This window comes from Arthrobacter sp. 01T425 (assembly GCF_056398725.1).
In genome coordinates this window covers 111,504-225,335 of record NZ_JBFTPY010000003.1, presented here as the reverse complement: position 1 = coordinate 225,335, position 113,832 = coordinate 111,504, and the positions used below count along the sequence as shown (strand labels likewise).

Here is a 113,832-nt window from a genome sequence, read left to right as displayed (position 1 = left end):
AGGTCCCCGAAAGGTTCGGGATCGATCAGCCAGGTTCCGGAGCCTTCGCGCCGGATCTGGACCAGGAAGGCGCGCTGGCCGTAGCGGAACCCCGAGGCGCGCTCCGCGTCCACGCCCGCAGGGCCGTGGCCGGCGGCGAGGGCCGCGGCGCAGCGTTCGAGTCCGGACTGGGTTTCAATGACCAGCGGCACGCCGTCGCGGGGAATGTCGAGGTCGATCACTTCAGGGACCAGGCTGTCGAAGCCTTCCACGGTGATGTGGGCTGTGGTGTCAGCAGCCTCGGCCGTAGTGCGACTGGCGCCGGCCGTGCTGATTTCCGGATTCTGAGGGGTCATGGTCTCTACAGTTTACCGACAACATGGCGTATAGGGCCGTGACCGCGGCCGAACAGGGGCCTCATGCGTGTCCGCGGGGGCGGCGGGGAAGGGCCGTGACGCCCTCGGGCAGGGGCGGCAGCCCGGCGAAGGTGCAGACCATGTCCGACCACGCCTCCAGGTGCGAGGTGATGTCCGGGGTGGCCGGGGTCCAGGAGGCCCGGAGCTCAATGTCGATTGAATTCGGCCGGTCCGACAACGTTCCAAAGCTCTCCGAGAGCACCCGGGTGGCGGTGCCGCCGGCGGAGCGGTAGGGGGCCTGATGGTTCTCCAGCGCTTCGACCAGCCAGGTCCACGCCACGGACCCCAGGAGTTCGTCGTTGCCCATCTCGGGTTCCAGCTGGGCGCGGATGTAGGTGACGATCCGGAATTCCCCGTCCCATACGGCAGAGCCGTCGGGATCGTGGAGCAGAATGAAGCGGCCAGTGGCCAGCTCGACGTCGTCGCTGCCGGACGCCCGTGCCAGGGCCGCGGCGGCCGGGCCGTGGACCGGTCCGCCGGCGGGGGAGTCGCCCGGGCCGATCACTTCCGCGCCCAGGGCCACCGCGAACGGTGCCAGCCGGGACGGGGCCGGAATTTCGTCCAGGTGCAGCTCGCTGCGGCACCGTGCCTGCCGAAGTGTCCCCAGGGCGAAGAGGAAATCTGCCGGAACCTGATCGAGGGAGCTCACCTTGGAAGGTTATGCAACGGCCGGAGCCCTGCCCGGCAGGCTCGCCGCCGGGCAGGGGAAGCGTTGCACGGCTCAGGCAGCGGCGAGCTCGCGCTTGATGGCCGCAATGAAGGAATCAACGTCGTCCTCGGTGGTGTCGAAGGAGCACATCCAGCGGACCTCGCGGGCCGCCTCGTTCCAGTCGTAGAAGCGGAAGGACTTGCGCAGCCGGTCCGCGACACCGGCAGGCAGGACGGCGAAGACGCCGTTGGACTCGGTCTTCTGCGTCAGTTCGACGCCGGGGATCGCCTCGACGCCGGCGCGCAGCCGGGCGGCCATGGCGTTGGCGTGCGAGGCCGAGCGCAGCCACAGCTCACCCTCGAGGAGGGCAATGAACTGGGCGGACATAAACCGCATCTTGGAGGCCAGCTGCATGTTCATCTTGCGCAGGTAGACCAGGCCGTGTGCGGCCTCCGGGTTCAGGGCGACCACAACCTCGCCGAACAGCAGGCCGTTTTTCGTGCCGCCGAAGGAGAGGATGTCCACGCCGGCGTCACGGGTAAAGGCCCGCAGCGGGACTCTCAGGTGGGCGGCGGCGTTGGCCAGCCGGGCACCGTCCATGTGCAGCTTCATGCCCTTTGCGTGGACATGCTCGGCGATGGCCCGGACCTCGTCCGGGGTGTAGCAGGTACCGAGCTCGGTGGTCTGGGTGATGGACACGGCCAGCGGCTGGGCGCGGTGCTCATCGCCCCAGCCCCAGGCCTCCTGGTCGATCAGTGCGGGGGTGAGCTTGCCGTCGGTGGTGGGGACCTGCAGCAGCTTGATGCCGCCGATCCGCTCCGGTGCGCCGTTTTCGTCCATGTTGATGTGGGCGGTGGAAGCGCAAATGACCGCACCCCAGCGCGGGAGCAGCGACTGCAGGGACAGGACGTTGGCTCCGGTGCCGTTGAACACCGGGAAGCACTCGATGCCTTCGCCGAAGTGCTCTTCCATCAGCTGCTGCAGGCGCGCGGTGTAATCGTCCTCGCCGTAGGAGACCTGGTGGCCTTCGTTGGCGGCGGCCAGGGCCGCAAGAACTTCCGGGTGCACGCCGGAATAGTTGTCCGAGGCGAAACCGCGGACGGAGGGATCGTGGAGCCGCACCGCAGTGCCGGCAGGGACAGTTTCAACTGTGCTGGTCATCGTTTTGCTCACGCTTTCAGTCTAAGAGGTCGGGCCGCCCGGGCTAAGCCCGGGGCCCTGGATCGGGGCCCAGACCCTGTGCCACAGACGCTGGGGTCCAGGATCAGGGCCCCGGAGTCAGCGCCGCGGAATCAGGGATGTTCAGCGGCTGAGCAGCAGCCGCTGGCCGTTCAGGTCGCCGGCAGGAGCATTGAAGAGTCCCGCTGCGGCAGCCGCCAGGTCAGCCACGTCCGTGAAGCCCGGGAATTTGCGGTCCGGGGCCTTGGCCCGCATTTGAGCGTCAACAAGGGCTTTCACCACGAAGATGACGGCGGCGCTCCGCAGCGCGGCGCTGTCCTGCCCGGGAGTGCCGGTGCCGGCGGCATTGCCCGCGGCGTGGACCCGGCGGAAGCCGTCAGCGACCGCCAGCGTCCAGGCCTCGGCGGCCGCCTTGGCCGCGGCGTAGCTCGCCCCCGCCGCCGTCGGGGCGCTTACCGCCGTGGAGGACACCATGGCGAAGCGTCCTGCCTCAGAGGCAGCGAGGTCGTCGAAGAAGACGCGCGTAACGTTCCGCAGGGTGGTGACGGCGTTGCGCTCCAGAAAGTCCCAGTCGTCGTCGCTCTGGTCGGTGATGCCTTTCGCGCCGCGCCAGCCGCCCACCAGGTGGATAACGCCGTCGACGCGTCCGGCCAGGCCGGCAATGCTTTCCCGCAGGGCGCGGACGTCGGCCAGGCTGGCGAGGTCGCAGGCGAGCGGCGTGACGCCGTCGCCGGCCTCGGCGGCGGCTGCCTCGATGCGCGCGGCATCCGATCCGACCGTGAAGACCCTGTGGCCGGCGCCGCGCAGGGCGCGGGCCGTCGCGATTCCCGACGGCCCGCTGCCCCCCGTGACCAGCACGTTCAAAGTGCGTCCGGCACTCATCCGGCGTTCAGGGCCTGGGTGCCGCCGGACTCTGATCCCGTGTCAGTGCCGGTATCTGTGCTGATGTCTGACGACCCGGTGATGCCGGCAGTGGAGTCGATGACGGGCCGCATCTTCTTCTCCAGCGCCTCGTAGAACATGGAGAGCGGGAACTCGTCGTCGAGGACCTGGTCCGTGAGGCCGCGGGGCGGACCGTCCAGGGGGAGGGCGTCCGGACCCTTGGCCCAGACCGAGGCCGGGTTGGGCGTGACCGTGCCGGAGATGAGCTCGTAGGCGGCGAGCCAGTGGGCCATCTTGGGGCGGTCGATCGAGCGCCAGTACAGTTCCTCGATCTTCGCGCCGAGTTCAACCACGACGTCGGCAGCCTCGTCCCAGTCGATGCTGAGTTTGCTGTCGGTCCAGTGCAGGACGTGGTGCTGGTGCATCCAGGCGAAGAGCAGCTGGCCGCCAAGGCCGTCGTAGTTCCGTACGCGCGTGCCGGTGATGGCGAAGCGGAAGATGCGGTCGAAGATCACGGCGTACTGGACCAGCTTGGCGTGCCGGCGGGCCTCCGGGTCAGCGTCCTCGTCCTTCTCGATCTTCACGGATTCGCGGAAGGCGGTGAGGTCGCAGCGCAGCTCCTCCAGTGAGTAGAGGAAGAACGGCATGCGCTGCTTGATCATGAACGGGTCGAAGGGCAGGTCGCCGCGCATGTGGGTGCGGTCGTGGATCAGGTCCCACATGACAAAGGTTTCCTGCGTCAGCTGCTGGTCCTCCAGGAGCCCGGCGGCGTCCTCGGGCAGCTGCAGGGAGGTGATCTCGGCGGCGGCGCGCAGGACGCGGCGGAAGCGTGCGGCCTCGCGGTCGGCGAAGATCGCGCCCCACGTAAACGTCGGGGTCTCGCGGACCGCGACGGTCTCGGGGAACAGGACTGCGGAGTTGGTGTCGTAGCCCGCGGTGAAGTCGAGGAACCGGATCGGGACGAAGAGCTTGTTGGAGTATTCGCCGGCTTCCAGGCCGCCGATGAATTCCGGCCAGATGACCTCGATCAGCACGGCCTCGACGAGGCGGCTGCTGCTGCCGTTCTGGGTGTACATCGGGAACACGACCAGGTGCTGGAGTCCGTTGACCCGGTGCTGCTGCGGCTGGAACGCCTGCAGGGAATCCAGGAAGTCCGGGACCCCAAAGCCGCCATCGGCCCAGCGGTCAAAGTCGGTGACCAGCAGTTCCAGGTAGTTCGCGTCGTGCGGGAAGGACGGGGCCAGGGCCGCGACCGCCGCGGTGATGGTTGCGACGTGGCCGGCCGCGGCTTCGTGGGCTTCGGCATCCGGCACGGATCCGTCCTGGACCTGGAGGGCGCGCAGGGCGGTGGCGGCAGCCTTGAGCCGCAGCCATTCCTGGTTGCCGGCGGTGATCGGGGCGGGGGCGGTAAGAGCGGTCGTGGTCATCGTCGACGGTCGCCTTTCTGTTTGCTGTGGAGCGTGTCGCTGGATCTAAATCGAGCGTAGCAAGCAAGCAGAGACTCTAATGCAAAATTGCCTCGAGCATAAGAAAGTCTGTGGCAAGTGATTCTGAAAAGCCGTTCCAGCGGAAGGAGAGGCAGGGCTGCGGGCTATTGCCCGGCGTCGTCCGCGGGAACCAGCTTCAGGGAAACCGAGTTGATGCAGAAGCGCTGGTCCGTGGGGGTGCCGTAGCCCTCGCCGTCGAACACGTGCCCCAGGTGGGAATCGCAGGTGCTGCAGCGGACTTCCACCCGGTCCATGCCCATGGTGCGGTCATGGATGTAGCGAACGGTGCCCTCGGCGAGCGGCGCCCAGAAGGACGGCCAGCCGCAGTGCGAGTCGAACTTTTCGTTGCTGGTGAAGAGTTCAGTGCCGCAGGCCCTGCATTTGTAGACACCGCGGGTGTGGGTGTCCCAGTATTCGCCGGTGTACGGCCGCTCGGTGCCTGCCTGGCGGAGCACGCGGTACTCCTCGGGCGTCAGTTCCTCGCGCCACTGGGCGTCCGTCTTTTCGACGGGCGTTCCGGTCGGAGCCTGGTCAAAGGCCGTGGCGGCGGGGTCGGCTGTGGGTTCGGTGGCGGGCACTGCCGAGGGCATGGATTTAGGCCTGTTAAAGATACTCATAGCCTCAATAACGCTCAGGAGTCCCCGATAAATCCCGAACCGGCGTACAGATGCAGGACGGGCAGCCCCAGCTTGTCCTGTGCCTTGGTGGCCCAGTCGGTGTGGAACGTGTCGGCCACGGCGTGCGGGCGGGTGATGACCACAGCCTGTCCGGCGCTGAGTTCCTTGACCTTGGCAACCAGGCCGTCAACGGCCTTGCCCTCGACGACTTCGCCCGAGACGCCGCCGCCCAGACCGGCCAGCGCGGCCAGCGAGGCGGCCAGGGTGTCGGCTGCTTCGGCCCGCTCCTCGGCGGGATCCGAGTGTGCCGTCAGTTCACGGAAGGCCTTGGCGATTTCAAGCATGGAAAGGTTTTCCAGGAAATCCACCACCAGGTGTCGCTCGGTGTTGGCCGGCACCAGGATCAGCAGGGGCGCATCACCGCCGGCAATCAGGGTTTCAATATTGACGCGGTCATCCGCACCGAGGGGCTCTTCTGTCAAAATGACGATTGGATCACTCATGACCCCAGCCTAGTCGCGCTCGTGTTGACCTGCATCGTTGTGTCCCGCGGGACCCTGGCGTGTCTGTACCGGCCCGGCCGTGCGCCTGAAATCCCGCCAATGCCGTGGTTGGGCTGCGCTTCAGTAAGAATGGTGCCATGGCATCCTCCCTGCGCCTCCGCCCGGACCTCCGCCAGGCCGCTGCCCGGCGGGCCGCCGCCCGGCGGGCCTCTGCCCGCAGAACAGCACTCCCCGTCGCGCCGGCCCCCGGCGGCGTGACGTCCGGGAGCGCCAAGTGGGCGGTGGGGGGCATCATCGGCGGCAGCGCCGCTGCGGGTGTGCTCGCCGCCGGCTCCTCCGCCCTCGCCCTCTACTTCGCCCGCCGCGTCATCACCCCGGCCCGGTTCCGGGCAGAGGACCAGGAAGTGCTGGCCGTCATCCGCGAGGGACGGGCGCTGCGGGTCATTTTCGCCGCCACCCCGGACGCCACGGTGGACGGGGTGTACGGTTTCTTCTTCGACGGCGGCCGCGGGCATGCGCGGATCGGCCGGATCCTGTCCTACTCCCCGGCCGAACGCACCGTGCTGCGCGAGGTCGAGCACGTCTACAGCGGGGACATGGCCACCGCCCGGCGCGGCTGGTGGAGCGGCGCGGCCTATCCGGATCCGGCCGCCCTGGGGTTTCCGGTGGAGGACGTGCTGATCGACGTCGACGCCGGGACCGCGCCGGCCTGGCTTGTCCGCGCCGCGCCGGCCGTGGCGGAGGATGTGGCCCCCGACGTGTGGGCGATCATGGTGCACGGGCGCGGGGCCACCCGGCAGGAAGGGCTGCGGGCCGTCCGGACCGCCAGGGAACTGGGCATGTCCAGTCTTCTGATCTCCTACCGCAACGACGGCCTGGCCCCGTCAGCCAGCGACGGGCGGTACGGCCTGGGCTCCACCGAATGGCGCGACGTCGAGGCCGCCATCGGCTACGCCGTACAGCAGGGCGCCCGCGAGGTGGTTTTGTTCGGCTGGTCGATGGGCGGCGCGATATGCCTCCAGACCGCTGACCTTTCCCGGCACCGCCACTTGATCCGGGCCATGGTCCTGGACGCGCCGGTGATCAACTGGGTCAACGTGCTGGCCCACCACGCGGAGCTGAACCGGATTCCGTCGTCCGTGGGCCGCTACGGACAACTCATGCTCAGCCACCGCCTGGGCCGGCGGCTGACCGGGCTGGCCGCGCCCGTCGACCTCAAAGCGATGGACTGGGTCTCGCGGGCCGTGGAGCTGAGGACGCCGACCCTCATTGTGCACAGCGTGGACGACGAGTACGTACCGTACGGGCCCTCCGCGGCGCTGGCCGAGAAAAACCCCGAGATGGTCACCTTCGAGCCCTTCGACAGGGCCCTGCATACCAAGGAATGGAACGTGGATCCGGAGCGCTGGGAGCGGCAGGTCTCGGCCTGGCTCCGGCAGCAGCTGGCGCCCCGCGCCAACCCCGGCGACCAGGAGCCTCCGGCCGGCAATGCCGCATTCAATTGACAGTTCACTGACAGAGATCATTGACAGTTCATTGACGGTTCGCTGACAGATCACGGCAGTGTTGTGCGCGAACATGGCCGTGACGTGCCGTCTCGATATCTGGGGCCGGGTCAGTCGCGCCGGGTCCCGATCCTGGCCGTGCGGGCAGCCGTGAGCCGAATGAGCTCGGCCGGATCCAGCTCGATGTCCAGGCCGCGCCGTCCACCCGAAACGAGGATGGTCTCCAGCGCCAGTGCGCTCTCATCCACCACCGTGGGGGAGGACTGGCGCTGGCCGAGCGGTGAGATGCCGCCGAGAACATATCCGGTCCGCCGCTGCGCCGCGGCCGGATCGGCCATCTCTGCTTTCTTGCCGCCCAAAGCCGCGGCCATCGCCTTGAGGTTCAGGCTGCCGCTGACCGGCACGACGCCGACGGCGAGCCGGCCGTCGACGTCGACCATCAGGGTCTTGAAGACCCGGTCAGGGTCGACGCCGAGCACTTTCGCCGCTTCCAGGCCATAACTGGCCGCCGCGGGGTCATGGGTGTAGGGGTGGGCCACAAAGGGAACCCCGGCGGCCGCGAGTGCCGCGGTGGCCGGAGTTCCCTGCGACGCGTGCTTGCGGGCCATGTTCTCTGGCTGTCCGGGCGCCGAAGGTCAGGACTGCGCCGACGGCTGGCGGTCTCCGGAGGCGACGACCTTGCGCTTGATCCGGCCCAGCATGGCGGTCATTCCGCGCATGCGCAGGGGAGTGATGGCGCGGGTCAGGCCCAACAGTTCGGGCATGTCGTCGGGGACGGCCAGGATTTCCGCGGCGCTGAGCCCGTCGAGTCCTTCGTGGAGCACTCCGGCGAAGCCGCGGGTGGTCGGGGCCTCCTTGGGTGCCTTGAAGTAGAGCCGGACGCGCTCAGGCGCGTCGCCGTCGGCCTGTTCCGTCTCGACGGTGAGGAACAGCGGCGTCTGGCACTCCACTACCTGCTCGAGCAGCTCCGGGTGATCCCGGAGCCGCTCCGGAAGTTCCGGAAGCCCCTGTGAGAACTCAAGGAGCAGCTGCAGCCGCTCTGCTTCGGTCAGGGCCTGGAAATCGTCGACAATGTCCGCCAGTGCGGCGGGGAGGGCTGAAGTATTCATCACTCCCAGCTTACGCAGGCGCGCCGATTGTGTCCCTGTCGGGATAGGTCCCGCTCCACGGTCACCGCGGCTAACGGCCGGCCGGAACCGCGCCGCGTTCGGCACCCTTGACGATCGGGACGCGCACGGCGTTGCCCCATTCGGTCCAGGAGCCGTCGTAGTTCCGCACGGTCTCAAAGCCCAACAGGTACTTCAGCGCAAACCAGGTGTGGCTGGACCGCTCGCCGATCCGGCAGTACGCCACGACGTCGTCGCCTTCGTTCAATCCGGCCTCGCCGAGGTAGAGGGCCTCGAGCTCGCCGCGGTTCCGGTACGTGCCGTCGCCGGCCGCCGCGCGGGCCCAGGGGATGGAGGCCGCCGTGGGGATGTGGCCGCCGCGCAGCGCGCCCTCTTCCGGGTAGGCGGGCATGTGGGTGCGCTGGCCGGTGTACTCCTCGGTCGAGCGGACGTCGATCAGCGGCTTGCCGAAGTGCGCCAGGACGTCATCCTTGAAGGCGCGGATCGGGGCGTCGTCCCGCTCCACGACGGGGTAGTCGGCAGGGGTGGTGACGGTCGTGACGGTGGAGAGCGCCCGGTCTTCCGCGATCCACTTGTCCCGGCCGCCGTCCAGGAGCCGGACGTCCTCGTGGCCGAAGAGCGTGAACACCCACAGGGCGTATGCGGCCCACCAGTTCGACTTGTCGCCGTAAATGACCACCGTGCTGTCCCGGGAAATGCCTTTGGACGCGGCCAGCGCGGCGAAGGCTTCACCGTCGACGTAGTCGCGGGTCACCTCGTCGTTCAGGTCCGTGTGCCAGTCGATTTTCACTGCTCCCGGGATGTGCCCGGTCTCGTACAGCAGGACGTCTTCGTCGGATTCGACCACCACGAGATTGCCGCCGTCGAGGGCACCGTCCTCGATCGCCGTGGCCAGCCATTCCGTGGACACCAGGCGGTCAGGGTGGGCGTAAGCGGCGAATTTCTCGTTCTGCTCAACGGGGTAGGTCATTGCGATGGCCTTTCACTTGAACGGTCAGGAGGCCGGGCGCCGAAAGCGTGCGCCGCGCCGGGCCTGTTACAACACTAGTCACGGGCCGGTGGGAATGCTCCACCGGGTTCACACGGGGAAATGTGGTCTTCCTCACGCCGGCCGCGGGTCCACAGTCGCGCACGCGGGCCGGCCAGGCTTTGCCGGTATTCTTGCTGGGGACAAGAGACCAGCAGAACGGACCACCTTGGTACAGATCGAACAGCTCGCCGCCCGCACACCGGCAGTTTCCGTGGATGAACTCCTCAATGGGTTCTATCCGTCGCCGCGGTTCGGTGAGGTGTCGTTTTCCAGCTACCGGCCCGATCCCGCCCAGCCCAGCCAGGCCCAGGCGGTCCATGCCCTGCAGCATTTTGCGGCGGGCGTGGGCGCACGCGACGGCGACGGGCTGTTCAAGCGGCTCTTCGGCAAGAAGGACACTTCGCGGGCCGGGATCTACCTCGACGGCGGATTCGGTGTGGGCAAGACCCACTTGCTGGCATCGCTGTGGCACGCCGCCCCCGGGCCCAAGGCCTTCGGCACGTTCGTCGAATACACCAACCTCGTCGGTGCGCTGTCCTTCCGCAAGACCGTTGAGGCCCTGAGCCACTACAAGCTGGTCTGCATCGATGAATTTGAGCTCGATGATCCGGGCGACACTGTGCTCATGTCCCGGCTCATGCGCGAACTCGCCGACGCCGGCGTGAAGCTTGCCGCCACATCGAACACGCTGCCGGGGTCCCTCGGGGACGGGCGCTTCGCCGCCGTCGACTTTGCCCGCGAAATCCAGGTGCTGGCGGACCAGTTCGACGTCGTGCGGATCGACGGCGAGGACTTCCGCCACCGTGGCCTGCCGGCCGCGCCGTCGCCGCTGCGCAATGATGACCTGACCCACCACATGCATGCCGAGTTCGACGGCAAGACCGTGGCCCGCGATGAGTTCAGCACCTTGATCAACCACCTGGCCGGCGTGCACCCGAGCCGTTACCGCCAGCTGCTGGAGGGGATCGAGGGCGTGGTCTGGAAGAACGTGCACACGATTACCGAGCAGGCCGTTGCGCTGCGCTTCGTGGTGCTGGCTGACCGGCTGTACGACAAGGACGTGCCCATCCTTGCCAGCGGTGTGCCGTTCGACCAGCTCTTCACCGAGGAAATGATGACCGGCGGGTACATGAAGAAGTACTTCCGCGCCGTCTCCAGGCTGACCGCGCTGGCCCGCGAGGGCCAAAACCACGAACCGTCCTAGCCGCCAGCCCCTCCAAGTACAACGCCAAATCCAACGCGGGGTCAGTTACGGCCCATCCGGATGCACCGGATGGGCCGTAACTGACCCCGCGTTGCCCGGTTGGAGTCGCCCTTAAATGCCGGAGGTGCCGGCGCCGCCTCTCGGCGGGACCGGCACCTCGCTGACGGATCTGGGTCAGAGGCCTGGCTGGCGGGGTTCCCCGGCTACGGGGGGCTCACCGGCTGCGGGAGTCTGATCGGCGACCGGGGCCGAATTCGGCCGGTCGTTCGCCTTGTCCACGAAGTCGGAAGCGCCACGCTGCACGGCATCGATCGTGCCGGCGTGCTTTCCGCCGGTCTTGGAGTCGACGAAGTCGCCTGCCTTTTCGATGCCGTCCTTGATGGCTTCTTCGTTGCCACCAATAACTTGCTGAGCCTTGCCCTTTAGATCGTCAAGTAAACCCACGGGCACCTCCCTTCGGTCGCGGAGCCAGATCGCTCCTTGCTTTTTCTACCCTAGCGGGAGGTGGCGGGGGTGCCAAGGGTGTCCGCCCAGAGGATAAAAGATGGAAGGCCAGGTGCACAGGGTAGAAGGGCCCGGAGTGCACCAATCCGGAGTGCACCAATCCGCAGTGCATAAACCCGCAGTGCACCAACCCGCAGTGCACAAACCCGCAGTGCACAAAAAAGAGCAGCTCCGGGGGAGCTGCTCTTGTGGTGGGCGATACTGGGATCGAACCAGTGACCTCTTCCGTGTCAGGGAAGCGCGCTACCGCTGCGCCAATCGCCCGCAACCGGAAGGATCCGGAGTGGAGTTGTAATGAAGAGAGCGGACGACGAGATTCGAACTCGCGACATCCACCTTGGCAAGGTGGTGCTCTACCAGCTGAGCTACGTCCGCATTTTAGTCCATGCCGGCTGGGCCGGTGGTACTGCATCAAGCAAGTTGCCTTGCTCTGGTGGGCGATACTGGGATCGAACCAGTGACCTCTTCCGTGTCAGGGAAGCGCGCTACCGCTGCGCCAATCGCCCCTTGCATCCGATCGAAATCGGAAACCAGGGTTTTCACCGAGGTGGGTACGGGATTCGAACCCGTGTATACGGCTTTGCAGGCCGCTGCCTCGCCTCTCGGCCAACCCACCGTGTAGGCAGGATTCCGAAGAACCTTTGCCGTGACAGTGTCCTGCGAGCGGACGACGAGATTCGAACTCGCGACATCCACCTTGGCAAGGTGGTGCTCTACCAGCTGAGCTACGTCCGCATTGTTGGTGCGCATTTCCTTGCCGCATTCGGCATTTCCTCGCGTTCCAACGAGTAAGAACTCTATAGGAGGTTCTGGGAATCTACAAATCGAGACCCATTGGCCCGCGTTCCATGGCCCTACATCCCCGAGTTCTAGGGGATTTTGCTAATTACAGCGCTGTAATTAGCGTCGGTGTCCAGCCGTGGCCCTAAGCGGCGCCGGGACTACTGAGCGGGCCTTCTGAGTGGGACGACTGGAACGTCCGGTGGAGGGCTGGTGGAACTGCCCGTGCACGGGCCCGTTGCGGGGGAGTATTGGGCCCGCATTCCCGCCGCGGCCAGGTTCCCCCGGGCCGATTTCTAAAATCCGCCCGGGTGGGCTAGCATTCAATGTCGTTAGGGCGATTGGCGCAGTGGTAGCGCGCTTCGTTCACACCGAAGAGGTCACTGGTTCGAACCCAGTATCGCCCACTAACGAAATGGTCTGTTCCGCTGACTCAGCGGGGCGGGCCATTTTGCTTTTCATCGTTGTCTGACCCCCGTGAAAGAGTCTTCATATGACCGCTCCACTCCTCGCCCACGCCACGGACCATGGCCGCATGTACGCCCGCTCCACGTCGGCTCAGTTCTCTGTCCCTTCCATCACCACGGTGATCGGCCAGCAGCCACACGGCCTGGACGGCTGGTTCGGGTACATGGGCGCCAACAGTCTGGCCCAGGATCCCGAGCTCCCCGGCATCCTGGGGAGCCCGGCCAAACTGCGGCAGGCGGTCAGCCGGGCCGCCAAGGCGGCGGAGTCGTACCGGGACGATGCCGCCAAACGCGGCGACCGGGTCCACAACTATTGCGAGCAGGTTGCGCTGCGTGCGCTCGGCCGGCCGCACCAGATGAAGGAAACACGGGAGGCGCTGGCCGCCAACGGCGAGGAAGCCTTCGCGGCACGCTTCGACGAATGGTGGGAGCTCTTCCAGGTTGAGCCCATCGCCCCGGAAATTACGGTGTGGAACAAGACGGTCGGCTATGCCGGCACCCTGGACCTCGTCGCACGGATCAACGGCCGGACCTGTCTTATCGACTACAAGACCAAGGGCACCAGCCGGGACGGCACCGTCAAACCGCTTGATGACAAGGTGGTCATGCAGCTCGTGGCGGGCATGAAGGCGGAGGAAAGCCTCGTGGATCCCGTCGCGGGGGAGTGGGAGGCCTGGCAGCACGGCGAGTCCCCGATCCTCCTGGCCGTGGCGGTCGGCGAGACCGAGGTCCGTCCGCAGCGGGCCAACCCCGAGGTCCTGAAGCATCACTGGTGGAAATTCTGTGCGCTGCGCCGCGTGTGGGAGATGTCCGCCGACACGGCAACCGCCGGAGCAGCACTGCTCCCGCTGGCGCCGCCCGTGAAGCGCTGACCAGAAGCGCTGACCAGAAGCACCGACAAGAAGCACCGACCAGACGCGCCGAATAGAAGCCGGGCAGCTGCAACTAAACTGGACTGGACCCCTAGCCGCCCACCGTGAGGACAGACTGCACATGGCCATTTTGAATATCCGCATCATCGGAGACCCTGTGCTGCGCACAGTCGCCGATCCCGTGACGGAATTCGGGCCTGAACTGGCAAAGCTCGTCGCCGACATGACCGAAACCATGGAGGATGTCGAGGGCGCCGGCCTGGCCGCGCCCCAGGTCGGTGTGAGCCTGCGCGTCTTCACCTACCGGATCGGCGGCGTCGAGGGTCACATCGTCAACCCCGTGCTGGAAAACAGCGAGGACTTCCAGCCGGACCAGGTCGAGGGATGCCTGTCCATCCCGGGCCTGGGCTTCCCCGTCCGCCGGTACCGCCAAACCCGGGTGACCGGCGTGGACCTGCACGGCAACCCCGTCACCGTGGAGGGCGAAGACATGCTGGCGCGCTGCTTCCAGCACGAGACCGACCACCTGGACGGCATTCTCTATACCGACCGGCTCGAGGGCGAAGACCGAAAGGCCGCCCTGCGCGCCATCCGCAATGCCAACTACGACGCCATCACGGAACAGACAACCACCAAGCGCGCGAAGAGCGTCGGGACGAGCTTTGGCGGGTCCAGCTTCGGAATCACCCCGTGAGGGTTCTCTTCGCCGGGACCCCCGCTGTCGCCGTGCCGTCGCTCGACGCCCTTGTTGCCGCCGGGTTCGACGTCGTCGCTGTCCTCACCCGCCCGGACGCACCGCTGGGACGCAAACGCGTCCTGACGCCGTCGCCCGTGGCCGCCAGGGCCGCCGAGCTCGGCATTGAGATCATCCACGCCGCCAAAGTCGATGCCGGGGTCACCGCCCGCATTGCCGCCGCAGCACCGGACGTCGCGGCGATCGTGGCCTATGGCGGGCTGATTCCCCCTGCGGCTCTCGCTGTCCCCCGCCACGGCTGGGCGAACCTGCACTTCTCCCTGCTGCCGGCCTGGCGCGGCGCAGCTCCCGTGCAGCGCGCCGTCATCGCCGGCGACGACGTCACGGGTGCCGTCACCTTCCGCCTGGAGGAGGGGCTGGACACCGGTCCGGTCTTCGGGACCCTCACCGAGACCGTGCACCCCGCCGATACCGCCGGGGCCCTGCTCGAACGCCTCTCCCACAGCGGCGCGATTCTGCTGGCCCAAACGCTGTCCGCCATCGACGCCGGCAAGGCCGTCGCGCTCCCGCAGCAGGGAGACGTCAGCCTGGCACCGAAACTCAGTCTCGAAGACGGCCGGCTCGACTGGCAGCAGCCCGCCCTGGCGATCGGCCGCCGTGCCCGCGGCGTCACGCCGGAGCCGGGCGCCTGGACCCTGCTGGAGGGCCAGCGGATCAAACTGGAGCCAGTGCTGCCGGCAGCGGACTCGGCGGCGCTTCGGCCCGGACAGCTGGCATTGGACGGGAAACGGGTTCTCGTCGGTACGGGATCGCACCCGGTGGAATTGACGCGGGTGCAACCCGCGGGCAAGAAAATGATGGCCGCCGCTGATTGGGCGCGTGGGCAGGCAACACTTGAAAGCGTGGTATTCGAATGAGCGGTTCCGGGACCAACGGCAACAGCCGAGGCAGTGGCCAGGGCGCCGGGGGCGGCAGCAGGCGGAACGCCCAGGGCCGGGAACGCAACCGCGGCCCGCAGCGCGGCTTCACCGAGAGCGCCCCGTCCCAGCGGACCCGCCGCGCCGATCCGGCCCGGCTGGTTGCCTTTGAAGTGCTCCGCGCGGTGGCCGCCGAGGACGCCTACGCGAACCTGGTGCTCCCGGCCCGGATCCGGCACCACGGGCTGGACAAGCGCGACGCCGGTTTCGCCACCGAGCTCAGCTATGGCGCCCTCCGCGGCCAGGGCACGTACGACGCCATCCTGGCCCGGTGCGTGGACCGTCCGCTGGAGGAGCTGGATCCCGCGATCCTGGATGCCCTGCGGATCGGGGTGCACCAGCTGCTCGCCATGCGCGTGCCCGCTCACGCCGCCCTGGACCAGACGGTGGGGCTGGCTCGCGCCGTGATCGGGGCCGGGCCCTCGGCACTGATCAACGCCGTCCTGCGCAAAGTCTCCGCCCGCACCCTCGACGAGTGGCTCGACCTGCTGCTGAGCACCGAGACGGATGCCACCAAGATCGCGTCCATCCGCTACGCCCACCCGGAGTGGATCGTCCGCGCGCTCCGCCAGTCGCTCGTGGCCCACGGCCGGGCGGTTTCTGAGATTGACGCGCTCCTCGAAGCCGACAATGCCGCGCCCGTGGTGAACCTTGTGGCGCTGCCCGGCGTCGGCAGCCTCGACGAGGCCCTGGAAGGCGGGGCCACCCCGGGCGAGCTCGTCGAGGGATCCGCGCTTTCCAGCGGCGGGGACCTCGGCCGCCTCGCCTCGGTCCGTGACGGAAGCACCCGTGTCCAGGACGTCGGTTCGCAGCTCGTGGCCCGCGCCATGGCCGCCGTCGATCTCGGCACAACCCCCGGCGCCGGGCCCGGCAACAACAGCGCAGACCCCGGCACAAATTCTGGCGGCGAAGCGGGGACGGACGGCGGGGGCGCGGGGGAGCGCTGGCTGGATCTCTGTGCCGGTCCCGGCGGCAAAGCCGCCCTGCTCGGAGCCCTCGCCCGGCAGCGGGGCGCCCACCTGCTGGCCAACGAATCCGCCCCGCACCGTGCCAAACTCGTGCGGCAGGCCCTGTCCGCGGTCCCGCGGGAGGCTTGGGAGGTCAGGACCGGGGACGGCCGCGACATTGGCGCCGAGCAGCCGGAGTCGTTCGACCGCGTCCTGGTGGATGTCCCGTGCACCGGCCTGGGCGCCCTGCGCCGGCGTCCGGAGTCGCGCTGGCGGCGCACGCCCAAGGACCTCGTGGACCTTGGCCCGCTGCAGCGCCAGCTGCTCAACTCCGCGATCGACGCCGTCAAGCCCGGCGGCGTGGTGGCGTACGTGACGTGTTCGCCGCACCCGGCAGAGACCACCGCCGTCGTGAGTGATGCCCTGCGCAAGCGCGAGGACCTCGAGCTCCTCGACGCAGGCGCCGTGCTGGACGGCGTCAGCCTCACGGGCCACCTCGAGGCCGGGCACGAGCTCACCGCCCAGCTCTGGCCGCACGTGCACCAGACGGACGCCATGTTCCTGGCGCTGATTCGCAAGTTGGCCTGAGTTTCGCTGATACTGGGGCACTGCCACCAAAAACGAACCAGCAAAGTACGAACGAGAAGGAAATCCATGGCCCAGTGCTGCATCAACCCGAGCATCCTTTCGGCTGACTTCGTCAACCTTGAGGCCGAACTGCGCCGTATCAGCAATGCCGATGCCGTGCATGTGGACGTCATGGACAATCATTTCGTGCCCAACCTGACCATTGGGCTGCCCGTGGTGCAGCGCATCCAGGCCGTCAGCCCGGTGCCGCTGGACGCCCACCTGATGATCGCCGACGCGGACCGCTGGGCGCCGGGCTTCGCCGACGCCGGGGTGGCCTCGGTGACGTTCCACGCCGAAGCCTCGATCGCGCCGATCAAACTCGCGCGGGAACTGCGCGCCCGTGGGTCCAAAGCCGGCATGGCGCTGCGTCCGGGCACTCCCGTGGAGCCCTATCTGGACATGCTCCCGGAACTGGACCTGCTGTTGATCATGACGGTGGAGCCAGGCTTCGGCGGGCAGGCTTTCCTGGACCTGACGCTGCCCAAGATCCGGCGGGCCCGCGCTGCCATTGACGGCTCCGGCGTCGCGGTGGCACTGCAGGTGGATGGCGGCATCACCGAGGAGACGATCGTGCGCGCGGCAGAGGCGGGGGCGAACGTCTTTGTTGCGGGGTCGGCCGTCTACGGCGCCGCGGATCCGGCGGAGGCTGTCGAAAGGCTCCGGGCGGCGGGGTCCCGGTGACGCGCGGTCCCGGCACGCGCGGTCCCGGCAGGGAACTGCTGCAAAGATGACGCCGGGCGTAACATCGGCATCCGGGGAATAGCCCGGGCAGGGCCGCAGTTGTGTCAGAATAACAACACACATACGTGCTCCGGGGTCGGTGAAAGTCCGAACCGGCGGTGACAGTCCGCGACCCGCGCGCCAGCGCCCTCTCTCGGGAGGAAGCCGGCAGACGGTTGAACCGGTGAAATTCCGGTACCGACAGTTAAAGTCTGGATGAGAGAAGCACGTACAGCTGTTACTGCGGCGCCCCAACGGCGCCGCATAATTGCGCTGTCGTATACCCCCGGAGCCATCGCGGTTCTTGAGGGAAGGAACGACACACACATGGACCCCTTGCGATGGCTCTTCGAAGCGCAGATCCCCGTAGGCGGATCTGTCCTGATTCTTCGTGAAGTGCTAGGCAACATCTTTGGCCTCGCCAGCGCCGTCGGCGGCATGCGCCGCCGGGTCTGGGCATGGCCCGTCGGCATCGCCGGCAACTTGCTGCTCCTGACGGTCTTCCTGGGCAACGTCTTCGGTTCCGCCACGCCGGCCACGCTGTGGGGCCAGGCCGGACGCCAGGTCATGTTCATCGGCGTCGCCCTCTACGGCTGGTACCGCTGGCAGCAGGGCAGGAAGTCCGGCAGCGGCGGGACTGCCGTCGCGCCGCGCTGGGCCGGCAACCAGACCCGGGTGATTCTGGCCCTCAGCCTCGTGGCCGGCACCATGGCGCTTACCCCCGTCTTCGACTCCCTCGGCTCCTACCCGCCGGTCTGGGCCGACGCGTGGACGTTCATGGGCTCGCTGCTGGCGACCTACGGCATGGCACGGGGCTGGACGGAGTTCTGGCTCATCTGGGTGGCGGTGGACATCGTCGGTGTGCCCCTGCTGTTCAGCGCCGGCTACTACGCCAGCGCCGTCATGTACCTCTTCTACGGCTTCTTCACCCTGGCCGGGTTCTTTGTCTGGTGGCGTGCCTCCAGGCTGGCGAACCGGCCGGTCACGGTCGAAACCGCCTTCCCCGACCCCGTGGTGGCCAAGTGAGTGCCCTCAACACCGCCGGCGTGAGCGCCGGATTCGGCGCTGCCCCGTCCGGCGCTGCCGCGTTCAACGCTGCCGAGAATGCTGCGATGCAGGCTGCCCTGGCCGCCGCGGCGCAGGGCCCGCGGGGCGCCAACCCGCTCGTCGGCGCCGTCGTCGTCGGGGCCGACGGGACGCACCTCGCCACCGGTTACCACCGCGGAGCCGGGACTGTCCACGCCGAAGCTGACGCCATCGGCCAGGCGAAGGCGTCGGGCCGGGACCTCCGCGGCGCGGCGATCGTGGTGACGCTGGAGCCCTGCAACCACTGTGGGCGCACCGGGCCCTGCGCGCAGGCGATCATCGACGCCGGCATCACCGACGTCATCTACGCCGTCGACGATCCCCACGACCCGGCCGCCGGCGGCGCCGTGACGCTCCGGGCCGCGGGCGTCCGCGTCCGCTCCGGGCTGGCCGCCGAGGCGGCGCTGGTCCTGAACCGGCGCTGGTTCGACGCCGTCGCCGCCAAACGGCCGTTCGTCACCCTGCATATCGCCCAGACCCTCGACAGCCGCATCGCCGCCAGCGACGGCACCAGCCAGTGGATCTCCAGCCCGGAATCGCTCGCCGACAACCACGCCCTGCGCGGCCGGATAGACGCCATCCTGGTGGGCACCCAGACGGTCCTGATCGACAACCCCCGGCTCACCGCCCGGAACGGCGACGGCGAAGCAGAGGGCAAACAGCCGCTCCGCGCAGTGATGGGGTACCGGGGCATTCCCGACGACGCCGCCATCCACGGAGCCGACGGCAACGTCCTGCACCTGGCCACCCGCGACCCGCGCGAGGCCCTGGACCAGCTGTTCGCACACGGCGTCCGGCACCTCATGGTGGAGGGCGGCTCCCGGATCCTGAGCGCGTTCCTGGCCGCCGGCCTGGTCGACGAACTCATCGTCTACCTGGCGCCCACACTGCTCGGCTCCGGCACCGCCGCCCTGGACGACCTCGGCATCACCACCCTGGCCGATGCCCAGCGCTGGGAATGGGACCCGGCATCCGGCGGCGCCGTCCAGGTCCTCGGCCGCGACCTCCGGCTCCATCTACGCCCGGCCGCCCCGGCCGATGAGGCTGACCCGGCCGCCACCCCTACTTCATCCGATACCACCCCGCACCGCACCGGCGCGGACACCGCCGCAGGAGGCAATTGATGTTTACCGGAATTATCGCCGAGCAGGGAAAGGTGCTCTCCATTGAGCGCAACGGGGACAGCAGCGCCACCGTACGGCTCCACGCGCCCGGCACCACGGACGGTCTCGCCCTGGGCGGTTCCATAGCGGTCAACGGCGTCTGCCTCACCGCCACTCAGATCGACGGCAGAGACTTCAGCGTTGACGTTATGGGCGAGTCCTTGGTCCGCAGCACGATCGGAGAACTCACTGCGGGCGATCCCGTCAACCTGGAACGCTGCGTCCCCGCCGGGGGACGGTTGGACGGCCACGTGGTCCAGGGCCACGTCGACGGCGTCGGCCAGCTCGTGGAGCGCGAGGGGCTTGGCAACTGGGACCGGCTGCGGTTCGCGGTGCCGGCCGGGCTGGCCCGGTACATCGCCGAAAAGGGATCCATCGCCGTCGACGGCGTCTCCCTCACCGTCACGGCAGTCAGCCCGGCCAACGATCCGGCGCCCTGGTTTGAAGTAGGGCTCATCCCGACCACCCTGGCCGAGACCGGCCTGGGCCAGAAGACACCCGGCGGCCATGTAAACCTCGAAGTCGACGTCCTGGCGAAGTACACCGAACGCCTGCTGTCCTTTGCCGGCGGTTCGTCGCCCGCCGCGCACAGGGCAGCCGAAGGTTCCGCCGGAGAAGCCGCCCTCACGGACGGGGCCGCGAAATGAGCCGGGTCACGGACCAGCCCGGCCATGATGTGGCCGGGGTGCTCCGTACCGCCGCTGCCGGCACCGGGCGTGCAGGCCTCGATCCGATCGAGGACGCCATCAGCGCCATGGCAGCCGGGCGGCCCGTCCTGGTGGTGGACAACGAGGACCGCGAGAACGAAGGCGACATCATTTTCGCCGCCGAGCACGCCACCCCCGCGCTGATGGGCTGGACAGTCCGCTACAGCTCCGGCGTGATCTGCGTACCGCTCGACGCCGACAGGGCCGACGCCCTGGCGCTGCCGCCAATGGTGGCAATCAACGAAGACGCGAAGGGCACCGCCTACACCGTGTCCTGCGACGCCGCCGTGGGTGTCAGCACCGGAATTTCCGCCACGGACCGCGCCCTGACGGCCCGGATCCTGGCCGACCCGCAAAGCCGGCCAAATTCCTTGACCCGTCCCGGGCATGTTTTTCCCCTCCGCGCCGTTAAGGGGGGAGTGCGGGAACGTCCCGGCCACACCGAAGCGGCGGTGGACCTGTGCCGGCTCGCGGGCCTGGAGCCCGTGGGCGTGATAGCAGAGCTGGTGTACGACAACGGAGAAATGATGCGGCTGGACGGATTGCGCGGCTTCGCCATCGAGCATGGCTGCCCCCTGATTTCGATTGCGGATCTGGTGGCGTATCTTGAAGCGGAACAGCACGGCAGCCACGCAGCGGACCCTGTCTGATGGAGGAGAAACAGTGACGACTTCGGAGACCCGAGAAGAGACGGCCATGGCCCGTCAACCGCATCCGGTCAGCGCGGGACCCATCGTCCAGCTGCCCACCGCCTTCGGCGACTTCGTGGCACAGGCCTGGACCGATCTCGCCACCGGCGCGGAGCACCTGGCCGTCAGTTCACCAATGGCGCCGGTTGACGGCCAGCCACCGCTGGTCCGCCTCCATTCGGAGTGCCTGACCGGCGATGTGTTTGGCTCCTACCGCTGCGACTGCGGCGAGCAGCTGGCCTATGCGCTCGAGCTGATCAACGAACTCGGCGGCACCCTGCTGTACCTGCGCGGCCAGGAGGGCCGGGGGATCGGCCTGGCGAACAAGATGAAGGCCTACGCCCTGCAGGAGGCCGGTTTTGACACCGTGGAGGCCAACGAACAGCTCGGGCTGCCGGTCGACGCGCGCTGCTACAAGGCCGCGGCCCAGATCCTCGCGGAGATGGGGCTTCACGAGATCCGGCTGCTGAGCAACAACCCGGACAAGCAGGACCGGCTCGCGCAGGCAGGCGTCAAGGTGGTGGAGATGGTCCCTACGGAGGTCCCCTCCCGGGAGCAGAACATCCGCTACCTGCAGACGAAGAAGGACCGGATGGACCACCGCCTGGTCCTGGACGGTGAACCGGCTCCGGCCGCCGGCCTGTCCGGATTCGAGCACGACCAGGACTGACCGGGCAGCAACACGACCACCAGACTCAACAGCAAGGAATACCCTATGAGCGGCCACGGCGCCCCCCAGATCGACCTCAGCACCTTCAAGCCGGAAGAAACCTCACGGCTCAAGCTGGCCATTGTGGCCGCGAGCTGGCATACCCAGATCATGGACGGACTGCTCGACGGCGCCCTGCGCGCCGCGAAGGACGCCGGCATCAATGAGCCGACCGTCCTGCGCGTGCCGGGCACGTTTGAGCTCCCGGTCGCGGCCGCCCGGCTGGCACCGCACTTCGACGCCGTCGTGGCGCTCGGCGTCGTCATCCGGGGCGGCACTCCGCACTTCGAATATGTCTGCGAGGCGGCCACCCTGGGCCTGACCGAGGTCAGCGTCCGCACCGGGGTTCCCGTGGGCTTCGGCGTGCTGACGTGCGATACCGAGCAGCAGGGGATTGACCGGGCCGGCCTGCCGGGATCCACCGAGGACAAGGGTCACGAGGCCGTTACCGCCGCCCTGGCCACGGCAGTGACCCTCAAGCAGTTCGGCTGAGCCGCCAGGCTGCAGCCAAAGCCGGTGCGGGCGCCTCCCTGGCCGCCCGCGCCGGCTGAGTGTGCCGGCCTCGCTGGCCGTGTTGGATATGCAGTGCCTCACATCTCCGCCGTCATGCAACGCCCCGGCGGGCGTTCCCGCGCCGGGAGCAAGTAGGCTTGGGGGCGTGAAGAATTTCGAGTCGCTGTTCGCAGAACTGAGTGAAAAGGCAGCCGTCCGCCCGGAGGGCTCCCGCACCGTCGCCGAACTGGATTCCGGAGTCCACGGCATCGGCAAGAAGGTCGTGGAGGAAGCAGCCGAGGTTTGGATGGCTGCGGAGTATGAATCCGATGAGGCCGCCGCCGAGGAAATTTCCCAGCTGCTCTACCACCTGCAGGTTCTGATGCTCGCCAAAGGACTCACCCTGGAAGACGTCTACAAGCATCTGTAGCCGCGCCCGCACCGGACACCGCCATGACTTCGCTGGCGGAGCCCGTGCACCGCGTGGCCGATGTGCCCCAACAGAGACTTCCACACCCAAGAGAGACTTTTCCCATGCTTAGAGTTGCCGTCCCGAACAAGGGATCCCTGTCCGAAGCTGCCGCGGCCATGCTGGCCGAGGCAGGCTACCGCCAGCGCCGCGACACCCGCGAGCTTGTCATGGTGGACCCGGACAACGACATTGAGTTCTTCTTCCTCCGCCCGCGCGACATTGCTGTGTACGTGGGCCAGGGAACGCTCGACGTCGGCATCACCGGCCGCGACCTGCTGCTCGACGCGGAGGTCGAGGCTGAGGAGCTGCTGCCGTTGGGCTTCGCCGCTTCCACCTTCCGCTTCGCCGGCCCGGTCGGCGACTTCACCACGGTCGCCGAGCTCGAGGGCAAGCGCCTGGCCACGAGCTACGACGGACTGCTGCGCGGCTACCTGGCCGCGCGCGGCATCAACGCCAAGGTGGTCCGCCTTGACGGCGCCGTGGAATCCTCCGTCCGCCTCGGCGTCGCCGACGCGATTGCCGACGTCGTCGAGACCGGCACCACGCTCAAGGCCGCCGGCATGGAGATCTTCGGCGAGCCGATCCTGAATTCGGAGTCCGTGCTGATTGGCCGCAAGGGCGAGCAGAACCCTGCCACGGAGGTCCTGATCCGCCGGCTCCAGGGCGTCCTCGTGGCCCGGCAGTACGTGCTGATGGACTACGACATCCGCAAGGAACTCGTCGAGCAGGCCGCCGGGCTCACCCCCGGCCTGGAGTCGCCCACCGTGTCGCCGCTGCGCGATTCGGACTGGGTGGCCGTCCGCTCGATGGTGCCCAAGCGGGAAACCAACAGGATCATGGACGAGCTCTACGACCTCGGCGCCCGCGCCATCCTGGTCAGCAGCATCCACGCCTGCCGCATCTAGGCGCCACACCCGCCGAGTTCCACCAGCAATTCCCCTCCGTCAATAAACCTCCGTCAATACCTAGGAGAAGTCATGACTGTTGCCGTGCGCGTCATCCCGTGCCTCGACGTCGATGCCGGCCGCGTGGTCAAGGGCATCAACTTTGAGGGCCTCCGCGATGCCGGGGACCCGGTGGAACTGGCGCACCGCTACGACAACAGCGGCGCCGACGAGCTGACCTTCCTTGACGTCACGGCGTCCTCCGGCAACCGGGAGACCACGTTCGACGTCGTCCGCCGCACCGCCGAGGAAGTTTTCATCCCGCTGACGGTCGGCGGCGGCGTCCGCGGCGTGGCCGAGGTGGACAAGCTCCTGCGCTGCGGCGCGGACAAGGCTGCGATCAACACCGCAGCCGTGGCCCGGCCGGACGTGATCGACGAGATCACCCGGCACTTTGGTTCTCAGGTCCTGGTGCTCTCCCTCGACGCGCGCCGGACCCGTCCGGGCTCGCAGCCTACGCCGTCAGGCTTCGAGGTCACTACGCACGGCGGACGGCAGGGGACCGGAATCGACGCGATCGCCTGGGCGCGCGAAGCGGCCGACCGCGGAGTGGGTGAAATCCTGTTGAACTCGATCGACGCCGACGGCACCAAGGACGGCTTCGATCTGGAACTGATCCGGCTGGCGCGGGCGGGGGTCAAGGTCCCGCTCATCGCCTCCGGCGGCGCCGGCAAGCCGGAGCACTTCCCGCCGGCAGTGGCAGCGGGCGCCGACGCCGTCCTGGCGGCCTCGGTCTTCCACTTCGGCCCGCTGGACATGATCGCGCAGGTCAAGGCCGCGATCCGCGACGCAGGCTTCGAAGTCCGCTAGTCCCCACCGCTTAAAGCAACGCGGGGTCACTTACGGCCCATCCCGGACGGGATTATGAGCCGTAAGTGACCCCGCGTTGCTTTATTTTTTTAGGGAGCGGGTGGGGATTAGAGGCCGACTTCGGCGGACTGCAGGAGCGCGACGGCGTCCGGCTGGCCTTCGAAGGTCACGAGGGCGTGGCGGGTCCGGCCGTGGGCGTGCATGAGCAGCTCGCCCGGTTCGCCGACGATGGCCACGGACACGGGGGCGCGTTTGGCGACATGCCGCGGACCCGAGGGGCTCACCAGCACGATGCCCAGATCCACGCCGCGGTACAGGATCGCTGCCCGCTTGACGAGCTCATCCCACAGCGCGTCCGAGTAGGCCTGGTCCAGGGCGCGCGGGGCCCAGCGGTCCACGGCGCGGCGGACGTCCTCGGTGTGCACAAAGTACTCGATCAGGTTGGAGCTTTCGTCCAGCGCCTTGATCCGCAGCGGGGACAGCGCCGGGGGACCGGCCCGGAAGTCGTTGACCAGCTTGGCGTAGTCCTCGGTGGTCTTCAGGGTGCCCGCCAGTTCGGCCGTCGCCTGGTCCGAGGCCTTGGACAGGCGCTTGATCAGCAGGCCCAGTCCGACGGCGATCTTCCGCTCGCGCAGGTACAGGTGCGCGGCAAGATCGCGGGTGAGCCAACCTGTGCAGAGCGTGGCGGCATCAGGGCCGGCCGCCAGCAGGGTTTCGGCCAGGACTTCTCGGGACGGTTCGACGAAATGCATCACTTGTGAAACTAGCACGAGACGGCCGTGCGTGGGCACAGGAATCGCCGCCGCGACCGCGCCCGGCCGCATGATGCAGGGCCGGACCGCGGCGCCGGGCCGATTGGCGCGCCAGTATTAAGCGGCGGGACCTGTCCGCAGGCCGGCGACCGGCCCGGAGGCACTAGACTTGATCTGATGTCTGAGCAGCCCGCCTCCGCCCCCAGCCCCACCAACGGCAGCGCCATTAACGGCAGCGCCGTCGATCGCAGTCCCGTCAGCGGCAGCCCCCTCCCGGCCGGACTGACGGACGCGCTCAAGCGCGACAGCGCCGGCCTGGTGGCCGCCATCATCCAGCAATTCGACACCCACGAGGTGCTGATGCTGGGCTGGATGGACGACGAAGCGCTGCACCGCACCCTGACCAGCGGGCGCGTGACGTTCTTTTCGCGCTCCCGCCAGGAGTACTGGCGCAAGGGAGACACCTCCGGGCACGTGCAATGGGTCAAGTCGCTGGCCATGGACTGCGACGGCGATGCGCTGCTGGTGCGGGTCGACCAGGTCGGCGCGGCCTGCCACACCGGAACCCGGACGTGCTTCGACGGCCGCGAGCTCGACGCCGTCGTCGGCCACGGAGGCTAGGCGCCCGGCACACCGGCAGAGCGCCCCGGCGCTTCCACAGCTTCACGAACCGGACCCCAGGCAGGATCCCATGACCGGATCCGGTCGCAGGTCCACCTAAAGAACAGGCGGAAAGCACAGCCATGCAGGACCTTGGAATCATCAGCCCCGGCCTCGAAGAGTTCCGCGAACTCGCAGGCCACAGCCGTGTCATCCCCGTCCGGCTCAAGGTGCTGGCTGACGCCGAAACCCCGATCGGGCTCTACCGCAAGCTCGCCCATGGCCAGCCCGGAACGTTCCTGATGGAATCGGCGGCGGTCGGCGGCGCCTGGTCGCGCTATTCCTTCATCGGCTCCCGCTCCCGGGCCACCCTGACCACCAAGGACGGCAGCGCGCACTGGCTGGGCGAGCCCCCGGTCGGTGTGCCCCTGGACGGCAACCCCGTGGACGCCATCCGCGACACCGTCGCGGCGCTGCGCACCGAGCGCTTCGACGGCCTCCCGCCGTTCACCTCGGGCCTGGTCGGGTTCCTGGGCTGGGAAACCGTCCGGCACTGGGAGAAACTGACCAGCCCGCCGGAGGACGACCTCCAACTGCCGGAAATGGCCCTCAACCTGGTCACCGACATGGCCGTCCACGACAATATGGACGGCACCGTCCTGCTGATCGCCAACGCCATCAACTTCGACAACAGCACCGAACGGGTCGACGACGCCTGGCATGACGCCGTCGCCCGCGTCAAAGCCCTGCTCGAAAAGATCAGCCGCCCCGTGGAGCAGCCGGTCTCCGTGCTGGAGACGGCCGCCCTGGATTTCGCGTCCAGTGTGCAGCAGCGCTGGGACGAAACCGAGTACCTGGCCGCCCTGGACCGCGGGAAGGAGGCGATCGTGGACGGTGAGGTCTTCCAGGTGGTGATCTCCCGCCGCTTCGAAATGGAGTGCGGCGCCGACCCCCTCGACGTCTACCGGGTCCTGCGGAACACCAACCCCAGCCCCTACATGTACCTCTTCAGCTTCGAGGACGCCGCCGGCCGCGAATACACGATCGTCGGCTCCTCGCCGGAGGCCCTCGTCACCGTGACCGGGGACGAAGTCATCACCCACCCCATCGCCGGCTCACGCCCGCGCGGCAAGACGGTCGAGGCGGACAAGGCCCTGGCCGAGGAACTGCTGGCGGACGAGAAAGAACGCGCCGAGCACCTGATGCTGGTCGACCTGTCCCGCAACGACCTCTCGAAGGTCTGCGTGGCAGGATCCGTCGACGTCACGCAATTCATGGAAGTGGAGCGCTTCAGCCACATCATGCACCTGGTCTCCACCGTGGTCGGAGAGCTCGCCCCGGCAGCCAAGGCCTACGACGTGCTCAAGGCCACGTTCCCGGCCGGCACCCTCTCCGGTGCCCCGAAGCCGCGGGCCCTGCGCCTGCTGGACGAACTTGAACCGCACCGGCGCGGCATCTATGGCGGCGTGGTGGGGTACCTGGACTTCGCCGGGGACATGGACATGGCGATCGCCATCCGGTCGGCCCTGCTCCGGGAAGGACGCGCGTACGTCCAGGCCGGCGGCGGGATCGTCGCAGATTCGGTGAACCCGACCGAGGCCCAGGAAACCGTGAACAAGGCCGCCGCCCCGCTGCGCGCCGTGCACACGGCCAGGTCGCTGCACAACATCACCGTTGACGCAGTCACTGACGCAGCGCCCGACGCAGGAGCCGAGTCCTGATGGGGGAGCCGGAAGCCACCGCCAAGAACACCGCCAAGAACAACGTGAAGGGCACTGTGAAGAGCGCCGGGCGGGCCGCCGTCCCGCGCTGGGCCCGCAAGTCCACCCTGGTCCTGGTGATCGCTGCCCTGGCCCTTGCCGTGTTCGGGACCACCACCCAGACCTGGCTCACCGTGCACCTCGATCCCACGCAGCTCGGCGCGGCCGTGGCCAGCCAGGACGGCCTGCAGGTCCAGGGCAGCAAGGCTGCCACCACCGTGACAGCCCTGGCGCTTGTGGCCCTCGCCGGCGGCCTCGCGGCCTCCATCGCCGGCCGCGTGGCCCGCTGGGTGATCACGGCGATCATCCTCCTCGCGGCCGCGGGCATCGTCGCCGCGGCAGCCGTTGTGCTGGCGGACCCGCTGGCCGCGGCGCAGGGATCGATCGCGGCCGCCACCGGAATCAGCGGCAGCAGCGTACAGGTGGACGTCACGGTGTTCCCCGTCCTCGCCGTCGTCGCCGGAGCCCTGCTGGGACTCAGCGCCCTCGCGATCGTGCCGGCCGGCCGCTACTGGAAGACCCGCACCAAATATGACGCGGCCGCCGCCGGGCCCGCCGCCGGCGGCACTGCAGCCGGCGGTAATGCGCCGGCCGCCCCCGCGGACGAGATTGACAGCTGGGACCGGCTGTCCCGCGGTGACGACCCCACCTGAGCCGATGCCGCGGGCGCGACCGGCAACGCGACCGGTAACGCGACAGCAACGCGGCCAAATAACACAGCAAAAAATGGCAGAATGTAAGCAGTATTCATCCTGAGGAGATTTCAATGAGCAAAGCCACTGTTTCCGCATCCACGTCCGCTGCGCCGAAGGGCGTCTACGACGACGTCGACCACAGCGAACCCCAGGGTCACGGCAACAGCCCGGCCGCGTGGACCTGCGTGATCGTGATGCTGATCGGCGCCCTCATTGCGTCCATCGCCTTCGTCATCGCCAACACCCCGATCTTTGTCGCGGGTGCGGCGGTCATGGTGGTCGGCCTGCTCGCCGGCTGGGCCATGCGCAAGGCCGGCTACGGCGTCGGCGGCAGCAAGCTGAAGAACTCCGGCCACTGAGCGTGAGCGTTCTCGACGACATCAATGCCGGTGTCAGGGAGGATATGCAGGCGCGCCAGCGTCTGGTTACGCTCGCGGAGCTGAAAGAGCGTGCCGCCGCGGCGGCGCCCGCCCGTGACGCCTGGGCCGCCCTCGGCGGGACCTCAAGCAGCCGGGACCAGCTCAAGGTGATTGCCGAGGTCAAGCGCCGCAGCCCGTCCAAGGGCCAGCTCGCGGACATCGCCGATCCCGCGTCCCTCGCCGCGCAGTACGCCGACGGCGGGGCCGCCGTGATCAGCGTCCTGACCGAGGAGCGCCGCTTCGGCGGCTCCCTGGCCGATCTCGACGCCGTCCGGGCCGCCGTGGACATTCCGCTGCTGCGCAAGGACTTCATGGTTGACGAGTACCAGATCTGGGAGGCCCGGGCGCACGGCGCCGACCTGATCCTGCTGATCGTGGCGTCGCTCTCGGACGCCCAGCTGCGTGAGTTCACGGCCCTCAGCCGCGAGCTCGGCATGAACGTGCTGGTCGAGACCCATACGGCGGAGGAAATCGAGCGCGCAGTCGCCGCGGAGGCCCGGATCATCGGCGTCAACGTACGCAACCTCAAGACGCTCGACGTCGACCGTTCCGTCTTCGCGGCGCTGACCGGCGGCATTCCCGCCGGTGCGCTCGTGGTCGCCGAGTCCGGTGTGCGCGACGTCGAGGACGTCAAGCACTACGCGGCCCGCGGAGCCAACGCGGTCCTGGTCGGCGAGGCGCTGGTCAGTGACGCGACGCCCCACGAGCGGATCGCCGAATTCATGGCTGCCGGCGCGACGGCAATCGCCGCGCGCGCCTGAGGCCGGCCGGTCCTGGCGCCTCCGTCCGGACCGTGAGCGGTGCCGGGCCCGCAATTTTGCCCGGACCAATGAGCGGATCTCATCAGCAGATCCCCAAAGCTAGCAGTGGAACAGGATGGTGAGACTGATGGTCGATGCACCAGCAGCCGGCTCTGACGAAAGTGCCGTGGACGCGTTCCTGCAGGGCGGCCGCCCCGCGGAGCATCCCGCGCAGGGCGAACCGTCCCTGCGCCACGCCCCGGGGCCCTACTTCGGGAACTACGGCGGCCGGTGGATGCCAGAGTCGCTCATCGCGGCCCTGGACGAGCTCGAGGACACCTTCGAGAAGGCCAAGGCCGATCCGGAGTTCACAGCCCAGATCGCCGAACTGAACAAGAACTACTCAGGCCGGCCGTCGCTGCTGACCGAGGCCAAGCGCTTCGCCGAGCACGCCGGCGGGGTGCGGATCTTCCTCAAGCGCGAAGACCTCAACCACACCGGCTCGCACAAGATCAACAACGTCCTGGGCCAGGCGCTGCTCGCCAAGCGGATGGGCAAAACCCGCGTCATCGCCGAAACCGGCGCCGGCCAGCACGGCGTCGCCAGCGCCACGGCCGCAGCCCTGCTGGGCCTGGAATGCGTGGTCTACATGGGCGCCGAGGACTGCCGCAGGCAGTCCCTCAACGTGGCCCGCATGGAGCTCCTTGGGGCCACGGTCATCCCGGTCACCAACGGATCCCAGACTCTCAAGGACGCCATCAACGAGGCCCTGCGCGACTGGGTGGCCAACGTGGGCAATACGCACTACCTGCTGGGCACCGCCGCCGGAGCACACCCCTTCCCGGCGATGGTCCGCTACTTCCACGAGGTCATCGGCGAGGAAGCCCGCGCCCAGATCCTGGACCAGACGGGCCGGCTGCCGGATGCCGTCTGTGCCTGCATCGGCGGCGGCTCCAACGCAATCGGCATTTTCCACGGCTTCCTCGATGACCCTTCGGTCAAGATCTACGGGTTCGAGGCCGGCGGCGAGGGCGTCGAAACCGGACGCCACGCAGCCACCATCACCCTCGGCAAGCCCGGCGTGCTGCACGGCGCCCGCTCGTACCTCATGCAGGACAACGACGGCCAGACCATCGAGTCGCACTCGATCTCCGCGGGCCTGGACTACCCCGGAGTCGGCCCCGAGCACTCCTACCTGGCCGACATTGGCCGGGTCAGCTACGAGCCCATCACGGACAGCGAGGCCATGGAGGCCTTCCGCCTCCTGTGCCGCACCGAGGGCATCATCCCCGCCATCGAGTCCGCCCACGCCCTCGCCGGCGCCATCAAGGTGGGCCAGCGGCTCGCCGCTGACGCGGCCGCAGGCAAGGCAACAGACGCCTCAGAGAAAATCGTGATCGTGAACCTCTCCGGCCGCGGCGACAAGGACGTGGCCACGGCCGCGGAATGGTTCGACCTGCTGGACAAGGATTCACCTGAAGCCGAAATCGCCAAAGAGGGGGAACAGCTGTGAGCACCAGCCAGGACGGCACCCAGCACGCCAGCAAGTCGGCCGCGGCCATTGACCGCGCCCGCGCCCAGGGCCGGGCGGCCCTGATCGGCTACCTGCCCGCCGGCTACCCGAGCGTTAAAGACACCATTGCCGCCGGCATCGCCCTGGCCGAGAACGGCGCCGACCTCATCGAGATCGGCATCCCGTACTCGGACCCGGTCATGGACGGCCAGGTCATCCAGGCCGCCACGACGGAGGCCCTCGCGAAGGGCTTCCACGTCCGGGAGGTCTTCGACGTCGTCCGCGGCATTACGAGCAAGACCGACGCCGCCGTGCTGGTCATGACGTACTGGAACCCCGTGGTCCGGATGGGCGTGGACGAGTTCTCCCGCCGCCTGGCCGAGGCCGGGGGAGCCGGGCTCATCACGCCCGACCTCATTCCGGACGAGGCCGCCGAATGGATGGCGGCCTCGGACAAGTACGGCCTGGACCGGGTGTTCCTCGTGGCTCCCTCGTCCTCGCCCGAACGCATGAAACGCACGGTCGACGCGAGCCGCGGCTTCGTCTACGCCGTCTCCATCATGGGCGTCACCGGCGCCCGGACCTCGGTCAGCTCCGCGGCCAGGGACGTCGTCGCCGCAGCGCACGCCGCGGGCGCCGAGCGCGTCTGCGTGGGCCTCGGCGTCTCCACCGCCAGCCATGTCCGCGAGATCGCCGAGTACGCCGACGGCGTGATTGTCGGCACCGCCCTCGTCGCGGCAATCCGGGACGGCGGCGTGGATGCGGTAGCCTCCTTGACGAAAGACCTCAGCACCGGCCTTACCAAGGAAGAAGCCTAAGCAATGCAGTCAGTCCTCCACGCGGCGGCGATGATTCCCGCGAGCATTCCGAGCCCCACCTGGTCCGGATTCGACATCCCGCTGCCGTGGGGGTCCCTGCGCATCCACGCCTACGCCCTGTGCATCCTCGCCGGCATTATTGCCGGCCTGTGGCTGACCTCCGTCCGCTGGGCACGCCGCGGCGCCCCCGAGGGCAGCGTCTGGGATATCGCCATCTGGGCCATCCCGTTCGGCATTATCGGCGGACGGCTGTACCACGTGTTCTCCTCTCCGGACGCCTACTTCGGCCCGGGATTCGACGGCACAGGGGACCTGTCCCTGATTCCGCAGATCCAGCGCGGCGGCCTGGGCATCTGGGGCGCCGTCGTGCTCGGCGCCGTGGGCGCCTGGATCGGGTGCCGGCGTGCCGGGGTGAAGCTGAGCGCCTTCATGGACGCCGCGGCCCCCGGACTGCTGCTGGCCCAGGCCATTGGCCGGTGGGGCAACTACTTCAACCAGGAACTCTTCGGCGGCCCCACCACGCTTCCGTGGGGGCTGCAGATCGATCCCAACAACCCGAACTTCCCCGCCGGCATGCCGACGGACACGCTCTTCCACCCGACGTTCCTCTACGAGTCGCTGTGGAACCTGGCCGGCGTGCTGATCCTGCTGGCACTCGACCGCAAATTCAGCTTCCGCCGCGGCCGCCTCTTCTGCGTCTACGCCATGTACTACACCCTGGGCCGCGTCTGGATCGAGGCCATGCGGATCGACGACGCCGAACAGATCACCCTCTTCGGGCTCACCACCAGGCTCAATGTCTGGACCAGCATCATCGTCTTCGCCGGAGCCCTGCTCGCCTTCATCCTCCTCGGCCTGCGCAAGCGCTCCGAGCCGGACACCCCGTTCCTCCCCGGCCGCGCGCCGGCAGAGACACAGCCGGCAGGGACCCAGCCGGTGGAGACTTCGCCGGCTGAGGAAAAGTCGGCGGAGGAAGAGTCGGCAGAGTCAAAGGCGGACGCTGACGCGACCGAGGCCGACAGCGCTGACCGCGCCACCAGCGCTGACCGCACCACCGGCGCCGACAGTGCCGCCCACGCTGACCGCGCCACCGTTCCCGCAGACGCGGCAACCATCCGCCATTCGGACGCCGCTGTCTCAGATAGTGAATCCCGTGCTAATCTCCGGAATAACCAAAGCGGACCAGTTCGCGCATCCGAGGATGCGGGCAGGGACTCCACGGGCGGCACCGCGCCCGCCAATGGAGCTCCGGCAGCCGGAGTTTCCGGCCGCCAGGGAACTGGAACCGCGCCGGAGGCTGAGGGCACCAAGTAGCTCAGCGCCGGCACTTCGGGTTGACCGGAGCCACCGCTCACCGGACCCGACTCCACAGCGTCGTGGCAAGAGGGCTTGCCGTGGACAGCAGATCGAAGCTGTCCATGCAAGCCCGGGCCAGCACCTGCGTAACTGTTAGTACATGAGGCCGGGCTGGCCTACAATTCCAGTTAGAAAAACACTCTGTTGCGCCCGTCACACACCGGCGTGCCGAGTGGGGCCAATGTTGTCCCTCCCATACGCACGATCAGGAGGAAGGACGTCTCCAATGACCCAAACTCTTCACAGCCCCAGCTGGTCCGATCCGGACCAGCCCTCGGCTGCCGCGTCACCCTTCAGCCGCTTCGCGGCGATTCCGGCCGCTGCCGGACTCTACAACCCGGAAAACGAGAAGGACGCCTGCGGCCTGGCCATCATCGCCACGCTCCGCGGTGAGCCTGGCTACGACATCGTCGACGCCGCCCTGACCGCCCTGCGCAACCTCGAGCACCGCGGTGCCGTGGGCGCCGATGAAGGTACCGGCGACGGCGCCGGCCTCCTGATGCAGGTGCCGGACGAATTCTTCCGCGCAGTCACGGACTTCGAACTTCCGGCCCCCGGCCAGTACATCGTGGGAACCGCGTTCCTGCCCGCCGAGCAGCGCGAATCCGACGCCGCCCGCGCCGGCATCGAAGGCCTCGCCGCGGACGAGGGCCTGACCGTCCTGGGCTGGCGTGAAGTCCCGATCGTGGCCGACCTGGTCGGGGCCATGGCCCGGGCCTGCATGCCGTACTTCTCGCAGCCGTTCTTCGCCTCCAGCACCGGGGAAACCCTTGAGCGCAACGAGCTCGATTCCCGCGCCTGGCGGATCCGCAAGCGCGCCCAGAACAAGTTTGGCGTGTATTTCCCGTCGCTCTCCTCCCGGACCATCGTCTACAAGGGCATGCTCACCACCGCGCAGCTCGAGCCGTTCTACCCGGACCTGTCGGACAAGCGCTTCAAGACCAAGCTCGCGATCGTTCACTCGCGCTTCTCCACCAACACGTTCCCGTCCTGGCCGCTGGCCCAGCCGTTCCGCACCATCGCGCACAACGGCGAAATCAACACCGTCAAGGGCAACCGCAACTGGATGCGGGCCCGGCAGTCCCAGCTCGCCAGCCCGCTGCTGGGGGACTCACCCGAAGAGCTGTTCCCGATCTGCACCCCGGGCGCCTCGGACTCGGCCTCCTTCGACGAGGTCGCCGAACTGCTCTGGCTCTCCGGCCGGCCCATCACGCACTCGATCATGATGATGATCCCGGAGGCGTGGGAAAACCACGCCACCATGGATCCGGCCCGCCGCGCCTTCTACGAATACCACTCGATGCTCATGGAGCCGTGGGATGGCCCGGCGGCCGTCTCCTTCACGGACGGCAACCTGGTCGGCGCCACGCTGGACCGCAACGGCCTGCGCCCGGGCCGGTACTGGATCACCGAGGACGGCCTGATCGTCTTCGCCTCCGAAGTCGGCGTGATCGACGTCGAACCCTCCAAGGTGGTCAAGAAGGGCCGCGTCTCGCCGGGCAAGATGTTCCTGGTGGACACTGGGGCCGGCCGGATCATCGACGACGCCGAGGTCAAGGCCGAGGTTGCCGCGGCGAACCCCTGGGCCGAATGGGTCAAGGACAACCTGATTGACCTCAAGAACCTGCCCGAACGCGAGCACGTCGTGCACACCGCTGCCTCGGTCAACATCCGCCAGCGCACCTTCGGCTACACCACCGAGGAACTGAAAATCCTGCTGGGCCCGATGGCCCGCACCGGCGCCGAACCGCTCGGTGCCATGGGCTCGGACACCCCGGTGGCCGTGCTGTCCAAGCGTCCGCGGCTGCTCTTCGATTACTTTGTGCAGTCCTTCGCGCAGGTCACCAACCCGCCGCTGGACGCCATCCGTGAAGAGCTTGTCACGTCCCTGACGTGCGCAATCGGCCCGAACGGCAATCTGCTGGACACCAAGCAGGTCCGGCAGCCGCAGGTCTCGCTGCCGTTCCCCGTGATCAACAACGACCAGCTCGCCAAGATCGCGAACATCGAGAGCGCCGACGGCGGCAAGGTCGCCATGAAGGTCCGCGGACTCTACCGCCCCGAAGGCGGCGAGAACTCCCTCCGGGCCCGGCTCACCGAAATCTGCGAGCAGGTCTCCGGCGCCATAAACCGCGGCGTCCAGTACGTGGTGCTTTCAGACCGCGACTCGAACGCCCAGTGGGCCCCGATCCCGTCCCTGCTGCTGGTCAGCGCCGTGCACCACCACCTGCTGCGCAGCGCCAACCGCACCAAGACCGCGCTCGTGGTGGAAGCCGGCGACGTCCGCGAGACCCACCACGTCGCCGTGCTCATCGGCTACGGCGCCTCCGCCGTGAACCCGTACCTGGCCATGGAATCCGTGGAGCAGCTCATCGCCTCCGGCGACGTCGTGGGGGTCACCCCGCAGGACGGCGTCTACAACCTGATCAAGGGCCTGGGCAAGGGCGTCCTGAAGATCATGTCCAAGATGGGCATCTCCACCGTGGCCTCCTACACCGGTGCCCAGACCTTCGAAGCGCTCGGCCTCGGCCAGGACCTCGTGGACGAGTACTTCTCCGGCACGCACTCCCAGCTCGGCGGCGTCGGCCTCGACGTCATTGCCGCCGAAGTCCTGGCCCGGCACCGCATGGCCTACCCCGAGAACGGCATCGAACTGCCGCACCAGCCCCTGCTTGGCGGCGGCGAATACCAGTGGCGCCGCGACGGCGAACCCCACCTGTTCAACCCCGAGACCGTCTTCCGGCTCCAGCACGCCACGCGTGAACGCCGCTACGACATCTTCAAGGCCTACACCCGCGGCGTTGACGACCAGTCCGAGAACCTCATGACCCTGCGCGGTCTGCTGAAGTTCAAGGCCGGTTCGCGTCCCGCGGTGCCGCTTGAGGAAGTCGAACCGGTTTCCAGCATCGTCAAGCGGTTCTCCACCGGCGCCATGAGCTACGGCTCCATCTCCAAGGAAGCCCACGAGACCCTCGCGATCGCCATGAACCGGTTGGGCGGCAAGTCCAACACCGGTGAAGGCGGCGAGGACGTGGACCGGCTGCTCGATCCCACCCGCCGTTCCGCGGTCAAGCAGATCGCCTCCGGCCGCTTCGGCGTCACCAGCCTGTACCTGTCCAACGCGGACGACATCCAGATCAAGATGGCCCAGGGTGCCAAGCCCGGCGAAGGCGGCCAGCTGATGGCGCAGAAGGTCTACCCCTGGGTGGCCCGCACGCGGCACTCGACCCCCGGCGTCGGCCTCATTTCGCCGCCCCCGCACCACGACATCTACTCGATCGAGGACCTCGCGCAGCTGATTTATGACGCCAAGCGCGCCAACCCCTCGGCCCGGGTGCACGTAAAACTCGTCTCCGAGGTCGGGATCGGCACCGTGGCGGCCGGCGTCACCAAGGCGAAGGCCGACGTCGTGCTGGTCTCCGGGCACGACGGGGGTACCGGCGCCTCGCCGCTGAACTCGCTCAAGCACGCCGGTGTCCCGTGGGAACTCGGCCTCGCCGAGACGCAGCAGACGCTTATGCTCAACGGCCTGCGCGACCGTGTGGTGGTGCAGGTCGACGGCCAGCTCAAGACCGGCCGCGACGTCGTGATCGCCGCGTTGCTCGGCGGCGAGGAGTTTGGTTTCGCCACCGCCCCGCTGGTGGTCTCCGGCTGCATCATGATGCGCGTCTGCCACCTGGACACCTGCCCGGTGGGCGTCGCGACCCAGAACCCCGAGCTCCGCTCCCGGTTCAACGGCAAGCCCGAATTCGTGGTGAACTTCTTCGAATTCCTTGCCGAGGAAGTCCGCGAAATCCTCGCCGAGCTGGGTTTCCGCAGCATCGAGGAGGCGATCGGCCACGCCGAGATGCTCGACTCCCGCGACGCGATCAACCACTGGAAGGCCGAAGGGCTGGACCTGGATCCGATCCTGCACGGGCTCGAGTTCGACAACGACGCGCCGCTGCGCAACCTCACCGGCCAGAACCACGAACTCGACAAGCACTTCGACCAGCGCCTGATCGCCATGGCGGCCGAAGCGCTGAGCGACCGCACGCCGGTGAAGATCTCCGTGAACGTCATCAACACGGACCGCTCCGTCGGCACCATGCTCGGCCACGTCGTGACGAAGACCTTCAGCACCGACGTCCTGGCCACGGACACCATTGACATCACGCTCAATGGCACCGCGGGCCAGTCGCTCGGGGCGTTCCTGCCGGCCGGCATCACGCTGCGCATGTTCGGCGACTCCAACGACTACGTCGGCAAGGGACTCTCCGGCGGCCGCATCATCGTCCGGCCGGACCGCACCAACGTCTTCCCGGCCGAGCGCAACGTGATCGCCGGCAACGTGATCGGCTACGGCGCCACGAGCGGTGAAATGTTCCTCCGCGGCCAGGTGGGCGAACGCTTCCTGGTCCGCAACTCCGGCGCCACCGCTGTGGTCGAAGGCATCGGGGACCACGGCTGCGAGTACATGACCGGCGGCCAGACGCTCATCATCGGCCGGACCGGACGCAACTTCGGCGCCGGCATGTCCGGGGGTACGGCCTACGTGCTGGACCTGCAGACCGAGCGCGTCAACAAGCAGGCCCTCGAGTCAGGCGAGCTGCAGCTGCGCGAGCTCGACGCCGAGGACCGCGACATCGTCCACGGGCTGCTCGTCAAGCACCTCGAGGAAACCGAGTCGCTGCTCGCGGCACGGCTCCTCGAGAACTTCGATGACACCGCAGCCCGCATAACCAAGGTGCTGCCGCGTGACTACGCGGCCGTCCTGCAAACCCGTCTTGACGCCATCGAAGAGGGTCTGGACCCCGACGGCGAAGAAGTTTGGTCTCGAATCCTGGAGGTGACCGGTGGCTGATCCACGCGGATTTCTGAAAGTACGTCAGCGTGAAACCCAGCCGCGCCGTCCCGTCCCGGTCCGCATCATGGACTGGAAAGAGGTCTACGAGGCCCAGGAAAAGGGTGTCCTGAAGAGCCAGGCCGGCCGCTGCATGGACTGCGGCGTCCCGTTCTGCCACCAGGGCTGCCCGCTGGGCAACCTCATTCCGGAATGGAACGACCTCGTCTGGCGGGACAAGGGCGAGGAAGCGATGGAGCGGCTGCACGCCACCAACAACTTCCCCGAGTTCACCGGCCGGCTGTGCCCGGCCCCCTGCGAGGCGTCCTGCGTACTCGGCATCAACCAGCCCGCCGTGACCATCAAGCAGGTCGAGGTTTCGATCGTGGACCAGGCCTTCGAGAACGGCTGGGTCAACCCGCTGCCGCCGGCGCGCCTGACCGGCAAGACGGTCGCCGTCGTCGGTTCCGGCCCCGCCGGGCTCGCGGTCGCCCAGCAGCTGACCCGGGTGGGCCACACTGTGGCCGTGTACGAGCGCGACGACAAGATCGGCGGCCTCCTGCGCTACGGGATCCCCGACTTCAAGATGGAAAAAGAGCAGGTGGACCGCCGGCTGGAGCAGATGAAGGCCGAAGGCACCCGATTCCGCACAGGAGTGGCCGTCGGCACCGACGTGACGTGGGAGCAGCTGCGCCGCCGGTACGACGCCGTCGTCGTCGCCACCGGGGCCACCGTCCCGCGTGACCTGCCGATCCCGGGCCGCGACCTCGACGGCGTCCACTACGCCATGGACTACCTCGTGCCGGCCAACCGGGTGGTGGCGGGGGAGACCGTGGAGAACCAGATCAATGCCGCGGGCAAGCATGTGGTCATCCTCGGCGGCGGCGACACCGGCGCCGACTGCCTCGGCACCGCGCACCGTCACCAGGCCGCGTCCGTGACCACACTGGCGATCGGCAAGCAGCCGCCCGTCGAGCGGGCCGGCCACCAGCCCTGGCCGACATTCCCCACCTTGTTCGAGGTCGCCAGCGCGCACGAGGAAGGCGGCGAACGCACCTACCTCGCCTCTACCGTGGAGTTCGTCGGGGAAAACGGCAAACTCACGGGCGTCAAGGTTGCGGAGACGGAATTCGTCGACGGCAAGCGCCTGCCGAAGGCCGGCACCGAGCGGATCATTCCGGCGGACCTCGTCTTCCTGTCCCTGGGCTTCACCGGCGCCGAACCGGCCGGGATCACCGACCAGGTCCAGGCCGACCTTGACGGGCGCGGCAACGTGGCACGCGACGGTTACTACATGACCAACACTGAAGGCATCTTCGTCGCGGGCGACGCCGGCCGCGGCCAGTCGCTCATCGTTTGGGCCATCGCCGAAGGGCGCGCCTGCGCGGCCGCGGTGGACAAGTTCCTGATGGGCAGCACCATTCTGCCGGCACCCGTGGCGCCGACCGACCGTGCGATGGCTGTTCTGTAGTCCCACAGGACCTCCGGGATTCATCCGCACTTCAACTTAATCCATGCAACACACCAGTAGGGTAGGTATATGAGACGCGCTAAAATCGTGGCCACTTTCGGACCGGCAATCGCAAGCTTTGACAACACGCTGGCCGTGCTGGAAGCCGGCGTTGACGTGGCACGCATGAACATGAGCCACGGCGATTACTCCGTGCACGACAACACCTACGAGAACGTCCGCAAGGCTGCGGGACAGCTCGGCAAGGCCGTGGCCATCATGGCCGACCTGCAGGGCCCGAAGATCCGCCTCGGACGTTTCGTCGATGGTCCCCACCTCCTGGAGGTCGGTGACACGTTCACGATCACCACCGAGGACGTTCCCGGCACCAAGGACATCTGCTCCACGACCCTCAAGAGCCTGACGGAGGACGTCAACCCCGGTGATGCCCTGCTGATCGACGACGGCAAGGTCGCCCTCCGCGCGATCGACGTCGACGACGTCAAGGTGGTCGCCCAGGTGATTGTCGGCGGCTGGGTCTCCAACAACAAGGGCATCAACCTGCCCGGCGTTGCCGTCAACGTGCCGGCGCTGAGCGAAAAGGACGAGGACGATCTGCGCTGGGCCATGCGCCGCGGCGTGGACATGGTTGCCCTGTCCTTCGTCCGGGATGCCTCGGACATCGTCCGCGTGCACGAGATTATGGACGAGGAAGGCCGCCGCGTGCCGGTGATCGCCAAGATCGAGAAGCCGCAGGCCGTGGAGCAGCTCCCCGAGATCATCGACGCCTTCGACGCCATCATGGTGGCCCGTGGCGACCTCGGTGTGGAACTTCCCCTCGAGGAAGTACCGATCGTGCAAAAGCGCGCCGTTGAACTGGCACGCCGCTGGGCGAAGCCGGTTATCGTAGCCACCCAGGTCCTCGAGTCCATGATCGACAACCCGCGCCCGACGCGCGCCGAGGCCTCCGACTGCGCCAACGCGGTGCTCGACGGCGCCGACGCGGTCATGCTCTCCGGCGAGACCAGCGTGGGCAAGTACCCGATCGAGACCGTCAAGGTCATGGCCCGGATCATCGAGTCCACCGAGGTCCACGGCCTCGAGCGCGTCCCCCCGCTCGGCACCAAGCCCAAGACCCGCGGCGGCGCCATCACCCGGGCCGCCGTCGAGATCGCCGACCAGCTGGATGCGAAGTACATCTGTACCTTCACCCAGTCCGGTGACTCTGCACGCCGCCTCTCCCGGCTGCGCCCCATCAAGCCGGTCTTCGCCTTCACCCCGGTGGAGCACGTCTGGAACCAGCTCGCACTGACGTGGGGGATCCAACCGGTCCTGGTCCCGATGGTGGGCCACACCGACGAGATGACGGCCCAGGTTGACCGCAGCCTGCTGGAACTCGACGTCGTCGAGGACGGCGACCTGGTGGTCATCGCCGCCGGTTCGCCTCCCGGAAAGGCCGGTTCGACGAACCTGCTGAAGGTCCACAAGGTGGGCGACCTCGCTGACATCGGCGGCCAGGGCGAAGCGGCAGTGGCCAAGGACAAGCTCGGCCCGTGGCCGGAAAAGAAGAAGAAGAACCGGGTTCAGGCCTAGTTCTGAAAGCTTGAACGCAAAAGGGAGGATCCCCGCCGGCTGGCGGGGATCCTCCCTTTTGGTGCTTGGTGCTTGGTGCTTAGTGCTTCGAGCGCGCGGCTGGCGGCCGCGGAGCGCGGCCGGAACCGCCGGCCGCTAGTTGACCTGGTTGATGATGGTTTCGGCAACCTCGCGCATGCTGAGGCGGCGGTCCATCGAGGTCTTCTGGATCCAGCGGAAGGCTTCCGGTTCCGTCAGGCCCATCTTGGTGGTCAGGAGGCTCTTGGCGCGCTCCACGAGCTTGCGGGTGGCGAACTGCTCCTGCAGGTCGGTGACCTCGCTCTCGAGGGCCTTGATTTCCTCGTGGCGGGACAGCGCGATCTCCAAAGCCGGGATGAGGTCCGCCGGGGTGAACGGCTTGACCACGTACGCCATGGCGCCGGCGTCGCGGGCGCGCTCCACGAGTTCTTTCTGGCTGAACGCGGTGAGCAGGACCACGGGGGCGATGCGGGCCTTGACGATCTTCTCGGCGGCCGAGATGCCGTCCATGACCGGCATCTTGACGTCCATCAGGACCAGGTCGGGCTTGAGCTCCTCGGCAAGCTGGACGGCCTTTTCGCCGTTGTCCGCCTCGCCGACGACGTCGTAGCCTTCGCCCCGCAGGATCTCGATGATGTCCAGGCGGATGAGGGTCTCATCCTCGGCGACGACAACGCGGCGCGCCGGCTGGGAAGTGGGGGTTGACTCCGTCTGTTCTGACACGGGAACTCCTTGGAAAGGTACGGCGGGAACTCAACCATCATAGGTTTTGTCTGCCGATGTACTTGGACCGGTTTGGTTCGATGCGGCGTCACTGGCGCGATTCTGGAATTCAGCCTATCTGCATGTAGAGTAATTTCGCGCACTGGAAGCGATCGCGTTGCTCACAGCACTGTGGCAGGCTGATTGTTACACCGGTGTACTCCGCGCCCGAGTGGCGGAATTGGCAGACGCGCCGCACTCAAAATGCGGTATCGAAAGGTGTGTGGGTTCGAGTCCCACCTCGGGCACAGCATTCCCCCTCGTCAGAGGGGGTTTTTGCTTTAACTTGTGTACATTGACCCTGCTCGGGTCCCTCTGACGCTTGTGGCGGCCTGTGGACTGGCTGCCGCGGCGGCCTGTGAAGTTGTGTGGGTGGCGGGGTCAGTGCCTTGGCTGGTGAGCCCTCCGCGTGCTGCGGCGATTGGGCATCCGGGTCTCCTTTCTGGCCTGTTCGGGTGGCCGTGGTTGGTCTTCTACTTATTCATGCCGCGCGGTCCTGCGGACGACATGACTTGCGAGGATTTCTTGAAGATTTTTTCTCCGGGATTCCATATACACGGGGGCCCGGGAGAGAGGTGGGCGTCGCCTTGTGGGGGCCAACGGTGGCGTGTGCAGTGTCCACACTCGCGTACACGGATGCCGTGGCTGATTGGGTCCACTTTTGACCGTGGTTGCGTACACGTGCGATGCCCTGCAAAGCGGCTGGTCAGGGGGATTTTTGCCACCTACCCCTGAGTTAAGAGTTGGTGTGGGCTTCGACGATCTTGAGCCTGTACCTATGCAGCCCGGGGGTGTCCCTATGCTTTTGGTCAAGCTGCTTTGGGGACTTTTCCCTGGTAGAAAGTTCCGTTTTTGAGCATGGCGAAGATGACGTCGCAGCGGCGCCGGGCGAGGCAGATGACGGCGGCGTTGTATTTCTTGCCTTGGGCGCGTTTTCGGTCGTAGTAGGCCTTGGAGAGCGGGTCGTGGCAGGAGGCGATCCAGGCGGACCGGAAGAGCGCGTTCTTGAGTTCTTTGTTGCCGGAGCGGGCAGGGAATTCGCCGCGGATGGAGGTCCCGGAACGGCGGGAGACCGGTGCGATGCCGGCGTAGGCGGCGAGATGACCGGCGGTCTTGAAGCTGCTCCCGTCGCCGATGGTCAGGAGTATCGTCGCTGCGGTCTTGATGCCGACTCCCGGCATGGACATCAAGCCCCGGGAAAGAGTGAAATCGTCCAGGAGCTTTTCGACTTCTTCAGCCACGATGGTCCGCTGGTGTTTGAGTTCCTTGATCTGGGCGGCGACGCGCGGGATGACCAGTTCGACGGCTTCGGTTCCGGCGACCGTCACGGTCTGTTCTCCGAGCGCGGTGAAGATTGCATCCACGAGATTGGCCGGGTCCTTCCGGCTGTGGTTGCGGGCCCAGCGCAGCACGTTCGACCGGCCTGCAGCGCGCAGGCCCGTGGGACCGGCGTATTTGATCAGCAGCTCCAGGACAAGTGGACGAGTCAGGACCGTGCCGGGAAAGGCCCTCTCCAGGGCCGGGAAGATCTGCAGCAGCAGGGACCGCAGCCGGTTGATCGCACGGGTGCATTCGTGGGTCAGATCGGCGTCGAACCCGGAGAGGACCTTCAGCGCCGAGAGGACCTCGCTGTCCCGGTCCACGGCCCGCAGCGTGTGGGGCATCGCCCGGGCTGTCTCGGCGATGATGAACGCATCCCGGGCATCAGTTTTCGAACTCCCGGGATACAGGTCCGCCGCTTTCCGCATCGCCAGGCCCGGAAGGTAGGCGACCTCGCAGCCGCAATCCCTGGCCACGGCGACCGGCAGCGCCCCGATGGTGTTGGGCTGGTCCACGACCATCAGCACGTTCCCGTGCTGCTGCAGCGTCGTGAACAGTTCCCGCAGCCGGGCTTCGTCCTGCGGCAGCGGCTTATCAAAAAGGCGTTCGCCGGCGCGGCTGAGCGCGGTGGCGTGGTGTTCGCTCTTGCCGACATCCAGTCCGCAGTAAACGTCGAATCCCTGATCCATACTGGCGCTCCTTTGCACCACTATATGGCCGCAGTCACGACACCCGATGCCGGCACCCACGTTACAAAGAGACCTGGACCCGTGCGTCCGGCCTTGTCCCTATCAGCGGTCAACAAGTGCCTCCGAACCCGGCGACAACACCCCCCGGATCATCAGTGAGAGGGCAGGAAAGTCATACCGGATCCAGCGACCAGGTCCCCGGCCATCGGGGACCCAATAAATGTAACGGGGGGGAGGGGTTTGCGACTCCAGACCCACCCGGTCACCACCGCGAATGAACGTGGCAAAGTTCCTGGCCAGACGCCGGTCAGTGCCAGGTCTGCCCGCACCGGCAGCGGCCATCCTCGTGCTGCTCGGTGACGAGGACGGGTTCGTCACCGAGCAGCATGATGTCTTCGTAGCTGAGCATGGGTCCAGCATCGGCGGCTGGCTGCCGGTAGAGGTATCTGCGTGGACGTGGAAACTGATTGGACTGACGCGAACTAGGGGCTGCTGCTGGATTGCCGGGTGAAGATCTTTACGTTCAAAAATTACCGGATCCAATCAAGGCAAGAAACTGGGAGAGACGTTGCTGAAAGCGGTAATAGCCCGCATTCGGTTGATGCGGGCTATTACCAGATTCATCGAGGCTGCCGTGGACAAAGGGCCACTGCCAGCGATGCTGAGGAAAGTCGAGTCTTTCGACTTGGGCCCCAAGCCCGGGTCATGCGGTCAAGCCAGCTCGGCGGCTCGGAGATCCTCCGCGATCTGAGCCATTTTTTCCGAGCTCGTTCCAAGCGAGACCGTGTTCCGTATGCCGTTGAACGCTCGGCTGAACCCGGAGTCGCCGATCGCCACGAGTTCGATTTGGCGGTGGGTGCCGGCGTCATTGACGTAGGCATGAACACCCCATGACCCACCGACGAGTCCCTTTGCTGTGCCGACCACGGCTATATCGGGTGATCCGCCCATGGTGTCTAGCGGGTTAGAACTGGCCTCCACCGGCTCCACGTTCGCCTTCAGCCGCGAGTAGGCTCTATTCAGGGTCTGGCCGATCTGTTGGACCGATAGCGTCGATTCGAATTCAAGACTGTTGGTCTTCATATTTCCCCCATAATCAAGGTCACTAAACTCTGCTGGATGCGACGGCGTGTGGCATAGCCTGGCGACTTCCCGTCCCGCCTACTTCCAGCCTCCACCGTGCTGTGAGCACTGCAAACCTGAACTGTTGCACTTTGAGCAGGTCAAGGCCGTCCCCAGCAACCCGCGGTTTCTGCCGCCGTTGCAGGAGCTACAGTCGTGTAGGGGCCGCTGACATTTCTTACAATTCATTGGTGCCTCCCAATTGATCCGCAATACCGTCGTTGCAAGACAGGGAAGATTATTCGGCCTTCGCGTGCCATTTGGCAAGCATTTCCCGAATGAAAATATTCGGATGTCCTGCCGGAGCTATCTGCGTGACACATTCGAAAAATGTCCTGCAACGGCTATCCCCGGGAACAACTCTGTGATCAGATATGGCTATTCGTCCAGAGTGCGGTTGCGGACCGGTATCAATTCCGTGAAAGCACCGGGTGGGGCCAAGAAGGTTGTTAACTGGGGGATACGGATGAGCGGACCTAAGTGCATTTCCTACACCGTCGACGCCGAAGTGCTGGAACGTCTTCGCCGCAGGGAAAAATCCCTAGAGGACCTCATGGCAGCAGAATCCCGGCTTCGAGGCCTGATTTCGAGATGCGATGACCTTGACCTTCCACACATCGTTTCCGGCAGTCTGCGCGCGGAGGCCGAGCCCGTAGGCGAGGAGACGCCCACGGACGCGGTGGCGGCCAGGGCGGTGAGCGTTGGCAAGAGCGTGAAGGTGCTGTCAGAGCAGCTGGAGGCCACGCTGGCAGGACAGCATCGGCAATCGCTGAGCGCCTCGTTGAGCGTACTCGCCGGTGGGCTGCCGGCCTTGGCTGACTTCGGGATTGGGGAAGGAGCGGACGAGAAGCCTGCGGAGCCTGCCTCCGAAGCCAGCCGGTCGGACGTCGGCGCAGACGCCAGGCGCGCCCGGGTGGAGGATATTCTCACACACCTGAAAATGCCGGTGGGGGAGCTGATGGTCCTCGCCAATGCGGCCATCGGGGCCCGGCCTCTCCGGCACGAAACCCTCCTGGGCCAGCTTCGCCGAGATGTTCGCCTGGCCAACGATCTATATGACCGCGCGATTGCGGCAAGCCACAACGGCCTGGGTTTAGCCGGACATTTTGACGGGGAGCCCCCGCCGGACGTCATTGCTGCCCAGTCCCTGGTGATGCGAATCGATGAGGAAGGATTTTCGCATTCGCTCGTTCAGCGCGTCGCCGGCGCAGAAAAAATCATCGGCGAATACCTCGAGCGCTCGGATAACGTGAAGTCTGCCCGGGACACCGAGCGTGCCCGCCGGCATGTTGAGGACTCCGTTAAGGAAAGCTTTGCTGCGCTGGGCTACGCCGTTACTGATCTGGAACCAACCGTCGTTGGAGGCGCGGTGCTGTCCGGCCCGTCCAGCACACACCACGGCGTTCAGTTTGCTGTCGATGGGAACGAAATAGCCGTGCGCTCCGTCCGCATCGCGGGAGCCGAGGACGGGAGCCCGGACATGGCAGCCGATGTTGCGCTGTGCGCTTCCATCGACGCCCTGACGCCGCTTCTGAAAGGTGCCGGCGTCACCGTGCGGCACATCCGCAGCGTCCCGCCGGGCATCGTCCCCGCCCCGGCAGTATCGGCTGGGAAGGCCGCCGTCGGAAAATCTGCCCGTGAGGCGGCAGGCCCACCCGCCTCCAAACGCAAGAAATCCACGCCACGGCTCGTGAAGGCCCTATGAGCGAGGTGCCGCTTGACCACGGCCCAACGGCAGCATGGCTTCGGGAAATCGACATTGTGTTGCCATCGAACCCGCAGTTCGTGCTGACTGGAAACCTTCGGGACGTTCATCTTACTGAAGGGCCGGGGCATCGTCCGCCCTGGCCAACCACTACCCAGGCGGTCACGGAGGTCCTCCGTCGGGCAGGATACTCGTGCATCATCGCGTTTGACTCAGTGGACGGCCCGTCGGTGATGTATGAGACCAGGCCCGGGCTCGCGGCATCGGTGACTGGCAACGTCGAACCTCACCCATCGCACATGGCTCGGCTTCCCCAGCTCATGCGTAATGTTGTTGGCGCGTTTCCCGGCTGTGCCCTGCTGGTGACAAACGCATCGCGCCTTACAACGGATGGGGACGCAGCCGGCGGAGATTTCCACGAGATCATGTCGATGGCGGAGAAGCTGGCCGAGACCGCCGAGGCCAAACTACTCAACGGGAATCACGCCGCGGCCGTGTATAACGCGGTCTTTTGGCTAGTTGACAAGGAGAATGACCTTCCGCCGTGGTTCGCTGGACTGGACACTGTCCGTGTGGTGTCAGTGCCGCAACCGTCCCAGTCCCAGCGATACCAAGCCGCATCCCTGCTGGTCCGATCGCTTGCCGGTGGCAGGGAAGCGACGGAGGAGGAACGCGAAGCGGCTGCTCGGCGGTTCGCAGGCGCTACCGCCGGCCTGAACATCAAGGCCCTGCAGGAGATCAACAGGCTGGCCATTGACCGGCGGATCCCGTTCGATCGCATCGACGACGCGGTGCGCACCTACCGGGTCGGGGTGCCCGACAACCCCTGGCAGGACGCCGAACTGCGCCAGAAAATAAGGGAAGGGTCGGAGTATCTCGGAAAACGGGTCCTGGGACAGCCCCACGCCGTCCGAAAATCCGTAGACATTCTCATTCGCTCGGCGATGGGCCTCACCGGCGCGCAGGGCGCAGGCGAATCAGCCAGGCCTCAAGGCGTCTTGTTCTTCGCAGGCCCCACCGGCGTCGGGAAGACCGAACTTGCCAAAGCGCTCGCTGAACTTGTTTTCGGACGCCGCGAGGCCTTCACCCGATTCGACATGAGCGAATTTGCCTCCGAGCATGCCGAAAGCCGGCTGATCGGCGCACCCGTGGGCTACACCGGCCACACCGCGGGCGGGGAACTCACTAACGCCATCCGGCAACAACCTTTTCAGCTGATCCTCTTCGACGAGATAGAGAAGGCCCACCCCAGAATCCTGGACAAGTTCCTGCAGATTCTGGAGGACGGGCGGCTGACCGACGGCAACGGCGTGACCGTTCATTTCACCGAGACACTCCTGGTTTTCACCTCCAACCTGGGAGTCTACGAATTCGACGAATCAGGCACTCGCATTCCGGTGGTCCAACGCGGTGCGCCCTACGAAAAGGTGGAAGTCTCCATCAGGAACGGAGTGGAGGAGCACTTTACGTCGGTCATCGGAAGGCCTGAGCTCCTTAACCGACTGGGCGACAACATCGTGGTGTTCAACTTCATCTCGGATGAAACGGCTGACCTACTGGTGCCGCTGTTTATGGAAAACGTCAAGGGAAGGGTGCTGGCCTCGACCGGATTCCGCATCAACTTTGCTGACGCAGTGGTGGACCGCCTGCAATCCCATGCCCGCAACAGGCTCGACTACGGCGGCCGCGGCGTCTCCTCGGTGGTGGAAAGCCTGCTGGTGAATCCCCTGGCGCGCGCACTGTTCGACGCGCCGGAGGGTGTGTCGGCAGCGGAAGTCACGAGCATCGAACCCACGGACGACGGATGGGAAGTGAGGGTGGTCCATGCCTGAAATATCCCGACTCCATTTCCCAGTGACGTCACTGGGCTACGGCCGCCGGGCCGGGATCTGGTTCCAAGGCTGCACTGTGCGCTGCTCGGGTTGCATCTCCCGGGATACCTGGCCCTCGCTGCCGGACCGCCAGATGTCTGTCCACGAAATACGCCACTGGCTAGGAGACATCCGCGGTCACGTGGATGGAGTGACTATTTCCGGTGGCGAGCCGAGCGAGCAGCCCGAGGCCCTTCGTGAGCTTCTGGCGGCACTTCGGGTATGGGAGGACTCTCGCCAGGAACCGCTGGACATCCTGCTGTACTCAGGCCGGCCGTTGGAAGCACTAGTTGCCGAACTTCCCTGGATGACTGGCTTGGTGGATGTGCTCGTCAGTGACCCCTTTGAGCAAGAGGCGCCGACGGACCTCGGGCTCAGGGGATCATCCAATCAGCGTGTGAACGTGTTCAGCGCGCTGGGCGCGGAGCGATACTCCGACGCCGATTTGGCAACGGTTTACGCGGCCCAGCGCCGCGAAATCGGCGTGCAGGTTGATGAAACTGCCGTCTGGATGACGGGCATACCGCTCGAGGGCGACCTTAAGGCCCTGGAGGAAGCCTTGAAACAAAAAGGCGTGACATTGGGCCGGAAGTCGTGGTTTTCGTGACGGCCGGGTCATCAGAGAATCTGCTGTGCCCGGTGTGCGGAGAGCACTGGCCACCGGACTATTGGCAGTGTCCCAATGATGCCGGCAATTTGGTGGACCCGGACTTTGCATCGGAGGTGGCGGGCGGCTCCGGAGCCGCAGCTGCGGGGGCGCAACCGCCGGAACCTTCTGCCGGTGTCTGGCAGCTGGGCGTCCCGGGCCGAGGCACGCTCGACGTCCGTGACGGTCAAACAGTGGTTCTGGGACGTTCCGCCGATCTTGCCTCAAGCCCCATGTTTGACACCTTCGACGCCATTTCAAGGTTTCACTGCACGGTGACAGCCAGCGCGAACCGGCTGCAGGTTTGCGACGTGGACTCCACCAACGGGACCTTCGTGAACAACCAGCGCCTCGAACCGAAGGCACTGCACGACGTCTGTCCGGGCGATGTACTCAGGCTCGCGTCAAACGTCATTATTTCCGTTCTCCTGATAGCCGATGACGCCGAGCGTCAGCAGCCAGCAAAGGAAGCCAGCCCATGACGCTCAATCCAATCGACGACGATGCCTCGGGGCGGAAGGGCGCGGCGACGAGAGTGGAGCCGCCCGCCCCGACCGGATCGGTGGGCGCCGCCACCGCCGTCGAGCCCGGGGCCGGCGCCGCGCGGACGCGCATTGAAGGCGCGGCTTCAGCTGGTGAGGACAGCCCACGGACATACTTTCCCTTCGTCCTGCCACCGCAACTGGACACGAGATACAGACTGGTACGGCGGATCGGCTTCGGCGGAGAGGCCGTCGTTTGGGAGTGCGCGTCGCTGGATGGAGGGCAGCCGAAAGCGCTCAAGGTGTTCTCGCACCGGATCCCCAGCTACGCGCTTGCCCTTGATGATCCCGACTATGCACGCCACTTCGACCCCTCGCACGTGGTGCGGGTCGACGAGCGCGGGAACGAAGGTGATGTCCATTTCGAGCTGATGGAGTTCTGCGAACGAGGCAGCCTGCAGGATGTGCTTCAGGGACGTGGCACGGGGCTTCCCCTGAGCCAGGTAGTGGAGATCGCCTCCCAGCTCGTGGAGGCGCTGGACCGGATGCACCCCTACGTTCACGCGGACTTAAAGCCGTCCAACGTGTTGGTCCGATCGGAGCGTCCGCTGGATGTAGTCCTGGCGGACTTCGGCGTTACGGTGGCCCTGGAAGGCCGATCCCATGTAACGAACGTTGGTCAGAAGGGGACTGCCGCCTATCTAGGTCCCGGGGATACTGATCAGATCACGGCGAAGACCGACTGGTGGAGCCTCGGGATGACTCTCCTGGATCTGATCCGCGGCAGCAACGTCTTTCAGCTGGAGGATGGCCGGTGGATGGCCGACGCAGCTATTCGATCCGAGCTGGCTCGGCGCAATGTTCCCCTCGAGGACGTTGATGATGAACGCCTCCGGCTTCTGCTGCGCGGGTTGTTGACCAGGGACCCGAACGGCAGGTGGGGAGCAGCTGAAGTCCGTGCCTGGCATGGCGGGGAGACGCCGGCGGTCGCGGAGGACGTCTCTTTGGCGGCGCCTCCGATGCCCACTACTGTGCCCCTGCGGCCATGCCCGGTCTCCCTGGGAAAAACGGTCTTCAGGGATCCCCAGTCGTTTGCCGCTGCCCTCCGCACCGAATGGCGCGAGGCAGCAACCCGCATTGGAGCGGGGGCCGAGATGCCCGCCGTCCTGGACTGGGTCATCGAAGCGACGGGCAGGGCGAATGTGACGCCGATTCGCGAGGCGGCGCGGCAAGGCAGGGCAAAACTGGCTGTCGCCCTGCTGGCGGCCCATCTTGATCCCACCGGACCGTCAGTCTTCGGCGGGTTCGACGTCGGATCCGCCGCCGGTCTGGCCGCGCTCGCGTTGGATGAGTCTCCCGAGGCCGCGTCTGCGATGCTGGACCTGTTGGCCGGCCGGGTTGTCTCGCGTTTGGCTTCTGGACCCCAACAGGACGCCCTGATCTTGCTTCAGGACCGCTGGGTTCAGGTTCATTCGGAGGTGCTTCGGCTGGCGCCGCCGACGGTAAGTGAGTCAGAGGAGGAGTACCTTCGACGGTTTTCACTTCTGGCCTCGCTTTCAGCCGACAATCCGGGTTCGCTGGAAAATGAGGCAGCAACGGTGGCCGACACCGGCGGACTTGAACTCGACTGGTTCAGGAACGTGTGGGACGACGCGTCGATTCCGGCATTGAACCGATTTGTGTTTGCCCTCAGCTTCGCGCCACGTGCAAAGGACGAAGCGACTGCGGCGCGTACAGCTAATCAGCGAGCGCTGCGTGAGCAGCAGGCGCAGGACAGGACCCGACGAGAAGCTGCGCTCTCTACCTACAACGCAGCACAGCAACGGTATGTGGCACAGAGCAAAGCCATATCCAGCAAGGAGCTCAAGGCAATACCAGGGAGGTTGGGGCTGTGCATCCCCTTCTGGATTGCCTACCTCGTCGGATCTTCCATCCTGGAGCTTACTGGACATTCAAACGTGCAGGCCGCCCAAGGAGGCCTCGGCGACTTTTTCTCCACCGGGGCAGGGTCTGTTCCGGCCGGCTTTTTCTTGCAGCCCGTCGTGGCATTGCTGGCCACCGTGATGATTTGCACGGCGGCCAGGGCGATCTTCGGCAAGCCCACGTGGGGAAAGTTCCTGACTGTCGTCGGATTTGTCCTCGGGGCATTCTTCTGGCTTGGGCTGGACTCCGCTTTCGGCTCCGGATTCACAGTCTTCCTGGACATCGGCGACTGGCTCGCCTTTCCGCTGTGGATTGCTGCCGGGCACGCTGCCGGATGCCTAGTCAGCGGAGAAAAATACAGCCTCGACTCCGAAGCAAGGCGACTGCCTGTGCCTAAGGAAGTAGCCAGCCCGTGAAGATCCTGATCTCTGTCGCGACACACGCGGGGCTGGTCCGCAGCCGTAACGAGGATGCTGTCGGCATTGTCGGCTGGGCCGTGCAGGGCCACCAGCCGAAAACGTTGACGCTGTCCATGCCGCTCGGCAAAAGTTACCTTGGCCTGACAGTTTGCGACGGACTCGGCGGACACCAGGGCGGGGCGACCGCAAGTCGTCTAACTGCCGAATATCTCTCTGACCACGACGGCGACCGCGTCACCAGTGCCGGGGACCGGCCCGGCCTTATCTGGCGGATAAGGGAAGCGGGCCGGCGCCTCGATAAAGCTGCGGACGCGTCGCCGTATTTGCAGGGCATGGGCACAACGGCTGTCGGCATCGAATTCTCGCCTGAGCGAACCGCGACTGCGTACAACGTTGGTGATTCACGGGCGTATCGCGTGACCGAAGGAATGCTTGGCCGCCTGACTACGGACGACCGGCGGACCGAACACGGCAGCACCCTCACCCAGGCCCTGGGCGGCGGATCTGACCCGGATCCCCACGTCTTCGAGTTTGTTCCGAGGCTGGGCGACAGGTACGTCCTGTGTTCGGACGGGCTCACGGATCTGGTGCCCGAAGAGGTCATCGCCGAAACCGTTACGGTGCTGTCGACGTTCGCGGACCCGTTCAGCACCGAGCGGGCCGCGGCGAAGCTCATCCAGTTGGCTCTCGATGCCGGCGGGTCTGACAACGTGACGGTGGCCGTGGTGGAGGTTGTGGCCGGATGATGGGACTAGGCGCAGCTGTCATCGTGATGCTGGCAATGTCCGGAATTTACACCATCATTCTTCGCGGCAGCAGGAACAAGACAGGCCCGTCCCGGCACTTCCTCAAGACGGTTGCCGGAGAGCCCAAAAGTCCGGAATTCGTTACAGGTCTTTTGGCAACGTTCTGTCTGGCCACGCTGCCCCTCGGCACGGGGACAGCCGAATCAATGATGGCCGGGGGGCTGATGGCCCTCCTGGCCGCGGTGTGTGCCATGACGCCCAAGACGGTGCTAAAGATGGTCCGGCTTCCCGTTCACTTCCTGTATTCGGTGCTGGGCATTCTAGGGGCGATCGGCGCAGCGGCCAAGTACCTTTTTCCTCCCGACGCCGAGCCGAGCGAACTGTGGATGCGTTGGGCGCTGCTGGCCCTCGTTTGGTCCTTCGCCGTTTTCGGCGCCATCGTCGGATTCGTATCAGCGGGCCGAATTGAGTGGAAGCTGGGGCTCCTCCTGTTCGCATGGGCCGAGCTCCTGATCTATACCGCTGGAGCCCTCGAATCGTCTCGTCGAGGCAACGTTTGGATATTTCTTCTCAGCCTGGCCGGAGCAATATTCTTTGGCTACTTGTCTTCCCGTCACCAACAGCTGCTTGAGATTGCGGCTGCCTCGGCAATGACCCTCGGCACCATCGCACTCCTGGGCCTGTCGTCCAAAGTTCCGGGAGCGGAGGGCTTTATACAAGCGACCGGCCCCACAATCGTGCTGATCATGACTTTCCTCGGAGTCTTTGCGATATTACGAGCGGTTCGTGGGCGTGTGTCTAAAACAACTCCGTTCGGAAAGCAGGTATCCAATTGAGTTCCTATCTCGACGGGCCGTCGGCAAGACCTCAGACACCTCCGTCCGCCTCGTCTGCCTTCTGGCGGCGAACCGCGGCGTTCCTGGCCGTGGCCGGCTCAGTGGGGGCATTGTGTGTCGCTTGGGGGTTTCCTCCGAATTCGCATGGCGCGAGGCCGCACAGTTCATCTTCGGCATCGACCATGAGCGGCTCCGCGCCAGCAGCCGGAGGGCAACCCGCGTCAACTGAAAGCCGTTCCAGCGCCGACAAGGCCTACTGCCGAGGCCAGGGGACGCTGGTTCAGGTGGGGGCGGCGGTGACGTTTCGGGGCGCGATTTGCAGCGTAAACGGAGCGCTGGTCTACTTCGGCCTCAATAAACAGTCCGGCGGCACCATCGAGCTGGCGGCGTCGGCAACTGCGTCAGGTTACATAGCCCGAAATGCCTCAAGTGCCAGTTATGAGTTGACCAGCGCGGAGTACTCCGTCACAGACGGCGCAGGCAAACGCACAGCCGAGCCCATCATCTATTGGTGGCCGGCCGGGGACCCGGCATTGACCCTTCCCGGAGACCTCGGACTTAGCCAGTCCATTTCCTACCCCGATTGCGATGGCAGCGGAATCGTCGTCCTGGGCACGAGCTATGACCCGGACCGGTATGAGGCGGAAGTTTCAGGGCTCCTCCAGCAGCATCCCGGGGCGTCGTACCTGCGGACCGACCTTTCGTGCGGTTCGTTCGCCGGACCATCCGCTGCCAATAGCGGGGGAAAATACATCTACGCGGTGTACAAGCCCGCGGGCGGCAACAGCGCGACGGTTTGTGCGGCCATCACCGCGGCCGGTGCTTACGGAAAGTGGCTGTCGAACGACGCGAGCCAAGCGGGAAAGTTCGTTGAGTGCTGACCGGCCGTCGTGTTTCCCTGTCACAAGAGCAGCGAACACCCGTCACAACGCGACCCTGCGGGGGGACACCGCCGTTGTCTGCGAGCACCTCGACAGCGAGCGGTCACAGGCTCTAGTGTCGACATCGCGCTAATGCACTCCATAGCTTGGAATTCAGATGCGGCGTATTTTGATCTACTGCCCTGACAAGTGATCCGGGGCATCCACTCTTAGGGATTTGGTCGCCCTAACGCCTTCAATACGGATTCCCTTGGGTCTGCCCCCGGTTTTGTTGACTCCTTGACCTAACGAGCTGGTGCTCGTGGAAGGATGTTGACCATGCCGACGGCTTATGGGGCGGAGTTCCGCCAGGATGTTATTGATGTGGCCCGCAAGGGCGAGGCGCCGCTGGCGCAGATTGCGAAGGATTTCGGGCTCTCGATCACCACGCTGACGCGCTGGATCGCCATCGCCGAGCGCAAGGAAACCGGGGCCGGCCCGGCTGCGGCGGAGTCGGCCGAGATGCGGGAGCTGAAGAAGCGGAACCGCTTGTTGGAGCAGGAGAATGAGATTCTGCGCCGGGCTGCTGCCTATTTGGCGAGGGACATCAACCCAAAATGATCTACCCGCTGGTCACGGATCTTGCCGCCGAGGGAGTCCCTGTGCCGGTGACCTGCAGGGTGTTGAAGTTCAGCAAGCAAGGCTATTACCGGTGGAGGGCCAGCCCGGTGACGGAACGGGACTGGGCGGATGCGCACCTGGTCAACGCCGCTCGGGACATCCACGACGACGATCCCGCCTTCGGATACCGTTTCATCGCCGACGAACTCCCCGAGAAGGGCATCATGGCCGGCGAGAACAGGGTCCAGCGCTTGTGCCGGGACCACGGCATCTGGTCCGTCTTCTCCAAGAAGCGTGGCCTGAATCGGAAGCCGGGACCACCGGTCCACGACGACCTGGTGGAGCGGGACTTCACCGCCGAGGCGCCGAACGAACTGTGGCTGACCGACATCACCGAACACCCCACCGCCGAGGGGAAGCTCTACCTCTGCGCGGTGAAGGACGTCTATTCCGGAAGGATCGTCGGCTACTCGATGGACTTCCGGATGAAATCCTCGCTGGCGGTGGCCGCACTGGAGAACGCGGTGCGCTCACGCCGCCCGGCCGGAACAGTGGTGCACTCGGACCGCGGCTCCCAGTTCCGGTCTCGCCGCTTCGTCGAATCGCTCCGGCACCACGGGCTCGCAGGGTCGATGGGCCGGGTGGGCGCGTGCGCGGACAACGCCGCGATGGAATCCTTCTTCTCGCTGCTGCAGAAAAACATCCTGGACCGCCAGAGATGGCTCACACGCCAGGAGCTCCGCCTGGCGATCACCACCTGGATCGAAAGGACGTACCACCGCCGGCGACGGCAAAGACGGCTGGGAAAACTCACGCCGATCGAATATGAAACAACCAACCAGACCGCGCTCTTAGCGGCCTAAGACCCCGAGTCAACAAAAGCCGGGGCAGACCCGTTCGTTCCCTCGCCAGACTCGTGACGGACTAGGTTGGCAATCCGCATCTGATAAGTCTGTCTGTGGCTACGAGGGCGTTGTGGTCGCCGTGCCCAGCAGGACCACCACGCAGGGGGCTGCTTCGCAGTATGCCTGAAGATCTGCCGGGTCAAACTGCTTGGCGTTGTGGTTGTCGAGCACGCAGTCACACAGCGGCGCGAGGATTCCGGGGTAGACCCGTCCGAATTCATCCAGGAGAAGCGCGAGTTTGTCGACGCCGTGGAACAGCGAATCCTTCTTGAAACTGCCCTGTGTGGTTGCGCCGATCTTCTGTTTGTGACTTCGGCGGCGCTTGCTGACGCTGGTGGTGAATCTGCCAACTGAGGGTTAGCCGGCAACTTGCGCCAGCTTGATGTCTTTCCGCGGAGATCGCGGGCTAACTGGTAGGTGTCCCGGCCGCTTGAACGCTTCGCATACGCAACATCTGCCTCGGACGCGGCTGTCCCGTCCTCTCTTGCTTAGGAGGCCGCCGCGTTGGCCGGTGGCAAATTATCCAGGCCGAGCCAGGCCAGGGCTGCGGTGACGAGGGCTTCGGTTCCGGTCTGCAGGGTCGGCTGGAGGACGGGCAGGAACATCGGCGAGTGGTTGGCCGGAACGTCCTCCAGCACCCGGCCGTCCCGTACGGCAGCCCTGTAGGTCTGCGGGTCCGTTCCGCCGATGCCCCAGTAGGTGTAGGGGATGTTGCCGGTCCGGGGAATATCGCTGAAGTCCTCGCTGGCGGTCTGGAGCTCGAGGCTGCCGGCCCGGTCGCCGAAGTAGGTGCTGAAGGCCCCGGCCACGCGTGCGGTTGTTGCCTCGTCGTTGACCGTGAGCGGAAAACTGTCGAAGGTTTCGAAGTCCGGTTCTTTGGGGGAGCCGCTGGCGGCGCACTCGGCTTGGACGGCACGTCGGACAGAGTCGAGAATCCGCTGCCGGGTGGCGTCGGTGTAGGTGCGCAGGTTCAGTTCCATGACCGCCTGGTCGGGGATGATGTTGCTCTTGGTTCCGGCGTGAAGGCTCCCGACGGTGAGGACGGCAGGTTCGGTGGGCGGGGTTTCGCGGGAAATGATTGCCTGCAGGCGAAGGACGATCATGGCGGCTAGCACGACAGGATCAATAGTGTTCTGCGGCATTGAGCCGTGGCCGCCGCGGCCGTGGACTGTGATGCGGATGCTGTCGGCGCTGGATAAGACCGGGCCGGACCGGGTGGCGACGTGGCCCGAGACTCCGGGCAGCACGTGCTGGGCGAGTGCGACGTCGGGCGGGGGGATGCGATCAAGGAGAGCGTCGTCGAGCATGCCGCGGGCTCCGTCGCCGGTTTCCTCGGCGGGCTGGAACAGGGCCACGAGTGTGCCTCGCCACTGGTCCTGGTGCTCGGCGAGCAGTCTGGAGGCGCCCAGCAGGCATGCGACGTGGATGTCGTGTCCGCAGGCGTGCATGACGGGCACACGGTCCCCGCCCTGGTCCTGGGCTGTGATCGTGCTTGCGTAGTCCGCGCCGGTCCGTTCCTGCAGGGGCAGCGCGTCCATGTCGGCCCGGAGTAAAACCGTTGGCCCGTTGCCGTTTTGCAGCACCGCAGTGACACCTGTTCCCCCGATCCCGGTCTCCGTTTGGAAGCCGTAGGAACTCATGCTGCGCGCCACATTGGCGGCGGTGCGGTGTTCCTGGTGTGAGAGCTCAGGGTTTTGGTGGAGGTCCTTGTAGAAGTCCTCCTGTTCCGGGCGGATTGACTCGTAGTGTTGCAATATCTGTTCGGTCGCGGCCACGAGGTCTCCTTTCGTCCCGCTCGAGCGTCCTGCCCTGCCCCCAACCTACGCCGGGCCGGTCCGACCTGCTAGGTCTTGCCCGGTCGCGCGTCGTGCCGGGACCGGGCAGCGTGTGGAACCCGCCACCGGAAGTGCAGGGAGAGCACCCGCAGGGTGAAGACCGCGGCCGCGACGCAGAGTTCCGTCACGGCGTTGAACAGGCTCAGCTGCCACAGGGCTGTGATCAGGGCCGCTCCCAGTAGGGCCGGGACGGCGTAGATGTCCCGGGGGTTGAAGAGCTGCGGGTCCCGGTTGGCGACGACGTCACGCAGCAACCCCCCGCCGACCCCTGTGGTGACGCCAAGCAGGGCGGCGGAAACGGGGTTCATGCCCGCGTCCAGGGCCGAGACTGCTCCGGTAGTACAGAACAGTGCCAGGCCGCCGGCGTCAAAGACCAGCAGTGTCCGCGGGAACCGCTGGACACGGCGTGCGAAAAAGTAGACCAGAAGTGCAGCGGCCACCGGCGGGACCAGATACACCGGCTGGGTGAAAGGCGTCGGGGTAACTCCGATGATCAGGTCCCGCACCACGCCGCCCCCGAGCCCGGTCAGCGACCCCAGCAAAAGCGAGCCCACTATGTCAAAGGCCCGCCGCGCGGCGAGCAGGCAGCCCGACACGGCGAAGAAGAACGTTCCTAAAAGATCTAAAACCAACGACCAGGTCACATCCGCCGCCTCTCGTGTGCCCGCAGCCACCGGCGCTTTCTTAGGGGGCGCTTTCCTCGGCGCTCTGAGCGACGGCTGCGTCTTTGGCCATCAGTCTCCTCGCTCCCGAAGCTGACCTAAAGCCGTTGGATTTCGCATGCCCGAGGACAGACCAAATTGGCGCCACCTTTCCATAACATCGCTATCGGCCGAAGGCGGGAACTCGCAGTTGTCGGAGCCTGCTGCTCGCAGCGAGTTGCCGCAAAGCACACCGTCGGTGAGGTCGAGCAGCTCAGAGTCCAGCCACTCGTAATTGGGCAAGCCGCCGCCTCGACGACCTCGTCGGCCTCGATGATCTCTCCGGACGCGAGGGCTTTATGGCCGGGATGTACTAGAACGCCAGCGAGCTCTTGCGAATGCCGAATCTAGAATCTACACTCTAGGGAAGCGGTCAAGTGTGGCCGTAGTCACTGAGAGGGAAAGCAATGTCGCTTGCGCTAGCCGCGTTGTCACACGCGCCGTCATTTGGAAACGTCGATCCGGGCGGGACGATCTTCGCGGAAATCAACGATGCCCTGGGCGAGGTTCGGTCGTTCGTAGAGGATTTCGCTCCCGATGTCACCGTGACCTTCGGCCCGGATCACTTCAACGGCGTCCTTTACTCGATGATGCCGCCGTTCGCCATCGGCGCGCAGGCTGTCGGCGTCGGCGACTACGGGACATTCGAGGGCCACCTGCCCGTTGCCTCCGAAGTGGCACGTGAGTTGCACGCGCTGACCATCGCGCAGGGGATCGATATCGCCCGTTCGGAACGGCTGGAGGTCGATCACGGCGTGATGCAGCCGCTGGAATTCCTCTTCGGCGCGGGATTCACCCGTCCGTTCGTGCCTGTTTTCGTCAACGCGCTTGGTAAGCCCCTCACTCCCATGTCCCGTATTCGGATGATGGGCGAGGCGATCGGCCGGGCGGCCCAGCAGCTGGACAAGCGCGTTCTCCTGGTGGCCTCGGGCGGCTTGTCGCATAACCCCCCGATCCCGGTGTACGACGGTTCGCCTGAGCCGATTCAGCAGCGCCTCGTTTCCTATTCGCCGTCGAAGGCGGACCGGGCTGCCCGCGAGGGCAAGATCATTGAGGGCATCCAGGCCATTGCAGATGGCCGCGCCTCGAGTGCACCGCTTAACACTGAATGGGACCAGAAGCTGCTCGACGTGTTCCGTTCGGGCTCCCTGACCGACGTCGACAACTGGGATAACGACGAGTTCATCGCCGAAGGTGGCAGTGCCGCCCACGAGATGCGGTCCTGGATTGCAGCCTTCAGCGCCCTATCCACCGCGGGCGACTACAACCTGGTGGTCGACCGCTACTGGCCCGTCCGGACCTGGGGCGCCGGGTTCGGCATCACAGCGGCCATCCCCAACGCAGTATGAGCCAGAAGACAATGTGGGAACAGATCGCGGATCTGCCCCACACCCTTGAATACGTGCAGGTGGGGGAGTGGAACACCCGCGTCCTGTCCGTCGGCGCGGGGGAGCAGACACTGGTGCTCCTCAACGGCACGAGCGGCCACATCGAAGCGTGGACCCACAACATACGGGTACTGGCCCAGACGTACCGGGTCATCGGATACGACTATCCGGGGCACGGCTATTCGACGCTCACCGACGCCGATCTGGAAATCCCGGACTATGAGGCACACTTGCTCGAACTCCTCGACGTACTCGGACTGGATCGGGTGCACCTCATCGGGGAGTCCCTGGGCGGCTGGATAGCGATCAAGTTCGCTGCGCACCACCCTGAGAGACTGCGAAGCGTTGTCCTCAGTGCACCCGGCGGTCGAATGATCAGCAACAGCTCGATGGCCCGGGTGAGTCCGGTGAGCCGGAGGGCTGTCGAGGAGCCGACGTACGGGAACGTCAAGGCCCGACTGCAAGTGGTCATTCACGATCCTGAACAGATCACCGACGAGCTCGTCGAGGTCCGTCGGGCCATTTATGGGCGCCCCGGCTTCATCAAGTCAATGGAGCACATCATGGCGCTCCAGGTGCCTGATATCCGGGCGCGAAACCAGGTCACCGAGGAAGATTATGCGGCCATCCCCGTGCCGGCATTGCTCGTGTGGACCGACCACGAGCCAACTGGTGGCGTAGCGACGGGCAAGTCTCTGGCGGCAGCAATACCGGACGGTGAATTCGTGCTGATTCGCAACGCCGCCCACTGGCCGCAGTGGGAGGACCCCACCAGCTTCAACGACAAGACACTCGACTTCCTCCGCAGAAAGGCCTGACACAGATGTCGGACATCATCACGGAGATCGCTGGAGATCTCTACAACGCGCGCACACTGCGCACCCCTATCGAGTTTGTGCGCCATCGACTGCCGGACAACGACAAGGATGCGGCCTACCGCATTTCCGAACTCGTGACGCAGCGGCGGGAAGCCGCAGAAGGCCGCTATCGCGTCGGCCGCAAGGTGGGCCTGACCAACCCGATCGTTCAGCAGCGCGCCGGGGTGGACGAGCCCGACTACGGGATCATCCTCGACAACATGACGTTTGAGTCGCCGATTGAGCGGCCGGCATCGGAGTACTTCCACCCGAAGATCGAAGCGGAAATTGCCTTCGTCCTGAAGTCCGACATCCTGGACTCGGACTTGGCCTCAGTCGAAGCCGCCATCGATTACGTCACGCCGGCAATGGAGCTGGTGGATAACCGCTACTTCAGCTACAAGATGGGCATCGTGGACACGATCGCCGACAACGCAGCCTGCGAGGGTATTGTCACCGGACCGGTTCGCATCCCCTATGGCGAAATCGACCTCAAGCAGGTCGAAATGGTCCTGCACCGGGGAGAAGAAGAACTGACGCGCGGCATCGGCGCGAACGTCATGGGCGACCCCATCTACGCGATCCAGTGGCTGGCCGAAACCTCCCTGAGGATCGGCAAGCCCCTCCGGGCGGGCGAGATCCTGCTTTCCGGGTCCATTGGACTGATCGTTGACTGGGATCCCAACGTGACGTACACCGCCAAATATTCACACGGCCTGGGAAGCGTCGTCGCCCTTCTGACGGAGGCCGTCGATGCGTGAGATCACCATGGAAACGCGTGTGGCCATCGAGCAGCTCATCTCGGAACTGCTATGGCGGCTGGACCACGGCAAGGCTGACACCACGTGGGAGCTGTACACGGAGGACGCAGTCACCACCGGACCGCTCGGGACCATGGATGGCCGGGACGCCATCAAAGCCTGGGGCCAACGCCGCGCGAAGATTACCGGCGTCGTTGGACGACACATCATTGGTGGCATTCGGCTGGCATGGGTGGGTGAAGAACTCCACGGCTGGACGCAGTACATGACGTTCCGGGATTCCTCGGAGAACCCGTTAATGCCCGCCAGCGTAGGCGAATTCCGCGAGGTCTACCGGCAAGTTGACGGCGACTGGAAGATCGCACGGCGCGAGATCGCGCCCATCTTCGGCGGGCTGAACGCCGCCGCCCATGCGAAGCGGCTCGCAGAAAGCACAGCCGAATGAAGTGGGACAGCCGCGGCGGGCAACCGCCGGCGCTTTTGCACCAGGCGCTCGCGTCCCTGTCGGTGACGGAGTGGGCTCTGGCTGCAGGCTACGACGGCGTCGTCGTGGACCTCCAACACGGCGAGGTCGGGCTGGAAGCGGCGTGCACAATGTTGCGCGCTGCGCCCCGGGATTCGGCGTACACCTATGCCCGGGTGGGAGGTCTGGATCCGGCCCCCATCCTGCGGCTGCTCGACAGCGGTGCACGCGGGATCATCGCACCGACCATCGAGTCCGGGGAACAAGCGGGCATGCTCGTGGAAGCGACCAAGTATCCCGGGGTGGGGAACCGGAGCCTCGGCCCCAGCCGCCCCACCCTGTACCCGGGCCAGCCCTACACCGAGGCGGGAAACCTTGCCGTGTCCACGATCGCCCAGATCGAAACGGTTGCCGGCGTCGAACACGCAGAAAGTATCATCACCACCCCCGGCCTCGACTCGATCTACATCGGTCCCGCGGATCTGGCAGTCTCCTACGGACTCCCGGGGAGGGGGGACTGGGAGGACGGTCCCGTGCGCGACGCCATCGTGCACCTGTCCACGTTGACCAGGGCGCACGGTGTCACGCTGGGCATCTACTCAGGATCGAGCGCCTACGCCGCTGACCTCTTTGACCGGGAGCTCGTCGACTACGTCGGCCTCGGCATAGACCTTATCTTCCTGAGCCGCGCGGCTCAGGACTCCATCAAGACCCTGAGGGGTACAAAATGAGCGACCGCAAAGACGTTATTATCATCGGAGCGGGCCCGGTCGGATTGACCCTCGCCAACCTCCTTGGACAGTTCGGCGTGAGCACGGTGGTCCTGGAAGGCCGTGACGAACTCATCGACTACCCCCGTGCAGTGGGCATCGATGACGAGGCGCTGCGGACCATGCAGACCATCGGACTGGTGGAGAAGGTGCTTCCGCACACCGTCCCGGATCAGAAGATCCGGATCGTCAACGGCGACCGCAAAATCCTTGCGGAGATCAATCCCACCACCCGCGAGTTTGGCTGGCCCCGCAGAAACGGCTTCATCCAGCCCCTTGTCGACAAAGCACTCCTGGAAGGTCTCGCCCGGTACCCGCACGTCGAGGTGCGCTTCGGCAGCCAAGTGAGCGCCTTTGCCTCAGATTCCGACGGCGTGACGGCCACCGTCAGTACCGCGTCGGGCGAAGAGCAGATCACCGGCAGGTACGTCGTCGGCTGCGACGGCGGCAGGTCCTTGACCCGGCAGCACCTTGGGCTGGCATTCGAAGGAGAAACGCGGTCGACCCGCGGACTGGTCATCGACGTCGCCAACGACCCCATCGGCACCCCGCATGCGGTCTTTGGCGGGGATCCAAAGCGTGGGTACGCGACACTTGGCCTGCCGCACGGAATCCGCCGCTGGGAATTCACGCTGTTCGAGGGTGAATCTGAAGAGCTTGCCGAAGACGATGCGTTCGTCTTCGACCTCCTTGCCCCCCATGTGCCCGATCCCGCTGGCCTGAACATCATCCGCCGTCGGGTTTACGCCCACCACGCCCGTGTAGCCGAGAAGTTCCGCGTAGGACGATTCCTGCTGGCCGGCGATGCTGCCCACGTCATGCCGGTGGTTGCTGGCCAAGGCTGGAACTCCGGCATCCGGGACGCGCTGAACCTTGGGTGGAAACTCGCTGCAGTGGTTCAAGGGAAGGCCAGCGACAAGCTGCTCGATTCCTATGAAGGTGAACGGCGTGAACACGTCAAGGCCATGGTGGCGTTGTCGTTGAATATGGCGAACCTCGTCACCGACCACAACAGACTGCGCACGGCGGTCCGCGACATGGCAGCGGCCGTAGTAGACAAGATGCCGAAGGCCCGTGCCCGGCTCAACAGCCAGGGCTACAAACCGATGCCCAAGTACGAGCACGGCGTTGTGGTTCCGTCCGAGCTCCCCACGTGGAAGGCGTTGCCTGATCGGGGGGATGCCCCGCGCGCAGTGGGCACGTTGTTCCCGCAGCCCACGGTCCGGAACGAGGAAGGCCGTTCGGTCCTGCTGGACGACGCCACCGGCCAGGGATGGCGGGTCATCGTATGGAACAACGATCCACGGGCGTTCGTCAGCGAGGCTGAGGCGCAGACACTGGCAGGTCTCGGCGGAACCCTTGTGCACGCCGTGCCGGCCACGCAGCTGACGTGGGCGAAGGCTGCGGCAGCGCCGGGGGTTCGGGTGGTTGGCGACGAAAGCGGCGTGTTGAAGGCCTGGTTCGACGAGAGGCCCTTCTCGGCGATCGTTGTGCGGCCCGATCACGTGGTGGCCGCCGAGTGCATCGCCCAGGAACTGAACGACGTTCTCAAGAAAGTATTCAGCGTGGCCGACGTCGCATTGGCCTTTCAAAACGCATAATAGGCATAAGAATGCATAATTCGTTGACAAAAATTTAATCAAGAAATACTGTTGCTGCAACTCGTCGGTCCAGGCGGTAGGCGGGAAGGCCCGCGCAGCATTCACTCAAGGGAGAGCGAATTTTATGAACATCAAGACAAGCCGCGCCGCGGCCGTTGGCGCCATGGCACTTGCCCTGACACTCAGCGGCTGTGCGGCCGGGTCTGTGGACGGCAGCGCCTCCACGGCGGCCGCGAGTGGCTCCGCCGGGCTCACCAAAGTCAACTACGGAATGTTTCCGTCCAACACCGTTGCAGCGCTCCAGGTTGCCATCGACAAGGGCTACTTCAAAAAGCAGGGCATCGACCTCAAATTGGTCGTGGGCGCGGGCAGCAGCGCGGCACAGTTGCCCGCACTCGCGACCGGGGAGCTCGACTTCATGCTGGCCAGCCCGGTCACAGCACTGACGGCAACCACGCAGGGCCTCGATGTCCGCATCGTTGACGGTGTTACCCAGAACGATCCCAAGATCGTGGAAGACTCAACCGCCGTGGTTGTTGGCGCCTCCTCGGGTATCAAGAGCGCCCGTGATCTCGAAGGCAAGAAGGTCTCGGTCAACGCACTGGGCAGCATTGGAGAAATCGGCATCCGTGAAGCCGTCGCCAAGGATGGTGGGGACCCGAAGAAGGTGACGTTCGTCCAGTTGTCATTCCCCGAGGTTGCAGCCCAGATCGAAGCCGGCCAGATTGATGCAGGGATGGCGGGTTCGCCCTTCATGCAGCAGGTAGTGGCCAAGGGCGGCCGGGTGGTCAGCGACTTCATCCATGACACAGGCCTGGGCGAGAATGAACTCGTAACGATCTCCAGTGGAAAGGTCGTGGACGGCAACACTGACCTGGTCAAGCGGTTCCATGCAGCCATGAAGGAAGCTCTGCCGTTCCTGACTGCGAACAATGACCTGATCCGCGCGGCAATGCCTGCTGCGCTCGGCACCGATCCGGCCGCCGCAGCGAAAGCACAGCTCTCCCTGTACAACGCGGATGTCTCGAACGAGACCATCCAGTTGTTCGCGGATTTGCTTGTCAAGTACGGCATCGTGAGCACCAAGCCAGACGTTGACAAGGTGATCTGGAAGCCGTAACCCCGTTGTCGGGGCCGTTCGTCGGCCCCGACCGCCCATTGATCGCAACAACTGAGAGCAGAACAAACCGTGGAAACGCAAACTCCAACCCTGAGCAGCGTGGCTGTGAGCACCCTGCCTACGCGGGAGCACAGAGTGCGTCGTGCTGCCCGGTGGACTGCTGTCGGGCCCTACGTCCTGGGTGTCACCGGCATCCTCGCCGCACTCATCATCTGGGAACTCTACTCAGCCTTTGGCCCGGTCAGTCAGCACCACCTGCCACCACCGTCGGTGGTGCTTCCAACATTCTTCACCAACCTGACCTTCACCCAATTCTGGCTGACCATGGGGCAGACGATGTGGGCGTGGTTCCTGGGGCTCGGCATCGCCACCCTCGGTGGTGTCGCCGTTGGCCTGCTCATCGGATCCAGCAACTTCCTGCGGTCTGCGACGCACACTACCATCGAGTTCCTCCGCCCCATCCCGGCCGTGGGACTGATCCCATTGGCTGCACTGCTGTTCGGACCGAGGATCGGCGCCGAGCTCATGATCGTCGTTTACGGTTGCTTTTGGATCGTCATGATCCAGGTCCTGTACGGCATCACCGATATCGACAAGGTGGCAAATGACACGGTTCACACCATGCGGATGACATGGCTGCAGCGGGTCCGCCACCTCGTACTACCAACGCTTTTGCCATACCTGATGACCGGCATTCGGATCGCGGCCACAGTCGCACTGATCCTCGCGATCAGCTCAGAGCTCATCGTCGGCACGCCGGGGATCGGCCGGTCAGTCGCGCAGGCCCAGCTCAACGACAACCCGCCAGCCATGATCGCCCTAATCCTCACAGCCGGTCTGCTGGGCATCCTGGTAAACGTGATATTCCGCTTCATTGAGCGCAAAGTGCTCTTCTGGCACAGCTCAGTCCGTTCGGAGGTGGCGGTATGATCGCCCTCAGACGCCTAGGTATGTGGTTCGGCCTGCCGGCCGTCCTCATCGCCATCTGGTGGGCGGCCACAGCCCAGGGAGTGAACTTCTTCGTACCCAAACCGGACAAGCTGGCCAGCACTTTTGCCAAGGTCTGGTTCAGCGAAAAGTTCTTCACGGACGTTCTCCCCAGCCTGGGGCGACTTTCCATCAGCCTCGTGATCTCCATAGTCCTCGGGGTGGTCCTCGGGGTTGCGATTGGGCTCTCACGGAACTTGCGCTGGCTTCTCGAGCCCCTGCTCGAATTCATCCGGGCGGTACCCTCAACGATCCTCATTCCGGTTCTGCTACTGCTGATCGGTATCAATGACACGATGAAGGTCACCGTCATCGTCCTCGGCTGTCTCTGGCCCATCCTGCTCAATACTGTGGAAGGCGTGCGGTCCCTTGATGAAGTCCTGACCAATACCGCCCGCGTCTACGGCCTCCGTGGATTCGACCGCATCCGCTACCTCGTGCTGCCGGGGGCCTCGCCGCTCATCATGGCCGGCGTCCGCCACAGTCTCGCTGTCGGCCTCATCCTCTTGGTCGTCTCGGAGATGTTCGCTTCGACCGACGGCATTGGCTATTCGATTATTAACTTCCAAAACCGCGTCGCGATCCCGGAAATGTGGAGCGGCATATTCCTCCTGGGGATCATAGGAGTGCTGCTTTCGGTTGTATTCCAGGCGATCCAGAAGCGTGTTTTGGGATGGTACTACGGTCTTAAGGAGGCCTCGAATGACGGCTAACAAGTCGGAAGTCCGACTCAGTGTCCAGCAGGTGCGCAAGGTCTACGGCGTAGGCTCGCGCAACGAAGTAGAGGCCGTACGGTCCCTCACTTTCGATCTGCATGCTGGCGAGTTCGCCTGCCTCGTGGGGCCGTCCGGCTCGGGGAAAACAACGCTGCTGAAATGCATCGCTGGCCTCCTCGAGCCCACCTCCGGCGACGTGGTGCTCGACGGCCGGCGCGTTGCCGGCCCCGCCGAGGGCATGGCAGTGGTCTTCCAGGAGTACAGCCGCAGCCTGTTCCCTTGGCTGAGCGTCGAAGACAACGTCGAACTGCCGCTGAAGACCTCCGGCGTGCCAAAGGCAGAACGCAAGGTCCGCGTCAGCGAGGCTCTCGAGGCCGTCAGCCTGTCCCACGCAACCAAGAGCTACCCCTGGCAGCTCTCGGGTGGCATGCAGCAGCGCGTCGCAATTGCCCGTGCTGTCGCCTCCAACCCCAGCGTTCTGCTCATGGACGAGCCCTTCGCAGCAGTCGACGCGCAAACCCGAGGAGAGCTCGAAGACCTGGTCCGGGATGTCTGGAAGCGCTTGGACATGACCATCCTCTTCGTGACCCACGACATCGACGAGTCCGTTTACCTCGCGGAACGCGTTCTCGTACTGTCCAGCTCGCCGACCATTATCCAGGCCGACATCCACATCGACCTTCCGGACGTCCGCAGCCAAGCTGACACCAGATCGCTTCACCGCTTCGGCGAACTGCGCCATCAGGTCTACGAGGAAGTCCAGTTCGCCAAGACCAACCCGGGTGGCGAACGGACGGCAGCCCGCGGGGAGTTGCGCGCATGAGCCCCAAGGCAAGCGCTGACGTCGGCACTACTGGAGCTGTCAAACCGGAGACGGGCAAACGTCGCCGGGTCCACCAGTCCACCCCTGAAAACGAACGCGCCATTCTTGAGGCCGTGCTCCAGCTCGCGGTCAAGGTGGGCTACGAGGGTACGACGATGGCGGAGGTGGCCCGCGTGGCCGGCCTTCCCATCGGCTCGGTGTACTGGCACTTCGAAAACAAGGAAGGCTTGTTCGCCGCGCTGATCGACTACTGCTTCGAAAACTGGAAGACGCGTCACCGGGGACCGGAAAACAGGGCCATCCTCCGCACGAGTATCGCCGGATCTGCGGCCAATTCAGCCGATCCGGAGAACGCACAGGAAGCATTCTGGATCATTGGCCTGCTCTTTGCATTGGAGAAGCGGCTGGCGGGGAACGCTGCACGCCAGAAGTACCTGGAAGTGCGCGAGGAGATGTACGAACTCATGGTCGAGGCTGTCACGCCGGGTCTCCCCGCCGCAGCCTTGAACGTGAAACCCGACCTCGCGCGCAAAGTGGTCATGCTTGGCCGCGCCCTAACAGATGGTTTTTACATATCGGCATCAGCGGGGGACAAGGTCGACTTTGCAGAGGCGGCAGAGCTCTCTGCACTGGCCATGGAGAAGCTCGTCCAGCACTACGCCGAGCTTGGGGCTGCGGCGGATCAACCATGAGCGGTTCCGATCCCGTGGCACTGGTGATTGGAGGTGGACGCGGCATTGCTGCCGCCGCTGTTCGCGCGCTGGCGGACGACGGATTTCGTATTGCCGCACTTTCACCGTCCGGCAGCGCGATGGAATTGGCCCGCAGCCTGGGCGGCGTCGGAACCAAGGGCTCCAACCGGTCCATTGGGGACCTGGAGGCAGTCACGGACCTGGCGCTGACCACGTTCGGACGCATCGACGTCGTGGTTAATAGTTCCGGACACGCAGCCAAAAAGCCTGTGCTGGACATTAGCGATGAGGAGTGGGCGGAAGGCTACGAGATGTACCTGCTCAGCGTCATCCGCATGGCTCGGATGGTCACACCCCATCTGGTTGCGACAGGCGGCGGAGCGATTGTCAACGTCTCCACGAGTTCCCCCTATGAGCCCAACCCCGACTATCCGGTGTCAGGCACGTTCCGTGCGGCCCTGGGTACCTTCACCAAGTTGTACTCCGACGAGTACGGGCCATCCGGAATCCGAATGAACAACGTTCTTCCGGGCTTCACGAAAGAGGATCCGGGCACTGTGCCGGGGGAATGGACCACTCGAATACCTTTGCGCAGGGCTGCCAGCACCCAAGAGGTGGCCCGCGTCATCAGGTTTCTCGCCAGCGAGGAAGCCAGCTACATCACAGGCCAGAACATCCGAGTGGATGGCGGCGCGTCCCGCTCCGTGTAGGGGCCGACGCTGAACGAAAGGTTACAGCTATGACACTTGGTGTGATTGCCGAAATGGGCTATCTCGCAATGCGGACCCGCGACTACGAGGAGTCGCTCGAGGTGGCGACTGACGTCCTCGGTCTGCGCATGACACACGACGACGACAATAGGGCCTATTTGTCCGCGGCGGACCGTCACCACGAGCTCGTCTACGTCAAGGGCGAGGAAGACGGCATAGACCATATCGGCCTTGTCGCGGACAGCCCGGAGGGTTTGGAGGTCATTCGGAAGCGTCTCGAAGCCGGAGGATTTCCCATCCTCACGCGGAGCCCCCTGGAACGCGAGATCGGCGAGGGCTTCGCCGTCATGGGCCCGGAAGGCTACCTTTATCACGTATATGTCGGAATGAAGACTTACCGTCATGGTCCAGCTTCCTTCGGACCGGACCGCTACGGCCACATCAACATCCACCCCCAGAATCCGACGGCGATGAAGGACTTCCTCGTGGAGTTCTTCGGCTTCAAGGTCTCCGACGTCATCGGTAAAGACTTCGGATATTTCCTGCGCTGCAATCCGGACCACCATGGCATCGCGCTCATCAAGGGACGCGGCACACTGCACCACCATGCATGGCAGACGCAGTCCGTGGCCGACCTCGGACGACTCGCGGACCGCTTGTTCGCCCGGGGCCGTCGTCTGATCTGGGGCCCGGTCCGTCACGGTGCAGGCCACAACATCGCTGCATACTATGTCGAGCCCAACGGAACTGTAGTCGAGCTCTACACGGACCTTGAGCAGATCCACGAGATTGATCGTCCTCCCATCGAGTGGAGCCAGGACGACCGGACATGGTTCAACCGGTGGGGCGTCTACAACGGCGAGGATTTCCGCTCACATGGCGTCTTCCCGGTCTCGTTGGACTAAGCGGCCGCCGTGCCGTTCCTACTCGTGGGACGGCGCGGCCTCTGCGGCGGCGCGGAATTCGGCGGCTTCAATAATGTCGATCGTGCGCATGTAGTGCTCACGCAGCAGTCTGGTGGCCGTCGGCGCATCCCGCGCGATGGTCGCCTCGAGGATCGCACGGTGCTCGGCCTCGATATCCCGCGATTGTGCACGCTGATCCGGGGCCGTCCACAGCCGGTAAAGGGCAGTGGCTTCCCCCAGGGTTGCTGCGAAGTCCTGCAACAGTGGGACAGGGCAGGCTTCCAGCAACTTTGCGTGGAAGGCCTGGTGGGCGAAGAACCACTCGGAGGTGATGTGGTTCGGATCTTCGGTCCCCCGGCGAGGGGTCCGCTCCAGCCGATGGTGGACAGCGAGGAGGTCGGACTCCCACGTGACGTCGCCGTGCTCGATGGCCAGGGTCAGACCGTATTCTTCCACTCGACAGCGAAGCTCGCCCAAGCCACGCAACTCTTCCAACGTGTACTCCGAGATGAAGAAGCCCCGATTCGGGCGGAACTGCAGCAGCTTTTCACCCGCCAACCGAACCATGGCCTCCCGGACCACGGTCGAGCTGGCGGCGTAACGCTTGGTCAGCTCGCCGATCGGCAGGTTTGTGCCAGGGGCCCACTGTGCCGCGAAAATATCGGCCCGCAACATGTCGCGGACCCCCACGCTAATCGTCTCTGCATTCGCTTGTCGTGCCATGAATTCAGACTACACATACGCACTGACCATGTGAAAGTGCGTTATTGACCGAAGAATGCATTCTGGATACAGTTCAAGCAACAACAAGATTCCCCGACGGCGAATGCCGTCGGCACCAGAAAGGACTTACATGCGCTACGCGAGTTACCTCACCCCGGCAGGACAGCCCACCTGGGGTCTGGAGAACGACGGCCAACTGTTCGACCTGGGTCCCAGCGGCGTCAATCTTTCTCCTTCACTTCAGTCGGCGATTGTGGACGGCCTGCTTGCCACGACGCCGGAATCCGACGGTGCGCCGGTCCAGCGGGTGGAAGGAACCCAGTTCCTCCCACTCCTGGCTGCGCCCGGCAAGGTGATCTGCATCGGTGTCAACTACCGCAGCCACCGCGAAGAGACGGGGCGGGCAGACGTCGGAAAGCCGACGGTATTCACACGTTTCTCCGACACGCTTGCCGCGCATGGAGCCGATTTGCCGATTCCCAGCGAGAGCGACATGTACGACTACGAGGGCGAGGTCGCATTGGTCGTGGGAGCTCCCGCGGATCACGTCAGACCGGAGGATGCGTTCAAGGTCGTCGCCGGCTATGCCGCGTTTAATGATTTCAGTGCCCGTGACTGGCAGCGCCACACCGGACAGTGGACTCCCGGGAAGAACTTTCCGCTCAGTGGCGCATTTGGTCCCTACTTCATGACTGCCTCCGAGGTCGGAGACGTCACAGAACTCGTCGTTGAGACGAGGGTCAATGGAGAAGTCCGGCAGCGCGCTGCGGTTGCGGACCTCATCTTCGACATCCCCGCGATCCTCGAATACGTGACGGCATTCACCCCGCTGTCCCCGGGTGACGTCATTGTGACCGGAACCCCCGGAGGCGTGGGACTGTTCATGGAGCCGCCGACGTTCCTCGCCCCCGGCGACGTCGTCGAGGTTGAGGTCGGCAAACTCGGCACCCTGCGCAACGTTCTCGTCGCCTAAAGATGCGCGAAGGTAACGCCATGGACGACTTCGATGTCGCGGTTGTCGGCGCCGGTCCGGTGGGATTGACTGCGGCGCTGCTGCTCGCCGACGGCGGCGCCCGTGTCGCGCTGCTCGACGCCGCCAACGCGCCGATGGACCTGCCACGGGCCATCAGCATCGCCGACGAAACCTTTCGGACCATGGACCGTTTGGGTCTTGCCGATGCGCTGAAGGAGGAGTCACTGCTCGGCACCGGGAGCCGCTATTTCGGATTGAACGACAGGCCCCTTGCCTCGTCGAAACCCGCTCCGTCCCGCATCGGACATCCAGCCAAATCGCAGTTCGACCAGCCCGTACTGGAAGACCTCCTCTGGACTAGAGCCAGCAACGATAAACGCATCTCTTTTCTCACCGGTGCCCAGGTAAACAATATTGCCCAGGATGCTAAGGGAGTTACCGTCGGTTATCAATCGGCATCCGGCGGAGGCACTGTTGCAGCAGGATGGCTTGTAGGTGCGGATGGTGGGCGCAGCTTCGTGCGTGAGGCACTGGGCATTGACCTGGTCGGATCAACCCAGCAGGAGCGCTGGGTGGTCATTGACCTGGTCAACGTTCCGGGCGCCCGCGAGCCCTACGCCGAGTTCCACGGCAACGGGACGCGCCCTTACGTTCTCGTCCCCGGGATCAAGGGGCGGCTGCGCCTGGAGTTCATGCTTTTCGACCACGAAGACGCGGACGCGATGACGGCACCAGCAAAAATCCTGGAATTGTCCCGCCCTTTCCATTCCAAGGTTGGGCCGGAGGACGTCAGACGCGCTGTAGTGTATGTCGCCCACCAACGCATCGCGCGCACCTATCGCTCCGGCCGCTCGTTTCTTGTAGGCGATGCAGCACACCTCATGCCGCCTTTCTCCGGGCAGGGGCTAAACGCCGGACTGCGCGACGCACTCAACCTCAGTTGGAAACTTCTGGAAGTCCTCCGCGGCCACGGCACGGACCGTTTGCTGTCGACCTACGAATCCGAACGTCGCTCCCACGCAGCCAAAATGGTGAGGGTTTCCCGTCGGACGGGCGCGGTGGTCATGGCCGTGGGCCCGTTCCGGACCACCTTCCGGGACATAGCCTTCCGTACGGTCAGCCTGATCCCGGCAGTTCATCGGTATTTGGGATCAATGCGTTTCATTTCGCCGCCCGACTGCCGCGATGGACTTGCCGTAAAACCGGGACGGGACGTTGATGGCCGCCTGGGGGCCTGGGTAGGTTTTGCGCTGAGCCAACCATCGGTGGCAGACCTTGACGGATGGACCACACCGCTCGATGCCCACCTCGGCGATGGCTGGGCTCTCATCACCCTGAAAGCCGAAGGCACCAGATCCGCCAAACCGGACCAGTTCTGGGCTTCACTCCGTGCCCGGCGGCTTCGACTGGCAGGCACTTCCACGACGCCAACGTCGGAGGACGGTGGCCCGTTCCTGCTCGATGCCGAACGTGTGCTCGCTATACCGGGTCTCTCCAAGCCCCACACCGTGGTGGTTCGCCCTGACCGCTATGTCGCTGCGGTATTCACTGAGGAAAGCGAACAGTCCGTCATCAACCAACTGCGTTCTTACGTCGACCCCCCGTCACGGCGCTGACCCACTTTCAAGGAGGAATTAATGCCCAGCATGCAGGACTCGCGATCAGAGACCGCCCGATTCGACGATCTCTATTGGGAGTCAAACTCAGAACCCATCGATGAAGACGATGCCCTTTTGGAGGACATGGCCGCCCAAGCGGAGCTTCCCGTGCTGCTCGCCGCGATCGCGGCGGCGCTCGGCGATACATCTTCGCTCAGCGACGACCTTCAGCCTCCCTTGAGCCTGGTGGATACCCAAGCCCATCCACACGGGGGCATGTCGCCGGACCAGCAGGAACGCGCCAAGGCAGTGGCGTTGGCCGGGTTGCGTGAACTCCGGGACAACGGGATCACAGCAGTTGATCTGCTCCCGGATGAGACCGTCACTGATCTCCTGCGTTTCCTCACCGCTGGGCGTGAGCATTGGTACGGTTCGCTGAAACATGAGCTTGACCTCGCCGCGGACAAAGGCGGAGCGCCGCAATGGCATTTCGATGACGTAGCTGATGGTCGCGAGTTCCCCGTGCTCATAGTCGGGGCCGGTATCGCCGGTATCGCTGCGGCACATAGGTATAAGCAAGCTGGCGTGCCCTTCATCGTCGTCGAGGACGCTCCCATGCTGGGTGGGACGTGGGCCAAGAACTCCTATCCGGGTGTCCGGCTCGACACCCCGACTTTCGGGTATTCGTACTCGTTCGCGCAGCGAGGCGACTGGCCCCACCAGTTCGCGCAGGGAAGAGACGTTCTCGACTACGTCCGCGACGTCGCCGAGCGCGCGGGAATCGTTGAGAATATAGAGTTCTCCACCCGGCTGAACGGGCTGCGCTGGGACGAGCGGACCCGCATTTGGAAGGCAACCACCCGCGATGCCGCCGGGAAGGAGCAGACCAGGAGCTTCGCGGCTGTCGTGAGCGCTCTCGGCCAGTTGGACCGCCCCCACATCCCCCACTTCGAGGGCATCAACCAGTACCGCGGTGTCACCATGCACTCACAGGAGTGGTCACACGAGGCGGACTACGCGGGAAAGCGCGTCGCTGTTATTGGCACAGGCGCCAGCGCTTACCAAATTGTCCCGGCTCTGGCAGACGACGTAGCAAAACTCGTGCTCTTCCAGCGCAGCGCACCCTGGATGCTGCCGGCACCGAACTATCACGACGACGTCACCGACGCCTTCACCTGGCTGCGACGCAAGGTGCCGCACTACGCGCAGTGGTACCGCCTTTGGGCGACGGTCCAGGGTATCCCCGGCCGATTGCACACCGTGACGGCAGAGGAAGGCTGGCAGGGAGCCCCATTGAGCGTCTCCCGCAAGAACCAAGAGGTCCGGGAGGTGCTGACCGAACGGCTCGCAGCGCAATTCGCGGAACGCCCTGACCTGCTGGCTCATGCGGTTCCCAACTACCCTCCGGGCGCAAAACGGATGCTCCGTGACAACGGAGTGTGGGCCGCCGCCCTCAAATCCACGCACACAACGGTGGTCACTGCCGGTATCGATCGATTCTCCGAGCGCGGGATCATCGACAATCATGGCGTGGAGCATGAGGTCGACATCGTGGTTTTCGCCACCGGGTTCAAGCCCTCTGACTACCTCGATGAGGTTGAAGTCATCGGACGGGACGGTGTGGAAATCCACGACTTCTGGCAAGGCGATACCCGCGCCTACAACGGCATCACAGTCCCCGGCTTCCCCAACTTCTTCCTCATCTATGGCCCCAACGTCGGAGGTGTCGTCGCCGGGAGCCTGCACTTCATGATTGAACGTGCCGTCGAGTTTTCCCTCAAATCTGTTTACGAGATCCTGCAAAGGGGTGTCGCCGCCATCGACGTGAAGCCCGCCGCCCTCGACCGCTTCGTGGACTGGATCGACGCTGGCAACCGCCGGATGGCCTGGGGGCAACCCTATGTCCACACCTGGTATCAGAACGCCCACGGCCGTGTATCGCAAGTCTGGCCCTATACGAACGCGGAGTATTGGCAGATTACCGAGGCGGTCAGCGAGAGCGATCACGAGTTTATTGCGTGAACCCCATGCTCACGATTCCCACACCTCAAGGTGCCGTGCGCGCGCATCTCCACGCAGGAGTGATCGATGCGCGTGGAGTGCGCTACGGGGCTCCGAGGACTGATCCCCGGTTCGGTGAGATCGACGCGATTTCGTCAGGCGAAGTACAGGCACCGCCGATAGCCTTCCCACAGACGCCAGGTGTGCTCGACAGCTTGCTGGGGCCCGCCCTCAGTGAACTAGAACAGCAGGAAGATGCGTTCACGCTTCGGGTCCAGGCGCCGGCGGGTGCGGCAGGACTTCCTGTCGTGTTCTTCATTCCCGGAGGGGGCTTCACGACAGGCTCGGGCGAAAGTCGATGGTACGAGTCGCCAACATTCGTGAGTGACGCGCGCATCGTCCTCGTCACGGTGAACTACCGGCTCGGCGTATCGGGGCACTTCGGTCCGCTCGGGGACCCGGCAGAGTCGACCAAGCCGGTACGCGATCTCCAGGCCGCGTTGGAGTGGGTGCGGGGGAACATCAGCGTCTTGGGCGGGGATCCCGGGAGCATTACGATCGCGGGAGATTCTGCGGGGGCGTGGTACGCCTACGCGCTCAGTTCCGACCCGCGCATGCGCGGTTTGGCCGCGCGGACCCTGCTGATCAGCATGCCTCGGTTGGCACCGCTGCCCGTGGACATCTGGCTTCGGCATCGGGCGGCCGTCATCGACGCCGTGGGCTCAGAGGCGTCTCTGCTGACCGCGCCGGTCGGGGCGGTACTTGCCGCGCAGGGACGCGCCCGGGCCGGCCTCCAGGCTTTTCCCTACATGCCCGCGGAATCGCAGGAGACGCCAAGCGACCTGGCACGATACGCCTCCTCCGCCCCGAGAATCCATACCGACGCTGTCCTTCTGATCACGACAGCCGAGGAGTCTGCCGGCTTCCTTCGTAACCAGCCGCGCGCAGATTATTCGAAGGCAGACGTGGACCGGTTTGTTGATCGGACATTCACCGATCCCGCAACAGCGGCGGCCCATCTTGAAACCTGTGGCGATGATCCCGACGCGTACTTACGTATGGTGCGCGCGGCGACGTTGGCGCACTTTCGCACGCCCGCACTCGAGATCGCAACCCATGCACCCGTCCCCGCGCAAGTCGTTCGGCTGGATTATCGCAGCAAGCTCGAGGCAGCCTACGCGCCACACTGCTTCGTTCTGCCGTTCATCTTCGGCGACACCGCCCACTGGCAAGATGCCCCAATGCTCGACGGCGCTTCGATGTCAGAATCGGCGCGGGTAACCGTCGCCATGCGAAAGCTGATCACTGACTTCGTGCACAGGGGAGTGAGGACGTCCGATCGATTCGACCCTCTTACTCCACAGACACTCAGCGTGGATGCTGACGGTATCCGCCTGGAGCCGGCGCTCGACGCCGGGCTGGGAGTGCGCGAGGATCACAGTGAATAGGCCTCTCGTTTGAAACCCGTTGTGCAATCGCTGAGCTTTCCCCGATCCCAGACCCCCGATCAACGGAAGATGGACAGCCGACCCGGCAATGCAGTGAAAACCGCAACGAGATAGAGGATTCCTAACCACGCATGCAGAGACAAATTGTCTCGTCTTTACCATTCACGCTTTAAGAGAATTGGATGCCGCCTTGGACAGGGCTGTCGATCTCTTGAAGCCCGCAGCCATCCTCAGACAGGTCGGCATCTCGGTAACGCGCTTGGACCCAAACCGCTACGAGGTGTGCCAGTGACGTCCCACCGGGCGTAACAATGGAAAGCTGGGCAGATTCCGCAGGCAAACATGCGGAAGATCAGGGCTGCTGGTTGTTGTCACCCTACTGGCCCTGGGGACTGGGCTGGCGCCTCGTGGCCTCCATCGCCGGCGGGCTTCCTGCTGAACAGCGACCTGATTATTATCACCGGCGCCTGGTCGGCTCCTCCGGCGCCTACCCGACCTAACATCAGGTGCAAGGCTATAAACCGGTCGGCGATCACTGAGATGAAGGAGGAAGCTTCGGGATCGCCACCCCACTGGAGAACGCCGAATACGGCGAGCACCGCGAAATCACGGTCCAGGCTACCGCGCGGAAATGCTCACTAACGCCGCTAGCGTCGTCATCACCAGGGCTACGGTGTGGCCGTGGTCCAGGAGCCTTGGCTGCCCCACTTCTGCAAGGGTGGCCAGTAGGTGTCGGTCATGCCGCTTCGTGCCCGTTTGCCTATGAGATGTTCGGAAAGGAGGAACGAACAGCCATGACCCATGTTGAATCCCAAACTGTGCAATGCCACCTCGGTGGGTGTTTGATAGCAGTCGTCACCGACGCTTTGGAGAACATTGGGCCCGAGCGGAGCCACATCATGCACAGCGTGAAAATGTCGAGGGCCGCACTGTCACGGCAGACGTCTGGGCCCGGCAACGAAATGGGCAAGAATGAGGGTGTGCACAATGTGCACACCCTGGGCGTCGGATCGGGTCGTACTGGTGCCGGATCGGGCCGGACTCCGCACGTTTCCGGGAGTTCCCAGTGTTTGCAAGGGTAGGAATGCGGTTCGAGTCCCACCTCGGGCACAGCATTCCCCTTCGTCAGAGGGGTTTTTGCTTTAACGTGTGTAGATTAACCCTGCTCGGGCCCCTCTGACGCTGTTCCGTGACTGGTGCCTGGCCGCCGCGGTGGCCTACTCGGTTGAGGGGGTGGCGGGGTCAGGGCCCTGGCCGGTGGGCCCTCCGCCTGCTGGGATGTGGGGTCATCCGGGTCTCCTTTCTGGGTTGGTCTGGTGGCCGTGCTTGGCCTTGTACCTATTCATGCCGCGGGGTTCTGTTGATTACATGACCTGAAGGAAGTTTTCTTGGAGATTCTTCGACCCCCTTTGGTCCGTCGTGTCGATCTGGGAGGTGGTTGGGAGTTCGTGGCCGACCAAATCGGGTGCACTATCCACCCATGTACGCGAGTGTGCCGTGGCTCATCGGTGGCTCGCTCCTTGCCGCTTTCTACTGACACGAGTTCATGCAGCCACGAGTTCTGAGTGACCTGACTTTCGGGCTGTCTTCTTGAGTCCTGCCTTACGGTCATGCGGGCAGCCGGCCACGGACTGCGTGGATGGCGAAAGACGCGTCCACAGTACGGCTGCGGGCGGGGATCGAGGCCCTTCTTGTGCGGCCGGTCTCGCTCGGACCTACATCATCGCGCTGGCTCCGCCGTCTACGACCAGGTGGGATCCCGTGACCCATTTCGCCTCTTCGGAGGCAAGGTAGAGGCCTGCATACGCGACGGCGAGTGGGTCCCCGGGTTTGCCGTCAATCGTGCGCTCGACGATCGGGGCGACCGGTGCGTTCTCGCCAAATTCCTCGAACATCGCGAGTACTGGCGGAGTCGCCATGACACCAGGACTCACGCAATTGACGCGAACGCCGACGGCGACACCCTCTGCGGCGAGCTGCCGAGTGAGAGCGATGACGGCCCCTTTCGCGGCAGCATGGGCGGCCTGCGGCAGGGCCCGGGCACCCTGGATCCCGGCGCCCGAGCCGATGTTCACAATCGCGCCCCCGACGGCGGCCAAGTGCGGCCAGACGCTTTGGCAGGCATGCCATACCAGGTCCAGCTCGTTCTGGATGGTGAACCGGTAATCCTCGTCGCGCATCTCGGCGAACGGCGCGAATTTCGGCATGCTGGCGTTGTTGTAGAGCACGTCGATGCGGCCGTGACGTTCGATCGTGCCGCCAACCCAGCGATTGATGTTTTCCCGGTTGCCCAGGTCCATCGGTGCGCTTGATTCGATCGCGCCTCCGTCGGCCTCCACCAGGCGGACCGTCTCTGCGGCTCCGTCGGCATGGAGGTCGCAACCGACGACCGTGGCGCCCTCGCGGGCGAATAGCCGGGCGGTAACCCGGCCCATTCCGCCCCCGATGCCTGTCAACAGGACGACTTTTCCTTCCAGACGACCACCAGCCATGGTTCCTTCTCCGTTCATCTCGTCATTTGTTAGTGGGCCCATGCAACCACGGCGAGGAGGGGGCCGGAGGCGGGCGCGGGCCCATAGTGCAGTTCGTGCACACTTCTGTGCACGAACTGCACTATGGGCCCGCGGTCTCCCCACCCCACCACCAGATGGCGCAGGATGAGCAGCACGTGTTACGCACGACACACCGCATCAAAGGAGATGATGAATGATGAGTATCACCCCCGAAACGTCGACGCGCCCGCTCCCACCCGGCGTCACCGAGTTCGACCTCGAAAAGGCACTCGCGGCGTTCGCCGCTGCGATCGGCGAAGACAAGGTCGCTAGCGATGCAGCGTCCCTCGAGGACTTTCAGGATCCCTTCCAGGTTCCCGGCTCCGCCACGAATCTCCCGTCCGCAGTCGTCAGCCCAACGAGTACTGAGGACGTCCAGGCAGTCGTTCGGATCGCCAACGAGTATCGCATCCCGTTGTGGCCCATCAGCCGCGGCAAGAACAACGGCTACGGGGGAGCTGCCCCGCAGGTGCGCGGCTCCGTCATGCTGTCCTTCCGGAACATGAATCGCGTCTTGGAGATCAACGAGGAGCTCGGGTACGCCATCGTGGAGCCCGGTGTGAGCTGGTACGACCTGCACGATGCAATCAAGGCCGGAGGCCACAACCTTGTCGCCTCCATCGTGGACATCGGCTGGGGAGGTGTCGTCTCGAACACACTCGAGCACGGGCTGACCTACATGCCGTATTCGATCGACCAGGCCTCGCACTGCGGGTTCGAGGTCGTACTCCCGAACGGCGACCTCATGCGCACCGGCTCGGGCGCGATGGACAACAACCCGACCTGGCCGCTGTACAAGCGCGGCCTCGGGCCGACGTCGACTGAGATGTTCATGCAGTCCAACTACGGCATCGTCACAAAGATGGGCTATTGGCTGATGCCCAAGCCCGAGGTGTACATGCCGCTGTGGCTGCGCGTCTGGGACGAGGCGCAGATGCCCGCCGTGGTCGATGCGCTGCGCGAGCTCATGCTGGCCGGCACTATCGACATGCGCCCGCAGCTGTCGAACACGCTATGCATGGCCTCGATGCTCACCACCCGTGCCGAGTGGTACACCGGTGAGGGCCCGATGCCCGAGGAGATCATCGACAAGATCGCCAAGGAGATGGGACTGGGCCGGTGGATGATGCGCTTTGCGCTTTATGGCGACGATGCGGTGGTCGACCACAATTTCGCCAAGCTCGAGACCCGTTTCCTTCAGATCCCAAGCGTGGATCTTATGGGCCAGAAGCACGGGGCGGACGCCTGGGAGACGCTGCCCAACCCGCACGAGCGGGTGCAGATCGGGGTGCCGAGCCAGGACCTATACAAGATGGCCGGATGGTCAGGCGGCGAGGAGGGCGGCCACGTGGACTTCTCGCCGGTCATCCCGCTCACGGCCCAGCACGCGATTGCCGCGCAGAAGCTTATGGCCGAAATGTGCGCCGAGGTGGGCCTTGATTTCTTGGGTGGCATGCTCCCGATCAACGCCAGGTCGACCACGTTCATCAACGTGATCCCCTTTGACACTAAGAACCCGGAGCAGGTCGCCAAGGCATACGCCCTTGCCAAGCGCATGGTCGCCGCGGCGGGCAAGCGAGGCTACGGCGAATACCGGGCGCACCTGTCCTTCATGGATCTGGCGGCTGACCAATTCGGCTTCAACGGCCACGCGCTGCGGCGCTTCAACGAGACGATCAAGGACACCCTTGACCCGAACGGAATCATCGCCCCGGGCAAGTCGGGGATCTGGGGCACCCGCCTGCGTGAGGCAGGCTTCCCGCAGGCGTGATGGCCTATCTTTGGGGAGCCCCCGCCCTGCCCAATGGGCAGGTGCCGGGAAGACCCCGCCCTAACAAACGGGCGGGGTCTTCCCGGCAGGCTCCGGCAGATGCCTGGCATCCCGCGGGGCACAGCCGTGGACCTCGCGGAAGGCCCTGCTGAAGCTCGCCGGATGGCGGTATCCCCACCTCGTCGCGACCATCGCGATCGTCGTTTCCGGGGACCGCCGCAACTCGCCCACGGCACCCTCGAACCGGCGTTCGCGGATCCAGGACGACACCCCGGTGCCGGAGGATGCAAAGAGCTTGTGGACGTAGCGCGTAGACACGAAGTGGGCCTGCGCGATCCGCTCGGGCCCGAGTTCCGGGTCGTGCAGGTGGTCCATCACATACCGCTGCATCTGAGCGAGCAGTGCCTCAGGGCCGGAGCGCGGACCGGAAATCTCCTGCGCGCCGTACATGCTGCGAAGCAAGGGCAGCAGCATCTGTGCAGCGCCTTCCCCGTCAGGGCTCGTGAGTCCGCCGCCGCTCGTTGTGGTTCGTGCCAGCTGCGCGAGGAACGGGGTTGCCGGCCCAGTGAGCCGTCCCTGGCCCGAATCCACCCGCGTCGCGGAACGCCGGGCGATGCCCTCGGCCTGCGCCCCTATGAACCATTTGGGAATGCTGAATACGAGTACCTCGAAACCGTCGCGGCCCTCAAAAGTGGAAGGCCGCGACGTATCGTGGCACGCAATGTCACCGGGGCGGAGAACACAGCTGCGATCGTCCTGTTCGATATAGATCGTGCCTCTGGTCATCAAATACAGCAAGATGCACTCCGGATCGGCGGCGGCGATCATCTGCTGCGTGCGGGCCACCCGGTGCGCAAGTCCTTGGATGGACTGGACCCCGACCGGCCCGACCTGGCCAATGGCCAAGCGGGCCTCGAAGGAGGGCGCCCCGACCGATTCAACGTGCATCGGGAAGAAGCGCTCGGCGATTCCTGCAGACCAGTAGTCCCGCCGCTCGGCCGGAGGAACCGACCGGGTATCCAGTACGGAAGTCATCGGTCCACCTCGGATGAAGTTCTGTGATAGATCTGCGGTGCAGGCAAGCACATGCCGAGTAGGGAAGGTCTGGCGTTGCCGTCGGAAGATGCAGTCACGGCACCTCCTTAGAAGATTCGATCCGTTTCGTACCGAGTGTAAGGCGGGTCACAATTCAAAACAAAGATGCCACGTCACCTCTTCAACGACTCGCTTCAGAATGCCCCAAGGTCCTGCGCCCGAACCGGAAACGTTGGTGATCCAACTTTTCGGTGCCCGAAGATTTTTTGCCGTGCTGCTTGGGTCGTCAAAATCTTCACGTAAACAGGCTTACGCTTCTCGCTGGGCCATCGAAGGTACCTTGCGATGCCCGCTCGTTGAAGCACTAAAGTGGGATCGTGTACGTTTCGTATTGGATGATTATGCACGTATGGTTGACCCATGGCAATCAGAAGTGAAGAAAGTCGTCGGGCCATTTTGGAAGCAACCATGAAGTTGCTCGAAGATTCGGGGCCTACGGGATTTACGGTGCAAAAGCTCTCGATCGAGCGCATTGCCCGTGAGGCTGGCGTCAGCAAGACTACTATCTACAGGTGGTGGTCGAGCAAGGTTGCCGTGGTGATCGATACATTCCTGGACAACCATGTAGCGCGTACTCCAGTGCGCCAGGATGTCCCTGCGATCGACGCGCTTCGTGAGCACATGGCCTCACTTGCGGAGGTCTACGCGGGCAATGAGGGTCGGCTCGTGGCGCAACTCATCGGTGAGTGCCAGGGCGACGAGGCAGCGATGGCTGAATTCAAGAAACATTTCTGGACCCCGCGCGCGCTGGTTGTTACGTCCCTGGTTGAGCAGGCCATAGGCGAGGGGTCGATGCGCAAGGATCTCGACGCCCCGGTCGTCACGGAACTGCTCTATGCACCCGTGTACTTCCGCCTGTTGTTCCAATCGGGCCCCCTTGACGCCAAGGCCACCGATGCCATCTTGCAGACGGCACTGGAAGGGCTTGCTGCAGGGTAGCGGTCCAAAGTATTGCTTATGTTCCCTTCCGGGCCCATCACACGCAGGCCCGGAAGGGCCCTGTGGCTAAAAGGATTGACCAGGCAGCCTTTTGGGGCCGCAGGGGGCATTGGAAAAATGAGGCTGCGCCCCTGCCCGGCTTTGCTGGGAAGCAGTATTCCAGCCTTGGCCGGGGCGCAACTCCGGCCCCAGTTTGGGTGACACGCACCCCTATTGGGACGCAAGAGGCCTTCGGCGGCTGAGCCGGTGAACGGCCACGCCTCCAGCGGTGGCGCGCCCCTGTCCGCGTCCATTACCTTCGCGACGCGTCTGGCGCACTGCGCGCCTCCCGCAATCCTCTTTAATTCCGCGACTCCAGCGATGTCCGCATAATCTCGAAAAATCCCATGGCCTTGTGTAATACGATACGGTTCGTATATATTCGGAAAAGTATCGGATGCAAGAACTTGGGCCCGTGCCCGTTGTGCACGCGGACAATGCGTCCCGGTCCAAATCGTCTTTCCGGGCCCTTGAGGCCGGCCGGTCGTTCTGGCGGGCCACAATGAAAGGAAACATCATCGTGAACACCGCCATCGCGCCGAATGACGCGGTCGTCGTCGCCTACCGCAGGACACCGATCGGCCGGGCCCGCAAGGGATCGCTGGCCGGTGAGCGACCCGAAGACTTTGCACTGGCAGCCATCCGGGGAGCGCTCTCGGCGGTTCCGCAGCTGGACTCCGCCGAGTTCGCGGACGCCTACGTGGGTTGTGCGGTACCGCAGGGCGCGCAGGGCGACAACATTGGACGCCGTATCATGGTGCTCGCAGGATTGGACAGCGTCCCGGCGGTCACCGTGAACCGCTTCTGCGCCTCCTCGTTGCAGGCCACCGCGATGGCGGCCCAGGCCGTGCGGGCGGGCGACGGGGACGCGTTCCTGGTGGCGGGCGTCGAATCGACCACCTCGACACCGCCCGTGGTTGAATCACCCCACCCCGCCTTCGCGGACGCGGCGCGGCGTGCCGATGGCATCTTCGAATCCGGCCAGCCGTGGGTCGACCCCCGGGCTCGCGGGCAGCTGCCCGATGTGTATCTCTCCATGGGCAAGACCGCCGAGTTCGTGGCCCGCCAAACCGGCACCACTCGCCGCGACCAGGACGAATGGGCTCTGGAGTCCCAGCGCCGGGCGCAACGGGCGATCGAGTCCGGGTACTTCGCCCGCGAGATCGCGCCGGTGACAACGGCAGCCGGCACGGTGGTCCGCGCCGATGACGGCCCGCGCCCGGGCACCACCCTGGAGGCCCTTTCCGGCCTCAAACCGGTGTTCCACGAATCCGGAACCGTCACCGCGGGCAACGCCAGCCCGCTCAACGACGGCGCGTCGGCGATGGTGGTGATGAGCGCCCGGCGCGCGGGTGAACTCGGCCTGAAGCCGCTGGCCCGCATCCTGGGCAGTGCCGCAAGCGGCCTCTCGCCCGAAATCATGGGACTGGGTCCGGTGGTCGCATCCCGCCGCCTGCTGGATCGTTTGGGCCTGTCGATCGGTGACATCGACATCGTCGAGCTGAACGAGGCCTTCGCCGCCCAAGTGGTTCCCGTTGTGCGGCAGTTGGGCGCCGACCCTGAGCGGGTCAACCCGTTTGGCGGGGCGATCGCCCTTGGCCACCCCTTCGGTGCGACCGGCGCGCGGCTGGTCGGAACGCTCATCAACGGACTGCAAACCAAGGATGGATCGCTCGGCCTGGTCACGCTCTGCGTGGGCGGCGGCCAAGGCATGGCGATGGTAGTGGAAAGGCTGTCGTGAACCAGCCACGTCTCATTGCCGACCCGGCTCGCTCGATGCTGGCCGCCGACCGGAGCCTGGAAGGGCTCGGCATCCAGGTGCTGCGCGCCAGCGAGGGCCGTGCCACGGCTGTCCTCCGGGTCACGCCCGAGATGGCCAACGGGCACGGGATTGCCCACGGTGGATTAGTCTTCGCGCTGGCGGACACCGCGTTCGCCATGGCCGCCAACACGTTCGGCGCCGGAATCGCGACCGCCGAGGCTTCCATCTCCTACATTTCCCCGGCCCGCATCGCCGACGAGCTGGTCGCCTCCGGTCAAGTGACGTTTCACGAGGGCCGCCGGATGATTGTGGATGTCGTGGTGCGGGCGGGGGAGCGGACAGTGGCCATCTACCGCGGAACGGGACGCGCCCTGCGCCCGTCGGACTGAGCTTTCTGAAAAAGCTGCCGTTACATAGGTCAACATGCGTGTGCGCCCGGACTCCAAGGTTGAGTTCGGGCGCACACGCATTTATGTCAAGATTGCCGCGCCGGACCCCCGTCATGGATGGAAGTCCGGCGCCGCCATGGGTCAGTTCTTCGAGCCCTTCGAGCCGGCGGTCGCCAGTTTGTCGGCGATGCCCATGAGGACCGGTGACCCGGTCGCGGCAATCAGCAGGCCCTGGATCGGACGCTGAAGCTTTACCCAGACGGGTTCCGTGGCCCCCGCGAGGACCGCTTCGCGTCCCATGGCCGGGTTCTTGTGGCACCGGACCGGCACGTTGAAGATCAGGCGGCGCAGGCATGAGTTGTCGTGGTCGCACCACACAATCTCATCCTGTCGTCCTTGGAGAACCTTGTTGGGGAATTCCGGATCGGCCAGCATCTGCCGGGCCAGCATGATTCCGTCCGCGAACCCGGCGGTGATGGCGTCTGCGCACTGTTGCGGGTCGTAGGTGCTGCTGAGGAGCAACGGGACCTCGGGCATGGCGGCGCGGAATGCCTGCGGCTCTCCGTGCTGCAGGATTGCGCCCGAAAAGGAGGTGACGTTATTGTCCATCGACTCGTAGTTCGCATCGCTCAGGGCGATATAGCCAACCCCTTCCTTCTCAATGATCGCTGCGACTTCCGCGAACCCTTCGGGTCCCTGACCATCGGGAAGGTGGTCGTTGGTGCTCATTCTGAGGCCCACGGGATAGTCGGGGCCGATTTCAGCCCGGATCGCCCGAACTGTGTCAGCCAGGATGCGGGCGCGGTTTTCGGCACTGCCTCCGTATTCGTCAGTTCTCCAGTTGGTGCGCGGTGAGAGGAAGGAGGAATAGAGGTAGCGCATGTGCGCACCCAGTTCGATGCCGTCGAAGCCGGCCGCTTTGGCGCGCCGCACCGCGGCGACGGCCTGTTCCTGGACCTCGTGGATTTCTTCCGTGGTGATCTCCTGGGGCGTCGGGTTCGTCCGGCCTCCGGGAATGTAGAAGCCGTGCGGCAGACGGGGTGCGGCCATGCGGACGGGCTTCGGGCTCGCGGCCCGCGTGGGCCGGCCCTCGCCCGGCACGCCCATGGCGCCGAAACTGGGGAAGATCTGGGCGAAGATGGGTACATCGTGCTCGTGCACGGCATCGACCATGCGCCGCAGGCCCGGAATGAATTCGTCGCGGTCGAAGCGCATCAGGGGCTGGAACGGTGCCTCCTGGTTCCCGCGCTCGGTGGCTACGCCGCCACCGATGATCAACAGCCCTGCGCCACCGCGTGCCCGCGTGGTGAGGAACGCGATTGTCTGATCGCTGGGATGGCCGTCCTTCGTAGGCTGGAGGACGGCCATGGGGCTAAGCACATAGCGGTTCTTGATTGTCAGGCCGTCGATTTTCCAGGGGCTGGAAAGCACTTTGGCGACGGTTGCTGTCTCGGGGGACATTTATTCTCCTTGGTTTTCAGTTGGACCAGGATGAAATGCTTCATCCAAAATAGGTAGTCGATTCGGCTCGTTTTATATCTTGACCGCGCGTCGCAATGGAACGCCGAAAGTAGCGGAAACCGGACCCGGCCTCAGAACCTGTCGCGGACGTGGCGTCCACGACCGTAGAGCGAGACCACGGCAAGGATGATCACGCCGAAGACGATGCGGCTCTGGGCTTCGGTCAGGCCATTGCTCACGATGATTGTGGACAAAAGGGTGAGAATGAGTGCACCCAGCAGCGTCCGGGTGTAGCTGCCGCGAATCGAGCCGAAGATCGAGCCGCCGACGAGGACCGCGGCCAGGCCAGAGAACAGATAGGGTTCCCCGATGGTTTGCGACCAGCCCGAGCCGAAGGATGCAATGAAAATGCCGGCAACCCCGGCCAGGGCACCGGAGGCTGCGAAGACCATGGTCCACACAGCAGCTGTCCGGATCCTTGCCAATCGCGCGGCCCGAAAATTGATTCCTGTCGCGTAGAAGCGACGCCCCGTTGCGGTGCGATTGAGGAAAAGCCACATTCCCGCCCCGCAGAGAAGCACGATCAGGATGATCGGGGGGAACGGCAGGCCAAGGGTGGTCCCCCTTAGGCTGGCCAAGGAACGGAACGCATTCGGCGGCGCGGAGGAATAGTCGCCGTCGGCGAGGAACAGCGTCGCGCCCGTGATGGCCGCGCCAGTGCCCAGCGTGACGACCAGTGGCTGGACCGCGAAGCGGTGACAGATCCAGCCGATCAGGCCACCGATGCCGCCGCAGACCACGACTGTGACCAGCAGGGCTACGACCGCAGGGACCCCGAGCTTGCCCGCGACGTTCGCCGCCATGAAGGCACCGAAAAGGATGTAACCCGGCGCCGCCAGGTCAAGCCCGCCCAGGATCACCACAAGCGTCTGGCCCATGCTTGCCAGGGCCAGCAGGGACGTGATGACCAGCACTGAGGTGATGGACCGGGGGTTTGCAATGGCCGGTATGGTGATCACGAGCCAAGCCGCCAGGGCCAGCACGACAAGGACCTGCAGGGCCGGTACTTCGAAGACCCAGGCCCTGAACCTGGTCCAGGCTTTGGCCTGGGCCGTTGGCGCGTGGGGTGTTTCTGCGGGGGACAGGATGTCACGAGTCATGATGCATTCCTCTTCAAACGGGGGGCCAGCAGCGTCGCGCCCAGCACGACGCCAACGACGAGGACGGCGCCGTAGGCAAATTGGATGAGGCTGGGTGCCACGCCCGAGGCCGTGAGCAACTGCTGCAGCAGATAAATGGAGACCGCCCCGAAGAGGGCACCCAACAGCCCGCCGCGGCCGCCGGCCAGGCTCGTCCCGCCCAGCACGGCTGCGGCGAGCCCCAGCAGGGCATAGGTGGAGGCGAGCGACGACTGCGATGACTGGACGATTGCCGTCAGAGCGATTCCCGCTATTCCGGCGAACAGGCCGCCGAGGGTGTAGGCCAGGATCCGGATTGCCTTGATGTTCACGCCGGAACCGTAGGCTGAAACATCACTCTCGCCGGTCGCGAGGAGATTGCTGACGAAGGCCGTGCGGCGCAGGGCGAACCAGATCAGCCCGGCGACGCCGATGGTCAGGAGAGCGCCCGGGACGATGCCGATGCCCCCGGCGAAGACCTCCGTCCAATTATTCGGGGCGGCCACCGGATTCTGGGCGATGGTCAGCGACAGGCCAACGAGCAGGAACAGCATCCCGGTGGTTGCGACCACCGGATGCAGGCGCACGACGGCGACCAGGATTCCGTTCAGGGCTCCGATTCCGGCGGCCACCGCCAGGATGATGGGTGCCGCGAGATGCCAGTTGCCCAGCCCCGCGGGAATGAGGATGGCGACGAACAGGCAGTTGATGAAGGTGGCCAGGGGACCGACCGAAATGTCAATGCCACCGGCGAGGATCGAGGGCGTGGAGGCGAATCCCACCAGCACGAACGGCGCCAGCGTGGCTAGGGTGCCGGGCAGGCGCTCGAGGGTGAGGAAGGACGGTGAGACGAATAGGTTCAGCACCAGCAGCACCAGTGCGAGCAGCAAGGCAAAGGCGAAGGGCCAGCGTTGGAACAGGGTCAGGACGCGGTTCATGTGAGGACCTCTGATTTCTGGCCGAAGTATGCGGCGACGATGGATTCGGTGGACAGCTGTGTGTGGGGGATCTGGGAAAATACCGCTTGGTCGCGGAAGACCAGGACGCGGTCCGCGAGGTCCACGAGCTCGTCGACCTCGCTGGAGAGGATCACGATGCTCATGCCTTCGGCACTGAGCCGGTGCAGGATTGCGTAGATCTCCCGCTTGGTCCCGATGTCAACGCCTCGGGTGGGGTCATTGAGCAGCAGGACCTTGGGGTCGGTGGCAAGCCAGCGGGCCAGCAGCACCTTCTGCTGGTTGCCGCCGGACAGGGTGGAGATGGCATCGCGGGCGGCACCGAAGCGCAGGGACAGTAAGTCGGCGAAGGCCTCGAACCGGCGGGCAGTGCTGCGTGTGTCCAGCAAGCCGCCGCGCCGGTCCTTGGCCAGGGTCGGGAGCGCGAAGTTTTCGCGGATCGACATGGACCCGAACAGCGACTCTCCGCGACGTTCGCGCGGTAGGTAGGCCACCCCCAGGACATCCCCGTTGCGCTCGGTAAGCTCTGCGGCGCCCCCGGGGAGGAGGCGCACGACGCTGCCGGGCCCGCCCGCCACACCGGCCATGCGCTTGATGAACTGGTCCTGGCCGTGGCCCTCGAGCCCCGCGAGGCCCACGATCTCGCCAGCGCGCAGCTCGAAGTCGATGGGTGCCGAGGCCGGTGCCAGGCGGACGGCCGTTCCTTGAAGGACGGTGTCCCCGGGAACATGCGGTTGCCGCCGGGTGTCGTCATGGCCGGAGCTTCCGGTCATGTCCGTGATCAAGCGGTTGATGGATAGATCCGATCTCTCAACGGTGGAGACGCTGCGCCCGGACCGCAGGACGGTGACCCGGTCCGAGATCTCCGCGACCTCGTCCATGCGGTGCGAGATGAACAGGATGGCAGTGCCCTCGGCCGCGAGCCGGCGCATCTCGACGAAGAGCCGGTCGCGGGAGCTGACGTCCAGGGAGGCCGTCGACTCGTCGAGGATGAGCACCTTGGGGTTGCGCACGAGTGCGCGGGCAATGCAGAGGGACTGCCGCTCGGAGAGCGAGAGCTTGCCCGCGGGAAGATCCAGCGGAATCTCGCCTGCGATGCGTTTCAGGACGTCTTGGGCTATTGCTCGCTGCTCGGCGAGGCCCAGCCGGCGACGAAACACTCCGTGGGACCCGAGCCAGACGTTCTCGAGGACCGATTGGCTCCCCGCGGTGAGGACTTCCTGGAATACCGTCGCAATCCCCAGGTCCATGGCAGCTCGGGGCGATCGGCTGGTTACGGGAACGCCGTTCACTGTGACGGTGCCGGAATCGGGGCGGTGGACGCCTCCCATGATCTTGACGAGAGTGCTCTTCCCGGAGCCGTTTTCGCCCATGAGCGTGTGGATTTCGCCCGGTCGGAGGTGGAGGTCGCCGTCGATGAGGGCGCGGGTGGCACCGAAGCGTTTGCTCACCCCGGCGAGCACCAGGCCGGATGGTTGGTTGTTCACGGCGAATCCCCTTTGAGTGGCCGATAAATGTGTCACAGGTCATATTCGAAACTAGACGAATCGTACCGCATCTGCCTACTCTGATGCCATACGATACGAATCGTTTGATACGGCAGGAGATAAACCATGAAGAAGACAACCTTTTTCCCCCGCTTCTCGACGGTCGGCGCCGCGATCCTGGGGGCCGGCGCCCTCGTTCTGACGGGCTGTTCGGCATCGGCGCCAGCGGCCACGGGCTCCTCCGGAGGGAACGCGCCCGGGCCGGCCGAGTCGGCGGCCGCCGGGACCTGCGGGTCGCTGCCGACGGATACGGTGAACGATCCGAACGGCCTGCTGGCCGGTTTCCCCAAGGAGATCGCCGCGGGCTACAACCTCTACCCCTACGAGATCCGCAAATCGGCATGGGCCGGCTACAAGCCGAAGAAGACTGACGGTTTCACGGCCGCGATCGTGGGCATGCCACCGGCCAGCCCCTTCATTGCCTCCATGTCGGCGGCGATCCGCACGAGCCTGAAGGCAAGTGGCGTCAAGATCGTAGGCGAATTCGCCCCGGATGACCCGTCGAATGTGCCCCTGCAGCTCCAGCAGTTCAATGAGGCGCTCTCGCTCAAGCCGGACGTGATCATTTACACGCCCATCGCACCGGAGCCCTCCGTTGGCCTGGCCAAGGCCGCATATGACGCCGGCATCCCGCTAGTTGCCGCTCAGGTGCCGATCGATTCCGAGTACGCCGTCAGCGTGACGAGGAACACCCCGCTCGCGATCGCCCAGGTTACCGCCGGCACGCTGAGGTCAATCGGGGGCAAGGGCAACGTCCTGCGCGTCGAAGGCATCCCGGGTATCCCTGTCTCGACCTTCGCGAACCTGGGCATCGATGCCGTCCTGAAAAACTGCCCGGAGATCAAGGTAGCCGGATCGGTCACCGGCTTCTTCCAGCCGGCAACGGCCCAGGCGGAGGTCCAGAAGTTCCTTGCGACCAACCCTGCAGGGGTTGACGCAGTTCTCCAGGCCGGAACGATGGGCGTAGGCATCCGCAACGCCTTTGAGGAATCGGGCATGGACGTGCCGCCGATCGCGGACGACGGATCGAGCCGCGGGTTCTCCTCCTGGGCGCTGGCAAAGCAGGACTACCCGTTTTTCGGTACCACGACCCCGTCTGTGCGCACCGGTGAGGCAGTGGCGGACGTGGCGCTGCGCATCCTGAAGGGTGACGGGCCGAAGATCAACCAGATCGTTGAACCCTCGGTGATCGTCTCCCGAGACAACCTCGCCAAGCTCGCGGATCCCTCGTGGGACCACAATGACCTAACCGATCTTGCCGGCGCCCCGGAGGACTACCTGCCCACCGATCGCCTCAATAAGTTCTTCGCAAACCCCAGCGCCTAACTCCTATCGGGGGCCACTCCCACACCCCCGGCCTTGACTCGGGATTGAGGGCCTCTTCCACGGGTTGGATGTCGAATCGACACTCAACCCTAGAAGGGGCCCTTGCGTGTCCCAAACATGCGATTGCGTAGCCACTTCGGCGCGTCGCTGTCGTGGCACCAACCTCGTTTCGGGTGCTGCATCTTCTGCGGCACCGTCTGCCATACGCAAAGAAGCCCCGTGGACCACTGAACCAGCCAGTCGGTTCAGTGGCCCACGGGGCACTCCAACGCCGGCACAAGGCCGCGCAGGGCTTAGGCGCTGATTCGTCCGCGCAGAAACTCGGAGTCTGGGGAATCGGTGACGGGCAGTCCCGAGGCTTCCAGGCTTGCGCGCAGCTGCTTCATGAAGCGGTCGGGAAGCCTGACTGCCGGCGGGCGCAGGGCGCCGCCGTTGAAGCCGGAGAGCCACTCCTGGTACTTCCACTGGGTGCGGTTGATGGAGCTGGTGCCCGGGGTGGAAGTGGACGAAACGGCGATATTGGCGGCCCGGGCCGGCTGGACCTCCCAGTAGCGCTTCATGGACTCTTCCCACTTGCCGGTGCGCGCCATCTCGAAGGCCTTGGGGTAGTAGTCGCCCATCCAGTTCGTGTTCGCGGTGCCGGAGAACTGGACGTCCAAGACCGACATGAGGGGGATTATTTCGGCCTCGATGGGGCAGGAGATCACTACTTCATCGCGGAAGTGGTGGTACATCTCCATGACTCCGGGGATGCCCGGGTAGCCCTGTTCGGCCTTGATGGCGACGATGCTTGGCATTGCGTCGAGGACGCGGCGCACGAAGTCCACGCTCATGCCTGCGGGATGGATGCGCTCGAAGCCCCAGGCCGGCAGCGGGAACAGCATGGTGGCCAGGTCGGTTTCGTCGGTGAAGCGCTTGGTGTAGTCGAACACCTCGTCGTAGGAGGTCGGCCAGAACGATGAGGGGTAGGCCAGCAGGGCGCGGTCGGCGCCGGCCTTGGTGGCGAGGTCTGCTGCGTGGATGTTCTCTTCCAGGGTGCCGAAGATGGCGTGGAAGAAGAGAGCGAAGTCAGGGCCGGCCGCTTCGCGGGCGACGGCCGTGATCCGGGCGTTCTCCTCCGGGGTCACATTCGCTTCGGCGATGATCAGGGAACCGGCGTAGCCGCGTTCCTTGAGCAGGAGGATGTCGTGGCGGATCGCGTTCTCGTTGATGCCCGAGAAGTCAGGGGTGAAGGATGGGTGCGTCACCGCGACGGTGCCGGTGAAGTTCTCCTTGGCCCAGGAGCGGGCCTCGGATTTGGTGTATTCCACCATGGTGTTCTCCTTTATTTCTGTGAGGCGTTATTTGCGGCTGGTGACAATGCCGACGGGCAGGACGGTGCCGATGCCCTCGGCGCGGGCGCGGTCCACGAGCATCTCGGCAACCACGATGTCCTGCAGGCCGGAACCTGTCGACTTGTAGATCCTGATCCCGTGCGCGGAATCGATCTCGGTTTCACCGGACAGGACGGCATTGAGAGTTACAACGATCGAATCGACATCGACGCCGTGCGCGCGGGCCGCGATCATGTCCCCGCTGTCGTTGACGACCTCGTCACGGGAATCCACCACGACCACCGCGGCGCGGGCGAGGAGTTCGGCGGGCAGCTCACGCTGGGCTGCTGTCGTGGAACCGATCGATACCACAGCGGTGTCCTCTCCGACCCAGTCGGCCTGCACGGTCGGGGATTCATCGCGGGAGCGTGCTGCGCACAGGATGAGATCCGCGCCTTGGGCGGCCTCGCGGGCCGAGCCGACGGCCCGTGCGGGAGCCCCGAACGCGCCGTCGAACTCGGCCGCAAAGGCCTCGCGGTTGGCGGGGGTGGGGCTGAAGACGCGGATGTCGGCGAACTCCAGCAGGTGGGAAAAGGCCGTCAGGTGGGAACGGGCCTCAAAGCCGGAGCCGATCACACCGACGATCAGCGGCCGCTGCGGCACGATCGTGGAGGTGCCCACGGCGGTGGTCGCGGCGGTGCGCAGGCCGGTGACGCGGTTTCCGTCCACGAGAGCCACCAGATCCGCGGTGTCCTTGTCGAAGAGTGAAATCAGATAGCTGACGCGCAGGCCGTCCGCGAAGGACCCGGCGATTGACTTTGCCCCGAACAGACTGCCGCTGGGCGGCACCGAGGGCATGATCCGCAACCATTCGCGAGATGTCTGGGCGAAAATCCTTCCCGGTGTGCCGCCCTCGTCGTCGGGGGCCTTGTACGCGGTGCGGATGGCCTCGATCGCCCCCGGCCAGTCCGCAAGGCTGGCCACATCAGCGTCGGTGAGAAAGAGCGGAAGATTGTTCGGCAACTCGCCATTGGTGCTCACGGGGGCACTCCTTGGATGTCGGGCAGCCGTTCCACGGGCTGCTGGCGTGGGTGGATACATCATGGAAACTAAAATAGTATCCGATACGAATCGTATCCTATATAGTCGTGATCGAGAACACGTCTCAAGGAAAGGGACCCCATCCATGGCAATCGCAACCGTCAACCCGACCACCGGTTCGACCGAAATGATCATTGAGCCGCATACGGCCGAGGAAGTCCAAGCTCGCATCGCGGAAGCCGCCGAAGCGGCGCGGCTGCTGCGCGGCACGACCTTTGCCCAGCGCGCCCAGTGGATGCTCGCCGCGGCGGACATCCTGGAGGATCAGGCGGAGGGTCTGGGCGCATTGATCACCGTCGAGATGGGCAAGCCGATTGCGCAGTCGATCGCCGAGGTGCACAAGTGCGTCAAGGCCATCCGCTTCTACGCCGCGCATGCCGAGGAATTCCTGGCCGAGGCTCCGCTGAAGGACCCGTCGTCGGTCGGCGCCAGCCGCGCGTGGACCCGCTACGAGCCGCTGGGGACGGTGTTGGCGGTCATGCCGTGGAACTATCCGCTCTGGCAGGTCATCCGGTTTGCCGCCCCGGCGCTCATGGCGGGCAACTCCGGCCTGCTCAAGCATGCCTCGAACGTGCCCCAGGCTGCGCTCTTCCTCGACACCCTCTTTGAGCGGGCAGGGTTCCCGCGCGGATCCTTCCGCACCCTGCTGATCGGCGGCTCCCAGGTTGCCGGCGTCCTGGCCGATCCGAGGGTCAAAGCGGTGACCCTGACGGGTTCCGAGCCGGCGGGGCGCTCGGTCGCCTCCATTGCCGGGGACCACGTGAAGAAGGCCGTGCTGGAACTGGGCGGGTCGGACCCTTTCATTGTCATGCCCTCGGCGGACGTCTCCGCCGCGGCGGAGACCGCCGTGCGTGCACGGATCAGCAACAATGGCCAGTCCTGCATCGCCGGCAAGCGGTTCATCGTGCACACCGAGGTCTATGACGCGTTCGCCGCCGAATTCGTGAAGCTGATGTCGGAGCTTAATGTCGGGGACCCGCTGAATCCCGCGACTCAGGTGGGGCCCTTGGCCACCTTGTCCGGACGCGACGAACTGGCCGAGCTCGTCGAGGACGCCCGTTCCCTGGGTGCCCAGGTGCTGACCGGCGGGGTGGTTCCCGAGGGCCCCGGCTTCTTCTATGCCCCCACGGTGCTCGCCGGACTCAGCGAAGAGATGCGGATCATCCAGGAGGAGACCTTTGGGCCCGTCGCGTCGCTGTACTGCGCCCGGGACCGCGAGGATGCCCTCCGGATTGCGAACCAGACCACCTTCGGGCTTTCCAGTGCGGTCTGGACTGCTGATGCCGAGGAGGAGGAATGGTTTACGGCCAACCTTGACGCCGGCGCGGTGTTCGTCAACGGCATGACGGTTTCGTACCAGGAGCTGCCGTTCGGCGGGATCAAGCGTTCCGGGTTCGGTCGGGAACTGGCTGCGGACGGGATCAGGGAATTCTGCAATCTCAAGACCATCTGGAAGGCGTAAGCAAGCCGGAAGCCCATCAGCTAACCCTTGTGCGGCTAAGTGATGCATGTTACTTTTTATTCGAAACGATACGTACTGAACTTGAAGGAGCAAGATGGCTAACGTCAACGTCGACGTGGTAGTGATCGGGGGAGGGCCTGTAGGAGTCACTGCGCTGGCCTTGCTGGGGCGCGCAGGTCTGACCGCCGTCGGGGTGGAGCGTGATGTCCAGGTTTGGCCAACTGCCCGCGCCGTGCACTTTGATGGTGAAACCTTCCGCACCCTCCAATCGCTGGGAGTCGCCGAGCGCTTTGCCGAGGTTACTTTGCCGATGTCCTCCTTCCACATCGAGAACGAGGAGCGGGAAGTCCTGGTGTCCTTGCCCACGGGTCAGTTTGGCACCCAGGGTTGGCACGACGATCTCACCTTTCACCAACCGGACATCGAGGTCCTGCTGCGGGATGTCGTGGAAGAACTTCCCGGTGTCGAGCTCCGCCGAGGCGCCAGCGTGCTCTCCGTGCGCAATGAGGGACCGGGCGTCGAGGTGGCGGTGCGTGACTCCGACGGCGCGGAATCCTTAATCCGCGCCCGCTGGGCCATCGCAGCGGACGGGGCGCGCTCGCAGACCCGCCAGGCGCTGGGCATCGAGTGCGAAAAGCTGGGCGAGGATGCACAGTGGCTTGTCGCGGACGGCATTTTGGAAGAAGGCCCCGGCCTGTCTTCCGACATGATCTTCCTGGGTCATCACACAAGGCCCGCCCTGTGGATCCGCCTCCCCGGCAAACGGGTGCGGATGGAGTTCATGTTGATGCCGGGGGACGACCCCGAGGAAATTGCCACCCCTGAGGGTGTGGAAAAGATCAGCCACGGCGTGCTGCCGGCAGACAGATTCACTGCAGACCGGCTGGCTATTTATACCTTCCGTGGCCGCATCGCACGGCAGTGGCGCGCCGGGAACATCTTCCTGGCGGGGGACGCAGCCCACCAGGCGCCACCGCTTTTTGGTCAGGGCCTATGCGCCGGATTACGCGACGTGGCCAACCTGGTGTGGAAGCTCGATGCCGTCAAACGCGGTGCGGCCGACGACAGCCTCCTTGACACCTACGAGAGTGAACGCATGCCGCATGCACGGTTCTGGGTCGAGCAGGCAACCCGGGCGGCGGGCTTCATGCAAACCACCGACGCCGACACCGCGAAGCAGCGTGACGCCTTCATCCGCGCAAACCCCGCCGCATCCGCACCGATCTCACCCGCGCTGGGCCCTGGCCTGCACGACGGCGGCACCGACGAACGCGCCGGCCGGCTCGGCATGCAGCCGATCCTCGCCGACGGGGTGCGCCTGGATGACATGGTGGGAAGCCGTTTCCTGGTGGCAACAACCCGCGAGCTCTATGCCGCGGTCCCGGCCCCACTGCGGGAACTACTTGAGGAACATGCCGACGTCGTGGTCCTGTTCGATCCGGCCAAGGTCGGCCAGATCCTTGCCGCCGCCGGCGCCCAGGCGGTCGTCGTTCGCCCGGACCGCTACATCCTGGGCCTCGGCGACAGCCCCGAGGCCCTGGAGCGCCTCATCCGCAGCATTCCGCAGGCCGGCCACAACGTGCCGGCACGCATCTAAACCCACATCCGCGTCAAACGGACAGAACACAGGAGACCATCATGGCATTCAGCCCGATCACACACCTGAGGCACTTCGACATCGCGGTGCCCGACTACCAAAAGCAGGTTGAGTTCTACAAGAACCACTGGGGACTCACCGAAATGGAGAACGACGGCGGCGTGACCTACTTCGCCGCCGAGGGATCGCCAGAACAGTATTCGGTCCGCGTGCGCGAGGCCGAGGAGAAGCGCCTTGACATGGTCGCGTTCGGCGCGGCGGACAAGGCCTCGGTGGACCAGCTCGCCTCGGACCTCATTGCCAAGGGCGTGAAGCTCATTGGCGAACCCGATGACGTCAAGACCCTCGGTGGGGGATACGGCTTCCGCTTCTTTGACCTGGAGGGACGCACCATCGAGGTCTCCTCCGATGTCGAGGTGCGCAAGCACCGCAAGATCGAGGAGCGCGAGGCGATCCCGGTGCGGCTCTCCCACGTGGTGCTCAACTCCCCGGAACCGGAAAAGATGCGCGCCTGGTATGAACAGCATCTGGGCTTCCGTCTCTCCGACACCCTGAACCACCCGCACATGGGCGACCTCTTCTACTTCATGCGCTGCAATGCACAACACCACTCCATAGCGATCTCCCGCGGTCCGCATGCCTCGCTGCAGCACGCGTCCTTCGAGCTGCGCGGCATCGACGAGTACATGCGCGGAAGCGGCAAGCTGCTGCGGTCCGGGTTCAAGAAAATCTGGGGCCCTGGCCGCCACAAGGCCGGGGACAACACCTTCACCTACTTCCACGATCCCAACGGGAACACCATGGAATACACCACCGAGCTGGATTCGGTGGATGAGGATACCTGGCATCCAAGCATCTTTGACACCCGCGACCCCGAGACCTCCGACCAATGGGGAACCGGCGGCGACATGGACGAATTCATCGCCCGCGAAATGTTCAACGACCGCGACAAGGGCCTGTACGTGGCCCCACCGGTATAGCGGCAGCAGACAATGACTAATGGAGGATTCATGGAAGAGGCACGCGTGAACCGATTCATGCTGGGCACTTTCGAGGACGGCGGGGAGGAGTTTCCCGGTGTGGTCTTCGGCGACGACGTCGTTGACCTGCGCACAGTGGTGCCGGGAATCGGGCAGATCGGAGACCTCTTCGCTGACTGGGATGCGCACCTGGACGCCCTCGAGGCCATCGATCCGGCCGCAGCGGGCGCACGCCCGCTCGACGGGCTGCGGGTGCTGCCGCCGGTGCAGCCGGTGGGCACCATCATCGCCGCGGGGGCGAACTACCGTGAGCACGTCCTGCAGATGAGTGTGGCCCACAAGCTCGGCAAGGAAGGCGCCGATGCGGCGCAACTGGCCGCCGACGCCGCAGCCGAAATCGACGAGCGCGGCCGGACTGGCGACCCCTACGTCTGGACCGGGATCCCCTCGGCGGTCTGCGGCGCCTACGATGACGTGAAGTTGCCGGATGTCGGCGGAAACGTCGACTGGGAACTGGAGCTTGGCGTGGTCATCGGCCGCAGGGCGCACCGGGTCGCGGCCGAAGACGCTTTCGACTACGTGGCCGGGTATACGATCGTCAACGACATCACGGCGCGCACGCTCGTACCGCGCAACGACATCGCGATGATGGGCACCGACTGGTTCCGGGCGAAGAACCAGCCGACGTTCTTTCCCACCGGCCCCTACGTGGTGCCGAAGCGGTTCGTCCCGGATCCGGCGAAGCTCCGGATCCGCTTGAGCCTCAACGGCACGCTGATGCAGGATGCCTTGGCCGATGACCTGCTCTTCGACATCCCGAGCCTGATCGCCTACGCCTCCTCGGTGGCCGTGCTGCTGCCAGGGGATGTCCTCATCACCGGTTCGCCGGCGGGCAACGGTTCGCATTGGGGCCGTTTCCTGAGGGACGACGACGTGATGGAGGCGGAAATCTCTGGTCTCGGCATCCAGCGTTCGACGGTCCGCGGGCCCAGCGGGCAGTTGCCTCCCTGGTATGTGGATCGCCCGGACGCGGTCGCCGCGGCCGGCGGGGCCGCCCCGTGATCCTGCGGCAAAGCCACTTCGTTCCGCCGGTGTCCTATCTGCTGGCGGCCGAGCTGGGATTTCTGCGAGACGTTGAGGTGGTGCACACCCGGACGCCCTCGAGCGCGGAGCAGCTGCGGGCCCTGCTTGCCGGGGAGCATGACATGGTGGTCACGGCTATCGACAACCTGTTCGAATGGACCCGGGCCGGCGCCGACTTGCGCCTGGTTGCCCAGGTCGAGCAGACCACGCCACTGGGCATCTATGCAGGCGGTGACGTGGAATCCCTCGCGGACCTGGCCGGGTGCCGGTTCGCCGTGGACGCCCCCGACAACGGTTTCGCGCTCATCGTCAAGCACCTGCTGCTAGACGCCGGCGTCGAGGTCGACTACGTGGTGGTGGGCGGCGTTCGCGAACGCTTGGACGCGCTGCTCGGCGGCCAAGTGGACGCGACCCTGCTCGGGCCGCCGTTCGACAAACTGGCCGAAAAGGCCGGGATGCGGCGCGTGGTGGACGTCAATGCCCTGCTGCCGGAACTGCCGGGCCAAGGCCTGGTGGTCCGCGCCGAGCTTCTCGTTTCCGCAGAGCTGGAACGCTACCTGGGCGCTTTGGTGCGCGGGGTGGCGGCCGGAGAGTCGATGACCGACGCGGAGGGAATCGAGTTGCTTGAACGCTGCGGCTACCAGGCGGCGGCCACGGCGGCCTGGGGCGCGCGCGCCCGCACGCTTGCGGTGGATCAGCGCGGACTTGGACTGCTGACCGGGATCCGTCGAAGCCTGGGCATGCTTCCGCCGGACACCGGTCTGGAGGAGCTCTGCGACGGCGAACCACTCCTGAGGGCCACCCGGGCCGCCACGGTCGGTAACTGAGCGTCACCCCACGAACTTGTCTATTGCAACCCCATCCACCCAATGCGATACTGTACGTATCGTATGTTTGATCTCCAGAGGAGCACCCATGAAACTGGGACGTATAGCAGTGCCCACGCCCGACGGCGAACAGATTCGACTCGTCGCGGCCCAGCCGGAGCAGAGCCGGGTTATTGACCTTGCCCGCGCCTATGCCTTGACCCTGCAGCGCAAGGCTGCCGAGCCCGAACGTGCCCGGGCACTCGCCCTGGCGGTGCTTCCCGGAAGCCTGGCAGCTGGAATCGGCGGAGGCTCCATCTTCCTGGACGCCGCACACGAGGCGCTTACCGCGGCCGACGACGCTTCCTACGGCATCGACGAGGTCTCATGGCGCGCGGCGGTCGACGCCCCGGTCATTCGCGACGGACTGACGTTCGAGCAGCACATCCAGAACTTCCACCGCATTGTCGCCAAGGCACAGCCAGCACGCTCGATCTACGAGCGTCCGGGGTATTTCAAGGGCACCACGGCCATGTCCTACGGCCACAACCAAGAGCTGCCCTACCCCGACTTCACCGAGGCCCTCGACTGGGAACTCGAGGTCGGCTACGTCGTGGGCAAGTCCGGAAGCGACCTGACCCCGGACACGGCGCTGGACCACCTCTTTGGCATCACCGTCTTCAACGACTTCAGCGCACGCGATATCCAAGGCGCGGAAATGGCGATCGGCATGGGCCCGCAGAAGTGCAAGGACTTCGGCTACGGCATTGGCCCCTGGGTCACCACCATGGACGAAATCGATTCCATCGAGGGACTGCGCGGCCAGGTCCGCGTCAACGGGGAGGTGCTCTCCGACACCAAGGTCGAGGACTTTGTCTACACCCCCGCAGAGCTGCTGGCCTACGTCTCGATCTCCGACCGCCTGCAGCCGGGCGACATCATTGGATCGGGCACGATGGGCTTCGGCGCCGGCGTTGAAATCGGAAAGTTCCTGAAGCCCGGCGACGTCATTGAACTCGAGCTCGAAGGCGTCGGCACGTTGCGCACACCGATCTCCACCGAACGCCAGAAGGCTCCCTGGTGGCCCGAGCCGCGCACCTACCCGCACGAAGAATGGGTGGTCTGATGACCCGCCCCCCAGTACGCCGCATCGTCACCGGGCACGACGACCAGGGACGCGCCATCATCCTCTCGGACGGTGCCGCGCCCAACCACTGGTCCTCGGAAGTGATTCCGGGATTCGGTGCCACCGTGCCCTGGCTGACCGCGGCCGGACGCATCGACCACGTCACCGACGCGGACCCGGCCGCGGCCGACGCCGAGATTCCCAGCTTCCCCGCTGCCGGCGAGACGATCCTGCGCATTGCAGACTTCCCGCCGGACGCCGTCTATCCGGACGAGGCGGGTTCGGTGATCTTTAGCGAGCTCGACGGGCACGACGAGGCCGAAGCAGGCGCCGAGCACAGCGGCTCCAAGCACTTCTGGTTCCATCGCACCGACTCGCTGGACTACGCTGTCGTGCTCGAGGGCGAGATCACGCTGCTGGTCGACGAGGGTGAGGCAACCATGCGCGCCGGCGACGTGGCCGTGCAACGCGCCACCAGCCACGCGTGGTCCAATCGCACCGACCGCACGGCCCGGGTCCTTTTTGTGCTGATCGGAACCGAGCCCCTCACAGCATCCCAGATCGCCGAGAGACGCAGGGAAGCTTCCCGGCCCTTGGAGAGCGCATGATCCTCAACGCCCACGCCGCAGACAGCGAAGTGATCTGGGAGCCCGACCTCGAACGCAGCGCGGAGACCGGCATCGGGCAATTCGCCGCGTTCCTGGGCCGGCAAGGCATTGATGTCAGTGCAGGCTACGACGAGCTCTGGCAGTGGTCGGTGGATGAGCCGGAACAGTTCTGGGAACTCTTTGCCCGGTTTGCGGGAGTCGAGTTCGGCGGTACGGCAGGACCGGTCTGCACCACTGACGCCATGCCGCACACGCGGTGGTTTCCGGGACGCACCCTCAATTTCGCCCGGCACCTGCTGCAGGGTCACGAAGGAATTGCGCTGGTGGGCATCGCCGAGGACGGGACGCGCGAAGAGGTCACCTGGGACGCGCTGCGGCGCGAGGTGGCATCCCTCGCCGCGCACCTTCGGGACCGCGGGGTGGGCCACGGGGACCGGGTCGTCGGAATCCTGCCGAATGTTGCCGAAGCCGTCGTCGGGCTGCTCGCCACTGCCACTATCGGTGCTATTTGGTCCGTCTGCGCCCCCGAGTTCGGCCCGGGTGCGATCGTTTCGCGGTTCGCCCAGCTCGGTCCAAAGGTCGTCATCGCCGCGCCGGGCTACCGGCTCGGCGGGAAAGACCGGGACCGCCGTGGGGAGCTGGGGGAGATCTTCGCTCAACTTCCCACCCTCGAGCACATCATCTGGGTGGGGCGGCATACATCTGTCCCGAGTGTCCCAACCCGGGTTCCGGCCGTGGACTGGGCCCAGGCCGTGGCCGAACCGGCGGAGCTCGTCTTCGAGGACGTCGAGTTCAGCCACCCGCTGTGGGTCCTGTTCTCCTCCGGGACAACGGGCATTCCCAAGGGCATCGTGCACGGGCACGGCGGGGCGCTTCTTGAGGAAATGAAGATGCTCCTCATCCACTCCGACCTGCGGCCCGGGGACCGCTATCTCAACGTGGCCTCTACGAGCTGGGTGCTGTGGAACGCGCTCGTCTCCGCACTGGGGGTGGGGGCGACGGCGGTACTCGTCGACGGAAACCCCACCTTCCCGTCCATCGACCGGGTGTGGCAGATTGCCGCAGCCGAGCAGGTCGCAGTCCTCGGTGTGGGTGCGGGATTTGTACATGCCTGCGCGAAGGCGGCTCTGGTACCGATGCGCGACCACGACCTGGACGCCCTGAATTCCCTTCAGGTCACTGGATCGCCGCTTTCGGCCGACGGTTATCGCTGGGTCTACGGCAATGTGGGTGACATCTGGTTGAGTTCGATGAGTGGTGGCACCGACATCGCCTCCATCTTCGTGGGAGGATCCCCGACATTGCCGGTCCATGTCGGCTACATCCAGGCTCCGGCCCTCGGAGTGCGCGTGGAGTCGTGGGATGAAGCCGGCAATCCCACCCGGGGCAAGGGCGAACTGGTAGTGACCAGGGCAATGCCCTCGATGCCGCTGAGCTTCTGGGGAGACGACGGCAGCCGGTACCACGAGAGCTACTTCGCGATGTATCCGGGGGTGTGGCGGCACGGGGACTACATCGAGTTCACGCACCGGGGCATCCTCATCCACGGCCGTTCCGACTCGACCCTCAACCGCAACGGGCTGCGGCTCGGTTCGGCAGACATCTACACGGTGGTCGAATCGCTGCCGGAAGTCGCCGAGGCGCTGGTGGTCGGTGCCGAACTGGGCACTGACTACTACATGCCGCTGTTCGTCCATTTGGCCGACGGCGCCAACCCGGACGTGACCCAAGAGGCGATCACAAGATCAATCCGTGAGAACCTCTCCGTCCGATACCTGCCCGACGAGATTGTCTTCATGCCCGGAATTCCGCATACCCGCACCGGAAAGAAGCTGGAAGTCCCCATCAAGCGGCTTCTTCAAGGAGCGCGGTTGGAAACGGTCGCGGATCTCGGGTCGGTGGATGATCCCGTGCTGTTGGAAGAATATGCCCGGTTTGCCCTTGAACGGCAGACGATATCACCGTAGGCGGCACCGCTACCGGCTTCCGACAGGTTCGGTCCGCCGTAATGGGTGATGGGCGCCGGGACGTATCGAGGATGAAACATCCAGCGACTCAACGGCTGGCTAAATACGGCTCACCCCGTCAAAGGAGAGACATGGCGACCATGCCAACAGCAACACCTGTCAGTCAAAAGACCGCGGGCGCCATCGGCCACAGCTTCACTCTGATCCGGGGCGAGGTTGGAGAGACGGCAGACTGCATCAATGAACAGGAACTTGCTCACCTGGCCACCCATCTCACCACCGTTAACCGGGTGTTCGTCGCAGGGGCAGGCCGCAGTGGACTGGTTCTCAGGATGGCCGCTATGCGGCTGATGCATCTCGGCCTCACGGTCCACATCGCAGGGGACACAACCACTCCTGCAATCCGCACCGGGGATCTGCTGGTGGTGGCCTCTGGATCCGGAACAACCTCAAGCGTGGTGAAGGCGGCAGAAACTGCGGCAAAGGCCGGTGCAAAGGTGGCCGCATTCACTGCCAACACAAACTCCCCACTGGCTGCAGTATCCGACATGCTCGTGGTTATCCCGGCCCCCCAGAAAACCGACCACCAATCGGGTGCGTCTCGGCAATATTCCGGAAGCCTCTTCGAACAGGTGCTATTCCTCGCGACCGAAGCGGTGTTCCAAGCCCTCTGGGAGGAAACCAGCATTTCTTCCGAACAGCTCTGGACTCGGCACGCCAATCTCGAATAGCAGGACTCAGGATGGCGACGACGGAGGCGACGACTGATGCAGCGGAAACACCCGTCAACAACTCACCCCTGAATTCCTTTTGCCCAACATTTCCTAAAGAAAGAGCCGATCATGAAACTCCAAGTTGCAATGGACCTCCTCACAGTCGAAGACGCCCTCGAATTGGCCGCCAAAGTAGCCGAATACGTGGACATCATCGAACTCGGAACACCCCTGATAAAGGCTGCAGGCCTCTCCGCTGTCACCGCCATCAAGAATGCCCACCCCGACAAGATCGTTTTCGCTGACATGAAGACCATGGACGCCGGAGAATTGGAGGCCGACATCGCCTTCAAAGCCGGCGCCGACCTGGTATCAGTCTTGGGCAGTGCAGACGACTCGACCATCGCCGGCGCCGTGAAAGCCGCCCGTGCGCACGGCAAAGGCATCGTTGTGGACCTCATTGGGGTATCCAATAAAGTCTCCCGCGCCAAGGAAGCGCGTGCCCTTGGCGCCAAGTTCGTGGAATTCCACGCCGGCCTTGATGAGCAGTCACAGCCCGGCTATGACCTCAATGGGCTCCTGGCCGCCGGCGAAGAAGCGCGCATCCCCTTCTCAGTAGCCGGAGGAGTAAACCTCTCGACGATCAACGCTGTCCAGCGGGCAGGGGCGGACGTAGCCGTAGCGGGCGGCTCAATCTACGGAGCCGCGGATCCCAGCCTGGCCGCCAAAGAGCTGAAGGCCGCCATCATCTGACGCTTCCTTTCCATCACCTGCGGCGGCCGCACGTGCAAAACGTGCGGCCGCCGCATCCAACCGACCCACAAGGAACCGGAGGGACAAAAAGTGAGTATGCGATGAATGCTGGAGTCACGCTTCAGCCACGGCCCACCCAGCGGTCCATCCACCAGTGGGAATACCTGAGCCCAGGCGACGGCGTCGAGGTGTGTCTGGGGGATCTCCAGTACGCCGGATGGGTAGACGCGGTCGGAGACCGCGGGCATCTGATTTGGGTGATCGAGAACGGAACGGCTGACCGCCGGCTGTTCCTGCGCGGGGATGGCGTCACACTATGTCCCATCTGACGGTACTTCCCAACCCGACTCCGACCAGATCCGCGGTACACGATCAAAGCCCTTCCCTCCTGGAATATTCGGAAGAGCGGCGCGAGGTGTCCACTGCTGACCCAAATCTTGTCGACAAGTTACTGAACGAGGCTGAGTCGTCGCTCGTCGAAGTGGCTCTGAACCGCCGGCCCGCCGGCATTTTGGTCACCCGCCATCACGCAGGCCGGTACGTCCTAGAACTCAGTGAAGAAGTGCCGTTCGGGGAATCCCGGGAGCGGTCCGCCTGGTAAGAGAGCGTTCCTGCTTCCGGAACTACGTGGTCATTATCCAGGCGTCCACTCGAGAGCCAGCACGCAACGCAGCCTGATCCTAGGAGCAGACCGGCGAGCACTGTTGGGGCCCAGAAGAAACCGCACCTTCGGGCTGATAGCCGCCAGCCAGAACCTCGGCGCCCTTGACGCAGCGCGGGGGAGCAGGTGGGCCGGCAGGCAACTGGCGGGCCACCGACACCCACACCCGCCCAGATAGGATCAGGAATTCACTGTTGAGTCCGTTCAGGAATGGGGCGGGCGCCGACCCTTGCTCTTGATTCTTCTGGCGCCCGGCGGTCGCTATTCGGGTTCAATGGCGTCGAGGACCTCGACTGCATATTGGATGACAGCCAGTGCCCGGGCAGTCAGCATCGTTTCTTTTGGCCAGACCGCAACGACGGAGGTCTGGCCGGCGCGGGGGCGAAGGTGCCGGGTCACGAGTCCCTTGCCCTCGCTGGAAACCGGGATCTGGTTGGGCCGCGACATCAGGAGGCTATAGCCGAGCCCCCGTCCGACCATGGCCCGGACAAGATCGATTTGCGGGACTATTGCACCCACGTTTGGCTTGAGCCCACGCTGAGCGAACATCAACTGTGTATATTCCCTGCTTGGGGCCGTGTTGAGCATGATGAGTGGCTTGGTCGACAGATCAGCGAGATCCACGTCGTCTTCTTCAGCAAGTGAATCGTTGGCCCCCAGAACGGCCATGACTTCGGTCTTGTAGATGACCCTGCGCTCAACGTCGGCTGGCAAGCCAATGTCGTAGACGATGGCCGTGTCCAGTGTTCCATCTTCAAGTGCCGGCAACAGGTTGGCGTGGTCTCCTACCGTGATGCTGATTTCGACCTTGGGGTGCAGGCTCGCCATGCCCTCAAGCACGGCGGGCAGGACGTTGCTTGCCAGGCCCGTATAGCAGCCCAGCGACACCGGCCCCTTCAGCTCGCCGCGGATCTCACCCAATCCTTCTGCCAGCGCACTGGCCTCTCGAAGCAGCTCCCTGGCCCGCTTCGCGAAGTGGCGCCCAGTCGGCGTCAGGTGCATGCCCCGGGCCTTCCTCCGGATGCACAGTTGTTCCCCCAACGCTGCCTCCAGCTCGCTGACGGCATGCGAAAGCGCGGATTCGGAGATGTGAAGCTGTTGCGCCGCGGATCCCAGGGTAGTGTGTTCCGGCAGCGCGGCGAAGAGCTCGAGCTGACGAAACGTGAATTTCGGCACGAAAATCACTTCTCCTAAAGAATCGAAATACTTTCGCTGATATTCGCAGTTTACTAGAGAAATAATGCCTGTGACACTGATTACACAAAGAAGTGCCAGCAGGACCGGCTACACAACGACGTGCCAGTAGGAGTAAGACAACAATGACGACACAAGCCGCACAGTGCCCCTACCACGGGAACTCGGAGACCCGAAGCGATGACGCGGCCTCGGTGCCCGGCAGCAGCGATCAAGCTCGCACCACCGCTTCGCAGGACGCCGCCGACTACCCCGTGGCTGACTGGGTTGACGTGGCTGAACTTGCATCGAATCCCTACCCGACCTATGCCCGGCTGCGGGCAGAGTCGCCGGTCGCCTGGGTTCCGCAGCTTAACAAGTTCCTCGTCACCAACTACGCCGGCTGCCACACGGTGGAACAGGATCAGGAAATCTTCAGCGCCAACGTTTCCGGCGCAACGATGACCCGGGCCATCGGTGCCCAGCCGATGCTGCGCAAGGATGATCCGGAGCATTCAGTAGACCGGGCACCGGTGAATCCTGTTCTTCGTCCCAAGTCCATCAAGGAAGTCTGGGGCCCGGTTTTTGAGCGCAACGCCGAAACCTACCTTGAGAATGTCGCCGAGCTTGGCCCAGAGGAGGCGGACCTGAACAGGGACTATGCCGCCCCTGTGGCCTCGCAGAACCTCATCGACCTGCTGGGGCTGAAGGATGTATCAGTGGAGCAGGTCCGCCGCTGGTCCCACGACTTCATCGCGGGCATGGGCAACGTCCTGGAGGATCAGTCGATCTGGGACCGGTGTGACGCTTCGACCGCGGAGGCCGATGCTTTACTCAGGGAACTGATCCCCTACTACCGGCAGAATCCGGATGCCTCGATGGTGTCCGCGTTCGCAAACAGCGGGCTGCCAACATCCAACGTTGCAGCGAATGTCAAGCTGACCATCTCCGGCGGAATGAACGAGCCCCAACACATGGTCACCAACATGGTCTGGGCCCTCAGCAACCACGACGAACAGCGGGCGCAGGTCCTCGCCGACCCCTCGTTGTGGGCGTCGGTGTTTGACGAGGTCGTCAGGTGGCAATCACCGATCGGCATGTACCCGCGCCAAACGACCCGGGAAACCGTCCTGGAAGGGGTCCGGATCCCCGCCGGCGCCGGGATAGGCGTTGTCGTTGCATCCGCCAACCACGACGCCGCCCACTTCGGCGCCTCTGCAGCAGACTTTGATATCCATCGGCCAAAGCGCCCCCACCTCGCTTTCGGCAGCGGCGTCCACCTCTGCGCCGGGCACTGGGCCGCAAAGACCTCCATCGGTCAGATTGCCGCACCGATGGCCTACAAGCGCTTCCCAGGGCTTCGTGTAGACGAACGGCGGAATGAAAGCTGGGACGGCTGGGTCTTCCGCGGCCTGACCAGCCTTCCCGTCACCTGGAACTAAGAGCACCCCCGAATACAAGGAGCAACGATGCCCACCGTCACCTACACCCAGCCAAACGGCACCCAGCAAACCCTCCAGGTCGAGGAAGGCACAACACTGATGCGCGCCGCCGTCAGCAACGGCATTGACGGCATCATCGGCGAATGCGGAGGGCAGGCCATGTGCGCCACATGCCACGTCTACGTGCGGCCGCAATATACACAGGCGCTGCCCGAGATCAGTGACGACGAAGACGAAATGCTCGACTGCGCCACCGCGGAGCGGATGGACAGCTCACGGCTGGGCTGCCAGATCAAAATCGACGCAGAACTGTCAGGGATTGTCGTCGACATCCCTGCCGGCCAACTCTAGAAGCAGGGCAATGACATGAGCGTTGTCATCATTGGCGGCGGACAGGCCGGCCTACAGGTCGCCGATACGTTGAGGACCGAGGGGTACGGGGGCGAGATCCATGTGATCGCCGAGGAATCCGGACTGCCCTACCAGCGCCCGCCGCTGTCCAAGGACTACCTGGCCCCGGGCCAGGAGCCGGCTCCCTTGCCGCTGCGCGGCGCTTCCTTTTTCGTGGACAAGAACATCACACTCCATGAAGGCGCCCAGGCACTCGCCATCGACCGGGCGGAACGGAAGGTCAAGCTCACCGAAGGTTCACTCGACTACGACCACCTCGTCTTCGCGACCGGTGCCCGAAACAGGATGCTGAACTGCCCGGGCGCATCCCTGTCCGGCATCCATGGACTGAAAACCCTGACAGATGCAGAAGCGCTGCACACGGCGCTGCCCACCGCCCGCAATATCGTCATCATCGGTGCCGGATTCATCGGACTGGAATTCGCCGCCGCCGCCCTGGCCCACGGATGCGAGGTGACCGTACTGGAATTCGCGCCTCGCCCGATGGGACGTGCACTGACCCCCGTCATGGGTGAGTGGTTCGCAGCCGCCCACCGTTCACAAGGCGTCGACCTGCGCCTCGGCGAAGGCATTGACCGCTTCGAGCCCGGCGCGGATGGCCGCGTCGGAGCCGCAGTGTCCACCACAGGGGCTTCCTATCCTGCTGATCTGGTCCTCGTGGGCATCGGCGTTGAGCCCAACGACACCCTGGCCTCGGACGCCGGCCTCGAAACCAGCAACGGCATCGTTGTCGATGAAACGCTGCGCACAGCGGACCCTGCCGTTCTGGCGATCGGCGACTGCGCCAGTTTCCCCAGCGCACACGCCCAGATCCGTCTGCGTCTGGAGTCGGTCCAGAATGCCACCGATCAGGCCCGTCATGCCGCACGCACGGTCCTAGGGGCTAACCACCCGTACACGGAGCTGCCTTGGTTCTGGTCCACACAGGGCCCATACCGGCTGCAGATGGCAGGGCTCACACGACCCGATGACGACACGCTGGTCCTGGGTGATCAGGCGGCAGCTAAGTTCTCCGTCCTCTGCTTCAGGGACGGCGTCCTCACGGCTGTGGAATCGGTCAACGCGCCCGCGGACCATATGGCCGCCCGCAAACTACTCGCCGCCGGCACGGGCATCACCCGCGACCAGGCAGAAACCGAGGGGTTCACCCTGAAGGCTGTCGCAAGCACCCCGTTAGTCCCAGTAGTCGCCTGACAGGGATTACCTGTCTCCGCCCCCGACAAATCCCCCGTGATCATGGTGATCATCCCGATTTCAAGGGAGACGAATTTTGTCAGCACAAAGAAGTGCCGTATCCCTGCGTGCCGGGATACGGTGTGCAGGCTAAGGGCGCTGGAAGCGATGAAATTGGGGTGTGTACATTGTGCACATTTTGGGCTTCGCATCGGGGCGTATGTGGGTCGGATCGGGCCGGATTCCGCATGTTACCGGGAGTTCCCAGTGTTTGTGGGGGAGGGAATGCAGTTCGAGTCCCACCTCGGGCACAGCATATTCCCTCGTCAGAGGGGGTTTTTGCTTTAACGTGCGGACATTGCCCTGGTTGGGTCCCTCTGGCGCTGTTCGTGGCTGGTGCCTGACCGCCGCGGTGGCCTGTTCGGTTGTGTGGGTGGCGGGTTCAGGGCTCTGGCTGGTGGGCCCTCCGTCTGCTGGGATGTGGGGTCATTCGGGTCTCCTTTCAAGGTTGCTGCGGTGGCCTGGTTGGTCCAGTACCTATTCATGGCCGGGGGTTGTTGTGATGACATGACCTGCGGGAATTCTTTCCAGATTCTTGGCCTCGATTCGCTGATTCCTGGGGCCTCGGGAGGAACTGATGGCTGTTTGTCAGTCCAAGGGTGGCATGTACATTGTCCGCACCGGAGTGTGTGTCCTGCCGTTGCTTCTTTGGGACTCCCTCTTTGCATACTTCTGCTGACACCAGTTCATGCGGCCGCGAGTTCTGTGTGGTGTGACTTTCAGGTTCCTGGGCGAAGGCCAACTGACGTCGGGGGACAAAGCCGAGGGACGGGATGCTCACTGTCCTCCCGTCCCTGCGCCGTCAGCCGGGTTGGCCTGCCTTGTGGCGGGCACCGCGGAGACCGAACACGGCGGCGGGTCCGATGGCGAGCCCGGGCCGGGGTACGTCCGCCCCATGACCGAGGCGGAGTTGTTGCCCGCCGAGTAGAGCCCCTCGATGACGGTGCCGTCCTCGCGTAACGCACTGGCCTCGGTGTCGGTGACGACGCCGCCCTTGGTGCCGAGGTCTCCGATCACCACTTGGAACGCGGTGAATGGGCCCTTTTCGAGCGGACCGAGGCAGGGGTTGGGTGGACCGTCGGGTCGCCGTAGTGGCGGTGGCGATGACGGTGGCGCCGAGTTGGTGCGCGGTGGCGATCGCTATCAGTCCGACAGTGGAGGTCCCGCCGTGGACGAGGACGCTCTGCCCCGGTCGCAGTTGCAGTGCGGTGGTGAGTGCGCCGTGCGCGGTCTGCACCATCTCGGGCAGGGCTCCGACGATGTCCCACGGCAGGGAGGTCTCGAAGGGGATCACGTTCACAGCATCGACCACAGTGTATTCGGCATAGCTGCCATCGATGGAGCGGCCGAGGCCGCCCATCATCGTTGCGGCCTTCTGCCCCGGTTCGAGATCGACACCGTCCCCGACAGCGTCGATCACACCGACCGCTTCTATGCCGAGGATGCGGGGGAAGGTGAAGTCGGCGTCGGATTCGCCTTCGCGGCTGGTGGCCTCGGACTCGTTGATCCCGAACGCCATCACCCGGATACGGACTCACCCGGGTCGAACCTCGGGGATCGGCACGTCGCTGATGGTGAGGCCGTCGATGTCGACGGGGCCGGTGAGTCGAATCGCACGCATCGTGTCAGGCATGGTTCTGCTCCTTCTTATGGAATGGGTGATCGGCGGCGGGAAGTGCGACGAGAGCTTCGTAGGCCTGACGAACGGTCTCTTCATCGAGTGCACTGTCCGGGTGCAAGACGCGGTGACTCCACCAGCCCCACAGCAGGGCATTGACGGCAAGGGCTGTGCGATCCGGGAGTACGCGGTGAAGCATTGCGAGTGACTCCGCCTCGACAGCGCGAAGGACATCTTCCACCTTCTGGTTGCGGGCCCCGTAGTGGCGTATCTCCTCGTAGAGGCGGATGTCGAGCAGGCTCGGGCTCGTTTCACCGATAGTCGCCGCGACGAGCGCCTCGACGACGTCTGCGCTGGTGCGCGCGGACCGCAGTGGTGCTGCGTAACGGGGTTCGAGTTCGCTGCGGGTCGTGTCGAGGGCGCTCACGATGAGGCCCTCGAGGCTGGGGAAATAGTAGGTCATCGAGCCCAACGGCACCCCGGCGTGCGAGGCGATACGCCGATACGACACCGCTTGGATTCCGTCGGCCCTGATCACCTCGAGCGTCGCCTGCAGAATGCGGGACCTTCGTCCCGGGTCGTTCGGTTTACCCTTCCTCACGTGCTCCCCTTCACTGTAGAAAAAAGTATGTACGGCTGTACACACACTAGGATACGCTTGTTCCAGCCAGTCATGTTCATAGCAGTAATTTCAGGAGGGGCACCTTGGACGGTGACACGATCCAGCAGCACGCCCGCGACCGCGTTGAGGAGCTGCCAGGGGCTGAACTTGAGTACCCTTTCGGGCCCGACTGGGAGGTATTCAAAGTCCGCGGCAAGGTCTTCATGCTGATGACAGACACCACCGGGGAACCGATCGTCATCGTCAAGGCCGACCCGGAAGACAGCAAATCACTTCGCGAGAACCACAAGGACATTACGCCGGGTTACCACATGCACAAGAAACACTGGATCACCTTGAATCCAGGCGGAAACCTGCAAAAGGCTCTCGTCGAAGACCTCGTCACCGAGTCTTACCTGCTGGTGGTCGAGAATCTTCCTCGCGCCAAGCGCCCCGTCGATCCCGAGATCTTCGGCGACCGGAGGGGTCTGTGACACTTTCGGGCGAGCAGTTACAGCAGCATGCCCGCGATACCGCGGCATCTCTCCATTACGTCACCAACGGACGCCCGTTCACCGCGCACCTGGAAGTGTGGAAGGTGCATGAGAAGGTTTTCCTCATCGTCACTGACGATGATCCGAGGATGCAGATCATCACCGTGAAGGCCGATCCCCTCCACGGGGACGCGCTCCGCCGTGACTTCGACACGATCACCAGTGGTCGCTACTTTAACAAGCAACATTGGATCACTATCGGAGCCGGCGACGGGATCACCACTGAGCTGATCGGAGAGTTGGTGCACGATTCCTATGACCTCGCTGGCGACCTCTACCGGAAGCGGCTGTCGTGAGTGAGACGCCGTCGTTATTCGAGATAGACGACTCCTCGCGGCCTTTGGCTGACCGGCTCCGTCCGCGCAACCTGCAGGAGGTCGTCGGGCAAGACCATGTCCTTGGTGCGGACGCGCCTATCGGGCGAATGGTCAACTCGCAGCGGCTGATTTCGATGGTCTTATGGGGGCCGCCCGGATGCGGCAAGACCACGATCGCCAGGCTCCTCGCCGAGCAGACCAACCTCGCCTTCGAACCGCTCTCGGCCACCTTCTCCGGAGTCGCCGACCTCCGCCGGGTCTTCCAGACCGCGCAGCGCCGGCGAGAGCTCGGGCAAGGAACCTTGCTGTTCGTTGACGAGATCCACCGCTTCAACCGCGCGCAACAAGACTCTTTTCTCCCCTACGTGGAGGATGGCACCATCGTGCTCGTCGGGGCCACCACCGAGAACCCCAGTTTCGAACTCAACGGTGCGTTGTTGTCCCGCTGCCAGGTGTTCGTCCTGAAGCGCCTCGACGACACTGCCCTCAGCGCACTCGTCACCCGGGCGGAGCAGTTGCTCGGCGGGCGCCTGCCGCTTGAT

The 113,832-nt window shown here is 65.1% G+C and carries 104 protein-coding genes, 7 tRNA genes, 1 pseudogene and 1 riboswitch (2 of these 113 running past the window's edge); of the genes and pseudogenes, 77 read left to right on the top strand and 35 right to left on the bottom strand.

Going from position 1 to position 113,832, the window contains the following annotated elements; all coding sequences use genetic code 11:
- From AC1DNG_RS06345 to AC1DNG_RS06315, 7 genes are all read right to left on the bottom strand, one after another.
- Positions 1–335: the beginning of an HRDC domain-containing protein gene (locus AC1DNG_RS06345; protein WP_243179289.1), read on the bottom strand. 1,024 nt of this gene lie to the left of the window's left edge; 335 of the gene's 1,359 nt are visible here — the first part of the coding sequence; the start codon lies at positions 333–335; its stop codon lies off the left edge, out of view.
- Between the two features lie 61 nt (positions 336–396).
- Complete coding sequence (locus AC1DNG_RS06340) at positions 397–1,044, bottom strand: DUF3000 domain-containing protein (protein ID WP_018772438.1); 648 nt, start codon at positions 1,042–1,044, stop codon at positions 397–399.
- Between the two features lie 72 nt (positions 1,045–1,116).
- Positions 1,117–2,205, bottom strand: coding sequence for a threonine aldolase family protein (locus AC1DNG_RS06335; RefSeq protein WP_476886963.1), 1,089 nt, complete (start codon positions 2,203–2,205; stop codon positions 1,117–1,119).
- A gap of 141 nt (positions 2,206–2,346) precedes the next feature.
- Positions 2,347–3,105, bottom strand: coding sequence for an SDR family oxidoreductase (locus AC1DNG_RS06330; RefSeq protein ID WP_476886931.1), 759 nt, complete (start codon positions 3,103–3,105; stop codon positions 2,347–2,349).
- Positions 3,102–4,532: a DUF6421 family protein gene (locus AC1DNG_RS06325; RefSeq protein WP_476857160.1), complete on the bottom strand. Its 1,431-nt coding sequence runs from the start codon at positions 4,530–4,532 to the stop codon at positions 3,102–3,104. Before AC1DNG_RS06325 ends, AC1DNG_RS06330 begins: the two co-directional genes overlap by 4 nt.
- Positions 4,533–4,696: 164 nt before the next feature.
- A complete protein-coding gene (gene msrB, locus AC1DNG_RS06320; RefSeq protein WP_476860250.1) occupies positions 4,697–5,209 on the bottom strand; it encodes a peptide-methionine (R)-S-oxide reductase MsrB in 513 nt (170 codons plus the stop codon).
- Between the two features lie 14 nt (positions 5,210–5,223).
- On the bottom strand, positions 5,224–5,712 hold the full coding sequence (locus AC1DNG_RS06315; protein WP_230007972.1) for a hypothetical protein: 489 nt from the start codon (positions 5,710–5,712) through the stop codon (positions 5,224–5,226).
- Between the two features lie 137 nt (positions 5,713–5,849).
- On the opposite strand from AC1DNG_RS06315, the gene AC1DNG_RS06310 reads away from it, so the two are divergent.
- Complete coding sequence (locus AC1DNG_RS06310; protein WP_476886930.1) at positions 5,850–7,217, top strand: alpha/beta hydrolase family protein; 1,368 nt, start codon at positions 5,850–5,852, stop codon at positions 7,215–7,217.
- A 110-nt stretch (positions 7,218–7,327) separates the two neighbouring features.
- Here AC1DNG_RS06310 and ybaK read toward each other — a convergent pair whose 3' ends face one another.
- The 3 genes from ybaK to AC1DNG_RS06295 form a co-directional block, all read right to left on the bottom strand.
- Positions 7,328–7,825, bottom strand: a complete 498-nt coding sequence (gene ybaK, locus AC1DNG_RS06305; RefSeq protein WP_476857163.1) for a Cys-tRNA(Pro) deacylase — start codon at positions 7,823–7,825, stop codon at positions 7,328–7,330.
- A gap of 27 nt (positions 7,826–7,852) precedes the next feature.
- Positions 7,853–8,326, bottom strand: coding sequence for a SufE family protein (locus tag AC1DNG_RS06300; RefSeq protein ID WP_243179191.1), 474 nt, complete (start codon positions 8,324–8,326; stop codon positions 7,853–7,855).
- A 70-nt stretch (positions 8,327–8,396) separates the two neighbouring features.
- Positions 8,397–9,314 carry a sulfurtransferase gene (locus AC1DNG_RS06295; protein ID WP_476851508.1) on the bottom strand — a complete coding sequence of 306 codons (918 nt, stop codon included), beginning with the start codon at positions 9,312–9,314 and terminating at the stop codon, positions 8,397–8,399.
- A 226-nt stretch (positions 9,315–9,540) separates the two neighbouring features.
- Between AC1DNG_RS06295 and zapE the strand changes: the two genes are divergently transcribed.
- The gene (zapE, locus tag AC1DNG_RS06290; RefSeq protein ID WP_476851509.1) at positions 9,541–10,578 is read left to right on the top strand and encodes a cell division protein ZapE; all 1,038 of its coding nucleotides are present in this window, start codon (positions 9,541–9,543) and stop codon (positions 10,576–10,578) included.
- A gap of 174 nt (positions 10,579–10,752) precedes the next feature.
- Here the strand turns inward: zapE and AC1DNG_RS06285 are convergent, their stop codons facing one another.
- From AC1DNG_RS06285 to AC1DNG_RS06260, 6 genes are all read right to left on the bottom strand, one after another.
- Positions 10,753–11,022, bottom strand: coding sequence for an antitoxin (locus AC1DNG_RS06285; RefSeq protein ID WP_028277028.1), 270 nt, complete (start codon positions 11,020–11,022; stop codon positions 10,753–10,755).
- A gap of 249 nt (positions 11,023–11,271) precedes the next feature.
- A tRNA-Val gene (locus tag AC1DNG_RS06280) sits at positions 11,272–11,346 on the bottom strand.
- Positions 11,347–11,384: 38 nt separating this feature from the next.
- Positions 11,385–11,457: transfer RNA gene (locus AC1DNG_RS06275), tRNA-Gly, on the bottom strand.
- 56 nt (positions 11,458–11,513) lie between these two features.
- A tRNA-Val gene (locus AC1DNG_RS06270) sits at positions 11,514–11,588 on the bottom strand.
- Between the two features lie 39 nt (positions 11,589–11,627).
- Positions 11,628–11,698 (bottom strand) — tRNA-Cys (locus AC1DNG_RS06265).
- 46 nt (positions 11,699–11,744) lie between these two features.
- Positions 11,745–11,817 (bottom strand) — tRNA-Gly (locus AC1DNG_RS06260).
- Between the two features lie 380 nt (positions 11,818–12,197).
- Between AC1DNG_RS06260 and AC1DNG_RS06255 the strand changes: the two genes are divergently transcribed.
- From AC1DNG_RS06255 to hisF, 15 genes are all read left to right on the top strand, one after another.
- Positions 12,198–12,269: transfer RNA gene (locus AC1DNG_RS06255), tRNA-Val, on the top strand.
- Positions 12,270–12,355: 86 nt separating this feature from the next.
- On the top strand, positions 12,356–13,201 hold the full coding sequence (locus AC1DNG_RS06250) for a cytochrome (protein WP_476851510.1): 846 nt from the start codon (positions 12,356–12,358) through the stop codon (positions 13,199–13,201).
- A gap of 121 nt (positions 13,202–13,322) precedes the next feature.
- Positions 13,323–13,895 carry a peptide deformylase gene (gene def / locus AC1DNG_RS06245; protein WP_230011447.1) on the top strand — a complete coding sequence of 191 codons (573 nt, stop codon included), beginning with the start codon at positions 13,323–13,325 and terminating at the stop codon, positions 13,893–13,895.
- A complete protein-coding gene (gene fmt, locus AC1DNG_RS06240; protein ID WP_476886929.1) occupies positions 13,892–14,812 on the top strand; it encodes a methionyl-tRNA formyltransferase in 921 nt (306 codons plus the stop codon). The genes def and fmt overlap by 4 nt, the downstream gene beginning before the upstream one ends.
- Positions 14,809–16,407: an RsmB/NOP family class I SAM-dependent RNA methyltransferase gene (locus tag AC1DNG_RS06235; protein WP_476860254.1), complete on the top strand. Its 1,599-nt coding sequence runs from the start codon at positions 14,809–14,811 to the stop codon at positions 16,405–16,407. Before fmt ends, AC1DNG_RS06235 begins: the two co-directional genes overlap by 4 nt.
- Positions 16,408–16,473: 66 nt before the next feature.
- Positions 16,474–17,130 (top strand): ribulose-phosphate 3-epimerase, encoded by a 657-nt coding sequence (rpe, locus tag AC1DNG_RS06230; protein ID WP_476857166.1) that lies wholly within the window; start codon positions 16,474–16,476, stop codon positions 17,128–17,130.
- Between the two features lie 121 nt (positions 17,131–17,251).
- Positions 17,252–17,402: riboswitch (FMN riboswitch) on the top strand.
- Positions 17,403–17,496: 94 nt separating this feature from the next.
- The gene (gene pnuC, locus AC1DNG_RS06225) at positions 17,497–18,195 is read left to right on the top strand and encodes a nicotinamide riboside transporter PnuC (RefSeq protein ID WP_476857167.1); all 699 of its coding nucleotides are present in this window, start codon (positions 17,497–17,499) and stop codon (positions 18,193–18,195) included.
- Between the two features lie 86 nt (positions 18,196–18,281).
- A complete protein-coding gene (gene ribD / locus AC1DNG_RS06220) occupies positions 18,282–19,379 on the top strand; it encodes a bifunctional diaminohydroxyphosphoribosylaminopyrimidine deaminase/5-amino-6-(5-phosphoribosylamino)uracil reductase RibD (RefSeq protein WP_476886962.1) in 1,098 nt (365 codons plus the stop codon).
- Positions 19,379–20,065, top strand: a complete 687-nt coding sequence (locus AC1DNG_RS06215) for a riboflavin synthase (protein WP_476886928.1) — start codon at positions 19,379–19,381, stop codon at positions 20,063–20,065. The genes ribD and AC1DNG_RS06215 overlap by 1 nt, the downstream gene beginning before the upstream one ends.
- Positions 20,062–20,775, top strand: a complete 714-nt coding sequence (gene ribB / locus AC1DNG_RS06210) for a 3,4-dihydroxy-2-butanone-4-phosphate synthase (RefSeq protein WP_230008400.1) — start codon at positions 20,062–20,064, stop codon at positions 20,773–20,775. The genes AC1DNG_RS06215 and ribB overlap by 4 nt, the downstream gene beginning before the upstream one ends.
- Before the next feature lie 46 nt (positions 20,776–20,821).
- Positions 20,822–21,484, top strand: coding sequence for a GTP cyclohydrolase II (ribA, locus tag AC1DNG_RS06205; RefSeq protein ID WP_476886961.1), 663 nt, complete (start codon positions 20,822–20,824; stop codon positions 21,482–21,484).
- Between the two features lie 45 nt (positions 21,485–21,529).
- The gene (gene ribH / locus AC1DNG_RS06200) at positions 21,530–22,015 is read left to right on the top strand and encodes a 6,7-dimethyl-8-ribityllumazine synthase (RefSeq protein WP_018772462.1); all 486 of its coding nucleotides are present in this window, start codon (positions 21,530–21,532) and stop codon (positions 22,013–22,015) included.
- 166 nt (positions 22,016–22,181) lie between these two features.
- Positions 22,182–22,445, top strand: coding sequence for a phosphoribosyl-ATP diphosphatase (locus AC1DNG_RS06195; protein ID WP_018772463.1), 264 nt, complete (start codon positions 22,182–22,184; stop codon positions 22,443–22,445).
- Positions 22,446–22,549: 104 nt separating this feature from the next.
- The gene (gene hisG / locus AC1DNG_RS06190) at positions 22,550–23,392 is read left to right on the top strand and encodes an ATP phosphoribosyltransferase (protein WP_028277039.1); all 843 of its coding nucleotides are present in this window, start codon (positions 22,550–22,552) and stop codon (positions 23,390–23,392) included.
- Positions 23,393–23,464: 72 nt separating this feature from the next.
- The gene (hisF, locus tag AC1DNG_RS06185) at positions 23,465–24,241 is read left to right on the top strand and encodes an imidazole glycerol phosphate synthase subunit HisF (RefSeq protein WP_026536975.1); all 777 of its coding nucleotides are present in this window, start codon (positions 23,465–23,467) and stop codon (positions 24,239–24,241) included.
- A gap of 107 nt (positions 24,242–24,348) precedes the next feature.
- Here the strand turns inward: hisF and AC1DNG_RS06180 are convergent, their stop codons facing one another.
- Positions 24,349–24,993, bottom strand: a complete 645-nt coding sequence (locus AC1DNG_RS06180) for a TIGR03085 family metal-binding protein (RefSeq protein WP_028277041.1) — start codon at positions 24,991–24,993, stop codon at positions 24,349–24,351.
- A gap of 177 nt (positions 24,994–25,170) precedes the next feature.
- Between AC1DNG_RS06180 and hisI the strand changes: the two genes are divergently transcribed.
- The 11 genes from hisI (at position 25,171) to pyk (ending at position 40,759) form a co-directional block, all read left to right on the top strand.
- Entirely contained in the window at positions 25,171–25,614 is a 444-nt protein-coding gene (hisI, locus tag AC1DNG_RS06175) for a phosphoribosyl-AMP cyclohydrolase (RefSeq protein WP_476886927.1), read from the top strand.
- A 122-nt stretch (positions 25,615–25,736) separates the two neighbouring features.
- Positions 25,737–27,314 carry an anthranilate synthase component I gene (locus tag AC1DNG_RS06170; RefSeq protein ID WP_476886926.1) on the top strand — a complete coding sequence of 526 codons (1,578 nt, stop codon included), beginning with the start codon at positions 25,737–25,739 and terminating at the stop codon, positions 27,312–27,314.
- Positions 27,314–28,006 (top strand): Trp biosynthesis-associated membrane protein, encoded by a 693-nt coding sequence (locus tag AC1DNG_RS06165; RefSeq protein WP_476886925.1) that lies wholly within the window; start codon positions 27,314–27,316, stop codon positions 28,004–28,006. Before AC1DNG_RS06170 ends, AC1DNG_RS06165 begins: the two co-directional genes overlap by 1 nt.
- Positions 28,007–28,119: 113 nt before the next feature.
- Complete coding sequence (locus AC1DNG_RS06160) at positions 28,120–28,407, top strand: HGxxPAAW family protein (RefSeq protein WP_476851523.1); 288 nt, start codon at positions 28,120–28,122, stop codon at positions 28,405–28,407.
- A gap of 2 nt (positions 28,408–28,409) precedes the next feature.
- Positions 28,410–29,228 (top strand): indole-3-glycerol phosphate synthase TrpC, encoded by an 819-nt coding sequence (gene trpC, locus AC1DNG_RS06155; RefSeq protein ID WP_476857175.1) that lies wholly within the window; start codon positions 28,410–28,412, stop codon positions 29,226–29,228.
- A 127-nt stretch (positions 29,229–29,355) separates the two neighbouring features.
- The gene (gene trpB / locus AC1DNG_RS06150; protein ID WP_476886924.1) at positions 29,356–30,720 is read left to right on the top strand and encodes a tryptophan synthase subunit beta; all 1,365 of its coding nucleotides are present in this window, start codon (positions 29,356–29,358) and stop codon (positions 30,718–30,720) included.
- Positions 30,717–31,538 carry a tryptophan synthase subunit alpha gene (gene trpA / locus AC1DNG_RS06145; protein WP_476851526.1) on the top strand — a complete coding sequence of 274 codons (822 nt, stop codon included), beginning with the start codon at positions 30,717–30,719 and terminating at the stop codon, positions 31,536–31,538. Before trpB ends, trpA begins: the two co-directional genes overlap by 4 nt.
- A 3-nt stretch (positions 31,539–31,541) precedes the next feature.
- Positions 31,542–32,852 (top strand): prolipoprotein diacylglyceryl transferase, encoded by a 1,311-nt coding sequence (gene lgt, locus AC1DNG_RS06140; RefSeq protein WP_476886923.1) that lies wholly within the window; start codon positions 31,542–31,544, stop codon positions 32,850–32,852.
- 268 nt (positions 32,853–33,120) lie between these two features.
- Positions 33,121–37,737 (top strand): glutamate synthase large subunit, encoded by a 4,617-nt coding sequence (gene gltB / locus AC1DNG_RS06135; RefSeq protein ID WP_476886922.1) that lies wholly within the window; start codon positions 33,121–33,123, stop codon positions 37,735–37,737.
- On the top strand, positions 37,730–39,187 hold the full coding sequence (locus AC1DNG_RS06130) for a glutamate synthase subunit beta (RefSeq protein WP_476886921.1): 1,458 nt from the start codon (positions 37,730–37,732) through the stop codon (positions 39,185–39,187). The genes gltB and AC1DNG_RS06130 overlap by 8 nt, the downstream gene beginning before the upstream one ends.
- A 69-nt stretch (positions 39,188–39,256) precedes the next feature.
- Entirely contained in the window at positions 39,257–40,759 is a 1,503-nt protein-coding gene (gene pyk / locus AC1DNG_RS06125) for a pyruvate kinase (RefSeq protein WP_043436173.1), read from the top strand.
- Between the two features lie 135 nt (positions 40,760–40,894).
- Here the strand turns inward: pyk and AC1DNG_RS06120 are convergent, their stop codons facing one another.
- The gene (locus tag AC1DNG_RS06120) at positions 40,895–41,500 is read right to left on the bottom strand and encodes an ANTAR domain-containing response regulator (RefSeq protein ID WP_018772478.1); all 606 of its coding nucleotides are present in this window, start codon (positions 41,498–41,500) and stop codon (positions 40,895–40,897) included.
- A gap of 205 nt (positions 41,501–41,705) precedes the next feature.
- Here AC1DNG_RS06120 and AC1DNG_RS06115 point away from each other — a divergent pair.
- Positions 41,706–41,787: transfer RNA gene (locus AC1DNG_RS06115), tRNA-Leu, on the top strand.
- 561 nt (positions 41,788–42,348) lie between these two features.
- On the opposite strand, the gene AC1DNG_RS06110 is transcribed toward AC1DNG_RS06115, so the two are convergent.
- Positions 42,349–43,548, bottom strand: a complete 1,200-nt coding sequence (locus AC1DNG_RS06110; protein WP_476886920.1) for an IS110 family RNA-guided transposase — start codon at positions 43,546–43,548, stop codon at positions 42,349–42,351.
- Positions 43,549–44,259: 711 nt separating this feature from the next.
- Positions 44,260–44,631 (bottom strand): hypothetical protein, encoded by a 372-nt coding sequence (locus tag AC1DNG_RS06105; RefSeq protein ID WP_476886919.1) that lies wholly within the window; start codon positions 44,629–44,631, stop codon positions 44,260–44,262.
- A 241-nt stretch (positions 44,632–44,872) separates the two neighbouring features.
- Between AC1DNG_RS06105 and AC1DNG_RS06100 the strand changes: the two genes are divergently transcribed.
- The 10 genes from AC1DNG_RS06100 (at position 44,873) to AC1DNG_RS06055 (ending at position 56,038) form a co-directional block, all read left to right on the top strand.
- On the top strand, positions 44,873–46,375 hold the full coding sequence (locus tag AC1DNG_RS06100; protein ID WP_476886918.1) for a hypothetical protein: 1,503 nt from the start codon (positions 44,873–44,875) through the stop codon (positions 46,373–46,375).
- The gene (locus AC1DNG_RS06095; protein WP_476886917.1) at positions 46,372–48,207 is read left to right on the top strand and encodes an AAA family ATPase; all 1,836 of its coding nucleotides are present in this window, start codon (positions 46,372–46,374) and stop codon (positions 48,205–48,207) included. Before AC1DNG_RS06100 ends, AC1DNG_RS06095 begins: the two co-directional genes overlap by 4 nt.
- Entirely contained in the window at positions 48,200–48,853 is a 654-nt protein-coding gene (locus AC1DNG_RS06090) for a 4Fe-4S single cluster domain-containing protein (protein ID WP_476886916.1), read from the top strand. Before AC1DNG_RS06095 ends, AC1DNG_RS06090 begins: the two co-directional genes overlap by 8 nt.
- Entirely contained in the window at positions 48,841–49,374 is a 534-nt protein-coding gene (locus tag AC1DNG_RS06085; protein WP_476886915.1) for an FHA domain-containing protein, read from the top strand. Before AC1DNG_RS06090 ends, AC1DNG_RS06085 begins: the two co-directional genes overlap by 13 nt.
- Positions 49,371–51,713, top strand: a complete 2,343-nt coding sequence (locus tag AC1DNG_RS06080) for a serine/threonine-protein kinase (protein WP_476886914.1) — start codon at positions 49,371–49,373, stop codon at positions 51,711–51,713. The genes AC1DNG_RS06085 and AC1DNG_RS06080 overlap by 4 nt, the downstream gene beginning before the upstream one ends.
- Positions 51,710–52,462: a PP2C family protein-serine/threonine phosphatase gene (locus AC1DNG_RS06075; protein ID WP_476886913.1), complete on the top strand. Its 753-nt coding sequence runs from the start codon at positions 51,710–51,712 to the stop codon at positions 52,460–52,462. The genes AC1DNG_RS06080 and AC1DNG_RS06075 overlap by 4 nt, the downstream gene beginning before the upstream one ends.
- 23 nt (positions 52,463–52,485) lie before the next feature.
- Complete coding sequence (locus AC1DNG_RS06070; protein WP_476886912.1) at positions 52,486–53,298, top strand: hypothetical protein; 813 nt, start codon at positions 52,486–52,488, stop codon at positions 53,296–53,298.
- A gap of 182 nt (positions 53,299–53,480) precedes the next feature.
- The gene (locus AC1DNG_RS06065) at positions 53,481–54,179 is read left to right on the top strand and encodes a hypothetical protein (protein WP_476886911.1); all 699 of its coding nucleotides are present in this window, start codon (positions 53,481–53,483) and stop codon (positions 54,177–54,179) included.
- Between the two features lie 318 nt (positions 54,180–54,497).
- Positions 54,498–55,642 (top strand): IS3 family transposase gene (locus AC1DNG_RS06060; protein ID WP_476886910.1). Its coding sequence is split into 2 segments (ribosomal slippage): positions 54,498–54,774 and positions 54,774–55,642, totalling 1,146 coding nucleotides; the frame shifts between segments, so codons are not numbered across the junction.
- Positions 55,643–55,840: 198 nt separating this feature from the next.
- A complete protein-coding gene (locus tag AC1DNG_RS06055) occupies positions 55,841–56,038 on the top strand; it encodes a hypothetical protein (protein WP_476886909.1) in 198 nt (65 codons plus the stop codon).
- A gap of 134 nt (positions 56,039–56,172) precedes the next feature.
- Here the strand turns inward: AC1DNG_RS06055 and AC1DNG_RS06050 are convergent, their stop codons facing one another.
- Complete coding sequence (locus AC1DNG_RS06050; RefSeq protein WP_476858236.1) at positions 56,173–57,459, bottom strand: M20 family metallopeptidase; 1,287 nt, start codon at positions 57,457–57,459, stop codon at positions 56,173–56,175.
- Positions 57,460–57,527: 68 nt separating this feature from the next.
- A complete protein-coding gene (locus AC1DNG_RS06045; protein ID WP_476858235.1) occupies positions 57,528–58,151 on the bottom strand; it encodes a trimeric intracellular cation channel family protein in 624 nt (207 codons plus the stop codon).
- Positions 58,152–58,627: 476 nt separating this feature from the next.
- Between AC1DNG_RS06045 and AC1DNG_RS06040 the strand changes: the two genes are divergently transcribed.
- The 13 genes from AC1DNG_RS06040 to AC1DNG_RS05980 all read left to right on the top strand — a co-directional run bounded on the left by AC1DNG_RS06040 (position 58,628) and on the right by AC1DNG_RS05980 (position 70,013).
- A complete protein-coding gene (locus tag AC1DNG_RS06040; protein ID WP_476886908.1) occupies positions 58,628–59,569 on the top strand; it encodes a 3-carboxyethylcatechol 2,3-dioxygenase in 942 nt (313 codons plus the stop codon).
- Positions 59,566–60,426, top strand: coding sequence for an alpha/beta fold hydrolase (locus tag AC1DNG_RS06035; protein WP_476886907.1), 861 nt, complete (start codon positions 59,566–59,568; stop codon positions 60,424–60,426). Before AC1DNG_RS06040 ends, AC1DNG_RS06035 begins: the two co-directional genes overlap by 4 nt.
- 5 nt (positions 60,427–60,431) lie before the next feature.
- A complete protein-coding gene (locus tag AC1DNG_RS06030; protein ID WP_476886906.1) occupies positions 60,432–61,226 on the top strand; it encodes a 2-keto-4-pentenoate hydratase in 795 nt (264 codons plus the stop codon).
- Positions 61,219–61,671 carry a nuclear transport factor 2 family protein gene (locus AC1DNG_RS06025; RefSeq protein ID WP_476886905.1) on the top strand — a complete coding sequence of 151 codons (453 nt, stop codon included), beginning with the start codon at positions 61,219–61,221 and terminating at the stop codon, positions 61,669–61,671. The genes AC1DNG_RS06030 and AC1DNG_RS06025 overlap by 8 nt, the downstream gene beginning before the upstream one ends.
- Positions 61,668–62,420: an HpcH/HpaI aldolase family protein gene (locus AC1DNG_RS06020; protein ID WP_476886904.1), complete on the top strand. Its 753-nt coding sequence runs from the start codon at positions 61,668–61,670 to the stop codon at positions 62,418–62,420. Before AC1DNG_RS06025 ends, AC1DNG_RS06020 begins: the two co-directional genes overlap by 4 nt.
- The gene (locus tag AC1DNG_RS06015) at positions 62,417–64,060 is read left to right on the top strand and encodes a bifunctional 3-(3-hydroxy-phenyl)propionate/3-hydroxycinnamic acid hydroxylase (protein ID WP_476886903.1); all 1,644 of its coding nucleotides are present in this window, start codon (positions 62,417–62,419) and stop codon (positions 64,058–64,060) included. Before AC1DNG_RS06020 ends, AC1DNG_RS06015 begins: the two co-directional genes overlap by 4 nt.
- A 124-nt stretch (positions 64,061–64,184) precedes the next feature.
- Positions 64,185–65,180, top strand: coding sequence for an ABC transporter substrate-binding protein (locus tag AC1DNG_RS06010; RefSeq protein ID WP_476886902.1), 996 nt, complete (start codon positions 64,185–64,187; stop codon positions 65,178–65,180).
- A gap of 135 nt (positions 65,181–65,315) precedes the next feature.
- Positions 65,316–66,110: an ABC transporter permease gene (locus AC1DNG_RS06005; RefSeq protein WP_476886901.1), complete on the top strand. Its 795-nt coding sequence runs from the start codon at positions 65,316–65,318 to the stop codon at positions 66,108–66,110.
- The gene (locus tag AC1DNG_RS06000) at positions 66,107–66,880 is read left to right on the top strand and encodes an ABC transporter permease (RefSeq protein ID WP_476886900.1); all 774 of its coding nucleotides are present in this window, start codon (positions 66,107–66,109) and stop codon (positions 66,878–66,880) included. The genes AC1DNG_RS06005 and AC1DNG_RS06000 overlap by 4 nt, the downstream gene beginning before the upstream one ends.
- Entirely contained in the window at positions 66,870–67,706 is an 837-nt protein-coding gene (locus tag AC1DNG_RS05995) for an ABC transporter ATP-binding protein (RefSeq protein WP_476886899.1), read from the top strand. Before AC1DNG_RS06000 ends, AC1DNG_RS05995 begins: the two co-directional genes overlap by 11 nt.
- Positions 67,703–68,398, top strand: a complete 696-nt coding sequence (locus tag AC1DNG_RS05990; RefSeq protein ID WP_476886898.1) for a TetR/AcrR family transcriptional regulator — start codon at positions 67,703–67,705, stop codon at positions 68,396–68,398. The genes AC1DNG_RS05995 and AC1DNG_RS05990 overlap by 4 nt, the downstream gene beginning before the upstream one ends.
- Positions 68,395–69,108 carry an SDR family oxidoreductase gene (locus tag AC1DNG_RS05985; protein ID WP_476886897.1) on the top strand — a complete coding sequence of 238 codons (714 nt, stop codon included), beginning with the start codon at positions 68,395–68,397 and terminating at the stop codon, positions 69,106–69,108. The genes AC1DNG_RS05990 and AC1DNG_RS05985 overlap by 4 nt, the downstream gene beginning before the upstream one ends.
- Before the next feature lie 29 nt (positions 69,109–69,137).
- Positions 69,138–70,013 (top strand): VOC family protein, encoded by an 876-nt coding sequence (locus AC1DNG_RS05980; protein WP_476886896.1) that lies wholly within the window; start codon positions 69,138–69,140, stop codon positions 70,011–70,013.
- 18 nt (positions 70,014–70,031) lie between these two features.
- On the opposite strand, the gene AC1DNG_RS05975 is transcribed toward AC1DNG_RS05980, so the two are convergent.
- Positions 70,032–70,736: a GntR family transcriptional regulator gene (locus AC1DNG_RS05975; RefSeq protein WP_476886895.1), complete on the bottom strand. Its 705-nt coding sequence runs from the start codon at positions 70,734–70,736 to the stop codon at positions 70,032–70,034.
- A gap of 130 nt (positions 70,737–70,866) precedes the next feature.
- On the opposite strand from AC1DNG_RS05975, the gene AC1DNG_RS05970 reads away from it, so the two are divergent.
- The 4 genes from AC1DNG_RS05970 to AC1DNG_RS05955 are packed head-to-tail and all read left to right on the top strand — an operon-like array spanning position 70,867 to position 76,756.
- Positions 70,867–71,709 carry a fumarylacetoacetate hydrolase family protein gene (locus AC1DNG_RS05970; protein WP_476886894.1) on the top strand — a complete coding sequence of 281 codons (843 nt, stop codon included), beginning with the start codon at positions 70,867–70,869 and terminating at the stop codon, positions 71,707–71,709.
- 2 nt (positions 71,710–71,711) lie between these two features.
- Complete coding sequence (locus AC1DNG_RS05965) at positions 71,712–73,325, top strand: FAD-dependent monooxygenase (protein ID WP_476886893.1); 1,614 nt, start codon at positions 71,712–71,714, stop codon at positions 73,323–73,325.
- Between the two features lie 21 nt (positions 73,326–73,346).
- On the top strand, positions 73,347–75,329 hold the full coding sequence (locus tag AC1DNG_RS05960; protein WP_476886892.1) for a flavin-containing monooxygenase: 1,983 nt from the start codon (positions 73,347–73,349) through the stop codon (positions 75,327–75,329).
- A gap of 5 nt (positions 75,330–75,334) precedes the next feature.
- Entirely contained in the window at positions 75,335–76,756 is a 1,422-nt protein-coding gene (locus AC1DNG_RS05955) for a carboxylesterase family protein (RefSeq protein WP_476886960.1), read from the top strand.
- A gap of 1,715 nt (positions 76,757–78,471) precedes the next feature.
- Here the strand turns inward: AC1DNG_RS05955 and AC1DNG_RS05950 are convergent.
- Complete coding sequence (locus AC1DNG_RS05950) at positions 78,472–79,248, bottom strand: SDR family NAD(P)-dependent oxidoreductase (RefSeq protein WP_476858234.1); 777 nt, start codon at positions 79,246–79,248, stop codon at positions 78,472–78,474.
- A gap of 214 nt (positions 79,249–79,462) precedes the next feature.
- Here AC1DNG_RS05950 and AC1DNG_RS05945 point away from each other — a divergent pair, with 214 nt between their 5' ends.
- Positions 79,463–81,079 (top strand): FAD-binding oxidoreductase, encoded by a 1,617-nt coding sequence (locus tag AC1DNG_RS05945; protein WP_476886891.1) that lies wholly within the window; start codon positions 79,463–79,465, stop codon positions 81,077–81,079.
- Between the two features lie 60 nt (positions 81,080–81,139).
- Here the strand turns inward: AC1DNG_RS05945 and AC1DNG_RS05940 are convergent, their stop codons facing one another.
- Positions 81,140–82,114, bottom strand: coding sequence for an AraC-like ligand-binding domain-containing protein (locus AC1DNG_RS05940; protein WP_476886890.1), 975 nt, complete (start codon positions 82,112–82,114; stop codon positions 81,140–81,142).
- A gap of 420 nt (positions 82,115–82,534) precedes the next feature.
- Here AC1DNG_RS05940 and AC1DNG_RS05935 point away from each other — a divergent pair, with 420 nt between their 5' ends.
- The 3 genes from AC1DNG_RS05935 (at position 82,535) to AC1DNG_RS05925 (ending at position 85,303) form a co-directional block, all read left to right on the top strand.
- Positions 82,535–83,113, top strand: coding sequence for a TetR/AcrR family transcriptional regulator (locus AC1DNG_RS05935; RefSeq protein WP_476886889.1), 579 nt, complete (start codon positions 82,535–82,537; stop codon positions 83,111–83,113).
- A 559-nt stretch (positions 83,114–83,672) separates the two neighbouring features.
- Positions 83,673–84,893, top strand: coding sequence for an acetyl-CoA C-acyltransferase (locus tag AC1DNG_RS05930; RefSeq protein ID WP_476886888.1), 1,221 nt, complete (start codon positions 83,673–83,675; stop codon positions 84,891–84,893).
- On the top strand, positions 84,890–85,303 hold the full coding sequence (locus tag AC1DNG_RS05925; protein WP_476858230.1) for a PaaI family thioesterase: 414 nt from the start codon (positions 84,890–84,892) through the stop codon (positions 85,301–85,303). Before AC1DNG_RS05930 ends, AC1DNG_RS05925 begins: the two co-directional genes overlap by 4 nt.
- Before the next feature lie 141 nt (positions 85,304–85,444).
- Here AC1DNG_RS05925 and AC1DNG_RS05920 read toward each other — a convergent pair whose 3' ends face one another.
- From AC1DNG_RS05920 to AC1DNG_RS05905, 4 genes are all read right to left on the bottom strand, one after another.
- A complete protein-coding gene (locus AC1DNG_RS05920) occupies positions 85,445–86,764 on the bottom strand; it encodes an NADH:flavin oxidoreductase (RefSeq protein WP_476886887.1) in 1,320 nt (439 codons plus the stop codon).
- A gap of 131 nt (positions 86,765–86,895) precedes the next feature.
- Complete coding sequence (locus tag AC1DNG_RS05915; RefSeq protein WP_476886886.1) at positions 86,896–87,924, bottom strand: ABC transporter permease; 1,029 nt, start codon at positions 87,922–87,924, stop codon at positions 86,896–86,898.
- Positions 87,921–88,880, bottom strand: coding sequence for an ABC transporter permease (locus tag AC1DNG_RS05910; RefSeq protein WP_476886885.1), 960 nt, complete (start codon positions 88,878–88,880; stop codon positions 87,921–87,923). The genes AC1DNG_RS05915 and AC1DNG_RS05910 overlap by 4 nt, the downstream gene beginning before the upstream one ends.
- A complete protein-coding gene (locus tag AC1DNG_RS05905) occupies positions 88,877–90,385 on the bottom strand; it encodes a sugar ABC transporter ATP-binding protein (RefSeq protein ID WP_476886884.1) in 1,509 nt (502 codons plus the stop codon). Before AC1DNG_RS05905 ends, AC1DNG_RS05910 begins: the two co-directional genes overlap by 4 nt.
- Before the next feature lie 126 nt (positions 90,386–90,511).
- Between AC1DNG_RS05905 and AC1DNG_RS05900 the strand changes: the two genes are divergently transcribed.
- Complete coding sequence (locus AC1DNG_RS05900; protein WP_476886883.1) at positions 90,512–91,771, top strand: substrate-binding domain-containing protein; 1,260 nt, start codon at positions 90,512–90,514, stop codon at positions 91,769–91,771.
- A gap of 293 nt (positions 91,772–92,064) precedes the next feature.
- On the opposite strand, the gene AC1DNG_RS05895 is transcribed toward AC1DNG_RS05900, so the two are convergent.
- Both AC1DNG_RS05895 and AC1DNG_RS05890 read right to left on the bottom strand, forming a co-directional pair.
- Positions 92,065–93,084 carry a dihydrodipicolinate synthase family protein gene (locus AC1DNG_RS05895; RefSeq protein ID WP_476886882.1) on the bottom strand — a complete coding sequence of 340 codons (1,020 nt, stop codon included), beginning with the start codon at positions 93,082–93,084 and terminating at the stop codon, positions 92,065–92,067.
- 27 nt (positions 93,085–93,111) lie between these two features.
- The gene (locus AC1DNG_RS05890; RefSeq protein ID WP_476886881.1) at positions 93,112–94,125 is read right to left on the bottom strand and encodes an ornithine cyclodeaminase family protein; all 1,014 of its coding nucleotides are present in this window, start codon (positions 94,123–94,125) and stop codon (positions 93,112–93,114) included.
- A gap of 145 nt (positions 94,126–94,270) precedes the next feature.
- Between AC1DNG_RS05890 and AC1DNG_RS05885 the strand changes: the two genes are divergently transcribed.
- From AC1DNG_RS05885 to hxlA, 10 genes are all read left to right on the top strand, one after another.
- The gene (locus AC1DNG_RS05885; RefSeq protein ID WP_476886880.1) at positions 94,271–95,647 is read left to right on the top strand and encodes an aldehyde dehydrogenase family protein; all 1,377 of its coding nucleotides are present in this window, start codon (positions 94,271–94,273) and stop codon (positions 95,645–95,647) included.
- 94 nt (positions 95,648–95,741) lie between these two features.
- Complete coding sequence (locus tag AC1DNG_RS05880) at positions 95,742–97,244, top strand: bifunctional 3-(3-hydroxy-phenyl)propionate/3-hydroxycinnamic acid hydroxylase (RefSeq protein WP_476886879.1); 1,503 nt, start codon at positions 95,742–95,744, stop codon at positions 97,242–97,244.
- 41 nt (positions 97,245–97,285) lie between these two features.
- Positions 97,286–98,224 carry a VOC family protein gene (locus tag AC1DNG_RS05875; protein WP_364744927.1) on the top strand — a complete coding sequence of 313 codons (939 nt, stop codon included), beginning with the start codon at positions 97,286–97,288 and terminating at the stop codon, positions 98,222–98,224.
- A 30-nt stretch (positions 98,225–98,254) separates the two neighbouring features.
- A complete protein-coding gene (locus AC1DNG_RS05870) occupies positions 98,255–99,286 on the top strand; it encodes a fumarylacetoacetate hydrolase family protein (protein WP_476886878.1) in 1,032 nt (343 codons plus the stop codon).
- A complete protein-coding gene (locus AC1DNG_RS05865) occupies positions 99,283–100,134 on the top strand; it encodes an ABC transporter substrate-binding protein (protein ID WP_476886877.1) in 852 nt (283 codons plus the stop codon). The genes AC1DNG_RS05870 and AC1DNG_RS05865 overlap by 4 nt, the downstream gene beginning before the upstream one ends.
- A gap of 88 nt (positions 100,135–100,222) precedes the next feature.
- Entirely contained in the window at positions 100,223–101,239 is a 1,017-nt protein-coding gene (locus tag AC1DNG_RS05860) for a fumarylacetoacetate hydrolase family protein (RefSeq protein WP_476886876.1), read from the top strand.
- Positions 101,239–101,847: a cupin domain-containing protein gene (locus AC1DNG_RS05855; RefSeq protein ID WP_476858218.1), complete on the top strand. Its 609-nt coding sequence runs from the start codon at positions 101,239–101,241 to the stop codon at positions 101,845–101,847. Before AC1DNG_RS05860 ends, AC1DNG_RS05855 begins: the two co-directional genes overlap by 1 nt.
- Positions 101,844–103,814 carry an acetoacetate--CoA ligase gene (locus AC1DNG_RS05850; protein ID WP_476886875.1) on the top strand — a complete coding sequence of 657 codons (1,971 nt, stop codon included), beginning with the start codon at positions 101,844–101,846 and terminating at the stop codon, positions 103,812–103,814. Before AC1DNG_RS05855 ends, AC1DNG_RS05850 begins: the two co-directional genes overlap by 4 nt.
- A 131-nt stretch (positions 103,815–103,945) precedes the next feature.
- Positions 103,946–104,545, top strand: coding sequence for a 6-phospho-3-hexuloisomerase (gene hxlB / locus AC1DNG_RS05845; protein WP_459384523.1), 600 nt, complete (start codon positions 103,946–103,948; stop codon positions 104,543–104,545).
- Positions 104,546–104,656: 111 nt separating this feature from the next.
- On the top strand, positions 104,657–105,280 hold the full coding sequence (gene hxlA / locus AC1DNG_RS05840; RefSeq protein ID WP_476886874.1) for a 3-hexulose-6-phosphate synthase: 624 nt from the start codon (positions 104,657–104,659) through the stop codon (positions 105,278–105,280).
- 922 nt (positions 105,281–106,202) lie between these two features.
- On the opposite strand, the gene AC1DNG_RS05835 is transcribed toward hxlA, so the two are convergent.
- Positions 106,203–107,126: a LysR substrate-binding domain-containing protein gene (locus tag AC1DNG_RS05835; RefSeq protein ID WP_476886873.1), complete on the bottom strand. Its 924-nt coding sequence runs from the start codon at positions 107,124–107,126 to the stop codon at positions 106,203–106,205.
- Between the two features lie 134 nt (positions 107,127–107,260).
- On the opposite strand from AC1DNG_RS05835, the gene AC1DNG_RS05830 reads away from it, so the two are divergent.
- The 3 genes from AC1DNG_RS05830 to AC1DNG_RS05820 are packed head-to-tail and all read left to right on the top strand — an operon-like array spanning position 107,261 to position 110,161.
- A complete protein-coding gene (locus AC1DNG_RS05830) occupies positions 107,261–108,556 on the top strand; it encodes a cytochrome P450 (protein WP_476886872.1) in 1,296 nt (431 codons plus the stop codon).
- A gap of 27 nt (positions 108,557–108,583) precedes the next feature.
- Positions 108,584–108,907 (top strand): 2Fe-2S iron-sulfur cluster-binding protein, encoded by a 324-nt coding sequence (locus tag AC1DNG_RS05825; RefSeq protein ID WP_476886871.1) that lies wholly within the window; start codon positions 108,584–108,586, stop codon positions 108,905–108,907.
- 15 nt (positions 108,908–108,922) lie between these two features.
- Positions 108,923–110,161: an NAD(P)/FAD-dependent oxidoreductase gene (locus AC1DNG_RS05820; protein WP_476886870.1), complete on the top strand. Its 1,239-nt coding sequence runs from the start codon at positions 108,923–108,925 to the stop codon at positions 110,159–110,161.
- An 816-nt stretch (positions 110,162–110,977) separates the two neighbouring features.
- Here the strand turns inward: AC1DNG_RS05820 and AC1DNG_RS05815 are convergent.
- The 3 genes and pseudogenes from AC1DNG_RS05815 to AC1DNG_RS05805 form a co-directional block, all read right to left on the bottom strand.
- Entirely contained in the window at positions 110,978–111,220 is a 243-nt protein-coding gene (locus AC1DNG_RS05815) for an FAD-binding protein (protein WP_476886869.1), read from the bottom strand.
- Positions 111,221–111,494: 274 nt separating this feature from the next.
- A pseudogene (locus AC1DNG_RS05810) lies at positions 111,495–111,722 on the bottom strand (alcohol dehydrogenase catalytic domain-containing protein); the annotation flags it as partial.
- A gap of 103 nt (positions 111,723–111,825) precedes the next feature.
- On the bottom strand, positions 111,826–112,419 hold the full coding sequence (locus AC1DNG_RS05805; protein WP_476886868.1) for a TetR/AcrR family transcriptional regulator: 594 nt from the start codon (positions 112,417–112,419) through the stop codon (positions 111,826–111,828).
- 104 nt (positions 112,420–112,523) lie between these two features.
- Between AC1DNG_RS05805 and AC1DNG_RS05800 the strand changes: the two genes are divergently transcribed.
- The 3 genes in view from AC1DNG_RS05800 to AC1DNG_RS05790 are tightly spaced (each overlapping or abutting the next) and all read left to right on the top strand, a layout consistent with a single transcriptional unit that may run on beyond the window.
- On the top strand, positions 112,524–112,913 hold the full coding sequence (locus AC1DNG_RS05800; protein ID WP_441403799.1) for an MmcQ/YjbR family DNA-binding protein: 390 nt from the start codon (positions 112,524–112,526) through the stop codon (positions 112,911–112,913).
- A complete protein-coding gene (locus tag AC1DNG_RS05795; RefSeq protein WP_476886867.1) occupies positions 112,910–113,269 on the top strand; it encodes an MmcQ/YjbR family DNA-binding protein in 360 nt (119 codons plus the stop codon). Before AC1DNG_RS05800 ends, AC1DNG_RS05795 begins: the two co-directional genes overlap by 4 nt.
- Positions 113,266–113,832 carry the start of a replication-associated recombination protein A gene (locus tag AC1DNG_RS05790; RefSeq protein ID WP_476886866.1) on the top strand. It continues 756 nt past the right edge of the window, so the window shows 567 of its 1,323 coding nt (coding positions 1–567); the start codon lies at positions 113,266–113,268; the stop codon falls past the right edge of the window. The genes AC1DNG_RS05795 and AC1DNG_RS05790 overlap by 4 nt, the downstream gene beginning before the upstream one ends.

Bases quoted from the DNA above. Each gene is read 5' to 3' on its own strand.
- AC1DNG_RS06335 (WP_476886963.1), bottom strand. From the start codon at position 2,205: ATGACCAGCACAGTTGAAACTGTCCCTGCCGGCACTGCGGTGCGGCTC.
- AC1DNG_RS06330 (WP_476886931.1), bottom strand. From the start codon at position 3,105: ATGAGTGCCGGACGCACTTTGAACGTGCTGGTCACGGGGGGCAGCGGG.
- AC1DNG_RS06325 (WP_476857160.1), bottom strand. From the start codon at position 4,532: ATGACCACGACCGCTCTTACCGCCCCCGCCCCGATCACCGCCGGCAAC.
- msrB (WP_476860250.1), bottom strand. From the start codon at position 5,209: ATGAGTATCTTTAACAGGCCTAAATCCATGCCCTCGGCAGTGCCCGCC.
- AC1DNG_RS06315 (WP_230007972.1), bottom strand. From the start codon at position 5,712: ATGAGTGATCCAATCGTCATTTTGACAGAAGAGCCCCTCGGTGCGGAT.
- AC1DNG_RS06310 (WP_476886930.1), top strand. From the start codon at position 5,850: ATGGCATCCTCCCTGCGCCTCCGCCCGGACCTCCGCCAGGCCGCTGCC.
- ybaK (WP_476857163.1), bottom strand. From the start codon at position 7,825: ATGGCCCGCAAGCACGCGTCGCAGGGAACTCCGGCCACCGCGGCACTC.
- AC1DNG_RS06300 (WP_243179191.1), bottom strand. From the start codon at position 8,326: ATGAATACTTCAGCCCTCCCCGCCGCACTGGCGGACATTGTCGACGAT.
- AC1DNG_RS06295 (WP_476851508.1), bottom strand. From the start codon at position 9,314: ATGACCTACCCCGTTGAGCAGAACGAGAAATTCGCCGCTTACGCCCAC.
- AC1DNG_RS06250 (WP_476851510.1), top strand. From the start codon at position 12,356: ATGACCGCTCCACTCCTCGCCCACGCCACGGACCATGGCCGCATGTAC.
- def (WP_230011447.1), top strand. From the start codon at position 13,323: ATGGCCATTTTGAATATCCGCATCATCGGAGACCCTGTGCTGCGCACA.
- AC1DNG_RS06235 (WP_476860254.1), top strand. From the start codon at position 14,809: ATGAGCGGTTCCGGGACCAACGGCAACAGCCGAGGCAGTGGCCAGGGC.
- rpe (WP_476857166.1), top strand. From the start codon at position 16,474: ATGGCCCAGTGCTGCATCAACCCGAGCATCCTTTCGGCTGACTTCGTC.
- pnuC (WP_476857167.1), top strand. From the start codon at position 17,497: ATGGACCCCTTGCGATGGCTCTTCGAAGCGCAGATCCCCGTAGGCGGA.
- ribD (WP_476886962.1), top strand. From the start codon at position 18,282: ATGCAGGCTGCCCTGGCCGCCGCGGCGCAGGGCCCGCGGGGCGCCAAC.
- AC1DNG_RS06215 (WP_476886928.1), top strand. From the start codon at position 19,379: ATGTTTACCGGAATTATCGCCGAGCAGGGAAAGGTGCTCTCCATTGAG.
- ribB (WP_230008400.1), top strand. From the start codon at position 20,062: ATGAGCCGGGTCACGGACCAGCCCGGCCATGATGTGGCCGGGGTGCTC.
- ribA (WP_476886961.1), top strand. From the start codon at position 20,822: ATGGCCCGTCAACCGCATCCGGTCAGCGCGGGACCCATCGTCCAGCTG.
- ribH (WP_018772462.1), top strand. From the start codon at position 21,530: ATGAGCGGCCACGGCGCCCCCCAGATCGACCTCAGCACCTTCAAGCCG.
- hisG (WP_028277039.1), top strand. From the start codon at position 22,550: ATGCTTAGAGTTGCCGTCCCGAACAAGGGATCCCTGTCCGAAGCTGCC.
- hisF (WP_026536975.1), top strand. From the start codon at position 23,465: ATGACTGTTGCCGTGCGCGTCATCCCGTGCCTCGACGTCGATGCCGGC.
- AC1DNG_RS06180 (WP_028277041.1), bottom strand. From the start codon at position 24,993: ATGCATTTCGTCGAACCGTCCCGAGAAGTCCTGGCCGAAACCCTGCTG.
- hisI (WP_476886927.1), top strand. From the start codon at position 25,171: ATGTCTGAGCAGCCCGCCTCCGCCCCCAGCCCCACCAACGGCAGCGCC.
- AC1DNG_RS06170 (WP_476886926.1), top strand. From the start codon at position 25,737: ATGCAGGACCTTGGAATCATCAGCCCCGGCCTCGAAGAGTTCCGCGAA.
- AC1DNG_RS06165 (WP_476886925.1), top strand. From the start codon at position 27,314: ATGGGGGAGCCGGAAGCCACCGCCAAGAACACCGCCAAGAACAACGTG.
- AC1DNG_RS06160 (WP_476851523.1), top strand. From the start codon at position 28,120: ATGAGCAAAGCCACTGTTTCCGCATCCACGTCCGCTGCGCCGAAGGGC.
- trpB (WP_476886924.1), top strand. From the start codon at position 29,356: ATGGTCGATGCACCAGCAGCCGGCTCTGACGAAAGTGCCGTGGACGCG.
- lgt (WP_476886923.1), top strand. From the start codon at position 31,542: ATGCAGTCAGTCCTCCACGCGGCGGCGATGATTCCCGCGAGCATTCCG.
- gltB (WP_476886922.1), top strand. From the start codon at position 33,121: ATGACCCAAACTCTTCACAGCCCCAGCTGGTCCGATCCGGACCAGCCC.
- pyk (WP_043436173.1), top strand. From the start codon at position 39,257: ATGAGACGCGCTAAAATCGTGGCCACTTTCGGACCGGCAATCGCAAGC.
- AC1DNG_RS06110 (WP_476886920.1), bottom strand. From the start codon at position 43,548: ATGGATCAGGGATTCGACGTTTACTGCGGACTGGATGTCGGCAAGAGC.
- AC1DNG_RS06105 (WP_476886919.1), bottom strand. From the start codon at position 44,631: ATGAAGACCAACAGTCTTGAATTCGAATCGACGCTATCGGTCCAACAG.
- AC1DNG_RS06095 (WP_476886917.1), top strand. From the start codon at position 46,372: ATGAGCGAGGTGCCGCTTGACCACGGCCCAACGGCAGCATGGCTTCGG.
- AC1DNG_RS06090 (WP_476886916.1), top strand. From the start codon at position 48,200: ATGCCTGAAATATCCCGACTCCATTTCCCAGTGACGTCACTGGGCTAC.
- AC1DNG_RS06080 (WP_476886914.1), top strand. From the start codon at position 49,371: ATGACGCTCAATCCAATCGACGACGATGCCTCGGGGCGGAAGGGCGCG.
- AC1DNG_RS06065 (WP_476886911.1), top strand. From the start codon at position 53,481: ATGAGCGGCTCCGCGCCAGCAGCCGGAGGGCAACCCGCGTCAACTGAA.
- AC1DNG_RS06040 (WP_476886908.1), top strand. From the start codon at position 58,628: ATGTCGCTTGCGCTAGCCGCGTTGTCACACGCGCCGTCATTTGGAAAC.
- AC1DNG_RS06035 (WP_476886907.1), top strand. From the start codon at position 59,566: ATGAGCCAGAAGACAATGTGGGAACAGATCGCGGATCTGCCCCACACC.
- AC1DNG_RS06030 (WP_476886906.1), top strand. From the start codon at position 60,432: ATGTCGGACATCATCACGGAGATCGCTGGAGATCTCTACAACGCGCGC.
- AC1DNG_RS06025 (WP_476886905.1), top strand. From the start codon at position 61,219: ATGCGTGAGATCACCATGGAAACGCGTGTGGCCATCGAGCAGCTCATC.
- AC1DNG_RS06020 (WP_476886904.1), top strand. From the start codon at position 61,668: ATGAAGTGGGACAGCCGCGGCGGGCAACCGCCGGCGCTTTTGCACCAG.
- AC1DNG_RS06015 (WP_476886903.1), top strand. From the start codon at position 62,417: ATGAGCGACCGCAAAGACGTTATTATCATCGGAGCGGGCCCGGTCGGA.
- AC1DNG_RS06010 (WP_476886902.1), top strand. From the start codon at position 64,185: ATGAACATCAAGACAAGCCGCGCCGCGGCCGTTGGCGCCATGGCACTT.
- AC1DNG_RS06000 (WP_476886900.1), top strand. From the start codon at position 66,107: ATGATCGCCCTCAGACGCCTAGGTATGTGGTTCGGCCTGCCGGCCGTC.
- AC1DNG_RS05995 (WP_476886899.1), top strand. From the start codon at position 66,870: ATGACGGCTAACAAGTCGGAAGTCCGACTCAGTGTCCAGCAGGTGCGC.
- AC1DNG_RS05990 (WP_476886898.1), top strand. From the start codon at position 67,703: ATGAGCCCCAAGGCAAGCGCTGACGTCGGCACTACTGGAGCTGTCAAA.
- AC1DNG_RS05985 (WP_476886897.1), top strand. From the start codon at position 68,395: ATGAGCGGTTCCGATCCCGTGGCACTGGTGATTGGAGGTGGACGCGGC.
- AC1DNG_RS05980 (WP_476886896.1), top strand. From the start codon at position 69,138: ATGACACTTGGTGTGATTGCCGAAATGGGCTATCTCGCAATGCGGACC.
- AC1DNG_RS05975 (WP_476886895.1), bottom strand. From the start codon at position 70,736: ATGGCACGACAAGCGAATGCAGAGACGATTAGCGTGGGGGTCCGCGAC.
- AC1DNG_RS05970 (WP_476886894.1), top strand. From the start codon at position 70,867: ATGCGCTACGCGAGTTACCTCACCCCGGCAGGACAGCCCACCTGGGGT.
- AC1DNG_RS05965 (WP_476886893.1), top strand. From the start codon at position 71,712: ATGCGCGAAGGTAACGCCATGGACGACTTCGATGTCGCGGTTGTCGGC.
- AC1DNG_RS05960 (WP_476886892.1), top strand. From the start codon at position 73,347: ATGCCCAGCATGCAGGACTCGCGATCAGAGACCGCCCGATTCGACGAT.
- AC1DNG_RS05955 (WP_476886960.1), top strand. From the start codon at position 75,335: ATGCTCACGATTCCCACACCTCAAGGTGCCGTGCGCGCGCATCTCCAC.
- AC1DNG_RS05950 (WP_476858234.1), bottom strand. From the start codon at position 79,248: ATGGCTGGTGGTCGTCTGGAAGGAAAAGTCGTCCTGTTGACAGGCATC.
- AC1DNG_RS05945 (WP_476886891.1), top strand. From the start codon at position 79,463: ATGATGAGTATCACCCCCGAAACGTCGACGCGCCCGCTCCCACCCGGC.
- AC1DNG_RS05940 (WP_476886890.1), bottom strand. From the start codon at position 82,114: ATGACTTCCGTACTGGATACCCGGTCGGTTCCTCCGGCCGAGCGGCGG.
- AC1DNG_RS05935 (WP_476886889.1), top strand. From the start codon at position 82,535: ATGGCAATCAGAAGTGAAGAAAGTCGTCGGGCCATTTTGGAAGCAACC.
- AC1DNG_RS05920 (WP_476886887.1), bottom strand. From the start codon at position 86,764: ATGTCCCCCGAGACAGCAACCGTCGCCAAAGTGCTTTCCAGCCCCTGG.
- AC1DNG_RS05915 (WP_476886886.1), bottom strand. From the start codon at position 87,924: ATGACTCGTGACATCCTGTCCCCCGCAGAAACACCCCACGCGCCAACG.
- AC1DNG_RS05910 (WP_476886885.1), bottom strand. From the start codon at position 88,880: ATGAACCGCGTCCTGACCCTGTTCCAACGCTGGCCCTTCGCCTTTGCC.
- AC1DNG_RS05900 (WP_476886883.1), top strand. From the start codon at position 90,512: ATGAAGAAGACAACCTTTTTCCCCCGCTTCTCGACGGTCGGCGCCGCG.
- AC1DNG_RS05895 (WP_476886882.1), bottom strand. From the start codon at position 93,084: ATGGTGGAATACACCAAATCCGAGGCCCGCTCCTGGGCCAAGGAGAAC.
- AC1DNG_RS05885 (WP_476886880.1), top strand. From the start codon at position 94,271: ATGGCAATCGCAACCGTCAACCCGACCACCGGTTCGACCGAAATGATC.
- AC1DNG_RS05880 (WP_476886879.1), top strand. From the start codon at position 95,742: ATGGCTAACGTCAACGTCGACGTGGTAGTGATCGGGGGAGGGCCTGTA.
- AC1DNG_RS05875 (WP_364744927.1), top strand. From the start codon at position 97,286: ATGGCATTCAGCCCGATCACACACCTGAGGCACTTCGACATCGCGGTG.
- AC1DNG_RS05870 (WP_476886878.1), top strand. From the start codon at position 98,255: ATGGAAGAGGCACGCGTGAACCGATTCATGCTGGGCACTTTCGAGGAC.
- AC1DNG_RS05860 (WP_476886876.1), top strand. From the start codon at position 100,223: ATGAAACTGGGACGTATAGCAGTGCCCACGCCCGACGGCGAACAGATT.
- AC1DNG_RS05855 (WP_476858218.1), top strand. From the start codon at position 101,239: ATGACCCGCCCCCCAGTACGCCGCATCGTCACCGGGCACGACGACCAG.
- AC1DNG_RS05850 (WP_476886875.1), top strand. From the start codon at position 101,844: ATGATCCTCAACGCCCACGCCGCAGACAGCGAAGTGATCTGGGAGCCC.
- hxlB (WP_459384523.1), top strand. From the start codon at position 103,946: ATGGCGACCATGCCAACAGCAACACCTGTCAGTCAAAAGACCGCGGGC.
- hxlA (WP_476886874.1), top strand. From the start codon at position 104,657: ATGAAACTCCAAGTTGCAATGGACCTCCTCACAGTCGAAGACGCCCTC.
- AC1DNG_RS05830 (WP_476886872.1), top strand. From the start codon at position 107,261: ATGACGACACAAGCCGCACAGTGCCCCTACCACGGGAACTCGGAGACC.
- AC1DNG_RS05825 (WP_476886871.1), top strand. From the start codon at position 108,584: ATGCCCACCGTCACCTACACCCAGCCAAACGGCACCCAGCAAACCCTC.
- AC1DNG_RS05820 (WP_476886870.1), top strand. From the start codon at position 108,923: ATGAGCGTTGTCATCATTGGCGGCGGACAGGCCGGCCTACAGGTCGCC.